78 protein-coding genes (1 of these 78 running past the window's edge) are annotated in these 90,664 nt (G+C 72.2%); 27 read left to right on the top strand and 51 right to left on the bottom strand.

Annotated features, from left to right (window positions below; genetic code table 11):
* A protein-coding gene (locus tag ACIGXP_RS37440) for a hypothetical protein (RefSeq protein WP_399776115.1) crosses the window boundary here: on the top strand, window positions 1-546 show its 3' portion. Its footprint begins 342 nt before the window's first position; the window shows 546 of its 888 coding nt (coding positions 343-888); the start codon falls outside the window, past its left edge; it ends in the stop codon at window positions 544-546.
* Window positions 547-559: 13 nt separating this feature from the next.
* On the opposite strand, the gene ACIGXP_RS37445 is transcribed toward ACIGXP_RS37440, so the two are convergent.
* The 6 genes from ACIGXP_RS37445 to ACIGXP_RS37470 form a co-directional block, all read right to left on the bottom strand.
* A complete protein-coding gene (locus ACIGXP_RS37445; RefSeq protein WP_399776117.1) occupies window positions 560-2,011 on the bottom strand; it encodes an aldehyde dehydrogenase family protein in 1,452 nt (483 codons plus the stop codon).
* Window positions 2,008-3,738, bottom strand: coding sequence for an amidohydrolase family protein (locus ACIGXP_RS37450; RefSeq protein WP_399776119.1), 1,731 nt, complete (start codon window positions 3,736-3,738; stop codon window positions 2,008-2,010). Before ACIGXP_RS37450 ends, ACIGXP_RS37445 begins: the two co-directional genes overlap by 4 nt.
* A 117-nt stretch (window positions 3,739-3,855) precedes the next feature.
* A complete protein-coding gene (locus ACIGXP_RS37455; RefSeq protein WP_363215198.1) occupies window positions 3,856-4,974 on the bottom strand; it encodes an LLM class flavin-dependent oxidoreductase in 1,119 nt (372 codons plus the stop codon).
* Window positions 4,975-5,072: 98 nt separating this feature from the next.
* Entirely contained in the window at window positions 5,073-5,843 is a 771-nt protein-coding gene (locus ACIGXP_RS37460; RefSeq protein WP_399776122.1) for an SDR family NAD(P)-dependent oxidoreductase, read from the bottom strand.
* A gap of 10 nt (window positions 5,844-5,853) precedes the next feature.
* A complete protein-coding gene (locus ACIGXP_RS37465; RefSeq protein ID WP_399776124.1) occupies window positions 5,854-6,780 on the bottom strand; it encodes an LLM class F420-dependent oxidoreductase in 927 nt (308 codons plus the stop codon).
* Window positions 6,777-8,000, bottom strand: coding sequence for an amidohydrolase family protein (locus ACIGXP_RS37470; protein WP_399776126.1), 1,224 nt, complete (start codon window positions 7,998-8,000; stop codon window positions 6,777-6,779). Before ACIGXP_RS37470 ends, ACIGXP_RS37465 begins: the two co-directional genes overlap by 4 nt.
* Window positions 8,001-8,189: 189 nt before the next feature.
* Between ACIGXP_RS37470 and ACIGXP_RS37475 the strand changes: the two genes are divergently transcribed.
* Both ACIGXP_RS37475 and ACIGXP_RS37480 read left to right on the top strand, forming a co-directional pair.
* A complete protein-coding gene (locus ACIGXP_RS37475) occupies window positions 8,190-11,165 on the top strand; it encodes a BTAD domain-containing putative transcriptional regulator (RefSeq protein WP_399776128.1) in 2,976 nt (991 codons plus the stop codon).
* A 206-nt stretch (window positions 11,166-11,371) separates the two neighbouring features.
* Window positions 11,372-11,545, top strand: coding sequence for a hypothetical protein (locus ACIGXP_RS37480; protein WP_399776129.1), 174 nt, complete (start codon window positions 11,372-11,374; stop codon window positions 11,543-11,545).
* Window positions 11,546-11,716: 171 nt separating this feature from the next.
* Here ACIGXP_RS37480 and ACIGXP_RS37485 read toward each other — a convergent pair whose 3' ends face one another.
* A complete protein-coding gene (locus ACIGXP_RS37485) occupies window positions 11,717-13,324 on the bottom strand; it encodes a FadD3 family acyl-CoA ligase (protein WP_399776131.1) in 1,608 nt (535 codons plus the stop codon).
* Window positions 13,325-13,408: 84 nt separating this feature from the next.
* On the opposite strand from ACIGXP_RS37485, the gene ACIGXP_RS37490 reads away from it, so the two are divergent.
* The 3 genes from ACIGXP_RS37490 to ACIGXP_RS37500 are packed head-to-tail and all read left to right on the top strand — an operon-like array spanning window position 13,409 to window position 15,753.
* Window positions 13,409-14,563 (top strand): lipid-transfer protein, encoded by a 1,155-nt coding sequence (locus tag ACIGXP_RS37490; protein WP_399776133.1) that lies wholly within the window; start codon window positions 13,409-13,411, stop codon window positions 14,561-14,563.
* 6 nt (window positions 14,564-14,569) lie between these two features.
* The gene (locus tag ACIGXP_RS37495; protein ID WP_399776135.1) at window positions 14,570-14,980 is read left to right on the top strand and encodes a Zn-ribbon domain-containing OB-fold protein; all 411 of its coding nucleotides are present in this window, start codon (window positions 14,570-14,572) and stop codon (window positions 14,978-14,980) included.
* Window positions 14,977-15,753 carry an enoyl-CoA hydratase/isomerase family protein gene (locus ACIGXP_RS37500; protein ID WP_399776137.1) on the top strand — a complete coding sequence of 259 codons (777 nt, stop codon included), beginning with the start codon at window positions 14,977-14,979 and terminating at the stop codon, window positions 15,751-15,753. The genes ACIGXP_RS37495 and ACIGXP_RS37500 overlap by 4 nt, the downstream gene beginning before the upstream one ends.
* A 4-nt stretch (window positions 15,754-15,757) precedes the next feature.
* On the opposite strand, the gene ACIGXP_RS37505 is transcribed toward ACIGXP_RS37500, so the two are convergent.
* From ACIGXP_RS37505 to ACIGXP_RS37515, 3 genes are all read right to left on the bottom strand, one after another.
* Entirely contained in the window at window positions 15,758-16,165 is a 408-nt protein-coding gene (locus ACIGXP_RS37505) for a hypothetical protein (RefSeq protein WP_399776139.1), read from the bottom strand.
* Window positions 16,166-16,287: 122 nt separating this feature from the next.
* Window positions 16,288-18,648, bottom strand: coding sequence for a PQQ-binding-like beta-propeller repeat protein (locus ACIGXP_RS37510; protein ID WP_399776141.1), 2,361 nt, complete (start codon window positions 18,646-18,648; stop codon window positions 16,288-16,290).
* Between the two features lie 188 nt (window positions 18,649-18,836).
* Entirely contained in the window at window positions 18,837-19,589 is a 753-nt protein-coding gene (locus ACIGXP_RS37515) for a VOC family protein (RefSeq protein ID WP_363215187.1), read from the bottom strand.
* A 122-nt stretch (window positions 19,590-19,711) separates the two neighbouring features.
* On the opposite strand from ACIGXP_RS37515, the gene ACIGXP_RS37520 reads away from it, so the two are divergent.
* Complete coding sequence (locus tag ACIGXP_RS37520) at window positions 19,712-20,359, top strand: TetR family transcriptional regulator (protein WP_399776144.1); 648 nt, start codon at window positions 19,712-19,714, stop codon at window positions 20,357-20,359.
* 86 nt (window positions 20,360-20,445) lie between these two features.
* Here ACIGXP_RS37520 and ACIGXP_RS37525 read toward each other — a convergent pair whose 3' ends face one another.
* Window positions 20,446-20,898, bottom strand: a complete 453-nt coding sequence (locus ACIGXP_RS37525) for an Lrp/AsnC family transcriptional regulator (RefSeq protein WP_363215185.1) — start codon at window positions 20,896-20,898, stop codon at window positions 20,446-20,448.
* 82 nt (window positions 20,899-20,980) lie between these two features.
* Between ACIGXP_RS37525 and ACIGXP_RS37530 the strand changes: the two genes are divergently transcribed.
* A complete protein-coding gene (locus ACIGXP_RS37530; protein WP_363215184.1) occupies window positions 20,981-21,598 on the top strand; it encodes a LysE family translocator in 618 nt (205 codons plus the stop codon).
* Window positions 21,599-21,675: 77 nt separating this feature from the next.
* On the opposite strand, the gene ACIGXP_RS37535 is transcribed toward ACIGXP_RS37530, so the two are convergent.
* Together ACIGXP_RS37535 and ACIGXP_RS37540 are read right to left on the bottom strand one after the other, a co-directional pair.
* Entirely contained in the window at window positions 21,676-22,155 is a 480-nt protein-coding gene (locus ACIGXP_RS37535; protein ID WP_363215183.1) for a nitroreductase family deazaflavin-dependent oxidoreductase, read from the bottom strand.
* Complete coding sequence (locus tag ACIGXP_RS37540) at window positions 22,155-23,354, bottom strand: acyl-CoA dehydrogenase family protein (RefSeq protein WP_399776147.1); 1,200 nt, start codon at window positions 23,352-23,354, stop codon at window positions 22,155-22,157. The genes ACIGXP_RS37535 and ACIGXP_RS37540 overlap by 1 nt, the downstream gene beginning before the upstream one ends.
* Window positions 23,355-23,430: 76 nt before the next feature.
* On the opposite strand from ACIGXP_RS37540, the gene ACIGXP_RS37545 reads away from it, so the two are divergent.
* Together ACIGXP_RS37545 and ACIGXP_RS37550 are read left to right on the top strand one after the other, a co-directional pair.
* Window positions 23,431-24,603, top strand: coding sequence for a thiolase C-terminal domain-containing protein (locus ACIGXP_RS37545; protein ID WP_399776149.1), 1,173 nt, complete (start codon window positions 23,431-23,433; stop codon window positions 24,601-24,603).
* A 25-nt stretch (window positions 24,604-24,628) separates the two neighbouring features.
* A complete protein-coding gene (locus ACIGXP_RS37550) occupies window positions 24,629-25,297 on the top strand; it encodes a pyridoxal 5'-phosphate synthase (protein ID WP_399776151.1) in 669 nt (222 codons plus the stop codon).
* 40 nt (window positions 25,298-25,337) lie between these two features.
* Here ACIGXP_RS37550 and ACIGXP_RS37555 read toward each other — a convergent pair whose 3' ends face one another.
* The 4 genes from ACIGXP_RS37555 to ACIGXP_RS37570 are packed head-to-tail and all read right to left on the bottom strand — an operon-like array spanning window position 25,338 to window position 27,948.
* Window positions 25,338-26,183, bottom strand: a complete 846-nt coding sequence (locus ACIGXP_RS37555) for an NAD(P)H-binding protein (RefSeq protein WP_399776154.1) — start codon at window positions 26,181-26,183, stop codon at window positions 25,338-25,340.
* Entirely contained in the window at window positions 26,180-27,049 is an 870-nt protein-coding gene (locus ACIGXP_RS37560; protein ID WP_399776156.1) for a GNAT family N-acetyltransferase, read from the bottom strand. The genes ACIGXP_RS37555 and ACIGXP_RS37560 overlap by 4 nt, the downstream gene beginning before the upstream one ends.
* 54 nt (window positions 27,050-27,103) lie before the next feature.
* A complete protein-coding gene (locus ACIGXP_RS37565; RefSeq protein WP_363217986.1) occupies window positions 27,104-27,499 on the bottom strand; it encodes a Zn-ribbon domain-containing OB-fold protein in 396 nt (131 codons plus the stop codon).
* Complete coding sequence (locus ACIGXP_RS37570; RefSeq protein WP_399776158.1) at window positions 27,496-27,948, bottom strand: DoxX family membrane protein; 453 nt, start codon at window positions 27,946-27,948, stop codon at window positions 27,496-27,498. Before ACIGXP_RS37570 ends, ACIGXP_RS37565 begins: the two co-directional genes overlap by 4 nt.
* Before the next feature lie 186 nt (window positions 27,949-28,134).
* Here ACIGXP_RS37570 and ACIGXP_RS37575 point away from each other — a divergent pair, with 186 nt between their 5' ends.
* From ACIGXP_RS37575 to ACIGXP_RS37590, 4 genes are all read left to right on the top strand, one after another.
* Window positions 28,135-29,331 carry a flavin-containing monooxygenase gene (locus ACIGXP_RS37575; protein ID WP_399776160.1) on the top strand — a complete coding sequence of 399 codons (1,197 nt, stop codon included), beginning with the start codon at window positions 28,135-28,137 and terminating at the stop codon, window positions 29,329-29,331.
* A gap of 96 nt (window positions 29,332-29,427) precedes the next feature.
* The gene (locus ACIGXP_RS37580) at window positions 29,428-31,647 is read left to right on the top strand and encodes an acetate--CoA ligase family protein (RefSeq protein ID WP_399776162.1); all 2,220 of its coding nucleotides are present in this window, start codon (window positions 29,428-29,430) and stop codon (window positions 31,645-31,647) included.
* Window positions 31,644-32,426: an enoyl-CoA hydratase-related protein gene (locus tag ACIGXP_RS37585; RefSeq protein ID WP_363217990.1), complete on the top strand. Its 783-nt coding sequence runs from the start codon at window positions 31,644-31,646 to the stop codon at window positions 32,424-32,426. Before ACIGXP_RS37580 ends, ACIGXP_RS37585 begins: the two co-directional genes overlap by 4 nt.
* Window positions 32,427-32,512: 86 nt before the next feature.
* Window positions 32,513-33,115, top strand: coding sequence for a flavin reductase family protein (locus ACIGXP_RS37590; protein ID WP_363217991.1), 603 nt, complete (start codon window positions 32,513-32,515; stop codon window positions 33,113-33,115).
* 127 nt (window positions 33,116-33,242) lie between these two features.
* Here the strand turns inward: ACIGXP_RS37590 and ACIGXP_RS37595 are convergent, their stop codons facing one another.
* Window positions 33,243-34,421, bottom strand: a complete 1,179-nt coding sequence (locus ACIGXP_RS37595; RefSeq protein ID WP_399776164.1) for a methyltransferase — start codon at window positions 34,419-34,421, stop codon at window positions 33,243-33,245.
* A 102-nt stretch (window positions 34,422-34,523) separates the two neighbouring features.
* Complete coding sequence (locus tag ACIGXP_RS37600) at window positions 34,524-35,828, bottom strand: MFS transporter (RefSeq protein WP_399776166.1); 1,305 nt, start codon at window positions 35,826-35,828, stop codon at window positions 34,524-34,526.
* 71 nt (window positions 35,829-35,899) lie between these two features.
* Between ACIGXP_RS37600 and ACIGXP_RS37605 the strand changes: the two genes are divergently transcribed.
* Window positions 35,900-36,895: a helix-turn-helix domain-containing protein gene (locus tag ACIGXP_RS37605; RefSeq protein ID WP_363217993.1), complete on the top strand. Its 996-nt coding sequence runs from the start codon at window positions 35,900-35,902 to the stop codon at window positions 36,893-36,895.
* On the opposite strand, the gene ACIGXP_RS37610 is transcribed toward ACIGXP_RS37605, so the two are convergent.
* From ACIGXP_RS37610 to ACIGXP_RS37620, 3 genes are all read right to left on the bottom strand, one after another.
* Window positions 36,885-37,934: a Zn-dependent alcohol dehydrogenase gene (locus tag ACIGXP_RS37610; protein ID WP_399776168.1), complete on the bottom strand. Its 1,050-nt coding sequence runs from the start codon at window positions 37,932-37,934 to the stop codon at window positions 36,885-36,887. The two genes, ACIGXP_RS37605 and ACIGXP_RS37610, sit on opposite strands and share 11 nt — an antisense overlap.
* Window positions 37,934-39,082: an acyl-CoA dehydrogenase family protein gene (locus ACIGXP_RS37615; RefSeq protein ID WP_399776170.1), complete on the bottom strand. Its 1,149-nt coding sequence runs from the start codon at window positions 39,080-39,082 to the stop codon at window positions 37,934-37,936. The genes ACIGXP_RS37610 and ACIGXP_RS37615 overlap by 1 nt, the downstream gene beginning before the upstream one ends.
* A gap of 113 nt (window positions 39,083-39,195) precedes the next feature.
* Window positions 39,196-40,107, bottom strand: a complete 912-nt coding sequence (locus ACIGXP_RS37620) for an SDR family oxidoreductase (RefSeq protein WP_363217996.1) — start codon at window positions 40,105-40,107, stop codon at window positions 39,196-39,198.
* 84 nt (window positions 40,108-40,191) lie between these two features.
* Here ACIGXP_RS37620 and ACIGXP_RS37625 point away from each other — a divergent pair, with 84 nt between their 5' ends.
* Window positions 40,192-41,118, top strand: coding sequence for a cyclase family protein (locus ACIGXP_RS37625; RefSeq protein ID WP_363217997.1), 927 nt, complete (start codon window positions 40,192-40,194; stop codon window positions 41,116-41,118).
* 254 nt (window positions 41,119-41,372) lie between these two features.
* Here ACIGXP_RS37625 and ACIGXP_RS37630 read toward each other — a convergent pair whose 3' ends face one another.
* The 4 genes from ACIGXP_RS37630 to ACIGXP_RS37645 all read right to left on the bottom strand — a co-directional run bounded on the left by ACIGXP_RS37630 (window position 41,373) and on the right by ACIGXP_RS37645 (window position 45,805).
* Complete coding sequence (locus ACIGXP_RS37630) at window positions 41,373-42,032, bottom strand: ATP-binding protein (RefSeq protein ID WP_399776237.1); 660 nt, start codon at window positions 42,030-42,032, stop codon at window positions 41,373-41,375.
* A 550-nt stretch (window positions 42,033-42,582) separates the two neighbouring features.
* Window positions 42,583-43,473: an acyl-CoA dehydrogenase family protein gene (locus ACIGXP_RS37635; protein WP_399776239.1), complete on the bottom strand. Its 891-nt coding sequence runs from the start codon at window positions 43,471-43,473 to the stop codon at window positions 42,583-42,585.
* 2 nt (window positions 43,474-43,475) lie between these two features.
* Complete coding sequence (locus ACIGXP_RS37640; protein WP_399776173.1) at window positions 43,476-44,609, bottom strand: acyl-CoA dehydrogenase; 1,134 nt, start codon at window positions 44,607-44,609, stop codon at window positions 43,476-43,478.
* Entirely contained in the window at window positions 44,609-45,805 is a 1,197-nt protein-coding gene (locus ACIGXP_RS37645; protein WP_363218000.1) for an amidohydrolase family protein, read from the bottom strand. The genes ACIGXP_RS37640 and ACIGXP_RS37645 overlap by 1 nt, the downstream gene beginning before the upstream one ends.
* Window positions 45,806-45,896: 91 nt before the next feature.
* Between ACIGXP_RS37645 and ACIGXP_RS37650 the strand changes: the two genes are divergently transcribed.
* A complete protein-coding gene (locus ACIGXP_RS37650) occupies window positions 45,897-47,432 on the top strand; it encodes a class I adenylate-forming enzyme family protein (protein ID WP_399776176.1) in 1,536 nt (511 codons plus the stop codon).
* Here ACIGXP_RS37650 and ACIGXP_RS37655 read toward each other — a convergent pair.
* From ACIGXP_RS37655 to ACIGXP_RS37665, 3 genes are all read right to left on the bottom strand, one after another.
* Complete coding sequence (locus ACIGXP_RS37655) at window positions 47,388-47,915, bottom strand: hypothetical protein (RefSeq protein WP_399776178.1); 528 nt, start codon at window positions 47,913-47,915, stop codon at window positions 47,388-47,390. The genes ACIGXP_RS37650 and ACIGXP_RS37655 overlap by 45 nt on opposite strands.
* A 98-nt stretch (window positions 47,916-48,013) precedes the next feature.
* Window positions 48,014-48,526 carry an EF-hand domain-containing protein gene (locus ACIGXP_RS37660; protein WP_399776180.1) on the bottom strand — a complete coding sequence of 171 codons (513 nt, stop codon included), beginning with the start codon at window positions 48,524-48,526 and terminating at the stop codon, window positions 48,014-48,016.
* A gap of 153 nt (window positions 48,527-48,679) precedes the next feature.
* Window positions 48,680-49,054, bottom strand: a complete 375-nt coding sequence (locus ACIGXP_RS37665) for an STAS domain-containing protein (RefSeq protein WP_399776182.1) — start codon at window positions 49,052-49,054, stop codon at window positions 48,680-48,682.
* 342 nt (window positions 49,055-49,396) lie between these two features.
* On the opposite strand from ACIGXP_RS37665, the gene ACIGXP_RS37670 reads away from it, so the two are divergent.
* Both ACIGXP_RS37670 and ACIGXP_RS37675 read left to right on the top strand, forming a co-directional pair.
* Window positions 49,397-49,966 carry a sigma-70 family RNA polymerase sigma factor gene (locus tag ACIGXP_RS37670; protein ID WP_399776184.1) on the top strand — a complete coding sequence of 190 codons (570 nt, stop codon included), beginning with the start codon at window positions 49,397-49,399 and terminating at the stop codon, window positions 49,964-49,966.
* On the top strand, window positions 49,963-51,360 hold the full coding sequence (locus tag ACIGXP_RS37675) for a zf-HC2 domain-containing protein (protein WP_399776186.1): 1,398 nt from the start codon (window positions 49,963-49,965) through the stop codon (window positions 51,358-51,360). The genes ACIGXP_RS37670 and ACIGXP_RS37675 overlap by 4 nt, the downstream gene beginning before the upstream one ends.
* A 19-nt stretch (window positions 51,361-51,379) precedes the next feature.
* Here ACIGXP_RS37675 and purU read toward each other — a convergent pair whose 3' ends face one another.
* Together purU and ACIGXP_RS37685 are read right to left on the bottom strand one after the other, a co-directional pair.
* Entirely contained in the window at window positions 51,380-52,261 is an 882-nt protein-coding gene (purU, locus tag ACIGXP_RS37680; protein WP_363218007.1) for a formyltetrahydrofolate deformylase, read from the bottom strand.
* A gap of 110 nt (window positions 52,262-52,371) precedes the next feature.
* Window positions 52,372-52,872: a hypothetical protein gene (locus ACIGXP_RS37685; RefSeq protein WP_399776188.1), complete on the bottom strand. Its 501-nt coding sequence runs from the start codon at window positions 52,870-52,872 to the stop codon at window positions 52,372-52,374.
* Between the two features lie 117 nt (window positions 52,873-52,989).
* Between ACIGXP_RS37685 and ACIGXP_RS37690 the strand changes: the two genes are divergently transcribed.
* Entirely contained in the window at window positions 52,990-54,315 is a 1,326-nt protein-coding gene (locus ACIGXP_RS37690) for an ABC transporter substrate-binding protein (protein WP_399776190.1), read from the top strand.
* 60 nt (window positions 54,316-54,375) lie between these two features.
* Here ACIGXP_RS37690 and ACIGXP_RS37695 read toward each other — a convergent pair whose 3' ends face one another.
* Window positions 54,376-56,028: a hypothetical protein gene (locus ACIGXP_RS37695; RefSeq protein ID WP_399776192.1), complete on the bottom strand. Its 1,653-nt coding sequence runs from the start codon at window positions 56,026-56,028 to the stop codon at window positions 54,376-54,378.
* Window positions 56,029-56,239: 211 nt separating this feature from the next.
* Complete coding sequence (locus ACIGXP_RS37700; protein ID WP_399776194.1) at window positions 56,240-57,625, bottom strand: transcriptional regulator; 1,386 nt, start codon at window positions 57,623-57,625, stop codon at window positions 56,240-56,242.
* 265 nt (window positions 57,626-57,890) lie between these two features.
* On the opposite strand from ACIGXP_RS37700, the gene ACIGXP_RS37705 reads away from it, so the two are divergent.
* The 3 genes from ACIGXP_RS37705 to ACIGXP_RS37715 are packed head-to-tail and all read left to right on the top strand — an operon-like array spanning window position 57,891 to window position 60,966.
* Window positions 57,891-58,556, top strand: coding sequence for a bifunctional DNA primase/polymerase (locus ACIGXP_RS37705; protein ID WP_399776196.1), 666 nt, complete (start codon window positions 57,891-57,893; stop codon window positions 58,554-58,556).
* 50 nt (window positions 58,557-58,606) lie between these two features.
* Window positions 58,607-59,383, top strand: a complete 777-nt coding sequence (locus ACIGXP_RS37710; RefSeq protein ID WP_363213820.1) for an ABC transporter ATP-binding protein — start codon at window positions 58,607-58,609, stop codon at window positions 59,381-59,383.
* Window positions 59,380-60,966, top strand: coding sequence for a transporter (locus ACIGXP_RS37715; protein ID WP_399776198.1), 1,587 nt, complete (start codon window positions 59,380-59,382; stop codon window positions 60,964-60,966). The genes ACIGXP_RS37710 and ACIGXP_RS37715 overlap by 4 nt, the downstream gene beginning before the upstream one ends.
* A 93-nt stretch (window positions 60,967-61,059) precedes the next feature.
* Here ACIGXP_RS37715 and ACIGXP_RS37720 read toward each other — a convergent pair whose 3' ends face one another.
* Together ACIGXP_RS37720 and ACIGXP_RS37725 are read right to left on the bottom strand one after the other, a co-directional pair.
* Window positions 61,060-61,947, bottom strand: coding sequence for an alpha/beta fold hydrolase (locus tag ACIGXP_RS37720; protein ID WP_399776200.1), 888 nt, complete (start codon window positions 61,945-61,947; stop codon window positions 61,060-61,062).
* Between the two features lie 315 nt (window positions 61,948-62,262).
* Entirely contained in the window at window positions 62,263-62,955 is a 693-nt protein-coding gene (locus ACIGXP_RS37725; RefSeq protein ID WP_031169316.1) for a metal-dependent transcriptional regulator, read from the bottom strand.
* Between the two features lie 285 nt (window positions 62,956-63,240).
* On the opposite strand from ACIGXP_RS37725, the gene ACIGXP_RS37730 reads away from it, so the two are divergent.
* Window positions 63,241-63,996: an SIS domain-containing protein gene (locus tag ACIGXP_RS37730; protein WP_363213817.1), complete on the top strand. Its 756-nt coding sequence runs from the start codon at window positions 63,241-63,243 to the stop codon at window positions 63,994-63,996.
* A 406-nt stretch (window positions 63,997-64,402) separates the two neighbouring features.
* The gene (locus ACIGXP_RS37735) at window positions 64,403-65,791 is read left to right on the top strand and encodes a PAS domain-containing protein (RefSeq protein WP_399776203.1); all 1,389 of its coding nucleotides are present in this window, start codon (window positions 64,403-64,405) and stop codon (window positions 65,789-65,791) included.
* 23 nt (window positions 65,792-65,814) lie between these two features.
* Here the strand turns inward: ACIGXP_RS37735 and pdxH are convergent, their stop codons facing one another.
* Entirely contained in the window at window positions 65,815-66,501 is a 687-nt protein-coding gene (gene pdxH, locus ACIGXP_RS37740) for a pyridoxamine 5'-phosphate oxidase (RefSeq protein WP_399776205.1), read from the bottom strand.
* 201 nt (window positions 66,502-66,702) lie between these two features.
* On the opposite strand from pdxH, the gene ACIGXP_RS37745 reads away from it, so the two are divergent.
* Window positions 66,703-67,803, top strand: a complete 1,101-nt coding sequence (locus ACIGXP_RS37745; protein WP_399776207.1) for a citrate synthase 2 — start codon at window positions 66,703-66,705, stop codon at window positions 67,801-67,803.
* Between the two features lie 94 nt (window positions 67,804-67,897).
* Here ACIGXP_RS37745 and ACIGXP_RS37750 read toward each other — a convergent pair whose 3' ends face one another.
* The 15 genes from ACIGXP_RS37750 to ACIGXP_RS37820 all read right to left on the bottom strand — a co-directional run bounded on the left by ACIGXP_RS37750 (window position 67,898) and on the right by ACIGXP_RS37820 (window position 89,292).
* On the bottom strand, window positions 67,898-68,932 hold the full coding sequence (locus ACIGXP_RS37750) for an isopenicillin N synthase family dioxygenase (protein WP_399776209.1): 1,035 nt from the start codon (window positions 68,930-68,932) through the stop codon (window positions 67,898-67,900).
* Between the two features lie 257 nt (window positions 68,933-69,189).
* Complete coding sequence (locus ACIGXP_RS37755) at window positions 69,190-69,789, bottom strand: TetR/AcrR family transcriptional regulator (protein WP_399776211.1); 600 nt, start codon at window positions 69,787-69,789, stop codon at window positions 69,190-69,192.
* A 4-nt stretch (window positions 69,790-69,793) separates the two neighbouring features.
* Window positions 69,794-70,528, bottom strand: a complete 735-nt coding sequence (locus ACIGXP_RS37760) for an enoyl-CoA hydratase family protein (protein WP_399776213.1) — start codon at window positions 70,526-70,528, stop codon at window positions 69,794-69,796.
* A complete protein-coding gene (locus ACIGXP_RS37765) occupies window positions 70,525-72,096 on the bottom strand; it encodes a 4-coumarate--CoA ligase family protein (protein WP_399776215.1) in 1,572 nt (523 codons plus the stop codon). Before ACIGXP_RS37765 ends, ACIGXP_RS37760 begins: the two co-directional genes overlap by 4 nt.
* 23 nt (window positions 72,097-72,119) lie before the next feature.
* Window positions 72,120-73,280, bottom strand: coding sequence for an acyl-CoA dehydrogenase family protein (locus tag ACIGXP_RS37770; RefSeq protein WP_399776217.1), 1,161 nt, complete (start codon window positions 73,278-73,280; stop codon window positions 72,120-72,122).
* Window positions 73,281-73,287: 7 nt separating this feature from the next.
* Window positions 73,288-75,132: a biotin carboxylase N-terminal domain-containing protein gene (locus tag ACIGXP_RS37775; protein ID WP_399776219.1), complete on the bottom strand. Its 1,845-nt coding sequence runs from the start codon at window positions 75,130-75,132 to the stop codon at window positions 73,288-73,290.
* Between the two features lie 8 nt (window positions 75,133-75,140).
* Window positions 75,141-76,739, bottom strand: coding sequence for a carboxyl transferase domain-containing protein (locus tag ACIGXP_RS37780; RefSeq protein ID WP_363213807.1), 1,599 nt, complete (start codon window positions 76,737-76,739; stop codon window positions 75,141-75,143).
* On the bottom strand, window positions 76,736-78,412 hold the full coding sequence (locus ACIGXP_RS37785; RefSeq protein ID WP_399776221.1) for an acyclic terpene utilization AtuA family protein: 1,677 nt from the start codon (window positions 78,410-78,412) through the stop codon (window positions 76,736-76,738). The genes ACIGXP_RS37780 and ACIGXP_RS37785 overlap by 4 nt, the downstream gene beginning before the upstream one ends.
* On the bottom strand, window positions 78,409-79,203 hold the full coding sequence (locus tag ACIGXP_RS37790; RefSeq protein WP_399776223.1) for a TIGR03084 family metal-binding protein: 795 nt from the start codon (window positions 79,201-79,203) through the stop codon (window positions 78,409-78,411). The genes ACIGXP_RS37785 and ACIGXP_RS37790 overlap by 4 nt, the downstream gene beginning before the upstream one ends.
* A gap of 66 nt (window positions 79,204-79,269) precedes the next feature.
* Complete coding sequence (locus tag ACIGXP_RS37795; RefSeq protein ID WP_399776225.1) at window positions 79,270-80,535, bottom strand: DUF4157 domain-containing protein; 1,266 nt, start codon at window positions 80,533-80,535, stop codon at window positions 79,270-79,272.
* Between the two features lie 439 nt (window positions 80,536-80,974).
* Complete coding sequence (locus tag ACIGXP_RS37800) at window positions 80,975-81,220, bottom strand: hypothetical protein (RefSeq protein ID WP_363213804.1); 246 nt, start codon at window positions 81,218-81,220, stop codon at window positions 80,975-80,977.
* Window positions 81,221-81,663: 443 nt separating this feature from the next.
* Window positions 81,664-82,584 (bottom strand): EamA family transporter, encoded by a 921-nt coding sequence (locus ACIGXP_RS37805; protein ID WP_399776227.1) that lies wholly within the window; start codon window positions 82,582-82,584, stop codon window positions 81,664-81,666.
* 123 nt (window positions 82,585-82,707) lie between these two features.
* Window positions 82,708-84,738 carry an ABC transporter ATP-binding protein gene (locus ACIGXP_RS37810; protein WP_399776229.1) on the bottom strand — a complete coding sequence of 677 codons (2,031 nt, stop codon included), beginning with the start codon at window positions 84,736-84,738 and terminating at the stop codon, window positions 82,708-82,710.
* Window positions 84,739-85,402: 664 nt separating this feature from the next.
* Window positions 85,403-86,185 carry a metallophosphoesterase family protein gene (locus ACIGXP_RS37815; RefSeq protein ID WP_399776231.1) on the bottom strand — a complete coding sequence of 261 codons (783 nt, stop codon included), beginning with the start codon at window positions 86,183-86,185 and terminating at the stop codon, window positions 85,403-85,405.
* Entirely contained in the window at window positions 86,182-89,292 is a 3,111-nt protein-coding gene (locus tag ACIGXP_RS37820; RefSeq protein WP_399776233.1) for an FAD-binding and (Fe-S)-binding domain-containing protein, read from the bottom strand. The genes ACIGXP_RS37815 and ACIGXP_RS37820 overlap by 4 nt, the downstream gene beginning before the upstream one ends.
* Before the next feature lie 157 nt (window positions 89,293-89,449).
* Here ACIGXP_RS37820 and serC point away from each other — a divergent pair, with 157 nt between their 5' ends.
* Window positions 89,450-90,568 carry a phosphoserine transaminase gene (serC, locus tag ACIGXP_RS37825; protein ID WP_363213798.1) on the top strand — a complete coding sequence of 373 codons (1,119 nt, stop codon included), beginning with the start codon at window positions 89,450-89,452 and terminating at the stop codon, window positions 90,566-90,568.
* Window positions 90,569-90,664: the final 96 nt, after the last annotated feature.

Raw genomic sequence — 90,664 nt, forward strand, 5'->3', positions numbered from 1 at the left:
CAGGCCTGCCGGCTCTTCTGGCGCCGGGCCGCCGAGATCACCGACCCGCCGGCCGAGCAGCCGGATCCCGGGGAACACGGGGAGGACGACGACATGATCCCGCGCGCATGCGTCCTGCACCCCGAGCGGGTCACGGACTACCCCGGCGAGGAGGAACTCCCGGCCGGCCTCGGCGAGCGCTTCGAGGCCTGGCTGGCGGACCGCGGCCTGACCGACGACCTCACCACCGTCCCCGGCTACAAGCTCGGCGGCTTCCTGGACTGGGGCACGACCGGCCTGCCGGCCGCCCTGGAGTGCGGCGAGTGCCGGGCGCCGCTGGAGCTGTTCCTGCAGTGCGACACATACGAGTACTACCTCGGCAGCTGGGCCCCGGACAGCGCACCGGACCGCTTCCGGCCGCTGGAGGAACGCCATCTGAAGACGGGTGACGAGGCCGGTGACGCATCCCGGGAGCCGGTCGGCATGACCGTCGGCCGCGGGAGCCACGCAGGACTGTTCGTGTGCTCGGCCGACCCCCGCCACCCGGCGTCGTTCTTCACCCAGTGAGGGTGCCGCCCCCTCACCCCGGCCACACGATCGCCTGCACCTCGCTGTACGCGTGCAGGGCGTAGGAGCCCACGTCGCGACCGACGCCGCTCCTCTTGAAACCGCCGAACGGGGCCTCCATGTTGCGGCCGACGGTGTTGATGCCGACGCCGCCGGCCCGCAGCTGCCGGGCCACCCGGAAGGCGCGGGCCACATCACCGGACCAGACGTAGTCGATGAGGCCGTAGTCGGAGTCGTTGGCCAGGGCCACACCTTCGTCCTCGTCGTCGAAGGGCACGACCACGACGACCGGCCCGAAGATCTCCTCCCGGGCCACCCGCATGTCGTTGGTGCAGTCGGCGAGCAGAGTGGGCGCCACGTAGAAGCCGCGGTCGAGCGGAGGCCGTTCACCGCCCGCGACCACGGACGCGCCCTCCTTCCGGCCGAGTTCGACGTACGACTCGACCCGCGCCCGGTGCTCCGCCGAGATCACCGGCCCGACGACCGTGTCCGGCCCACGTGGGTCCCCGACCTTCAACCGGCGTGCGTATCCGGCGAGTTGCTCGACCAGCCGCTCGTACACCCCGCGCTGGGCCAGCACCCGCGTCGGTGCCGTGCAGATCTGCCCGCTGTAGAAGGAGAAGGTGGTGCCGATGCCGGCGACGGCCGAGCCGAGGTCGGCGTCGTCGAACACGACCGCCGCTCCCTTGCCGCCCAGCTCCATCAGCTGCCGTTTCATGTCCCGCCCGCACACCTCGGCGATACGCCGGCCGACGGCCGTGGACCCGGTGAAACTGACCATGTCGACGGCGTCGGACCCGACCGCCGCCTCGCCCACGGCCACCTCCCGCCCGGAGACCACGTTCACCACGCCCGGCGGCGCCCCGGCCTCCTGGAGCGCCTCGGCCATCCGGTACACGGACAGCGGATCCTGCGGCGCGGGCTTGACGACCACCGTGTTGCCCATGGCCAGGGCCGGCGCGATCTTGCCGGCCGGGTTGGCCCAGGGGTTGTTGTAGGAGGTGATGCAGCTGACGACCCCGACGGGCTGCCGTACCGCCAGGGCCCCCGTCACCCCGGCCCTCCCCATCGGACCGGCGTCGTTGATCTGCGGTGCTATGGCCCACTCGGCGGGCTCCACGCTCGCGTACCGGCGGAAGCGGGCGGCGGCCACCCCGACCTGCATCGCCCGGGCGGTCCCCGTGGTCGCGCCGGTCTCGGCCCGGGCCAGCTCGGCGTACGGCTCCAGCCGGCCCCGGATGAGGCCGGCCGCCCGCCCCAGTACCTTCGCCCGTTCCTCCGGCCGGGTCCGCGACCACGCCCCGAACGCCTCCCGGGCCGCCGCGCAGGCCGCCCGCGCCTGCTCCGGCGAGGCCTCCGGCGCCCAGCCGACCCTCTCCTCGGTGGCCGGGTCGGTCACCGGGTAGTACCCGCCGTCGGGTTCGACCCACTCCCCGCCGACGAACAACGGCTGCCCGTCGGTCACCGCGTACTCACCGTCCGGGTGTCGGCCCCCGACCGCAGCACCTTCCCCGGTACGGCCCCCGTCACCACGTCGTCCCGGATCGCCTCGACCCCGTTGACCCACACGGCCCGCACCCCGATCGCCGTGGAGTCCAGGCGGGGACTGTCACCGGGCAGGTCGTGCACCAGCCGGGCCGGTCCGGCGTCGATCCGCTCGGGATCGAACAGGACGAGATCCGCGTGCCAGCCCTCCCGGACCCGCCCCCGCTCGCGCAGCCCGAACAGCCGCGCCGGGTCGTCGGTCAGCATCTTCACCGCGTGCTCCAGCCCGACCAGCCTCCGGCCGCGCAGACAGTCCCCGAGGAACCGGGTGGTGTACGGCGCCCCGCACATCCGGTCCAGGTGCGCCCCCGCGTCGGAGCCGCCGAGCAGCACGTCCTCGTGCTGCCAGGTCTCGGCGCGCAGCGCCCAGGAGGCCGGGTCGTTGTCGGCGGGCATCGGCCACAGCACCGTACGCAGCTCGTCGTGCGCGCAGATCTCCACCAGGCAGGCGAAGGGGTCCAGCCCCCGCTCCTCGGCGATGTCCCCGACGACCCGGCCGGTCAGGCCGCGGTTGGCCGCGCTGTAGGTGTCGCCGATGACGTACCGGCCGAAGTCCGCCAGCCGCCGGAAGACACCCGCCTCCTTCGACCGGGCCCGCCGCAGCATCTCCTCCCGGACGGCGGGGTCCCGCAGCCTGGCGATCCGCTCCGGCACCGGCAGCCCGAGGACCGGCCCCCAGCCCGGGATCAGGTTGAGCGCGCAGAACGTGCCCAGGGACATGTTCATCGGCGTGAGGATCGGCATGGTGAGCGCCACCACCCGCCCGCCGGCCTTCCGGGCCCGCTCACTGGCGCCGAGCTGCCGTGGCACCCGTTCGGGTACGGCCGCGTCGACGGTGAGCACGTTCCAGTTCAACGGCCGTCCGGCCGCCGCGCTCATCTCCACGAGCAGATCGATCTCGTCGTCGCTGAACTGGTCCAGGCACCCGGCGACGATCGCCTCGATCTGCGTGCCCTCGTGCTCACCGACGGCGCGGGAGAGCGCCAGCAGCTCCTCGGGCCTCGCATGCCGGGAGGCGACGGGCTGCCCGTCCCCGTCGGAGTGCGTACTGGACTGCGTGGTGGACAGGCCCCAGGCCCCGGCGTCCATGGCCTCGCGCAGCAGCCCCACCATCGCGCCGAGCTGCTCCTCGGAGGGCTGCCCCCCGACCGCCTCGGGCCCCATCACATACCGCCGCAGGGCACAGTGCCCGACCATGAAGCCGGCGTTGACGGCGATCCGCCCCTCCAGGGCGTCCAGATACTCCCCGAAGGAATGCCAGCTCCAGGGCGCCCCCTCCTCCAGCGCCAGCAGGGACATCCCCTCCACCTTGGACATCATCCGCCGGGTGTAGTCGGCGTCCTCGGGGCGGGACGGATTGAGCGGCGCGAGGGTGAACCCGCAGTTCCCGGCGGCGACCGTCGTCACCCCGTGATTGAGGGAGGGCGTGGCGTACGGGTCCCAGAAGAGCTGGGCGTCGTAGTGGGTGTGGGGGTCGACGAATCCGGGGGTGAGGACGAGCCCGGAGGCGTCCTCGGTGGTGCGGGCGTCTTCGCCGACATCGCCGATGACGGCGATACGGCCGCCCCGGATGCCGACGTCGGCGGTGTAGCGGGGCGCTCCGGTGCCATCCACCACGGTGGCACCCTTGATGACGTGATCAAGCATGGGGCCTCCTCTTCCACTGGGTAGCTGCAATGCCCCAGGGGCGCGGGGCTGTGCGGATATGCGGCTCCGCCGCGTGGGCGCGACCGGCCACATCGCACCCGCACCCCGCAACGGCGATCACGAGGCAGCCCGGAACCGGGACGTCCGGTGCACGGGATCCGTGTCGATCTTGGGAATCACTTGCTCCCCGATCAGCCGGATCGTCTGCAGCGTCTCCTCCTTCGGCACCCCCACCGGCAGCCCGAAGCTCAGCTGATCGGCGCCCGCCTGCTCCCACCGCTTGCACTGCCGCAGCACCTCGTCCGGATCCCCGCAGATCAGCAGCTCCTCCTCGACCAGCAGTTCCACGAACTCCGGCGTGTACGGGGGCAGCGTCTCCGGCCACACGGGGAAGCCCTCGGGCCTCGGGAAGGTGTCGTGGTACCGGAACACCAGCGAGGGCAGATAGTGCAGCCCCCCGTGCACGGCGATGTCGATCGCCTCGGCGTGGGTGGGCGCACAGATCGCGGTGGTCGTCACCATCACGTTGTCGTTCACGAAGTCCCCGACGGGTTCCGCGTTCACGATCGCCGTCTTGTACTGCTCCAGCACCCATTCCATGTCGGAGACCTTCTGGATGCTGAAGCCGAGCACGCCGAGCCCCTTCTTCGCGGCCATGGCGTACGACGGCGGTGATCCGGCCGCGTACCACATGGCCGGGTGGGACTTCCCGTACGGCTTCGGCAGGACCTTGCGCGGCGGCAGCTGCCAGTGCTTGCCCTGGAAGCCGGGGTACTCGTCCTGGAGCCACATCTTCGGGAACTCGGCGATGGTCTCCTCCCAGATCTCCTTGGTGTGGTTCATATCGGTCACACCCGGTATGAACCCCAGGATCTCGTGGCTGCCGGCGCCCCGCCCGCTGCCGAACTCGAAGCGCCCCTCGCTGAGGTGGTCCAGCATGGCAACCTTCTCGGCGACCTTCACGGGGTGGTTGACCTGGGCCAGGGGGTTGAAGATCCCGGACCCGAGGTGGATCCGCTCGGTCGCGTGGGCCAGGTACCCCAGGAACACGTCGTTGGCCGACAGGTGCGAGTACTCCTCCAGGAAGTGGTGCTCGGAGGCCCACGCGTACTTGAAGCCGGACTTGTCCGCCTGGATGACGTACTCGGTCTCCTCCATCAGCGCCTTGTGCTCGGCCAGCGGGTCGGTCTCGGCGCGCTTGCCCACGTATCCCTGTACAAAGAGCCCGAATTCCAAGACGGTTCACCTTCCCCAGTTTTCTGACGCTCCGTCAGATCGAACCTGTTGGCCGACTGTCGCACCGAGGGCGAGGGCCGTCAATAGCTGACGGTGAGTCAGATGACGGACACCCCCGCCAGCCATCCGCCGTCGATCACGAACGGCTGCCCGGTGATGTACGACGAGTCCTCCGAGGTGAGGAAGAGCGCCAGCCGCGCCACCTCCTCCGGCTGCCCGACCCGCCCGAGCGGTACGAGCTTGCGGTACAGCTCGTCCAGCGCCCGGCTCATCTCCTCCGGATCGGCGTCCGGGTCCAGCCGGGCCGGATTGGACATCGGGGTGTCGATGGCGCCCGGACAGATGGCGTTGACCCGGATCCTCCGGGCCGCCAGCTCCAGCGCGGCCACCCGGGTCAGCCCCAGCACGGCATGCTTCGTGGCGGCGTAGGTCCCGACGGCCGCCATACCGGTCAGGGCCGTGTACGACGCGGTGTTCACGATCGTGCCCCCGTCGGCCATCTCCGGCGCCACCGCCTTCATCCCCAGGAAACAGCCGACCTGGTTGACCTGCACGACCTGCATGAACTCGTCCAGCGGGGTGTCCACCAGGGCGTTGAACCGCAGGATGCCCGCGTTGTTCACCAGCCCGTCGATCCGCCCGTACGCCTTTTTGACGACCCCGACGGCCTCCCGCCACCCGTCCTCGTCGCCCACGTCGAGATGGACGTACAACGCGCCTGTCTCCTCGGCCAGGGCCTTCCCCCGGTCGTCCAGCACATCGGCGACGACCACCCGCGCGCCCTCCGCCCGGAAGAGCCGCGCCTCCTGCTCGCCCTGTCCGCGCGCCGCCCCGGTGATGATGACGACCCGCCCGTCCAGCTTGCCCATGGCATCCTCCTCATGTGAGCCGGGGTGCGACCTCCGCCCCGAACAGCCCGATCTGCTCGATGAGTTCGGCGCGGCTCCGGCTGCGGAACCGCACCTGGATCCGGTCCACGCCCATCGCCGGATACGCCCGCAGCGACTCGGCGATCTCCTCCGGCGCCCCGGCGAGGGTCCGCCGCCCGACCTCCCAGCCGGGCCGCCCGACGTACAGCGGCTCGGCGATGGCGCCGACGGTGAACGGCCCCTCGATGCCGTGGTCCGCGCGCAGCTGCCGTATCCGCTCGATCTGCGCGGGCAGCCGCTCCCGCGGATCCCCCTGGGGCAGCCAGCCGTCCCCCTTCAGCGCGGCCCGGCGTACGGCGGCGGGCGAGGAGCCGCCGACCCAGAGGGGGACGTACGGCTGCGCGGGCCGGGGCCGCTGGCCGAGCCCGGCGAAGTCGTAGGTCTTCCCGTGGTGCTCGGGGAACTCCTCCGCTCCCAGGGCGGCCCGCAGCGCGTCGATCACCTCGTCCAGCACGGCCCCGCGCCGCTCGAAGTCCGCCCCGAGCGCCTCGAACTCCTCCCGCACATGCCCCGCCCCCACCCCGAGGATCAGCCGGCCGCCGGAGAGGTGGTCGAGGGTGGCGTACTGCTTGGCGGTGAGCAGCGGGTGCCGCAGCCCCACGACGGCCACATGGCTGAGCAGCCGGACGCGCTCGGTCACGGCGGCGAGGTGGGCGAGAGTGGCGACGGGGTCGTACCAGACCGTGCTCATGGCGGGGGCGAGCCGGCGCGGGACGCCCACGTGATCGCAGCAGGCGAGGTAGTCGAACCCGGCGCTGTCCACCGCCCGCGCGACGGCCACCAGGTCCTTCGGACCGGCCCCGGCCTCCCAGTCTTCCGCGAACAGGGTGCTCTGCGCCTGAACGGGCAGCTGGATGCCGTACGCCGGGGCGCTCACCGCCACAGGCCCTGCGGGGTGAGGCCCAGCAGCTCGATGGCGTTCCCCCGTACGATCCGCTCGACCACGTCCGCCGCCAGATGCCCCATCTGGGCCTCGCCGACCTCGCGGGACTTCGGCCAGGTGGAGTCGGAGTGCGGGTAGTCGGTCTCGTACAGGACGTTGCCGACTCCGATGGCGTCCAGGTTCCTGAGCCCGAAGGCGTCGTCGAAGAAGCAGCCGTAGACATGCCCGGCGAACAGTTCGGACGGCGGCCGGCGGACCTTGTCGGCGACGCCGCCCCACCCCCGGTTCTCCTCCCACACCACGTCCGCGCGCTCAAGGATGTACGGGATCCACCCGATCTGCCCCTCGGCGTACATGACCTTGAGCTGCGGGAACCGCTCGAACTTGCCGCTCATCAACCAGTCCACCATCGAGAAGCAGCAGTTGGCGAAGGTGATGGTGGAGCCCACGGCGGGCGGTGCGTCGGCCGAGGTGGAGGGCATACGGCTGCTGGAGCCGATGTGCATGGCGACGACCGTGCCGGTCTCGTCGCAGGCGGCGAGGAACGGGTCCCAGTCGTCGGTGTGGACGGACGGCAGGCCGAGGTGCGGGGGTATCTCGGAGAACGCGACGGCCCGCACTCCCCGCGCCGCGTTCCGCCGGACCTCCTGGGCGGCCAGCCCGGCGTCCCAGAGGGGAATGAGGGTGAGCGGTAGGAGCCGGCCGTGCGCGTCCGGCCCGCACCACTCCTCCACCATCCAGTCGTTGTAGGCACGGACGCAGAGCAGCGCGAGCTCCTTGTCCCGCGCTTCCGTGAAGGTCTGCCCGCAGAAGCGGGGGAAGGTGGGGAAGCAGAGGGCGGACTGGACGTGGTTGACGTCCATGTCGGCGAGCCGGGCGGGCACGTCGTACGACCCGGCCCGCATCTGCTCGTACGTGATGACCTCCAGTCTGACCTCGTCCCGGTCGCACCCGACGGCGGTGTCGAGGCGGGTGAGGGGCCGCCGCAGATCTTCATAGACCCACCAGTCTCCGAGGGGCCCCTCGGTGCTGCCGGGTTCGCCCATGACGGGCTTGAAGCGCCCGCCGAGGAAGGTCATCTCCTTCAGCGGAGCGCGCACGATCCGGGGCCCGACGTCCCGGTACTTCCTCGGCAACCGGTCCTGCCACACACCGGCGGGCTCCACGGTGTGGTCGTCGACGGAGATGATCAGCGGGAACTGTGTGGTCTCCATGAGCCTCACCGTAGCGCTGATCTGACGGCCCGTCAGCTACCGTGTCCGCCCCCGGGACTGCGGAGAGCGTGTGAGGGCTTTGTGGACTGAGCCGCACCACCCCACGAACGGCGTCTCCCCCGGCTGACGGAACCGCCCCGAACAAGGCAAACTGACGGGGTTGTTCGAGATGTCGAGGGGGACGAGCGCATGGATGGTGGGCCGCGAGTGCCTGAACAGCGGCGTCCCGGCTCCGTGACCGTCACGGAGCAGGCGGCGCTGCGGTTCGGCGTGCTCGGTCCGGTGCGGGCCTGGCGCGGCGAGGAACAGCTCAGCACGGGCTCCCCCCAGCAGCGCGCCCTGCTGGCCGCCCTGCTGCTGCGCGAGGGCCGTACGGCGACGGCACCGGAGCTGATCGACGCGGTGTGGGGCACCGAGCCCCCGTCGCAGGCGCTTGCGGCGGTGCGTACGTACGCGTCGAGGTTGCGGAAGATCCTGGACCCCGGAGTCCTGGTCAGCGAGTCCGGCGGGTACGCGGTGCGTTCGCCGGGCGAGGGCGCCCTCGACCTGGCGGTCGCGCAGGACCTGGCGGCGGAGGCGGAGAAGGCACGGGCCGCCGGCGACCTGTGCCGGGCCCGGGACCTGCTGAACCGGGCCCTGTCCCTCTGGGACGGCGAGGCCCTGGCCGGCGTCCCCGGCCCGTACGCCGAGACCCAGCGGGTCCGCCTGGAGGAATGGCGCCTCGGCCTGCTGGAGTCCCGCCTGGACATGGACCTGGAGCAGGGCTGCCACGCGGAGGCGGTCTCCGAACTGACGGCACTGACGGCGGCGCACCCCCTGCGTGAACGCCTGCGCGAGCTCCTGATGCTGGCCCTGTACCGCAGCGGCCGGCAGGCGGAGGCCCTGGCGGTCTACGCCGACACCCGCCGCCTGCTGGCCGAGGAACTGGGCGTGGACCCGCGCCCCGGCCTGCGGGAACTGCAGCAGCGCATCCTCCAGGCGGACCCGGCCCTGGCGGAGCCGTCGTCCCCCGCGGCAGAACCCGCGGTGGTCCCCGTCCGCCCCGCCCAGCTTCCCGCCTCCGTCCCCGACTTCACCGGCCGCGCGGCCTTCGTCGACGAACTCAGCGAGGTGCTGTCGTCGGCGTCGGAGGCATCGGGGACGACGGGCCGGGTGATGGCGGTCTCGGCCCTGGCCGGCATCGGCGGCGTCGGCAAGACGACCCTGGCGGTGCACGTGGCCCACCGGGCGCGGGGCACCTTCCCGGACGGCCAGCTGTACGTGGATTTGCAGGGCGCGGGCCCCCGTCCCGCCGAACCGGAGACGGTACTGGGCTCCTTCCTGCGCGCGCTGGGCACATCGGACACGGCGATCCCGGACAGCCTGGAGGAACGCGCGGCCCTCTACCGCTCCGTCCTGGACGGCCGCCGGGTCCTGGTCCTGCTGGACAACGCGAAGGACGCGGCACAGGTACGCCCGCTGCTGCCCGGCACGGAGGGCTGCGCGGCCCTGGTGACGTCCCGGGTCCGCATGCTCGACCTGGCCGGGGCGCACCTGGTCGACCTGGACGTGATGTCCCCGGACGAGGCACTGGCCCTGTTCACGAGGATCGTGGGCGAGGAGCGGGTGGCGGCGGAACGCGAGTCCGCCCTGGACGTGGTGGCGGCGTGCGGCTTCCTCCCGCTGGCGATCCGCATCGCAGCCTCCCGCCTGGCAGCCCGCCGCACCTGGACGGTCTCGGTCCTGGCGGCGAAGCTCGCGGACGAACGCCGCCGCCTGGACGAACTCCAGGCCGGTGACCTGGCGGTCAAGGCCACCTTCGAGCTGGGCTACGGCCAGCTCGAACCGGCCCAGGCCCGCGCGTTCCGCCTGCTGGGCCTGGCCGACGGCCCCGACATCTCCCTGGCCGCCGCGGCGGCGGTCCTGGACCTCCCCGTGGAGGAGACGGAGGACCTCCTGGAGTCCCTGGTGGACACCTCCCTGCTGGAGTCGGCAGCTCCCGGCCGCTACCGCTTCCACGACCTGGTCCGGCTCTACGCGCGTGCGTGCGCGGAGCGGGACGAGCAGCCGCCGAGCGAGCGGGAGGCTGCGATGTCGCGTTTGCTGGACTTCTATCTGGCTACGGCGGCACAGGTGTACGCCATCGAACGGCCTGGAGATCGGTTGGTTGATCACTTGCAGCCGACCGAGTATCCGGGGTTGAGCTTCAAGGACCGGCATCGCGCTCAGGACTGGCTGTATGCGGAGGCGATCTGCTTGCTGGCCTGTGTGCGGCAGTTGACGGCTCCGGACCACTTGAGGCGTGCCGTCGACCTGTTGTGGGCTGCCATCGATTTGACCGAGTCGGGCGCCAACTCCCGCGAGTACGTCGCCACGGCGGCCTCCATACGCGCTGCTGCACACGCTGCAGCCGATCAGCGGGCAGAGGCCCGCGCTCTCGTTACCGTTGCCAACGGCCATCACCTGACAGGTCGCTTCGAGCTGGCAGACGAAGAAGCCACTGAAGCCCTCCGCCTGGCTGACTCCGCGGGAGACCCTCTGCCCCGTTGCTGGGCGTCCAACATGCTCGGCATCATCGCGCTCTACCAAGGCCATTTCGAAGACGGCGAGAAGCATCTGACGCGCGCCATCGACAGCTTCCGCTCCTGCGGAGATCGCCCCGGAGAAGCCAGCGCCCTGTGCAACCTTTCGCGGATTCGGCTGGCGATGGGACAGACCACGAGCGCCGTGGCCCTGGCTCAGCAGGGAACCGACATGTACGACGACATGGGGCATGCACTGAAAGGCGCCAACGGGCGGTATGCGCTGGGTCTCGCGCTCACCCAGTGCGGCCGACACGAGCACGCTGCCGAGCGCCTCGAGGAGGCCCTCTCGGTGTTCCGTGACAGCCGCATGCGTCTGTGGGAGGGAATGACTCTCTTCCGTCTCGCGGAACTCGACTTGGCGGCCAGCCGTCCGGCGCAGGCCGCGACCAACGCCGAGACGGCGCTGGCCCTTCTCCGGGGGGTCGGCGGTGAATGGCGGCGCGGCAATGTACTCACCGTGCTCGGCCGCGCCCTCGACGGCATTGGGCAGTCCGGCCGCGCGCAGGTCTGCTGGGAGGAAGCCCTGCAGATCTTCGATGCGTTGAACGCCTCGGAGGCCGAGGAGGTACGGGCCCTTCTCACGCCCCGTGCCATCGTCTGATCGAGCGCATTTATGCGTTCATCGTTCGTTTATCGCACCACGGCATTCTCGTTCGTGTCGATCCGTCGCGTCGGGGGGCAGGCGGGCCGGCCAGCGGCCGCACCGTAAGGTGTAGCGGCCCGGAGGCACCCGTCCGGCGGCCCTCGGGGGAGCTGCCGGACGGGGTCTTCTAGCGCACCGCAACGTACTTTCAGGGGAGCAGAGTCATGAGCAACGAGAACACGCCCACGGCAGCGGCCACGAACACCGAGGCGGCCGAGGTGACCACGCTGAACAGCCACGCCACCATCGAGCCGGCAAAGATCACCAACCTCGCCTCCGGCGAGACCACCGGCGAAGCCACGCCGGACAACTCTCACGCCACCGACGAGAAGGCCTGACGGGAGACCTTCCACCACACGGGGATCGGCCGCGGCGGCGCGGAGGGGGAGCCGTCGCGGCCGAGGTGTGTCCGGGGGCAGGCCTGGGCCCGATGCCGCGAACCGTCGGCACGGGGGAGAAGCTAGTGGGCGGCCCCACGGCAACCTCCCCGCCCCGCCACTGAACGCCCCTCACCCCCTCCCCCGCAAAACCCCCTTCACCACCTTCCCGCTCGCGTTCCGTGGGAGTTCGCCCATGAACTCCACCGACCTCGGCACCTTGTAGTTCGCCATCTCGCGGCGGGACCAGGCGATCAGGTCGTCGCAGGTCAGGGTCGAGCCGGGTCTGCGCACCACGTACGCCTTGGCGACCTCGCCCAGCCGGGCGTCGGGCACGCCGATCACCGCCACGTCGGCCACGTCCGGATGGAGGCCCAGAAGCTGCTCTATCTCCGCCGGGTAGGCGTTGAAGCCGCCGACGATGAACATGTCCTTGATGCGGTCGGTGATGCGCAGGTTGCCCCGCTCGTCCAGGACGCCCACGTCGCCCGTGTGCAGCCAGCCGTCCGGGGAGATCACCTCGGCCGTGGCCGCCGGGTCGCCGTAGTAGCCCCGCATGACGTTGAAGCCCCGGACCAGGACCTCGCCCGCCTCACCGGGCGGTACCGGCTCCCCGGTCGCGTCGGCCAGCCGCACCTCCGTGCCGGGGATCGCACGGCCGGAGGTGGACGCGATCACCGACGGGTCGTCGCCGCGCCGGCACATCGTGACGATGCCGCTCGCCTCGGAGAGACCGTACGCGGTGAGGACCGTGTCGACGCCCAGTTCGCCGTGCAGGCGCTCCACCAGCCGGAGCGGCACCACCGCCGCGCCCGTCACCACCAGCCTCAGCGCCGACAGGTCGTGAGCGTCCCGGGACGGGTGGTCCAGCAAGGACTGGTGGAGAGTCGGCGGGCCCGGCAACACCGACACCCGCTCGGCCGCGATGTTCGCCAGTGCCGTCTCCACGTTGAACACCGGCTGCGGGATCATCGTCGCCCCGCGCATCAGGCAGGCGATCACCCCGGCCTTGTAGCCGAAGGTGTGGAAGAAGGGGTTGATGATCAGGTAGCGGTCGTCCTCGCGCAGGCCTGCCAGGTCCGCCCAGATCTCGTACGCCCGCAGCGTCTGGTTGTGCGTGATCATCGCGCCCTTGGGGCGGCCCGTCGTACCCGACGTGTAGATGATGTCCGACAGTGCCGAGCCGTCCAACTGCCGCCGTCGTGAGTCCACTTCCGCCCCGGCCACCCCTTCGCCCGCCGCCAGGAAGTCCTTCCACGTGCGGAATTCCGGTGGCGCGTCCTCCGAGAGGACCACCACCTCCTGCAGTTCCGGCAGCCCGGGCAGCGGGCCCACGTCGAGCCCCGCCCCCGGCGCCCCCTCGCCCGCCGCCCTCCGCAGGCTCGCCACGTACGACGTCCCCAGAAAGGTGCCGGTGACGAACAGCAGCCTCGCCCCGCTGCGGCGCAGTACGTCCGTGGCCTCCGCGCCCTTGAAGCGGGTGTTGAGCGGTACCAGGACCGCGCCCGCCGTCACCGCGCCGAGGGCCGCCGTGATCCAGTCCAGGGAGTTGGGGGCCCAGACCGCGACCCGGTCGCCCGGCTCCACCCCGCTCGCCAGGCAGGCCGCCGCCGCCCGCTCCACCCGGGCGCCCAGTTGCGCGTACGTGATCCTCGTACGGCCCTCGACCACCGCCTCCGTGCCCGCGTACCGCTCGGCCGACCACCGCACCAGCTCCGGGATGGTTCCCCAGTCACGCATAACGCCCTCCACCCAGCTAGCTGACTGACCGTCAGATTAGCGGTAACCTGACGGACTGTCAGCCAGTGGAAGGGGGCCACACCCATGGCAGGACCAGGCCTGAAGGACGCCACCGCCATCGTCGGGATCGGGCAGACCGCCTTCGCCAAGCACCTTCCCGAGGACGAGAAGACGCTCGCCTGCCGGGCCGTGCTCGCCGCGCTCGACGACGCGGGGCTGACGCCCGGCGAGGTCGACGCGCTCGCCTCCTACACGATGGAGGAGACCGACGAGGTGGAGCTGGCGAAGGCTGTGGGATTCGGGGACCTGACCTTCTTCAGCAAGGTGGGGTACGGCGGTGGCGGGTCCTGTGCCACCGTCGCGCATCTCGCCGCCGCCATCGCCTCCGGGCAGGCCACCGTCGGCGTGGCGTGGCGGTCGCGCAAGCGCGGCAGCGGACCCCGGCCCTGGACCAACACCACGGTCCAGCTGCCCACTCCGGCCCAGTGGACCCGCCCCTTCGGCCTCCTCCGGCCGGCGGACGAGATAGCCATGCTCACCCGGCGCTACATGCACGAGTACGGCGCCACCCGCGATCACCTCTTCAACATCGCCCTCGCCTGCCGGAACCGGGCCAATCAGAACCCGGCCGCCGTGATGTACGAACGGCCGCTGACCCGCGAGATGTACATGACCTCCCGGTGGATCAGCGAGCCGCTGTGCCTCTTCGACAACTGCCTGGAGACGGACGGGGCCCTCGCGTGTGTGGTCGTCGGGCGGGAGCGGGCCCGGGACTGCCGCCAGGCACCCGTCTATGTCCACTCCGCCGCCCAGGGGCTGCCCGCCCAGCACCACGGCATGGTCAACTACTGGAACGACGACCCCCTCACCGGCCCCGCCTGGACCGCGGCCCGGCATCTGTGGAAGTACGCCGACTTCACCCCGGACGACGTGGACGTGGCGCAGATCTACGACGCGTTCACCGCCCTCGTCCCGCTCTCCCTGGAGGGGTACGGCTTCTGCGGGAGAGGGGAGGGCGGGGCGTTCACCGAGGGCGGCACCCTGGAGATCGGGGGGCGGCTGCCCCTCAACACCGGCGGGGGCGGGCTCTCCGAGGCCTATGTGCACGGCTTCAACCTCATCAACGAAGGGGTGAAGCAGCTGCGCGGAACCAGTACCGCGCAGGTTCCGGGGGCCGCCACCTGTCTGGTCACCGCGGGGGAAGGCGTTCCGACCTCCGCTCTGCTGCTGAGGAGTTGATCCGGCGTGCTGACTCCCGTCACCGACACCGACGGCGCCCCCTTCTGGGAGTACGCGGCCCGCGGCGAACTGCGCGTCCAGGCCTGCGGCGACTGCGGTGAGCCCCGCTTCCCGCCCCGTCCTTGCTGCCCGCACTGCCGGTCCTTCTCGCACGAGTGGCGGCTCACCGGCGGACGCGGGCGGATCTGGTCGTACGTCGTGCCCCATCCGCCCCTCCTCCCCGACTACGCGGAACAGGCGCCGTACAACGTGGCCGTCGTGGAGCTGGAGGACGCCCCGCGCATCCGGCTGGTGGGGAACGTCGTCACCCATGCCGGCGCGCCCCTCAATTCCTGTGACCCACGAGGACTGAGGGTCGGCGCGCGGGTGCACGTCGTCTTCGGGGACGGCGGGCTGCCGCAGTGGGTGCTCGCGTGAGCACCGTACGGGTCGACGCCGACAAGGACACCGGCGTCGCCGTCGTCACCCTGAACCGGCCGCACAAGCTCAATGCCATCGACATGGAGATGGTGCGCGAACTCGCCGGGACCTGGCGCGCCTTGCGGTTCGACGACTCCGTGCGGGCCGTCGTGCTCACCGGGGCCGGCGAGCGGGCCTTCTCCACCGGGATCGACCGGGACGTCGTCGTGCCGCAGCCCTCGTCGCCGTACATGCAGGACGATCCGCTGCTCGGCGTCGGGCCGAAGGCGAACGACCTGTGGAAGCCGGTGGTGGCCGCGGTGCGGGGGATGGCCTGCGGTGGGGCCTTCTATCTGCTGGGCGAGAGCGAGTTCGTCGTCGCGGACACCACGGCCGCCTTCTTCGATCCGCACACGACGTACGGCATGGTCAGCGCGTACGAGTCCGTGCTCATGGCCCAGCGGATGCCCTACGGGGAGGTCGCGCGGATGATGCTCATGGGGACGGCCGAGCGGATCTCCGCCGAGCGCGCCCATGCCGTCGGGCTCGTGTCCGAACTCACCGAGCCCGGAGGGGCGTTGGAGGCGGCCGTGCGCTGTGCCACCGTCATCGCCGGGTATCCGTCGGAGGGAGTACAGGGGACGGTACGGGCCCTGTGGGCGGCGAAGGAGGCGGGCCGTGCGCAGGCCTACGCGCAGGCGCCGCATCTCGTCGCGCTGGGCAACCTGCCGGCCGAGCGGCAGGCGGAGCTGTTCGCGGGGCGGGGGCGGGGCGGGTTCCGGACGCGGTGAGCCGTCACCTCTCGACGGTGGCGTTCCGCTGGGGCTCACAGTGGTCGAGACGGGCGAAGTAGGCCTTGTTGAACGGGATCTTGGCGGTCTGCTTGCCGTTGGCGGGGACGGTGACGTCCACGTCGTCGAAGTCGATGAACTTGGAGCGCTTGTCCTTGTAGAAGACCGTCACCGAGAAGGTGGCGCTGGTGTCGTTCGGGTTGGTGACCTCGACCGTCACGTGCGGCTTCTTCCTGGTCGCGCAGCTGATCAGCTTCACCGTGGCGTCCTGGAGGTAGTCGCCGCCACTGGTGCTGTGGCTGCTCCCGTAGTGACGGCTGCTGCGGTGCTTCCCTGTCGAGAAGCCCGTCAGAGCCAGGATCACGAACATGACCACGGCCGTGAACTTGAGTGTCCGCCCCCGTGAGTTCATGCGATCACCCTAATGGCGGATCGATCACCGTGGCAGGGGTCCCGTACCCGGGGTAGCGTCAGTCCTGAGACGGCCGCCGTCCGGAGCCCTTCCGTGTAACCGGTGCGACGGCCGTCACGCACTCACGCGGTCCGCGCCGTTCCCGTCCCCTTCTCCGCGTCCAGCGCGTACACGCACCGGTCCTTGCTGCACGCGTACACCACCCCGTCCTTGACCACCGGGGAGCCGGTGATCTCACCGCCGGTGGCGAGCTTCCATCGGAGCCGGCCGTCGTCGGCCTTCAACGTGTACAGAAGATGATCCGTGGAACCGAAGTGGATGCGGCCCTCGGCCACCGCGGGGGCACCCACCACGTCGCCGCCCGCCTGGAAGCGCCACTTGGGCGTGCCGGTGACCGCGTCCAGGGTGTACAGGCCCTTGCCGCTGCCGACATGGACGTGGCCGGCCGCCACGAGCACCGGTTCGACGGAGGAGCGGGCCTCGGTGGCGATGCGCCAGCGGTCGCGGCCGTCGGTGGCGTCGAGGGCGTAGACCGTGCCGAGGTAGTCCGCGAGGTACACGCCGCCGCCGGTCACCGCCGGGCCGGGGGTGAAGGCGGGCGGGGACAGGAAGACCGCGGGCGCCTCGAAGTGCCAGCGGACCATGCCGCTCGCCGCCTCGACGGCGAGCACACGGGTGCCGGCCGAGACGTAGACGTAGCCGTCCGGCGCCGGGGCGAGGCGGACCGGTACGCCGCCGCAGGAGGCGGCGTCGCCGACCGGGTACGACCAGCGCTCCTCGCCGGTGCGGGCCTCCAGGGCGCGCAGCCGGGCGTCCTGCCAGACGTAGACCGTGCCGTCGTGGACCAGCGGGCCGGCCTCGGGGGACTCGAAGTCGGTCTGGCAGCCGGCGATCTCCCACAGCTTCTGCCCGTTCGCGGCCTCCCAGGCCTGGACACCGCCGCCCCGGGTGCCGGTGACGACCGTGCCGCGGTCGGCCTTGAGGGAGTACACCCAGGCGTCCGTGGACAGCCGCCACAGGTCGGTGCCCTCGCGGGCGTCCAGGGCGAACAGGGTCGGGCCGTCGGAGGCGTGGATACGGCCGTCCGCCACCGCCATCGACCAGGCGACGTCCCTCGTCTTGAAGCGGCGGCGGCCGGTGCCCACGTCCAGGGCGTGCACCTCGAAGGAGGTGACGTAGACCAGGTCGCCGTCGACGGCGGGGGTCCCCCAGACCTCGTTGGACATGCGGAACCGCCAGGGCCGCCAGCCGCTCGCCGTCTCCGGGGGCTGGGGCGGGACGGGCGGTACGGCGGAGCCTACGGCAGGGTCCGTGCCGGCGACGCCGGTGCGCGGGCGGGACCAGCTGGCGACCAGCCCGGCCTCCGGCGGGGGCGCCTTGACGGCCGCGGCGCGGGCGTCGGCGACGCGCGGGCCCGGCCCGATGGGCACCTGGGCGCCGGCCAGCCGGACCGGGCCGGTGTCGGGCACGACGGCGGAAGCGACGGCGGGCACGGGCGGGTCGTACGGGGGCGGCGGGGGCACGGCCGAGCGGCCGCCGCTCCGGGGGCCGCCGGTCGGCGCCGGGGCGGGCTTGACGGCGGGTCGGCCGCCACGGCCCCGGGCCTCGATGAGGGCGACCGCCTTGTCGGGCAGCCAGGCCGAGGCGGTGCCGCTGTCGTCGGAACCGGAACCGAAGAGATGGGGAGCCAGCTGGGCCTGGAGGTCGGCCGGGGTGGGCCGGGCGGGGGCCTCCATCTGCATACAGGCCTCGATCAGCGGGCGCAGCTCGTCGGGCAGACCGGTGAGGTCGGGGCCCTCGCGCAGCAGCATGAAGACCGTCTCGACCGGGTTGGCGCCGTGGAAGGGCGGGTGGCCGGTGGCCGCGAAGACGAGGGTGGAGCCGAGCGAGAAGACATCGCTGGCGCCGGTGACGCTGCGGGAGTCCTTGGCCTGCTCCGGGGACATGTAGGCGGGGGTGCCGACGGCGACGTTCGTCATGGTCAGGCGCGTGTTCGAGACGCCGGAGGCGATACCGAAGTCGATCACCCGGGGGCCGTCCTCGACCACGAGCACGTTCGACGGCTTCAGGTCGCGGTGGACGAGCCCCGCGCCGTGGATGGACTGGAGGGCTTCCGCCACGCCCGCGGCGAGCCAGCGCACGGCCTGGGCCGGGAGCGGCCCGCAGTCGTTCACTATCTCCTCCAGGGAGGGCGCGGGGACGTACGCGGTCGCGAGCCAGGGCACGGCGGCGCGCGGGTCGGCGTCGACCACGGCGGCCGTGTAGAAGCCGGAGACCGCACGGGCCGCCTCCACCTCGCGGGTGAAGCGGACCCGGAACAGCTGGTCCTCGGCCAGCTCGGTGCGCACCGTCTTGATCGCCACGCGCCGGCCGGACGCCGAGCGCGCGAGATAGACCAGCCCCATGCCGCCGGCGCCCAGCCGGCCCAGCACCTCGAACGGCCCGATCCGCCGCGGATCGTGCTGCGTCAGCTGATCCACCACTTGCCTGCCACCTCCCCGTACGAGCCGCGCCATCCATATATGTACGCGACCGAAGTGCAGCGTCTCACCACCGCACCGCCGTGGCGGCACGCACCCCGATTCTTCCTGGCCGGGCCGCTGGTTGCGAACCCGGTGAGAAGAGGGGTGTCTCCCCGCAAACCCATCCAAAGTCCAACCAATCGGACGGATCAGCGCTGCAGCAGTGCGAACGACGCCCCCTGATTGTCGGTGACGACGGCCACGCTTCCGTACGACGTCTCGAAGGGTGGCGCCTGCACCCGGCCGCCGAGCCGCTGTACGGCCCCGAGCGCGTCGTCGAGGTCCGCGACCCGGAAGTGGGTGAGGAAGTGCGGGGGCATCTCGGCTGGGAAGACCTCGGTGACATGGGCGCGCCCGAAGTCGGGCTCGGCACCCGCACCGAAGAGGGCCTCGTGGAAGAGGCCGCCGTAGAAGGCGTTGGCGGCGGCGGTGTCCCGGGTGTACAGCTCGGCCCAGACGAAGGTGCCGGGCTCGTGCCGCCGGCCGAAGCCGCGGTGGCGGCCCGGCTGCCACAGCCCGAACACCGCGCCCTCGGGGTCGGCGGCGAGGGCGGCGACCCCGAGGTCGCCCACCGGGAACGGGGCCATGACCACCTGCCCACCGGCCTCGGTGATCCGCCGGCCGAGGGCCCCGGCGTCCGGGGTGGCGAAGGAGACCGTCCAGACGGTGGGCATACGGCCGTCGATCTTGGGGGCCAGCGAGGCGACGGGCTCCCCCTCCAGCCGGGCCCACACCGAGGAGCCGTAGGCGTCCTCGAAGGACCACCCGAAGAGCTCACCGTAGAACCGCTTGCCGGCCTCGACGTCGGCGAGCTGGGCGTCCACCCAGCAGGGAACGCCCTCCCCGTACACCTCTCCCGCCTCTTCCGCCGCTTCATTCCCGGATGCCCTGTTTTCGGCCATGCGGTCAAAGTAACCGGGCCGCGCGCACCGCGCAGACCAGGCACACCACCCCCAGAGGGCCCGTGCACCCCATTTGCACTCGGCCGAATCGCGCTCCGATCACCCCTCGGTAAGCTGACGGCATGACAGGACAAGTGCGTACCGTCGACGGCCGCGTGGCCGGCCGGCGTGGGCAGGCGACCCGGCAGAAGCTGCTCGACTGCCTCAGCGAGATGCTCAGCTCCTCCCCCTACCGGGACGTCAAGGTCATCGATGTCGCCCGGAAGGCGGGCACTTCGCCCGCGACCTTCTATCAGTACTTCCCGGACGTCGAGGGCGCCGTCCTGGAGATCGCCGAGCAAATGGCGGCTGAGGGCGCGGGATTGACCGAACTGCTCGAAGGCCGGTCCTGGGCCGGGAAGTCGGGATGGCAGACCGCGCAGGAACTCGTGGACGGCTTCCTGGAGTTCTGGCGCAAGAACGACGCGATCCTGCGCGTGGTCGACCTCGGCGCGGCCGAGGGGGACAAACGGTTCTACAAGCTCCGTATGAAGATCCTGAACTCGGTGAACAACTCCCTGTCCGACTCCATCGCCGAGCTGCAGTCCAAGGGCAGGGTCGACAAGGACGTGAACCCGGCGGCGGTGGCCGGTTCGCTGGTCGCGATGCTCGCGGCGGTGGCGGCGCACCAGAAGGGATTCTCGTCCTGGGGTGTGAAGCAGGCCGAACTCAAGCCGAATCTCGCCCTGTTGGTCCATCTGGGTGTGACAGGAAAGAAGCCGAGCAAGTAGGAAACCGTCTCTTTCCGGGCCCAAGTCCTGTCTTGGCAGGCGGTGGTTCACCCGCGATCACGCGCGGTGGGCCACCGCCTGCTCCGCTATGCGGGCAGCGGCCGGTCCCGTACGACGTGTTTCATCACCAGCGTCGAGGTCAGCCGCTGCACTCCGGGCAGGGTCGCGAGCCGCTCGTCGTACAGCCGCTGGAAGGCCGCGAGGTCGGCGGTGGCGACCCGGAGCAGGTAGTCGGGCTCGCCGAACAGCCGCTGGGCGTCCAGCACGTGATCCAGTTCGCCGACCGCCCGCTCGAACTCGGCGACCGTGTCCCGGTCCTCCTGCCGCATGGACACGAACACCAGCGCCTCGAAGGTCAGCCCGAGCGCCGCCGCGTCCACCACCGCCCGGTACCCCTGGATGGCACCGGAGCGCTCCAGCTCACGCAGTCGCCGATGGCAGGGCGAGACACTGAGCCGCACCCGTGCGGCCAGCTCGGTCACGGTCAGCCGCCCGTCCTGCTGCAGCTCGGCAAGGATTTTCCGGTCCACGTCGTCCATGGGACAAATCTTCCCTCAATGTACGAGACAGCGGGCAAATTTCGGGAACACTTTCGAGCCATTCACGCCTAATGTCCCCACCATGGACTCGGGACTGCTCTTCTCCTACCTCGCCGTGGACCTGCTGCTGGTGTGTGTACCGGGCGCCGACTGGGCGTACGTCATCGCGACCGCCCTGCGCGGCCGCCCTGTGTCGCGCGCGGTGGCCGGCCTGGTCAGCGGCTATGCCCTGCACACGGCCCTGGCGACGGCGGGCCTCGCGGTCCTGGTGGCGGGCTCGCCCCGACTGCTGACGGCCCTGACGGTGGCGGGCGCCGGTTATCTGCTGTGGCTGGGCTGGGACGTCCTGCGCCGGCCGGCCGTACCGGGCGCGGACGACGCCTCACCGGCCGAGGACAGGCTCTTCCTCAGGGGCGCCACGATCAGCGGACTGAACCCCAAGGGCCTGCTGCTCTACCTCTCCGTCCTCCCCCAGTTCCTCACCCTCCGCGGCCCCCACCTGCCCGTGGCCGCCCAGACGGCGGCGCTGGGCCTGCTCCACATGGCGTGCTGCGCGGTGGTCTACCTCACGGTCGGCGCGTTGGCGCGTGCGCTGCTTTCCGCGAGGCCGGCCGCGGCGCGGGCGGTGACGCGGACGTCGGGGGCGGCGATGCTGGGGATCGGGGCGTTTTTGCTGGTGGAGCGGTTGGCGACGCTTTAGCTCCGCACGGGGTGCCCCGACCTGCCGTCCGGCGGCTGCGGCATCGTCGGGGCCGGTCGCGCAGTTCCCCGCGCCCCTCAGGGAGCCGCAGCGATCCGGAACAGCCGGATCTCCCGGTCCACCCGGGCCTGGTAGGTGGCGTACGGCGGCCAGAACGTCAGCAGCGCCTGCCAGGCCGCGGCCCGCTCCTCCCCCGTGAGCAGCCGGGCGGTGACGGGAATGTCCTGCCCCTTCCAGCTGATCGATGCCTCCGGGTGGGCGAGCAGGTTGTGGCTCCAGGCGGGATGCCCCGGCCGCCCGAAGTTGGAGCCGACGAGCAGCCAGCTCCTGCCGTCCTCCTCCGGCATACACGCCAGCGGAGTCCTGCGGAGCTGTCCGCTGCGGGCGCCGGTGGAGGTGAGGATCACCCCGGGCAGCAGCTGGGCGCTGAGCAGGATCCGGCCCCGGGTGAGCCGGTGCACGGCCCGGTCGAGCGCCGGCACCACATGCGGGGCGACCCTCGCGAAGGCCCGGGTGGACGACACCCGCTGTACGAACCGCACGCCGAGCCCGGCCATCAGACCGCCACCTCGCCGCCCGCGAAGAGACCGGCGACCTCGGCCGCCCGGTCCCGCAGCCGGTGCACGGGCCCGAACAGCAGCTCGTCCCCGGCCGCCCGCTTGAAGTACAGCTGCGCGTCGTGCTCCCAGGTGAACCCGATCCCGCCATGCAGCTGGATCCCCTCGGCGGCGGCAAGATGCAGCGCCTCCAGGGCCTGAGCGAGCGCGAGCCCACCGGATCGCTCCCCCTGGGCGCCGGACCACGACCCGGCATCCCACGCGGAGCAGTACGCCGCCGACCGAGCCGCCTGCACCGCCACATACACATCCGCCAGCCGGTGCTTCACCGCCTGGAAGGACCCGACGGGCCGCCCGAACTGCTCGCGCTGTCCGACGTACTCCACGGTCCGCTCCAGCACCCGGTCGGCCGCCCCGACGGCCTCGCAGGCGAGCACGGCCGCGGCCGACTCCCCGAGCGCGGCGAGGGCGGGCAGTACGTCCACATCCTCCTCGCCGAGCAATTCCGCCCGCACATCCCGCAGTTGCACACGTCCCTGCGGCCGGGTGGCGTCGAGCGCGGTCTGCCGGGTCCGTACGACACCGGGCGCGTCCCCCGGCACCAGGAACAGCAGGGTCCGGGACCGGGCGAAACCCCCGGTGTGCGCGGCGACGAGCAGCAGCTCCGCGCTGTGCCCGTCCAGTACCTGGTCGGCCTGCCCGTACAGCCGCCAGTCGCCGTCGGCGCGCCGGGCCTGGACCCCGCCGGCCCGTCCGCCGCCGGCGCAGAAGCCGCCGTTGTCGCCGGTCAGGGCGAGGGCCGTGGTGAGGGCGGGGCCGGGGACGGCGAGGGCGGCGGTGCGGGTGCCGGCGGCCAGGCGCGGCAGCAGTCCGGCGCGCTGGGCCGGTGTCCCCAGCGCGAGGATCAGCGGGGCGGTGAGGACGGAGGTGGCGAGCAGCGGGGAGGGGGCGAGGGAGCGGCCGGTCTCCTCGCAGGCGAGGGCCAGTTCGGTGACCGAGCAGCCGACACCGCCGTACCGCTCGGGCAGCGCGAGCCCCGGCAGGCCGAGCCGGCCGGCGAGGGCGGACCACAGGAGGGGGTCGTGGCCGGACGGGCTGTCGACGGCGGTCCGCAGCTCCGCCGGGCCGCACCGCTTGTCCAACAGCTCGCGCAGGGTGCGGCGGATCTCGTCCTGCTCGGCGGTGAGGCGCGTGTCCATGGCTCTTCCCTCCGGATCTGACGGACCGTCATATTAGGAGTCCGGGATCGACAAGCACAGGGGAAGGTGGGCTCTGATGACTCCGGGAAGCCGGAAAGTCGCCGTGGTGGGCGTCTCGCTCTCCGACTGCGGACGCGTGACCGACGCCACCCCCTACACACTGCACGCGCAGGCGGCCCGGCGCGCCCTGGCCGACGCGGGCCTCGGCCGTGAGGTGGTGGACGGAGTCGCCTCCGCCGGCCTCGGCACCCTGGCCCCCGTGGAGGTGGCCGAGTATCTGGGCCTGCGCCCCACCTGGGTGGACTCCACCTCGGTCGGCGGCTCGACCTGGGAGGTCATGGCGGCGCACGCGGCGGACGCGATAGCGGCGGGCCACGCGAACGCCGTCCTCCTCGTCTACGGCTCGACGGCACGGGCGGACATCAGGGCGGGCCGCAGAACGGGCGACCTCTCCTTCGGCGCCCGCGGCCCGCTGCAGTTCGAGGTTCCCTACGGCCACACCCTGATCGCCAAGTACGCGATGGCCGCCCGCCGCCACATGATCGAGCACGGCACGACCGCCGAGCAGCTGGCCGAGGTGGCGGTCCAGGCCCGGGCCAACGCGGCCCTGAACCCGGAGGCGATGTTCCGCGACCCGATCACGGTCGACGACGTCCTCTCCGGCCCGATGATCGCCGACCCCTTCACCAAGCTGCACTGCTGCCTGCGCTCGGACGGCGGCGCGGCAGTGCTGCTGGCGGCCGAGGAGTACGTGCGGGACTGCCGTACGGCACCGGTCTGGATCCTCGGCACCGGCGAGCACGTCTCGCACGCGGCGATGTCCGAGTGGCCCGACTTCACGGTGTCCCCGGCGGCGGTGAGCGGCCCCCTCGCCTTCGAGCGGGCCGGGGTGCGCCCCGCCGAGATCGACTTCGCGGAGATCTATGACGCCTTCACCTACATGACCCTGGTGACCCTGGAGGACCTGGGTTTCTGCGCGAAGGGCGAGGGCGGGGCGTTCGTGGAGAAGGGCCGGCTGCTGGTGCGGGGCGGAGAGCTGCCGGTCAACACCGACGGGGGTGGGCTGTCCGCCCAGCACCCCGGCATGCGCGGGCTGTTCCTGCTGGTGGAGGCGGTACGGCAGCTGCGCGGCGAGGGCGGGGAGCGTCAAGTCCGGGCGGCGGACGGCGCGTTGCCGCGGCTCGGGGTCGCCTCCGGGACCGGGGGGTGGTTCTGCTCGTCGGGGACGGTGGTGCTGGGCCGGGACTGAGCGGGCACCGGGCGATACTCGCCCCATGGAACAACACGATCTGGAGGCACTGCTCCGCTCACTGCGGGTCTGGGCCCCCGGGGCGACCGAGCTGCGCCCCTTCGACCCGGACACCGCCCCGCCGACCCCGCTGGCGCTGTTCACGAGCTGGTTCGCGGACGCGGTGGCGGCGGGGCAGCCGGAGCCGCACACGATGTCGCTGGCCACGGTGGACGGGGAGGGGAAGCCGGACGTACGGATCGTGATGCTGCACGGCGCCGACCCGGACGGCTGGTCCTTCGCCACACACCGCTCCAGCCGCAAGGGCCGGGCCCTCGGCACCCACCCGTACGCGGCGCTGGCCTTCTACTGGCCGGTGCTGGGCCGCCAGGTGCGGGTGCGCGGGCCGGTGACGGCGGCGCCGGCCCGGGAGAGCCAGGCGGATCTGCACGCCCGCTCGACGGGGGCGCTGGCCGCGGCGCTCACCGGCCGGCAGAGCGAGGAGCTGTCCTCGCTGGAGGAGCTGCGGCGGGCGTCGCAGACGGCTTGGGAGCGGGCCCGCGAGAACCCGGCCGAACCGTCCCCGACCTGGACGCTGTACCGGCTGCACCCCGAGACGGTGGAGTTCTTCCAGGGCGACCCCGACCGGCGCCACGTACGCCTGGAGTACCGCAGCACGGAGTTCGGCTGGAGCAGGGCGCTGCTGTGGCCGTGAGGTCCTCCCGCTGACGGCGCTCCCGCCGGACGAACCGTCGTCACTCGAAGAAGCGGCGGTTTCGGCGGACGAACTCGGCGAACCCGAGGGCTTGCGAGCCGGTGAGATCGGCGACGGTCGACGTCACGGTCCCGGCGCCGCCGTCACGGTAGGCACGGGCGACGCCCATGAGGGCATCGACGTGGAACTCCGGCAGGCCACGGCCGAGCAGGGCCGCGCGCGCCCGGTCGTCGGACAGACCCACATGGCGCACCGGCCTGCCGAGCACGGCGGAGAACTCCTCGGCGGCCTCGGCATAGGTCAGGGCCTGCGGTCCGGTGAGGTCGTAGACGCGGCCGTCGTGGCCCCCGGTGGTGAGGACCCGCGCGGCGGCCCGGGCGACGTCGCCGGTGTCGACGAAGCTGATGGGTGCGGTGATCAGCGGCAGCGAGAACTCCCCGGCCTCACGGATGGACGGCTCGCCCAGGAAGTTCTGCAGATAGAAGTTGGGCCGCAGGATGGTCCAGGGCAGTCCGGACGCGGCCAGCGCCTGTTCGACGGGCCGGTGCAGCCGGGCGATCGGGGAGAGTTCCTCGTCGGCCCGCCAGACGGACAGCTTGACCACCCGGGCACCCGCCGCACGGGCGGCTTCGACCATGTTGAGTTCGTGCGTGGTCTGGGCGGGGCCCGTCGCACCGAGCAGAAACACCGTCCCGACACCGTCGAGTGCCGGGCCGAGCGTGTCGGGTCTTCCCAGGTCCAGCGTCACCGCCCGACCGCCCGCCTCGATCACCCGGGCCGTGGTCCGCGGATCGCGGTACGCCGCCCGCACGGCCGCCCCCTGGGCCCGAAGGCACGTGAGGAGAGCCCTTCCGACCCTGCCGCTCGCGCCGGTCACCAGGATCATCGCTCTGCGCCCCCGAACCCCCACACCGTGAAATCCGCCACCGGCCGGTACCCGATCCGCTGGTACAGCCCGTTGCTCGTCGGGTTGTCGAGGTCGGTGAAGAGGAGGATCTCCGCCACGCCCGCCTCCCGCGCGGCCCGGCTCACCTCGGCCGTGACCGCGCCCGCATAGCCGCGGCCACGCAGGTCCGCGGGGGTGTAGACGGGGGCGATGCGGACCTGGCCGGCCGTTTCGGGGGTGGCGCCGGCCATGGCGAGCGGGGTTCCGTCGGCCGCCTCCCAGAGCGTGACGCCGCCGTAGGAGATACGGCCGTCGGCCCAGTTGCCCGCGTCCTGGCCGACGCCGCCGGTGATCTCCTGGAACTCCTTGAACCAGCGGACCAGCAGCTCCCGGTCGGCCGGCCCGGCGATCCGCGCCCGCCCCTGCGGCCGGGGCTCCGGTGCGGTCAACTCGTCCAGCCGGTAGAGCCGTTGCCGTTTGTCGACGGCGACCGCCGTACCGGTGTGCCGCTGCCAGGCCGCCGCGAAGGCCTCCGCCGTCTCCTGCGGCCCGGACACTCCGGGGAGCGGGCGGTCCAGCTCCGTGTACCGGGCCGCCAGGGTGTCGGCCTGCTGCGGGGTGAGCGCGGTGACGTGGACGTGGAACGGCGGGGTGTGGACCAGGGTGGCCCGTACCGTGCCGTCGTCGGCTTCCAGCAGGCCGAAGAGGGGGGCCTGGGGGCCGTAGAGGTGCAGCCCGCGGCGGCGCAGCGCGTCCGCCACCGTCAGCGGGACCGTGTGCAGGGCGGGACGGGAACGCAGGAAGTCGCCGGCGCGGGCGAGGAACTCGTCCAGGTCTTCGGTGAGGTACCAGTCGTCAGGGCGCATACGGCCCATGATCGGCGCGAACCTCCGGGCGGGACACCGGTTTTCCCCTGGAGCTCAGCCCTCGGGGCGGAACACCGGCTTCCCCTCCGCGAATGTCACGCGCAGCGGCAGCCCGGCCCGCAGGTCCTGCCCCGCGCAGTCAACCACCTGCGTCATCATCCGCGGGCCCTCCGCCAGATCGACCACGGCGGCCACGTACGGCGTGCGGTCGCGGAAGGGCGGCAGGTCGTTGCGGTGGACCGTGGACCAGGTGTAGAGCGCGGCCCGGCCGCTCGCCTCCTCCCAGGTCACCTCCTCGCTCCAGCAGTGCGGGCAGAACTCGCGGGGGTAGTGGTGGGCCCGGCCGCAGGCCCCGCAGCGGCGGATCAGCAGCCGGCCCTCCCCGGCCGCCTCCCAGTAGGGGCGCGTGAAGGCGTCGGGCTCGGGGAGGTCGTGGCGCACCGCACTCACCGCCACCACCCCAGCCACGCGTCCAGCGACCACGCCTGCCACGACATGCCGAACCAGCCGACCAGGGAGATCAGCGCCATCATCGAGTTCTGGCCCTGTTCCGCCCAGTCGTGGATCATCAGGACGAAGTAGAGCGCGTTCAGCAGCAGCCCGCCGATCAGGGCCACCGGGGTCAGGAAACCGAGGATCAGGCCGAGCCCGAGGGACAGTTCGGCGTACGCGACGACGTACGCCATCAGCTTCGGATGCGGCTTCACCACCGTCTCGAAGCCCGACCGCACCGGCGCCCAGCGGTGTTTCTCCGCGATCTCCGCCGCCCACGCGATGCCGCTGCCCCGCTCGAACCAGGCCTTCTTGTCCTTGTGCCGCCAGCTCTCCAGCCACCACAGACCGAGACCGATCCGCAGCACCGCCAGCCACTGAGCGCCGTCGAGCCATATCGAGTCCATGGCATCTGACGGTACGTCAGATGCCTGGTCAAGCCCACCCGTGCAACAGGACCGATCGCCGTACGGCCACAACCAGGTGTTCTACGTCACCGGCCCCACCCACTTCTCCTACACCCGTGATCAATCCGCAACCAATTCCGGTCTTGACCGAGACCCATCAACCAGGTGGGTGATTACGCTCCGAGCATGGCCGACTCCCGTTCCGTTTCCGTACCGCTCTCCGCCACCCCCGCCGACCGCCCGGTCTACGTCATAGGTGCCGGTCCGGGCGGTCTGGCCGCCGCCCACGCACTGCGGGCCCGGGGCATACGGGCCGTGGTCCTGGAGAAGGCCGACCAGGTGGGTGCCTCCTGGCGCGGCCACTACGACCGCCTGCGCCTGCACACCACCCGGCGGCTGTCCGCCCTGCCGGGCCTGACGATCCCCCGGAAGTTCGGGCGCTGGGTGTCCCGCGACAACGTGGTGCGCTACCTGGAGAAGTACGCCGAGCACCACGAGCTGGAGATCGTCACCGGTGTGGAGGTCTTCCGCATCGAGCGGACCGGGGACGACACCGGCTGGCTGCTGCACGCCTCCGGCGGGCGCGAGCTGACCGGCAGCGCGGTGGTCGTCGCCACCGGCTACAACCACACCCCGCGCATCCCCGACTGGCCCGGCCTGACGGAGTACGGCGGGCAGTTCCTGCACGCCGGCGCCTACCGCAACGCCGAGCCGTACGCCGGCCGGGACGTCCTGGTCGTCGGCGTCGGCAACACCGGTGCCGAGATCGCCGTGGACCTGGTGGAGGGCGGGGCGGCGCGGGTGCGGCTGGCGGTCCGCACCGTCCCGCACATCGTGCGCCGCTCGACCCTCGGCTGGCCTGCGCAGTACTCGGGCGTGCTGGTGCGACGGCTGCCGGTACGGCTGGTGGACCGGCTCGCCAGGCCGGCGGCCCGGCTCGGCGTGCCGGACCTGTCGGCCCACGGGCTGCCTCGCCCGGACACCGGGATGTACAGCAGGGTCATGCAGGGTGCCGTCCCGGTCCAGGACGTCGGCCTGATCGACGCCGTACGCAAGGGCAAGGTGGAGATCGTGGCCGCCGTCGAGTCCTTCGAGGGCGGGAACCCCGGAAAGGTCGTCCTCGCCGACGGCAGCCGCATCGAGCCGGACGCCGTGATCGCGGCGACCGGGTACACCCGGGCACTGGAGGGGCTGGTGGGACATCTCGGGGTGCTGGACGGCCGGGGGAAGCCGCTGGTGCACGGTGGCCGTACGCCCGCGCAGGCACCCGGCCTGTACTTCACCGGCTTCACCAACCCGATCAGCGGCATGTTCCGGGAGATGGCGCTGGACGCCGGGAAGATCGCGAAGGCAGTGGCCGGGCAGCTGCGCACCCGGCGGTAACTTTGCGGGTCCGACCCGTTCCTGACGGAGCACCACCTTTGTAATCTGACAGAGCGTCAGTTTACTTGTGCTGTCTCACAGGAGCGGGGCGGACCGATGCTTGGATCAACCCACGGCACCCTCACCACCGACTCCCGCCGGGCCCGGGTCCTCGCGTGCGGCGAGCAGCGGCCCGGCCCCGCCGTCCACGACCGGGTCGACGATCTCGACGTCAGCGGACGCCCGCTGTACGCGGACGTACCCGATCTGACCCGCTTCTTCCGGCCCGAGTCGGTCGCCGTGATCGGCGCCTCGGACGTGGAGGGACGGCCGAACACCGGGATCACCCGGCAGCTGCTGGCCTGGGCCGAGCGCGTGGGCGCGCGCATGTATCCGGTGCATCCGACCCGCCCGTCCGTCTTCGGCGTCCCCTGCGCCGCCTCCGTCGCCGAACTGCCCGGCCAGATCGACCTGGCGGTGCTGCTGGTGGCCGACCCGCTGCCGGTGATCGGGGAACTGGCCGAGGCCAAGGTGAAGTTCGCGGTCGCTTTCGCCTCCGGGTTCGCCGAGACCGGCGAGGCGGGCGCCGAGGCGCAGCAGCGGCTCGCGGACGCTGTGGGCCGCTCGGGCCTGCGTCTGCTCGGTCCCAACACCAACCTCAACGCCTTCGAGCGCTTCCGGGACGACCTGACCGGCCCGGCGATCGCACTCATCACCCAGTCCGGGCACCAGGGCCGCCCCGTCTTCGCCCTGCAGGAGCTCGGCATCCGGCTGTCCCACTGGGCGCCCACCGGCAACGAGGCCGACCTGGAGACCGCCGATTTCCTCTCCTGGTTCGCCGAGCAGCCCGAGGTCGGCGCCATCGCCTGTTACGTGGAGGGCCTCAAGGACGGCCGGGCCTTCCTGCTGGCCGCCGACCGCGCCGCCCGCCGCAGGGTACCGGTGGTCGCGGTGAAGGTGGGCCGCACGGAGACCGGCGCGCGTACGGCCGCCTCGCACACCGGCAAGCTCACGGGCGCCGACGACGTGGTGGACGCGGTGATGCGCCAGTTCGGGGTCGTACGGGTCGACGGACTCGACGAACTCCAGGACACCGCCGCCCTGCTGGCGCGGGCCAGGGCCCCGCTGGCGGACGGGATCGCGGTGTACTCGATCTCCGGCGGCACCGGCGCCCACGCCGCCGACCTCGCCACCGCGGCCGGGCTCCGCCTCCCCCGGCTGTCCGAGGCCAAGCAGGCCGAGCTGCACCAGTGGATACCGGAGTACCTGAACGTGGCCAACCCGGTGGACAACGGCGGGCACCCGGTCGGCGACCACCGCGGCCGGAAGATCATCGACGCGCTCCTCGCCGACCCGTCGATCGGGGCGCTGATCTGCCCGATCACCGGCCCGTTCCCACCGCTGAGCGACAGACTCGTCACGGACCTGGTCGAGGCGGCGGAGCAGACGGACAAGCTGGTGTGCGTGGTGTGGGGGTCGCCGGTCGGCACGGAGGCGGCGTACCGCGAGGTGCTGCTCGGCTCGTCGCGGGTGGCCACGTTCCGCACGGTGGGCAACTGCCTCACCGCGGTCCGCGCCTGGCTGGACCACCACGCTTTCGTGAGCGAGTACCGCTCACCCTTCGACGAGGCCCCGCGCACCCCCTCGCCGTCCTACCGCAAGGCGGAGGCGCTGATGCGACCGGGCCAGCAGCTGAGCGAACACGCGGCCAAACAACTCCTGCGCGCCTACGGCATCCGGGTGCCGCGCGAACAGCTGGTGACCAGCGCGGCGGCCGCCGTACGCGCCGCGGCCCAGGTCGGCTACCCGGTGGTGATGAAGGCGTCCGGCGCCCAGATCGCCCACAAGACGGAACTGGGCCTGGTGAAGATCGGGCTGACGTCCGCCAGCCAGGTCCGGGACGCCTACCGCGAGCTGACCGACATCGCCCGCTACGAGGGCGTCTCGCTGGACGGGGTCCTGGTGTGCCAGATGGTCGAGCAGGGCGTGGAGATGGTCGTCGGGGTGACGCACGACGACCTGTTCGGCCCCACCGTGACGGCCGGACTGGGCGGGGTGCTGGTGGAGGTCCTGCACGACGCCTCCGTACGCGTCCCCCCGTTCGGCGAGGACCAGGCCCGCGCCATGCTCACCGAACTGCGCGGCCGGGCCCTGCTGGACGGCGTCCGGGGCCGCCCGCCGGCCGACCGGGACGCGTTGGTGGAGGTGATCCTGCGGGTGCAGCGCATGGCGCTCGAACTCGGTGAGCACCTGGCGGAGTTGGACATCAACCCGCTGATGGTGCTGCCCCGGGGACAGGGCGCGGTGGCGCTGGACGCGCTGGTGGTGTGCCGATGAGCGAGCTGCACACCGAGCACGTCGACCAGGTGTCGTACGTGACGCTGAACCGCCCGGAGACCCTCAACGCCCTCACCCCCGCGCTCCGGGACCGGCTGATCGACGTGCTCGCGGAGGCCTCGGCCGACCCGGACGTCCGGGCGGTGGTCCTGACCGGCACGGGCCGCGGCTTCTGCGCGGGCGCGGACCTGCGGGGCGGAGCCGGTGGCGACCGGCTCCCGGGTGATGTGGCCCGGGTCCTGCGCCGGGGTGCCCAACGCCTGATCGCGGCCGTCCTGGACTGCGAGAAGCCGGTGATCGCCGCGGTGAACGGCACGGCGGCGGGCCTCGGCGCGCACCTGGCGTTCGCCTGTGATCTGGTCCTGGCCGCCGAGTCGGCCCGTTTCATCGAGGTGTTCGTACGACGGGGTCTCGTCCCGGACGCGGGCGGCGCCTACCTGCTCCCCCGCCTGCTGGGCCCGCACCGGGCGAAGGAGCTGATGTTCTTCGGCGACGCGGTGCCGGCGGCGGACGCGGCACGCCTGGGCCTGGTCAACCGGGTCGTCCCCGACGCCGACCTGGAGAAGACGGCCCGCGCGTGGGCTGCGCGCCTGGCCTCCGGCCCCACCCGTGCCCTGGCCCTGACCAAGCACCTGGTGAACACCTCCCTGGAGGCGGACCGCGCCACCGCCTTCGCGGCGGAGGCCTGGGCCCAGGAGCTCAACATGACGACCGAGGACGCCCGGGAGGGACTGCGGGCGTTCACGGAGCGCCGGGGGGCCGAGTTCCGGGGGCGCTGAGGACCGATGCCCTCTGGTTCCTCCCACGAACCGATCACGCACCGGACCTTGTTACCTGACGATCCGTCAGCTTCAATGGCGGGGTGATGGGACACGCAGGAGCGGCGGCCTTCGCCGTCCGGTATCTGGGGCCCGGGACCGTGGACGCCCTGCCGCGGCCCGAGTTGCGGTGCGTACGGGAGGACGAGCGGGCGCCGGTACCGCCGGTGGAGTTCCGCCGGGTACTGGGAAGCTTCGCGAGCGGGGTCACCGTGATCACGGCACCGGACGCCGACGGCTCGGGCTCCCCCGCCGGCTTCGCCTGCCAGTCCTTCACCTCCCTCTCCCTCGAACCGCCCCTGGTCTGCTTCATGGTCGGCCGTACGTCCACGACCTGGCCCCGCATCGCCCGCGCGGGCGCCTTCTGCGTCAACGTCCTCAGCGCCGGCCAGACCGAACTGTGCCGGACCTTCGCGGTGAGCGGCGCGGACAAGTTCGCCGGGGTCGCCCACGACACGGCCCCCGTCTCCGGCTCCCCGCGCCTGACCGGTGCCGCCGCCTGGATCGACTGCACCGTCCACGCCGTGCACACCGGGGGCGACCACCTGATCGTCGTGGGCCGGGTGGACGCCCTCGGCACCACGGAGGAACCGGGCGACCCGCTGCTCTTCCACCGGGGGCGGTTCACCCGGCTTGCTCCCCAGACGTGAGGAGTGGGCGCCCGTCCTCAGAGAGCGATCGTTTCGGCGTCGTCCAGCCAGAGCGCCGCATGCCAGTCCTCGACGGTGACCAGCCGGTCGTCCAGATCGAGAGCCGTGATCTCCCGTGCCCTCTGGCTCAGGGGTGAATCAGCACCTCGGCTCGCCCGCCGCCGGTCCGGCCCGAGGGTCGGCGCACGGCCAGCCGCCACAGCGACGTCACCTCGGCCGCGCGGGCCGCGTGCAGGGGGTCGCCCGGGTCCGTCGCGCGCGGGTGACGAGGGCGGGTGTCCGTGCGGGCCAGTACCTTCAGGCCCGCCTCCTCGATCGCTCCGAGCAGTTCGGCGCGCGTGCGCAGGCCCAGGTGTTCGGCCAGGTCGGAGAGGATCAGCCAGCCCTCGCCGCCGGGTTCCAGATGCGCGGACAGACCGGTGAGGAAGGCGTGCAGCATGGCGCCGCCGGGGTCGTACACGCCCTGGTCGAGCGTGGAGGCGGGGCGGGCCGGGAGCCAGGGCGGGTTGCAGACGACCAGCGCGGCCCGGCCGGGCGGGTACAGCTCAGGGCCGGTGACCGTGACCCGGTCCGCGAGGCCGAGGCGCGCGAGATTGTCCCGGGCGCAGACGCGGGCCCGGGAGCTGAGGTCCGTCGCGATGACGCGGCGCACCCCGCGCCGGGCGAGCACGGCGGCCAGCACACCGGTGCCGGTGCCGAGATCGAAGGCGGTGCCGCATCCTGGGCCGACTGTGGGCAGCGGGGTCTCCGCCACCAAGTCGACGTACTCGCCCCGTACGGGAGCGAAGACGCCGTAGTACGGGTGGATGCGGGCGTCGTCGCCGAGGGCCGGTACGGGGACGCCCTTCTCGCGCCACTGGTGGGCACCGAGGACGCCCAGGAGTTCACGGAGCGGGACGAGGGTCGGACCGGACGGTGGGCCGTAGGCCTCGGTGCAGGCGCGGCGGACGTCCGGGGCGCGGCGCAGGGCGAGGCTGTGGTCCGGTTCGAGGAGGACCAGGAAGCGGCCCAGCAGTCGGGCCCGGTGGGCGCGGAAGCGGCGCTGGAGGCGGAAGGTCTCGGTCGGCGAGGGGGTCGGTTGTGGAGCCTTGCGGTCGATGCGGCGGGACAGTGCGGACAGCAGCCGGCGTGCGCCGTGGTAGCCGCCCCGCCAGAGCAGGGCGGTGCCCTCGGCCGTCAGGCGATGGGTGGTGGCGGCGCGGAGGCGGTCGTCGGCGACGATCAGCCGGCGGGGCGGCGGGAAGCCGCTCTCAGAGTGCCAGCGGGCGGACAGGGGGGCGTTCTCGGTCCAGCGGACCAGGGACACGGCATGCTCCTCGGGAGGGTGTTCCTACGTGGGCGGGCACGAGGAACGCGTCACCAAGGACCATGCCGAGTGTCATCAACTTCCCCTTCTTCACAGGTGGGTTCAGGATATCGCCGGTGCGAGCCCGGCCGGGCTGCGGCGGATCACCAGGGACATCAGGGCCGCCGCCGCGCACAGCGTGCCGGAGGCGTACCAGACGAGGTCGTAGGAGCCGAAGACGTCCCGGGCGAAGCCGCCGAGGTAGGCGACGAGGGCCGCGCCGACCTGGTGGGAGGCGAGCACCCAGCCGAAGACGATGGCGCTGTCCTCGCCGTACTGCTCCCGGCACAGGGCCAGCGTCGGCGGGACGGTGGCCACCCAGTCCAGTCCGTAGAAGACGATGAAGAAGAGCATCGGGGGGTGGACGGCGGGGCCCAGCAGCATCGGGAGGAAGACGAGGGAGATGCCGCGCAGGGCGTAGTACACCGCCAGCAGGCGGCGCGGTTCGAAGCGGTCGGTGAACCAGCCGGAGGCGATGGTGCCGGCCACGTCGAACACGCCGATGACCGCGAGCAGCGAGGCCGCCGTCGTGACGGGCATGCCGTGGTCGTGCTCGGCGGGCACGAAGTGGGTCTGGATCAGGCCGTTGGTGGAGGCGCCGCAGATCGCGAAGGTGCCGGCGAGCAGCCAGAAGGTGCCCGTGCGGACGGAGGTGGAAAGGATCTTCAGGGTGCGGCGGGCGGCGCCCGTCACCGGGGGCGGCTTCGGTACGAACTCCTGCGCGCCGTACGGGGACATGCCCACATCCGCCGGGTGATCGTGGAGCAGGAGCCAGACGAACGGGACGACGGCCAGGGCGGCGAGAGCGACCGTGATCGCGGCAGGGCGCCAGCCGTGGTGCTCGGTCAGCCAGGACAGCACCGGCAGGAAGATCAGCTGGCCGGAGGCGGACGCTGCGGTGAGGATGCCGCTGACCAGGCCGCGCCGCTCGGCGAACCAGCGGTTGGTGACCGTGGCGGCGAAGGCGAGGGCCATCGAGCCGCTGCCGAGGCCGACCAGCAGGCCCCAGCACAGCCACAGCTGCCAGGCCGCTGTCATCCACACGGTCAGGCCGGAGCCGGCCGCGATCACGGTCAGCGCGACGGCGACCACCCGGCGGATGCCGAAGCGGTCCATCAGCGCGGCGGCGAAGGGCGCGGTGAGGCCGTAGAGCGCGAGGTTGAGGGAGACGGCCGCGCCGATCGTGCCGTGCGACCAGCCGAACTGCTCGTGCAGTGGGTCGATGAGCAGGCCGGGCAGGGAACGGAAGGCGGCCGCGCCGATGATCGTGACGAAGGTGACGGCGGCGACGAACCAGGCGCGGTGCACACGGCGGCGCCTTTCGGGCGGGGCCTGGGCGGGGGCTGCGGCGGGGCTTGTCTGAGTCACGTCATAGAGCGTCCCGCCCCCATGCGCGCGCATCGAGTGGCCCGGAGGACAGCATTCGCTAGGATCGGGCCATGAGTGGTTCCGAGGAGTTCCGTCCGCACCGGGTCGCCGTCCTCGCCCTCGACGGCCTGCTGCCCTTCGAACTGGGCATCCCGCACCGCATCTTCGGCCGCCCGAAGGACGAGCGGGGCCGGCATCTGTACGAGGTCGTGACCTGCTCGGTACGGCCGCCCGGCCCGGTCGAGACGGACGCCGACTTCGCCATCCACGTCGGCCACGGGCCGGAGGCGCTCGCCGGGGCCGACACGGTCATCGTCCCGGCGTCGTACGAGCTGGGCCCGGTCTTCGAGGAGGGCCGGCTCACCGACGAGCTGGCCGCCGCACTCGCCCGCATCCGCCCCGGCACCCGGCTCGCCTCCATCTGCACCGGCGTCTACGTCCTCGCCGCCGCCGGGCACCTGGACGGCCGCCCGGCGACCACGCACTGGGCCGACGCCGAGCGCTTCCAGCGGATGTTCCCGAAGGTCGAGGTGGACGCGGACGTGCTGTTCATCGACGACGGTGACGTGCTGACCTCGGCCGGGGTCGCCGCCGGGATCGACCTGTGCCTGCACATGGTGCGCCGCGACTTCGGTACGGCGGTCGCCAACGACGTCGCCCGGCGCACGGTCGTACCGCCGCACCGCGACGGCGGCCAGGCCCAGTACATCGAGCGCCCGGTGCCCGACCCTCAGCTGGCCACGACCACGGCCGCCCGCGCCTGGGCGCTGGGCCGGCTGCACGAGCCGATCCAGCTGCGGGACATGGCCGAGCAGGAGGCCATGTCGGTCCGCACCTTCACCCGCCGGTTCCGTGAGGAGGTCGGGGTCAGCCCCGGCCAGTGGCTCACCCAGCAGCGCGTCGAGCGTGCCCGGCACCTGCTGGAGACCACCGGCCTGTCCATCGACCAGGTGGCCCGCGAGGCGGGCTTCGGCACGGCCCAGTCGATGCGCCAGCACCTGCAGCAGGCGCTCGGGGTGACACCGACCGCCTATCGCAGGACGTTCCGGGCCGGCGTCAGAACGTGAGCACCGCGCGGGCCACCCGCCCGGCCTCCGCGTCCGCGCGGGCCTTGGCGAAGTCCTCCACCGGATGGACGGCCGTCACCAACTCGTCGAGCAGCAGCCGCCCTTGACGGTACAGCTCGGCGTAGAGGGCGATGTCCCGCTGCGGGCGCGAGGAGCCGTAGCGGCAGCCGAGGACGGACTTGTCCAGGTAGAGGGAGGAGACGAGGAAGGACGCCTCGGCCGTCGCCGGGGGCACCCCCAGCAGGACCGCCTGCCCGTGCCGGTCGAGGAGGTCGATCGCCTGCCGGATCAGCTCCACCCGGCCGACGCACTCGAAGGCGTGGTCGGCGCCCGTGGGCAGGATGTCCCGTACGCCCTCCGCCGAGGTCAGGAAGTCGGTGGCGCCGAACCGCCGGGCCGCCTCCGCCTTGGCCGGGTCGGCGTCCACGGCGACGATCCTGAGCGCTCCGGCGAGCCGCGCGCCCTGCAGCACGTTCAGCCCGATGCCGCCCGTCCCGATGACGACGACGCTGTCCCCGTGGTCCACCCGCGCCCGGTTCAGCACCGCCCCCACGCCCGTGAGCACCCCGCACCCGATCAGCGCGGCGGAGCGAAGGGGGATGTCCTTCGGGATCCGCACCGCCTGTACGGCCTTGACGACCGTGCGCTCGGCGAAGGCCGAGCTGGCGGCGAACTGGTGGACAAGCGAGTTCCTCCGGGTGAACGGCTTCCCCGGGCGCCCGATCGCCTGCCGGCACATCGTCGGCCGGCCCCGGTCGCACTCCGGGCACGTACCGCAGTTGGCGAGCGTGGACAGCGCCACATGGTCGCCGGGTGCGACATGGGTGACGCCCGCACCGACCGCTTCCACGACCCCCGCGCCCTCGTGCCCCAGCACCACCGGCACCGGGAACGGAATGGTGCCGTCCACCACGGACAGATCGCTGTGGCACAGCCCGGCCGCCGCGACCGCCACCAGCACCTCGCCGGGCCCCGGCTCACGCACCGCGAGATCACCGACCACCTGCACCTGCCTGCCGTCGAACACCACACCACGCATCACACGGCCCCCTTGGGCTCTCTGGGCAGACCGAGCACCCGCTCGGCGATGATCGTGCGCTGGACCTGGTCCGAGCCGCCGTAGATCGTGTCGGCCCGGGAGAAGAGGAACAGATGCTGGTCGGCGCCGAGTTCGTACGGTGCCGAGGGCGACCAGTCGGCGGGGCCGGCGGCGGCCCGCGCCCCGCGCACCTGTACGGCGAGTTCACCCAGCCGCTGGTGCCAGTTGCCCCACAGCAGTTTGGCGACGCTGGGCGCGCCGGGGCCGGCCGAACCGCCGAGGGTGCGCAGGGCGTGCCGGCGCATGGTCCGCAGCTCGGCCCACTGCCGCACGAGCCGCGCCCGTACGACGGGGTCGCGCACCGCCCCGCTCTCCGCCGCCGCACGGACGACGGCGCCCAGCTCCTCGGCGAACCCGATCTGCTGGGCGAGCATGGCGACCCCCCGCTCGAAACCGAGCAGACTCATGGCCACCTCCCACCCGCGCCCCTCTTCCCCGACGACGTGCTCCACGCGCGCGTACGCCCCGTCGAAGAAGACCTCGTTGAAGTCGCTGGTGCCGGTCATCTGCCGGATGGGGCGGACCTCGATACGGCCGGGCTGGTCCATGGGGACGAGCAGGAAGCCGAGACCGTGGTGGCGCCTGGACTCCGGGTCGGTGCGGGCCAGTACGAAGCACCAGTCGGCCTCGTGGGCGAGCGAGGTCCAGATCTTCTGCCCGCTGATCCGGTAGCGGTCGCCCTCCCGCACGGCCGCCGTCCGCACCCCCGCCAGATCCGACCCGGCACCGGGCTCGCTGTAACCCTGGCACCACAGTTCCTCGCCGGCCGCGATCGGGGGCAGGAAGCGGGACTTCTGCTCCTCGGTGCCGTGTGCGATGAGGGTGGGGGCGAGCAGGTTCTCACCGATGTGCCCGCAGCGGGGCGGTGCGGGGGAACGTGCGTACTCCTCGGCCCACACGACCTGCTGGGTGAGGCCGGCGGTCCGGTTGCCGTATCCCGGCTCCGGCCAGCCGAGGCCGATCCAGCCGGCCCGGCCCAGGGTGCGTTCCCAGGTACGGCGGTCCGTTCGCGGGTCGGCGTTCTGCGCAAGCCACGCACGGGCCTCGGTGCGGAAGTCCTCGTCCTCTTGGCTGAACCCGAAGTCCATCGTGGACCGCCTCTCGATCGGGTGTCCGGTGCTGCTGTCGGCCGGGGGCCGGGTCGGTTACCGGTGGGCTGCGGCCCGTTCCGAGCGGGCGGCGGCTGCAACTCCCCAGGGGGTCAGGCGTTCGGCCGAGTACCACTCCGCGCCGCCGCTTCCATCGCCGAGAGCCTGGACAGCATCGGCATCGGATCCACCCCCACCGACCCCGGCAGGACCTCCGCGATCCGCTCCGGCGTCCAGGCTCCCTCCCCGTACACCGAACGGAGTTCACGCGGCTGCGCCCACACCGCGATCTTCGGCCCCGCGACGGTGTACACCTGCCCGGTGATGCCCTGCGCAGCAGCCCCGTCGGAGAGCAGGTACACCACGAGCGCGGCCACGTCCTCGGGCTCGCCGATCTCCGTCAGCTCCATGGGAACGCCGGCGGACATGCGCGTACGAGCCACCGGCGCCACCGCGTTCGCGGTCACCCCGTACTTGTGCAGGCCCAGGGCGGCGCTCCGCACGAGCGAGATGATCCCGCCCTTCGCCGCGCTGTAGTTGGCCTGGGACACCGACCCCTGATGGTTGCCGCTGGTGAAGCCGATCAGTGTGCCGCAACGCTGCTTCCGCATCACCGCGGACGCCGCACGGAACACCGTGAACGTCCCCTTCAGATGAGTGGCGACCACCGGGTCCCACTCCTCCTCGGTCATGTTGAACAGCATGCGCTCGCGCAGGATCCCGGCCACGCACACGACCCCGTCCAGCCGGCCGTACGCCGACAGCGCGACGTCCACCACCCGCTGCCCGCCCGCCATCGTGGAGATGTCGTCGGCGACCGCGACCGCCTCGCCGCCCGCCGCCTCGATCTCCTTGACGACCGCCTCGGCGACCTCGCTCGTGGGCGAGGCTCCGTCCACGGAGACGCCGTAGTCGTTGACGACGACCTTCGCCCCCTCGGCGGCGGCCGCCAGTGCGACCGCCCGGCCGATCCCGCGTCCGGCGCCCGTCACGGCGACGGCCTTTCCTGCCAAGAAGTTCCCCACGCCCGGCCCCTTCCCGCTGTTTCTGACGGACCGTTAGATTTTATGACCCGCCCGACAGCCGGAGACAAGCCCCGGGGAGGCCCGATGTCGCTGCCCGCGCAGTTCCACGAGATCGCCGAGCGCGTGAACAACTGGGGGCGTTGGGGGCCCGACGACGAGGCCGGAACCCTGAACCTGATCACGGACGAGGTCGTACGGCAGGCCGCCGCCGAGATCCGCACCGGCCGCCGCGTCCCCCTCGCGCTCCCGCTCCGGCAGGACGGGGTACAGACCGGCGTGATCCCGGGCCGCGTCAATCCGCTGCACGTGATGGTGCAGATCAACCAGGAGCTGTTCGGGCCGGGCACGGTGGCGTGCAGTGACGACGCGGTGACCATGGGCCTGCAGGCGGGCACCCACTGGGACGCCCTCACTCATGTCTCGCACTCGGGGAAGCTCTACAACGGCCGCCCGGCACACACGGTCACCGCGCACGGCGGTGCCGGGTTCAGCGGGATCGACAAGGCGCGGCACATCGTCTCGCGCGGGGTGCTGCTGGATGTGGCACGCGCGCGGGGCGTGCAGCGGCTGGAGGGGGGCCACGCGGTCACGCCGGAGGATCTGGAGGCGGCACAGGAGTTCGGCGGGGTGCGCGTCCGGGCCGGGGACATCGTGCTCGTCCGCACCGGGCAGATGCAGCTGTATCTGGCCGGGGACAAGCACGGGTACGGCCATCCGTCACCGGGGCTGTCCCTCCGTACACCGGAATGGTTCCACGCGCGCGATGTGGCCGCGGTCGCGAACGACACCCTCACTTTTGAGATATTTCCGCCCGAGTTGGAGAATCTCTGGCTGCCGGTGCACGCCCTGGATCTGGTGGAGATGGGGATGCTCCAGGGCCAGAACTGGAATCTCGAAGAGTTGTCCACAGCCTGTGGAGAAGCGGGGCGGTATGCGTTTCTCCTGTCGGCGATGCCCGAGCCGTTCGTCGGCGCGACGGGGACGCCGGTGGCACCCGTGGCCGTCCTCTGAGAAACCCGCGGCCCTGCTGGACCGGCCGGCGGCGCGCTTCCCCCACGGTCGCGCGCACGCGCCGCCCACCGGTGCGACCCACGCTCGACGAGGACCGCCGTCCCAAGCCCTCGCCGTCCCCTCGCGGCGAATCGTCGCCCCCAAGCGTGATCAGACGGTCACCGGTCGTCAACGCCGGTACGGGGATTTGTTACGTAAGCCCTGTTCACGACGCCCGCGCACGGATGCATCCCCGGCGCACACCGCGCCGGGTGCTACACCGCCTCGAAGGCGAGACCCTCGTACGCGGACACTCCGCCCCCGTACGCCATCGCTGCGCTCTCCCTCGGCTGCGAACAGCGGTCCAGTTCGCACCAGATGCTCTTGCCGGCGCCTTCCGGGCTCCAGCCCCAGCGATCGGCCAGGCAGTCCACGAGGGCCAGGCCGCGGCCGCCGGTGGCGTCACTGCCGGCGCAGCGTGGCACGGGGGCGCGGGAGGAACTGTCGGCCACCTCGACGCGCACGGTGGCCACCGCGGGCGGCTCGACGACGTCCGTCGCTCCGGCGGAATGCATCGCCCCGGCGGAATGGGTCGCCCCGGCGGCATCGGTGACGGCATCGGTGGTCACGGCAGGATGCGTCACGGCCGCAGAAGTGGCGGCGGGATCGGCCGCAACGGCAGGACCGGCGGTGCCGGAAGAACCGGTCTCCGCGGCGGGATCGGTCGTCCCGGCCGTCGTGCCGGGCAGGGAGAGCCGCAGGACGGCCGTGTGTCCGGTGTGCACCACGGCGTTGGTCACCAGCTCCGAGACGAGCAGGATCAGGGTCTCGGCGAGCGGCTCGTCGGCCGCTATCCCCAGCCCCGCGAGCCGCGAGCGGGCCCACCTCCGCGCCCGCCCCACCTCCGTGGGATCGGGCCGGATCTCCAGCTGCACTTGAAGCACCTGCACCGCTCACACCATCCGAACCGGCGGACACATGACCCCACGCCGACCGGCCGCCACGGCAGATGCCGCGGCGACGATCACGAGGGCCACGATCGTAGCCATTTTCTGCATGGCCAGAACAACGGCCAGAGCAAGGGTCACGGAACATGAGTCCCTTACGCGACAGCATGGTTGACGTACAGTCACCCCAACAAGCGCTTCGGGCATATTCCAGCGCGAAGGAGTACGCGTAAGGCATACTGTGCGACGCTCGTCCCGGGGAGTCGAACGGGCGACGACCGAAGCCGCAATCGCCCCGCGAGCAGCGAAGCGCACCGCGCGACCCGGCACCGCCCCAGGGGCATCGCCGGCCCGGCCCGTGCTCACAGCCACTCGCATCCCACACAAGGTACCGGAGCGGACGCCCGACTCCGGGTCGTGACGAGTCCCACGAAGGACACAACCCGGTATCGACGCTCCGTGACACCGACGCGCCACGATCCGCGACATCTTGGGCCAAGGCTTCGCCGCCGATGCAGTCCAGAGCGCCGCGGGCCCTTCAGGCCGCCAGGCCGGCGGCGAGCAACTCCTCACTCTCCGTGCTCCCGCCGCCACGGCGGGCCCGTACCCAGGCCCGTTTCAGGTGCAGATGGACATCCGCCTCCCAGGTGAACCCCATGCCGCCGTGCACCTGCAGGCAGTCCCGGGCGCCGCGCACGGCGGCCTCGTCGGCGAGCAGGCGGGCGGCGGCGATGTCCGCCGGGTCGGCGGTCACGGCGGCGGCGTAGACGGCGGCACGGGCGGTTTCGGCGCGCACCAGGAGGTCGGCACACAGGTGCTTGACGGCTTGGAAGGCGCCGATGGGACGACCGAACTGCTCGCGGGTGAGGGCGTGTTGGACGGCGAGCTCGGTCACACGAACGGCGGTTCCCAGTTGCTCGGCGGCGGTGAGGAGGCCGGCCGCCCCGAGGGCACGACCGCCCGCGGCGGGGGCGGCACGGGTGCCTGCGGCTGTGCGGTGCAAGGGCGTGAGCGGGTCCACCGAGCGGATCGGAGTCGCCCCGGCCGTCTCGCCCCGCACCACGTCCGCCGTCTCCAGCCACTCCACCAGTTCCCCGTCCACCGCCGTCACGACCGTCTCGCCGGTGGCTGCTCCCGGGACGGTGCCGGCCGCCAGGTGGGTGGCCACGAGCGGGCCGGGCAGAAGGGCACGGCCCGCTTCCTCGAAGACCAGCACCGCCTCCGGCAGGCCCAGTCCGACCCCGCCGTCCGCCTCCGGCAGCCGCAGGGCGAAGAACCCCGCGTCCCCGAGCGCCCGCCACAGCTGCCGGTCGAGCCGCCCCGGCGCGTCAACGGCCGCACGCAACCCCTCCCGCCCGAACCGCCGCTCCAGCACCTCCCGTACGCCGGACTTCAGCGCGCGCTGGTCCTCGCTCAGCTGGAAACGCACGCTCATCCTCCCTTCGGCAGACCGAGGATCCGTTCCGCCACGATGTTGCGCTGAATCTGTGAGGTGCCGGCGGCGATCGTGTACGACAGGGACGACAGGCGGTCGAGGGTCCAGGGGCGGTCCAGGTCGAGGCTGTCCGGGCCGAGTACGTCGGCTGCGGTGTCGTACAGCTCCTGGCGGGCGTGGGAGTAGCGGAGCTTGAAGACCGAGCCGCCGGCGCCCGGCACTCCGCCGCTCGCCTCCGCCTCGCTCACGTTCCACTGGGTCAGCCGCCACAGCGCCCGGAACTCCGCCTCCAGCCGGCCCAGCCGGCGGCGCAGCACGGGGTCGTCCCAGCGGCCGTTCTCCCGTGCGGCGCGGGCGAGTTCGCGCAGCTCACGGCGGCAGGCGACGACCTCTCCGACGAAGGCCGTGCCGCGTTCGAAGGACAGGGTCACCATGGTCACGCGCCATCCGTCGTTCTCGGCGCCCACCCTGCCCGCCGCGGGCACCCGGACCTCGTCCAGGAACACCTCGGCGAACTCCGCCGACCCGGCGAGCGTGCGCAGCGGCCGTACGGTGATGCCCGGCGCGTCCATGGGCATCGCGAGCCAGGTGATGCCCCGGTGCCTGGGCGCGTCCGGATCGGTGCGGACCAGCAGTTCGCACCAGTCGGCGACCTCGGCGTGGGAGGTCCAGATCTTGGACCCGGTGACCACGTAGTCGTCGCCGTCGCGCCACGCGCGCGTGCGCAGCGCGGCGAGGTCGGAGCCGGCGCCCGGTTCGCTGAACCCCTGGCACCACACCTCCTCGCCGCGCAGGATCGGCGGCAGCCAGCGCGCCCGCTGCTCGGGGGTGCCCTCGGCGGCGATCGTCGGGCCGGCGTGCAGCAGTCCGACGAAGTTCGCGCCCACATAGGGCGCGCCCGCCTTCTCGGTCTCCTCCAGGAAGATCAGCCGGGTGGTCGGCGAGGCGTCCCAGTGGACGTGGGCGTACCCGGCGTCGTACAGCATCCGCTGCCAGCCGAGGTCGTAGGCCCTGCGCGCGGGCCAGTCGCCGGGGGACGGCTTGGCGGGGAGGGTGGGCAGCACCTTGGCGAGCCACTCCCTGAGCCGGGCCCGGAACTCCTCCTCCTCGGGCGTGCAGGAGAGGTCCACTAGCGGTCCAGGCCGAGGTCCAGCATGCGGATGGCGTTGCCCCGCATCAGCTTGTAGACCGTCTCCTCGTCGAGGCCCTTCACATGGTCGAGGGCGACCTCCTTGGTGTGCGGGAAGGTCGAGTCGACGTGCGGGTAGTCGGTCTCGAAGGTGGCGTTGTCCCGCCCCACCGCATCCAGCGAGGCGACTCCGTGCCTGTCGCGGAAGAAGCAGCAGAAGACCTGCCGGTAGTAGTACGTCGACGGCGGCTCCGGGATCAGGTCCCTGACCCCGCCCCAGGCGCGGTGTTCCTCCCAGACGTCGTCGGCGCGTTCCAGGGCGTACGGGATCCAGCCCATCTGTCCTTCGGAATAGGCCAGTTTGAGGGACGGGAATCTCACCAGGACCCCGCTGAAGAGGTAGTCCATCATCGAGGCCATCGCGTTGTTGAAGCTGAGCGAGGCCTGGACGGCGGGCGGGGCGTCCGGGGAGGCGGCCGGCATCTGGGAACTGCTGCCGATGTGCATGTTGACGACCGTGCCGGTCTCCTGGCAGACGGCGAAGAACGGGTCCCAGTAACCGGAGTGGATGGACGGCAGCCCGAGGTGGGTGGGGATCTCGGAGAAGGTCACCGCCCGCACCCCGCGCCCGGCGTTGCGCCGGATCTCGGCGACGGCCAGCTCCACGTCCCACAGCGGGATCAGGCACAGCGGGACGAGCCGGCCGCCGCTGTCCCCGCACCACTCCTCGACCATCCAGTCGTTGTAGGCGCGCACGCAGGCGAGGGCGACCTCCTTGTCGTGCGCCTCGGCGAAGGTCTGTCCGCAGAACCGGGGAAAGGTCGGGAAGCAGAGGCTGGCCTCGACGTGGTTGAGGTCCATGTCCGCGAGGCGGGCCTTCGGGTCCCAGCACCCGCGCCGCATCTGCTCCCTCGTGATCCCCTCCAGCGTCATCTCGTCCCGGTCGAAGCCGACGGCGGCGATGTTGCGCTTGTACGGGAACTTCAGGTCCTCGTAGATCCACCAGTCGGTCGGCTGGCCGTCCGGGTCCATCGTGATCCGGTACTGGCCACCGATGTAGGCGAGTTCGCCGATGCCGGCGGTGAGGGGCTTCGGTCCGCGGTCCCGGTACTTCCGCGGCAGCCAGGTCTCGAAGAGGTGCGCGGGCTCGATCACGTGGTCGTCGACGCTGATGATGCGGGGCAGTTCGGTGGCCATGGTTCCCCTCCGCCGGACGGTATTTATCTGATGACCCGTCAGATAGCATGGCACCTGACGGTACGTCAGCCAAGCCGGTCAAGGGGCAGACATGAGCGACACCCCGCACTCCCTGGGTTCCGCCCGCACACTGTGGGACCTGGTCGTCCGCCGCGCCGCGCTCACCCCCGGCCGCCCGGTGCTGCTCCAGGAGGACCGCACCCTCACCTTCGGCGAGCTGCGCGCGCGTGCCGAGCGGGTGGCGGCCGGTCTGTACGGCATGGGCGTGCGCCCCGGCACGGTGGTCGCCTGGCAGCTGCCCACCCGCATCGAGACCGCCCTGCTGTCCCTCGCGCTGGCCCGCCTGGGCGCCGTGCAGTCCCCCGTCATCCCCTTCTACCGGGACCGTGAGGTCGGCTTCGCGCTGCGCGAGTCGAAGGCCGAGTTCTTCGCGGTCCCGGGCGTGTGGCGGGGCCACGACCACACGGAGATGGCCCGCAGGCTGGGCGCGAAGGGGATCTTCGAGGCGTACGACGAGCTTCCGGAGGGCGACCCGTCGACGCTCCCCGCTCCCCCCGCCGAGGGCACCTCGGTCCGCTGGATCTACTGGACCTCGGGCACCACCTCCGACCCCAAGGGCGTGCTGCACAGCGACCGCTCCCTGATCGCCGGCGGCTCCTGCCTGGCGCATGCGCTGAGGCTCACGGCGGCCGACGTGGGCTCCATCGCCTTCCCGTACGCCCACATAGGCGGCCTCGACTACCTGGTGATGCTCCTGCTCTACGGCCTCCCGGCGGTGATGTTCGAGCACTTCGCGCTGCCGGAGGCGCTGACGGAGTACCGGCGCCACGGGGTGACCGTGGCCGGCGGCTCCACCGCCTTCTACTCCCTGTTCCTGGCCGAACAGCGCAAACAGCCGGGTGAGAAGCTGATCCCCTCCCTGCGCCTGCTGGCCGGCGGCGGCGCACCCAAGCCGCCCGAGGTCCACCACGCGGTGGTCCATGAGATGAACGTCCAGCTCACGCACGGCTACGGCATGACCGAGGTCCCGATGATCACCATGGGCGATCCGGAGGACAGTGCCGAGAACCTGGCGACGACCGAGGGCCGCCCCCCGGCGGGCATGGAGATCCGGATCGTGGACGGCGAGATAAGGCTCCGCGGCGAGGCCGTCTGCCAGGGCTACCTGGACCCCGCCCAGACGGCCGCCGCCTTCGACTCCGAGGGCTTCCTGCGCACCGGCGACCTGGGCCACGTCACGGACTCGGGCCATCTGGTCCTCACCGGCCGCCTGAAGGACGTGATCATCCGCAAGGGCGAGAACATCTCGGCCAGGGAGATCGAGGACCTCCTCGCCGCGCACCCGGCGGTGGCGGACGCGGCGGTGATCGGCCTGCCGGACACGGAACGGGGCGAACTGGTCTGCGCGGTCGTCGAACAGCCGCCGGGCGCCGCCGAATTGACCTTGCCGGAGACCGTCTCGTACCTGCGCTCGGCAGGCCTGTCCGTGCACAAGCTGCCGGAGCGGCTGGAGGTGGTGGAGGCGCTGCCGCGCAACGACACCCTGCGGAAGGTGCTCAAGTACAAGCTGCGGGAGCGGTTTTCAGGGCTGTCGCCTCAGGCGGGCGAGCCATCCCGGCCGTGCTGAGGCCTCCGTCAGGTTCAAGTGGTGGCTCACGACGTCGAGGAACACGTTGCGGCTGGGGCGGATGTATGCCCAGACCTTCTCGTCCTGGGGTTCCGTCGGGTCCTCGGGGCCTTTTCTGATCACGTCCTGGACTTTGGTCGCCAGGCCGTGTGCCGCCTTGTTGATCTCGGATCCACACAGCATGTGGATCGTCTTCTGCGTCACCCACATCTTGTCGACGACCTGTTTGGCCCGGGCCTGCCACTGCTCGTCGGACAGCAGGTGGTGATAGCGGTCGACGGCGACCCGCTCGGCCTCCTGTGCCGCGGCCAGGAAGGCGATGACGTGAGTGACGAGTTCCTTGCGGCGCTCCTCGGCGCGTTCACGAATGCTCCGTCGCACTTCGGCCCGCTCCGACGCGCGTCCTAACCAGTACTGGGCCAACGACGACACAAATCCGCCGAGTATGACGCCGAAGTACGGCGCGAACTTCGTCCATGTCACACCTCACTGTGGCACGCGTGAGGTTGATGTCCCGGTACTTTCGGATATTTCAGCCGCTGTCCGTTCTCATGGTGTATGCGGCCCAGCCGCCCCGTGCGCTACTCGGCAACGGTGAAGTAGCGCGCGAACGCCGGGACGATCTCCGGTTCGCCCACCAGGCCGTCGCCGTCGGTGTCCAGTGCCGCGGCCGTCGCCTGCGCGGTCTCCTCCGGCACGTGGAACACCCGCAGCACGCGCACGGCGTCCGCGACCGTGGCCCGGCCGTCCCCGTCGGTGTCCGCGACGGCCAGGGCCGCGTGCAGGAAGGGGCGGGCGATCTCGGCGAAGCGCTCGGGGTTGTCACGCAGACGCTTGACGGCGCCGGTGACGAACTCCTCGCGGGTGATGCGCTGGTCGCCGTCGCGGTCGGCGATCCCGGCCATGCCCTGCCAGAACGCCTCCGCGCCGGCGTACAGCGCCTGCCCCTTGTCGGAGCGGGCGGTGACGGAGAACTCGGCGAGCAGCGCCTTGGCCGCCGAACTGAAGTCCTCGCGGTCGATCCAGCCGTTGCCGTCCTGGTCGAAGGTGGCGAACCGGGCGGCGATCCTGCGCTCGTACTCGGTGCTGACCATGTCTCTGGGGCCGCCTTACGTCTGCGTGGGGTCCATCTGCGAGGGAGCGTATGACGCGGACGGCCGCCGGACGGCGGGAATCCGGCGGTTGTGCCAAGACCGGGGGAATTCTGCGACAACAGTGTGGCCTTGTCGCGAAGACTCCAGCGGCTCTCACGCGGAGAGCGGGTCCGCCTCGTCGGTCGTCGCGGACGCGAGATCGGGGCGGACGTCGAAGAGGCGGCGGACGCCGAGCGCACCGAGGACCCGGTTGACGTGCGAGCCGTCGTCGGCGCCCCGGTCGGGCAGGATGAGCCGGAGGCTGCCCTGGCAGGAGCGGATGAGCCTGCGGGCCGCGATGAGGACACCGACCCCGCTGGAGTCGCAGAAGAACACGTCGGAGAGGTCCACGACGAGGCTGTGATGCCCGTCGGCGACGACGTCGTGCACCCGTTGGCGCAAAACCGGCGAGGTCATCAGGTCCAGTTCCCCGGACACCCGGAGCACGGCCCACTCGCCCTGTTCGACGCCGGTCACGTTGAATGCCACGTCCCTGCCCCTCCGCTCGCCGGAACTCCCGGAACCGCCCGGAAACGGAAGCAGTTCCTACGCTTGCTTCCGCGCGGCTGCCCAGCGGCCGTTCCCTGAAACGTCGAGCAGCAAACCGGCCTTGATCAATAAGGGGCTTATTTCGGTCACTACCGATCCTGTTCGATCGCGCATGCACACAGTCCGTGTGAAGGTTGTGTGAAAAGGGCACTATCACCAGCGGCGCTTCGAGGGGCGCACATTGACACAAAGGGGCGTGCACTGTCAGAGGTGCCGACTACATTCGGGAAGACGGTGCCGACAGGCTGAACGGGCCGGACACGGGTGAGGGGAGGGGACCGCATGGCCACGAAGGACGTACCGCCCCGCGGGGACCGCAGGATGCAGCAGCGGCTCGCCCGCGGCGAGGCAGCCGCCCTGGGCGAGATGTACGACCGGTTCGCCTCGCTCGTGCACGGTCTCGCCCACCGCGTCCTCGGCGACGAGAAGGCCGCCGACACCCTCACCCGCGAGGTCTTCGCGCACCTGTGGGAGCACCCGGAGACCTACGACCCCGGGAAGGGTCCGCTGCGCACCTGGGTGGCCGGGGTGACCCACCGGCTCGCCGTGCAGCGGCTGCGCGACAGCGAGACCGCGGCGCTGCCGCAGTGCGGCGGCTCCCTGGCCGAGCTGGAGCGCAAGGTGCGCCGCGCCTCGGTCGCCGCCCGCGCCGACTACATCGTCCACTCCATGCCCGCCCCGCTGCGCCGCGCCCTCGACCTGGCCTACTTCCAGCGCCGCGACTACCGCCAGACCGCCACCGACCTCGGCGTCACCGAGGACGAGGCCCGCCGCCGGCTCCGCCTCGGCCTGCAACTGCTCTCCACCGCCCATGACGCCGGGACACCGCCGGGACACGGAGGTGCGGTGTGAGCGGAGCGGGAGGGTTCGAGGCGCCCGACGAGCACGGCGGGCAGGAGGAGGAGAAGCCCCGCGAGGGGTACGACGGCGCCGGCGGCCGGGGCGGCGACGGCCCCGGCGGACACGGCGCCGGCGGCTCGGGACAGGACCCGGACGGCATCGGCGGGCCCGAGCCGGACCGGCCCGCACGCATACCGACACCCCGCGCCTCCGTCGAGGACGGCGCCCTGCCGCTGCCCGACCTCACCGACCTCGCGCCCGTGCCGCTCGACCTGTCGCACGACGTCCTGAAATCGCTCCTCGGCGCCTGGGCGCTGGCCGCCTGTTCGGCGGCGGAGACCGCGGCCGTCGAGGACCACCTGGGCTCGTGCGGCAGCTGCGCCGACGAGGCCCGCCGGCTGCGCGAGGCGGTCGGCCTGCTGCACCAGCCGGAGAGCCTCGACCTGGACCCCGGGCTGCGCACCCGCGTCCTGGAGGGCTGCCTGGAGCGCCGCCCGCCGCGCATACCCGTGCCGGAGTGGGCGGCGCCGTACGACGCCGAGACCGCCCGCCTGGACGCCCTGCTGCAGGACTTCGGGGACGCGGAGTGGCATGCCCCGGTGCGGCTGCGGTGGTTCGCGGCCGACGCCGCGCGGAACCGGCGTACGACCGTGGCCGGGGTGATCGCGCACCTGCTGTCCGTCGACGGGCTGATCGCCGTCGCACTCGGCCTGGAGGACCCGCTGGCCGAGATCATCGGTGCCGGGGCCGCCGGGGCGGCGGAGCAGCACGCGAGAGGCCCGGCCGGGCGCACGGAGGCGTACTGGCGGACCTCCCGCTTCCCGCCCACCCGCTCGGTGCAAGGGCCCTGGCGCGAGCAGCGCCACAGCCTGGTGCGGACGGTGTCCTTCACCGGCGGCCACGCGGGCGGACTCGCCGTGTCCTACGACGACTTCGAGCTGCCGCTGCACGACGCGATGCTGGACCGGGCCTTCGAGTGCTGGATCCACGCCGAGGACATCGCGGAGGCGGTGGACTACCCGTACGAGCCGCCCGCACCGCGCCACCTGAACAGGATGATCGACCTCGCGGCCCGGATGCTGCCCGTCGCGCTGGCGGAACGCCGTCAGCGGGGGCTGGCCTCACCCGCCCGGGGATGGCACCTGGGCCTCGCCGGCGAGCCCGGCCGCAGCCTGCGCCTGGAGATCGAGGGCTCGGGCGGCGGCGAGTGGCTGATCCCCCTGGACTCACCGGCGGCACGGGGCTCCGCGGACCTGGAAGTGGCGCATGTGGCCCTGGACGGCACGGAGTTCTGTCAGCTGGCCGCGGGCCACATTCCTCCGGAGGAGGCAGCGGCGGGGCAGGTCGGGGACCGGGATGCGATCAGGGATGTACTGTTCGCTGCGGCGAGCCTGAGCCGGATGTAGGGGCCGGTTCCGGGAGCTGCTACGCGAACACCACCGTACGGCGCCCGTTGAGCAGAATCCTCCGCTCCGCATGCCACTTCACGGCACGCGCCAGCGCCTGGCACTCCACGTCCCGCCCGATCGCCACCAGCTGATCCGGTGTGACGTCATGCCCCACCCGCTCGACCTCCTGCTCGATGATCGGCCCCTCGTCCAGGTCGGCGGTCACGTAGTGCGCGGTCGCCCCGATGAGCTTGACGCCCCTGGCGTGCGCCTGGTGATACGGCTTCGCGCCCTTGAAGCTCGGCAGGAAGGAGTGGTGGATGTTGATGATCCGGCCGCTGAGCTGCTTGCACAGGTCGTCCGAGAGGACCTGCATATAGCGGGCGAGGACGACCAGTTCGACACCCTGCTCGCGCACGATGCCCAGCAGCTTCGCCTCGGCCTCCGCCTTCGTGTCCTTCGTCACCGGAATGTGGTGGAAGGGAATGTTGTAAGACCCCACCAGCTCTTCGAATTCGGTGTGGTTGGAGACCACGCCCACGATCTCCACCGGCAGCGCACCGATCCGGGCCCGGAACAGCAGGTCGTTCAGGCAGTGCCCGAACTTGCTGACCATCAGCAGGATCCGCATCCTCGCGTCGGCCCGGTTGATCTGCCAGTCCATGTGGAAGGAGTCACCGATCGCCGCGAAACTCGCCCGCAGCTTCTCCACCGTCACCGGCGCCTCGGCCGAGAAGTGGACACGCATGAAGAACAGACCCGTGTCGTGGTCGCCGAACTGCTGGCTGTCCTCGATGTTGCAGCCGGTCATGAACAGATAGCTCGACACGGCGTGCACGATGCCCTGTTTGTCCGGGCAGGAAAGGGTGAGGACGTACTGGTCGGCCGGTGCGGCGACGGACGCGGACTGCTCGTTCATGCCCTACAGGTTCTCACGCCGCCCGCCCGCCGCGGGCAGTCGTCCCGCAGGGCGGGACGGGTGGGCACGGCCTGCGGCGCCGGGTGCCGCCACAGGAAGGCCCGGCCCGCCTACGCGGTCCGCGTGAGGATCCGCAGCACTTCCAGACTCTTCGGCGGCGCGTCGGGGTCGTCCCCGTCACTCGCCGCGAGGCGCAGGTGCGCGTCCCGCGCCGCCCGCACCGCCTCCGGCCACCCCTGGTGGTCGAGATAGGCGGCGACCGGCGCGTCCGGCCCGACCTGGTGCATGATCCGCAGCACCCGCAGCACGGCGGTGTCGACGAGCGCCGCCTCCTGCGAGTCCCGGAATATCGTGCCGACGTACTTCTCCGCGGACCAGTTGTCCAGCCAGGTGTCCTCCACCAGCCGGTAGACGGCGTCGGTGACGTCGCCGTACCCGTCCACGCCGGCCAGCCAGACGTCGCGCTGGAACACCGGGTCGGAGAGCATGTGCAGCGCCGAGCGCACATTGCTGCGCCAGCGCCACCACGGCATGTCGCTTAGGGGCATGCCGCCCATGGTGGAGGAGCGACGGCCGCGACGGGAAGAGTTCTCCGAACCTTGCACGGTCATCGATCGTACGTTCCCGGTCACACCAGCCTCACCACCCCCTGTAATTCACCTGGATGTCACCCTTCGTTGACTCAAGGTCACTCCTGGGTTAGCGGTGTGAGGGAATCGTGCGTGTGCATGACCGGCAGGCGACGCACCGCTAGTACGTTCCTCCACTCGACCTTCCGCCCCGGCAGAGCCACCGCGCTGTCCGCCGGCGCCGTGGCCCTGTGTGCGTCGCTCACCGCCGGATGCGGGGTCGTCCCCGGCGTCACGGGGGGCGCCGGGGACGACCCGGTCAAGGTCATGACCTGGGCACCGCAGGACACCGACGCCACCAACAAGCCGGGCATGCCCGCGATGGCCCTCGCCTACGCCCGGTGGATCAACGCGCGCGGCGGCATCAACGGCCACAGGCTCCAGGTCCTGACCTGCAACGACCACAACGACAGCGTGGGTGCCGCCAAGTGCGCCCGGCGCGCGGCCCACGAGAACGTCGTTGCGGTCGTCGGCTCCTACAGCCAGTTCGGCGACTCATACCTGGCCCCGCTGGAGGGCGCCGGCATCCCCTACATCGGCGGCTACGGCGTCACCAACGACGAGTTCACCGGCCAGATGTCGTACCCGGTCAACGGCGGCCAGCCCGCCCTGCTCGCCGGTCTCGGCAGAGCCCTCGCCGACACCTGCGGCAACGTCGCCCTGGTCCGCCCGGACAGCATCGCCGGCGACGAGCTGCCCGCGCTGCTCGACTCCGGCCTGAAGGAGGGCAGACACGCGAACGCGGGCGACCGCGTCGCCGCCGAGGACGCCACCGAATACGGCGACCAGGCCGATCAGGCGCTGCGGTACGCCACCAAGGACGTACTGAAGAAGGGCTGTGTGGTGCCCGCGCTCGGCGACCGTACCGACACCTTCATGGACTCCTTCCGGCGGGCCCGCGAGAACTACTCCGGGGTACGGCTCGGGACCGTGCTCGGCAGCGTCGACCAGACCGTGATCAACGCCACGGGCGGCGCGTCGGGGCCGTACGAGGGGGCGTACATCACCGGCTGGTATCCGCCGGCGTCCGACGCCCGGTGGGACCCGATGAAGAAGGTGATCAACGAGGAGGCCTTCGGTGACAACCGCATCGACCCCGCGGACGCCGGAGTGCAGACCACCTGGATCGCCTACACCGTGCTGAAGGCCGTACTGGAGAAGATCGGCGCCGGCGAGATGAGTTCCGACAGCGTACGGCGCACCCTCAACGACGGCCTGCGGGTCTCCACCGGCGGGCTCACCCCGACCCTGCGCTGGCCCTACGAGGGCAAGCTGGCCGCGGTCGGCTTCCCGCGGCTGGTCAACGCCGACGTCAGCCTCCAGGTGGTGCAGGACGGCAGACTGGTCGCGGCCCGCAAGGGCATCGGCGGCCGGGCCGGGATCACCGACATGACCAAGACGCTGGAGAACGCCGACGTGCAGTGACGCCCCCCGGCGCGCCCCGGGGCCGGGTCGCAGCCGGGGTAACGGCCGGGGTCGCCCGGGTCACAGCTGGGTGGGCTGGCGCTGGGTCAGGCCGTACTTCCGCGCGATCGCGTTCCACAGCCCCGCCGCCTTCGCCTTCTGCACGCTGGCGATGCCGCTCTCCCGGTTGCCGGCCCGGGTCTCGTCCGTGACGCGGGCGTGGCCCTTGCGGCAGACCTTGTGTCCCTTGGCCTGACCGGCCCAGGCCGCGTAGTGGTTGTCGGCCGCGGCGGACGCCTGCCAGGCCTTGGTCAGCGCGGCCGTGAGCTCACCGCTGGCCGGCAGCTTGTCGACGCTCAGCTTGCCGAGCCGGGTGACCAGCCCGCCCCGCTGCCCGGCCGCGGCACGCAGGTCGGAGGCGGCCTGGTCGAGGTTGTCGCAGTTCTTGACGTCGGCCACCGCGTTGATCACCGAGGCGCGGCTGCTGCCGCTGTCGGCGAGCAGCTTGTCCAGCTCGACCGCCTGCTGGCGGGCCGGGTCGGCGGCGGGCGAGGAGGAGTCCTGGCCGGGGGCCGGCGAGGCGGCCGCGACCGTCTTGCCGTCACTGCCCTGGTCCTTGCCGCCGCCGCTGAGCAGCACGCCGGCGCCCACACCGATGACGACGATGCCGACACCGACGGCGGCGATCAGCGGCACCCGCGAGCGGCCGCGGGGCCGGTCGTCGTCGTAGTCGGGGTCGTACGACGGCTGGGGGGCGCCGTACGAGGGCTGCTGCGCGCCGTACGACGGCTGCGCCGGGCCGGAGTAGGCGTCCGGCCGCTGGACGCGCGGCAACTGCTGGGTGGACCCGGCCGGGCCGTCACCGCCCGCCGGGCCGCCGCGGAAGAGGTTGTCGAACTCGGCCGGCGGCTGCCGGTCGACGCCCTGCGCCTGCGCCTGTGCGGCGTACGGCGGGATGTACTGGGTGGCCTCCGAGTCGGACGGCGCGGGCGCCGGCGCCTGGTGCGCGGGGGTCCGGCCGAGGTACCGCGTCTCCTCGCCGGCCGACTCGGGCGGCAGCGCGCCGGGGGCGACCGGCGGGATGTACTGGGTCGCGCCGTCGTCCGCCGCGGCCGGCACCGGCGGCAGGTACTGGGTGGCGCCCTCGGCGGGGGCCGCCGGTACGGGAGGTATGTACTGCGTCGCGCCCTCGTCGGCGGGGGCGGCCTGGACCGGCGGGATGTACTGGGTGGCGCCGTCGGCCGTCGGGGGCAGCGGGGCACCGGCGGCCGGATGGGCGTCCGGCACGGCCGGCGGGAGCGGCGCGGCGGCGGCCGGCGGATGCGCGTGCGGCTGGTTCGGCTGCTGGATCTGGTGCTGCTGGTACGGCTCGGGGGCGCCGTAGCCGCCGCCCTGGGCGCCGGGGTGGTCGTACGCCGGCGGCCGGCCGCCGTACGACGGGGCCGGGGCGCCCTCCGGGGGCAGCGGGCCGGGGTTCGCGGCCGGGAGCTGGGTGTTCGGGGCGTCCTGGGCGTGCCACTGCTGGGCCGCCGCGGGGGGCCAGCCCTGGCCCTGCTGGGGCGCCTGCTGCCCGGGCCCCCAGGAGCCGCCCCAGGCCTGACCGCCGGTCGGGGCGGCGGGGGCGGGCGCGCCGGTCATGCCGGGCAGCAAGGGCTCGCCTCCGTCGGAGGGCAGCACGATGCCTTCGCGCGCGTGCTGCGCCGAGGGCTCCTCGCCCCGTCCACTCTGCGTCACCGGGACTCCTACCAATGGGGGACCTTGTGAATCGGGCTCACGCTACCGGGTCCCCCGAGCCGGGTGCCACGCAGCTCAGGACGCGATCTTCTTCCCTGTGACAGCGGTAACACAACCGTCCCGCGGTGCGCTGTGCATGGCGCACCGTGCGGCACCCCGTGCGCCGCCGGGTGCCGTTCGCCGTGCGTTCACGCAACCGCGGGGCCGGTGTTCACGCCGCCTGCTGGAGATCGAGGCGCGCCCCGAACTCCCGTACCACCGCCTCCTCCCGGAAGGGTTCCAGGCGCTGCTGCAGATCCTCCAGATACTCCGCGCCCCGGTTGGAACGCAGCGACTCCAGGAGCTCCACCGCCTTCAGGCCCGTGCTGCAGGCCTGTTCGATCTCACGCTGCTGCACCTGGGCCGTGGCGAGCAGCACATGACCGATGGCACGCCGGCGGACCCGGGTCTCGGGGTGCCCGTTCAGCGACTGCTCGGCGCACCGGGCCGCCTGCTCGGCCTGTCCGAGATCGCGGTGGCAGTGCGCCAGCTCGTCGGCCAGGTACGCCTCGTCGAAGTGCCGGATCCACACCGGGTCGTCGTCGGAGGAGTCGTCGGCCTGCTCCATCGCCGTCACCGCCCGCCCGATGGACGCCTGCGCCGCGCGTACGTCACCGAGCAGGGCGTGCCCGCGCGCCTCGGCCGCGTGGAACATCGCCTCCACGCGCGGGGTCACCTGCCCCCGCGCCCCCTCCTGCGCCGCCCGCGCCAGCTGGGAGATCTCCCGCGGGTTCCCGAGCTGCGCGGCGAGGTGGCTCATGGACGCGGCCAGGACGTAACCGCCGTACCCGCGGTCCCCCGCGGCCTGCGCGAGCCGCAGCGACTGGATGTAGTACCGCTGGGCCAGCCCCGGTTGCCCGGTGTCCACCGCCATGTAGCCCGCCAGTTCGGTCAGCCGGGACACGGCCGCGAACAGGTCCCGCCCGACCGTCTCCCGGTACGAGCCCGCGAGCAGCCCGGAGACGACGCTGTTGAGGTAGTGCACGACGACCGGACGGACGTGCCCGCTGCCGTACTGGTGGTCGAGATCGGTCAGCGCCTGGGTCATGGACCGTACGGCCGCCACGTCGGCCTGCCCCACCCGTGGGCCGGCCTGCCGGGCCACCTGGGCGTCCGGCGCCGAGATCAGCCAGTCGCGGCTGGGCTCGACCAGCGCGGAGGCGGCGACGGAGGAGCCGGACAGGAAGTCCCGGCGCCCCACGTCGCTGCGCCACAGCTCGCAGACCTGCTCGATGGCCCCCAGTACCGTCGGCGAGAACTGGAGACCGACCCCCGAGGCGAGGTTCTTGCCGTTGGCCATGCCGATCTCGTCGATCGTGACCGTACGGCCGAGCTTGCGGCCGAGCGCCTCCGCGATGATCGCCGGGGCCCGGCCCCGCGGCTGCTGACCGCGCAGCCAGCGGGCCACGGACGTCTTGTCGTAGCGCAGGTCGAGGCCGTGCTCGGCGCCGCACATGTTGACCCGCCGGGCCAGCCCGGCGTTCGAGCACCCCGCTTCCTGGATGAGCGCCTGCAGCCGTTCGTTGGGCTGCCTCGCCACGAGAGGCCTTGCGGCCATGCACTACCCCCTGCGGTTGCGATCCCCTGGGTGTGACCCGTTCCGGAAAGATCACTGCCCAGCTGACATACCGTCAATGCGCGACATGTGCGGTTTGCCGGGGTAACGACAGCTGCCAACCCCCTCCCTGGCTACCCAGCTCCCGCCGTGCTTCCTCCTGCGCGCCCCCGGCTGTGCACCCATGCGCCCCGACTGCGGAATCGATGCTCCACCCCGGCGCGCGGTCCAGCCGTAACTCCAGGTGGGCGCGGGAGTTGAGAGGGGCGTGGAAGAGACGATCGCGGGCGCCCAGAACACTCAGATTGCCGGTCAGATTCCGCAGCAACGCAGGGAGTCGCTGCTGGAGACCGCCGTACGCTACGCCGAGGAACGGCACTGGGACGTGTTCCCGGGCACCTGGCTGGAAGCGGTCGCCGGCCAGCAGCGCTGCTCGTGCAGCGATGCCTCCTGCCCTGCGCCGGGTGCGCACCCCGCGCGCCCCGACTGGGCGACGCAGGCGACCGGCAGCGCGACCGTCGCCCGCCGGATGTGGCAGAAGCAGCCGACGGCGTCGATCCTGCTGCCGACGGGGCGGACGTTCGACGCGCTGTCCGTCCCGGAGAGTGCGGGGTTTCTGGCTCTCGCCCGTATGGAGCGGATGGAGTTGACGCTGGGGCCGGTGACTCTGTCTCCCGACCGGCGGATGAACTTCTTCGTACTGCCGGGGGCGTCGGCGAAGGTGCCGGAGCTGGTACGGAAGTTGGGGTGGTCGCTTCCGTCCCTGGATCTGGTCGCCCTGGGCGAGGGGGCGTACGTGGCCGCTCCGCCGACCCGGTTCGGGTCCCGTGGGGCCGTGCAGTGGGCTTGTCGGCCCACGCCGGCGAATCGGTGGTTGCCGGACGCAGAGGAGTTGATCTCGCCGCTGGCCTACGCCTGCGGCCGGGACCGGTAGCGCAGTTCCCCGCGCCCCTGAGGGAATGCCCCCGCCGCTAGCCTTCGTGCATGACCGAAGCCGCAGTACGCGTCCGAGGGCTCTGGAAGCAGTTCGGGCAGCAGGTTGCCGTCGGCGGGATCGATCTCGACCTGCCCGCCGGGAAGTTCATCGGGCTGGTCGGGCCGAACGGGGCCGGGAAGACCACCACCTTGTCCATGGTGACCGGGTTGCTGCGACCCGACGGCGGCACCGTCGAAGTCGTCGGTCATGACGTGTGGCGGGACCCCGTGGCCGTCAAGGCGAGGATCGGCGTCCTTCCCGAGGGGCTGAGGCTGTTCGAGCGGCTGTCGGGGCGGGAGTTGCTCGGGTACGCGGGGCGGCTGCGCGGGCTGCCGGGGGGCGAGGTCGACAAGCGGGCCACCCAGCTGCTGGACGTCCTCGACCTGGCCGGGGCCCAGCACAAGCTCGTCGTCGACTACTCGACCGGCATGCGCAAGAAAATCGGGCTCGCCGCAGCCCTGCTGCACAATCCCGACGTGCTCTTCCTCGACGAACCGTTCGAGGGCGTCGACCCGGTGTCCGCGCAGACCATCCGGGGCGTCCTGGAGCGCTACACCGCCTCCGGAGCAACCGTCGTCTTCTCCTCCCACGTCATGGAGCTCGTCGAGTCGCTGTGCGACTGGGTGGCCGTGCTGGCGGCCGGACGGATCCGCGCGACCGGCCCGCTGACCGAGGTGCGCGGCGCGCATCCGACGCTCCAGGGGGCGTTCCTGGAACTGGTCGGGGCCGGCGGCCGGGACACCGGGTCCGATCTGGACTGGCTGGGCGGCGGGGCGGCCCGATGACGAGCCTGACCTCCACCCTCGTACGGCTGAAACTGTCGCTGCTGCGGAACGGGCTGCGGCAGTCCGGGGGCCGGCGGGCCGCGTTCGTCGCCTCGGCGGTCGTCACGGTCCTGTTCGCTCTGCTGCAACTGCTGGGGCTGCTCACGCTGCGCGGACACGCGCACGCCGACGCCGTCGCCGTACCGGGTACGGCCGTACTGGCGCTGGGCTGGGCGGTGCTGCCGCTGGTCTTCCCGACCGGCGACGAGACGCTGGACCCGACCCGGCTGGTGCTGCTTCCGCTGCGCCCGGGGCCGCTGGTCCGGGCGCTGCTCGCGGCCTCCCTGGTCGGCACCGGCCCGCTGTTCACCCTGCTGGTCCTCGCGGGCTGCGCGCTGTCCCTGGCGCACGGCGCGGCGGGCTGGCTGTGCGCCGTCGTCGCCGTCGCGCTCGCCCTGCTGATCTGCGTGGCACTGGCCCGGACCGTCGCCACGGCCAACGCACGGCTGCTGAGCAGCAGGAAGGGCCGCGATCTGGCCGTCCTGAGCGGGCTGGTGATCGCGGTCGGGGCACAGCTGGTCAATTTCGGGGCACAGCAGCTGGGTTCGGCGGGGCTGCGGCCCCTGCAGCCGGTCGCGGAGGTGCTGTCCTGGGTGCCGCCCGCTTCGGCGGTGGCGGCGGTGCGCGCGGCGAGCGAGGGCGCGTACGGCATCGCGCTCGCCCGACTCGCCGTCACGGCAGCCGGGCTGGCCGTGCTGATCGCCGGGTGGGCGCGGAGCCTCACCCGGCTGATGACCGCGCCCGACGCGTCCACGCTGCAGCCGGCCGAGACCGGGGGCCGCAGCCGCTCGGCCGCCGGACTCGGCCGGCTGCTGCCGCAGGGCCGCACGGGCACGGTCATGGAACGCAGCCTGCGCTACCTCTGGCGGGATCCGAAGACCAAGGCCGCCTGGGTCACCGCGCTGGCGATCGGGCTGATCGTGCCGGTGTTCAACGCCGTGCAGGGCACCGGATCGGTCTACTTCGCGTGCTTCGCGGCCGGGATGCTCGGCATCCAGATGTACAACCAGTTCGGGCAGGACACCTCCGCGTTCTGGATGGTGGCCGCGACCATCTCCTCACCCCGGGACGCCCACGCCGAACTGCGCGGCCGTGCCCTGGCCCTGCTGCTGGTCACCCTGCCGTACGCGGCGCTCGTCACCGTGCTGACCACAGCGCTGCTGGGCGCCTGGGCGCGGCTGCCGGAGGTCCTCGGCCTGTCCTTCGCGCTGCTCGGGGCGATGCTCGCGACCGGCGCCTGGACCTCGGCGCGCTTCCCGTACTCCATCCCCCAGGAGGGCCACAAGAATGTCGCCCCGGGTCAGGCGGGCCTCGCCTGGATCTCCATCTTCGGCGGCATGGTCGCAGCGGCCCTGCTCTGCTCCCCCGTCCTCACCCTCACCATCTGGCTCCACGTGAGCCGGGGCGGGGAGGCGTGGGGGTGGCTGCTGCTCCCGGCGGGGGCCGCGTACGGCACCGGTCTGACGCTCGCGGGCCTGCACCTGGCAGCCCCGAGAACGGCAGCACGGCTGCCGGAGATCCTGACGGCTGTCAGCAAGGGGTAGGGGACTCACCCAAGGGGCGCGGGGAACTGCGCGAACAACCGCATACAACCCGCAGCCGCCGACGAGACACCCACTCGGCGGACGAGAAGGCGCTCACTCCCCGAGCACCCGGTCAATGAACGGCTGCACAGCTCCCCGCCAGGCCGACGGCAGTTCATAGTGCGCAAGATGCCCGGCATCGGAAACCTCCGCGTACTCCCCCGCCGGAAGCACCCGCACCATCTCCTGCGCCTCCGCCCGCCCCAGCTCCCCGTCCACACCCCGCACCACCAGCGTCGGGCACCGCACCTGAGCGAGCTCCTCCCAGTGCGCGTCGTACACCCAGCTCTCCCGGGTCCGCAGCATCTGCTCCGGCTCGAACACCGGGCGCCAGCCATCCGCGGACTCGTGCATGACCTCGGAGTAGAAGGCGCCGCGGGCCGGGCTCGGCCGCTCCACCCAGGGATCGTCCTCACCGAACCACTTGCGTACATCGGCGAGCGTGGCGAAGGGCACGGGCCAGGCCCTGAACCAGTCCGCCCACTCCCGCTGCGAGGCGGCCCCCAACGCGGAGGCCCGCATGTCGCAGATGATCAGGCCCCGGACCAGTTCGGGTCGCTTCGCCGCGAGCTGCCAGGCGGTCAGCGCACCCATGGCGTGGCCGACGAGAAGCGCGGGGGCGAGGCCGAGCTGCTCGATCGCGGCCTCGGCGTCCTCGACGTAGGCCTCGCGGGTGTAGGCGGCCTGCGGGGGCTTCTCGCTCTGGCCGTGGCCGCGCTGGTCCAGGGCGACGGCGCGGTGGCGAGCGGCGAGCCAGCGGGCGGTCGAGGCCCAGTGGGAGGCTCGGCCCATCAGGCCGTGAAGTAACAGCACACCCGGACCGCCGGGCTCGGGGTCCGGCCCGCCGTCCGCCCCGTCGAGTCCCGTCTTGGGCGGGTCGGCGAACTCCCAGGCGGCCAGGCGCACACCGCCCGCCCCCCTCACGTCCATGCGCCGCGCCATGGGCCTGGCACCCCCCAGCTCCGCCTGCCTCGTACCGGTGTACTGCCGTACTCGTACTCGCTGCTGTCGCTGTCGTACTGCCGCCGCAGACTATCGAATGCCCATTCGAAAGATCTGCCCCTGCTGACAACACCCCTCATTCGAGTGACACCCCTCAAGGAATGATCGCCGCCGCCCAGGGGATCTTTTCTGGCGGGAGGCGGACCGCTCGGGGAAAAACGGTCCGAGGGGGATGACCCTGAGAGCTCGGGGCTCCGGGTCAGCACAGGGGAGGACAGGCCCCGGCGCCACCAGGCGCCGGGGCCTTGCCCCTGCTCAGCGCTTGGCGACGAACACGTGCGAAGCGACGTCCGCCTCCAGCTCGGCCGCCTCGCCACCGCTGCCCACCAGCACACCGCCGGCCGACTCCGTCACGCTCACCACGGAACCGGGCTGCACACCCGCGCGCCGCAGCGTGTACATCAGCTGCGCGTCCGTCTGGATCGGCTCGCCGATACGGCGGACGACGACCGTCTTGCCGTCCGTGCCCGGATCCAGGTCGGCCAGCGAGACCATGCTCTCGTCCAGGAACGGATCGGCGCCGTCCTTCTCGCCCAGCTCCTCCAGGCCCGGGATCGGGTTGCCGTACGGCGACTCGGTCGGGTGCCGCAGCAGCTCCAGCACGCGCCGCTCGACGGCCTCGCTCATCACGTGCTCCCAGCGGCAGGCCTCCGCGTGCACCTGCTCCCACTCCAGGCCGATCACATCGACGAGGAGACACTCGGCCAGCCGGTGCTTGCGCATCACGCGCGTGGCGAGCCTCCTGCCCTCGTCGGTCAGCTCCAGATGCCGGTCGCTGGCCACGGACACCAGGCCGTCGCGCTCCATCCGCGCGACCGTCTGGCTCACCGTCGGCCCGCTCTGGTCGAGCCGCTCCGCGATGCGGGCGCGCATGGGCACGACGCCTTCCTCTTCGAGTTCGAGGATGGTGCGGAGATACATCTCCGTGGTGTCGATCAGTCCGGACATACGTGCCCCTCGATTACCTCTGCCGGCAGCCCGGCGCGTGCGCTGGCCCTGGCACCAATTCTGCCGGATCCCACTGACATCCGGGGGACGCCGGGGAAACGGGGGGCCGCCGCGGGGGTATGGGTCCACTGCCGGGTGCGGGTCCGCGCCGGCTGCTCGCGCAGTTTCCCACGCCCCCAGGGACAACGGAGTGACACCGGTGCCCGGCGACCCGGGCCGTATTGACACCGCACTGGTCCAGACCGCACGGTGATCCGCGACACAGACGCTGCGAAGGGGCACCGCATGAGCGACGGCACGCCTGCCGACCTGTTCTTCGACGCCGCCATCACCCTGCTGCAACGGGTCCGCGAGGAGGAGGCCGGGCCGATCACCGAGGCCGCCACCCTGCTGGCCGACACCGTCGCCGCCGGAGGACGCCTGTTCGCCTTCGGCGCCGGCCACTCCTCGCTGGCCGCCCAGGACGTCGTCTACCGGGCGGGCGGCCTCGCCCTGATGAACCTGCTCGCCGTCCCCGGCGTCGTCGGCGTCGACGTCACCCCGGCCACCCTCGGCTCCGCCCTCGAACGCGTCGACGGACTGGCGAGCGCCGTCCTCGACACCTCCCCCCTCCGCTCCGGCGACGCCCTCGTGATCATCTCCCTCTCCGGCCGCAACGCCCTGCCCGTGGAGATGGCCGCCCGCGCCCGCGCGCTCGGCGTCAAGGTCATCGGCGTCACCTCCGTCGCCTACGCCGCACGGACCACCTCCCGGCACGGCTCCGGCACCTTCCTCAAGGACCACTGCGACGTCGTCCTGGACTCCAAGATCGCGGTGGGCGACGCGGAACTCACCCTCGACACCATCCCCGCACCCTTCGCCCCCGCCTCCACGGTCGTCACCAGCGCCCTGATGCAGGCCGTCATGGCGACCACCGCCGCCACCCTCGCCGACCGCGGCATCGAACCCCCGCTCCTGCGCTCCGGCAACGTCGACGGCGGCCACGAGTGGAACAGCCGCGTGCTGCGGGAGTACGGCGACCGGATCTTCTACCGGCGCTGAGACGCGGACGCCCCCTGAAGCGCAGACGACCCGAAACGCAGACGACCCGCGAGCTCGGGTCCTCCGCCTCTCGGCGGAGAAGCCGGCCGGACGTACCGGCGAGCTCGCGGGTCGGGTGGACTGCTTGGGATTGGGCCGGCTGCACGCCTGTCACGTGCTGGTCCGGCACCGCACTGGATGTGGTGGCGGACCGCTAGCCCGCAGCCACCTCACGCGTCCGGTATTCATACATCTGCCGAACCACCTCCCTTCTCGTGTACCCCACACCCTAGGAAGCCGACGGGAGGCGCTCAACCCCTTTTTCCGGTGCGCATTGACTCCCTCAATCTTGCGGGAACAGGATGTGGGCTGGGTCACGTTCCAGTTGAATGAAGGCCGGACGTAACGCAGCCTCCAGGGGGTCCAGGTGAGTGCTTCCCGGCGGAGTGGGACCACCGATGAGCTGGGGCCGGACGAGCCCGGTGAGTCCGGGGGCTCCGATCTGCTCGCCGCGCTGCTCGACGGCATGGACGCGGCACTGTGTGCCTTCGACGCGGACGGGGTCGTCACGCACTGGAACCGGGAGGCCGAGCGGATCCTCGGCTGGACGGCCGCCGAGGCGGTCGGGCGGCACGGGTTCGCCGGGTGGGCGGTGCGCAGTGCGGACGCCGAGGAGGTGCAGGCCCGGCTGATGTCCGCGATGCACGCGCCCGGGCGGCAGGTGCATGAGTTCGCGCTGGTCACCAAGGGCGGCGGGCGGGTGCTCGTACGGACGCAGTCCGCCGCCGTGCGCGGGCCCGAGGGGAAGCCGGCCGGGGTGTACTGCGCGTTCAGCGAGGTGCATGCGCAGATCGATCTGGAGCGGTCGATCGCGCTGAGCGAGGCGCTGTTCGAGGACGCGGCCTGGGGGGTCGTACTGATCGACGCCGATCTGCGCCCGGCCGTCGTCAACGCGCACGCGGCCCGTGCCCTCGGGATCGGGCGTACGTCCGCGCTGGGCAGGCCGCTCGGCGAGCTGCTCGCGCAGGGCGTGGAGGAGCTGGAGGCCGCGCTCACCCATGTGCTGGCCGAGGGCGCGCCGCCCGCGCCCGCCGAGATGTGGGTGACCGTGCGCGGTGCGCAGAGCGAGGAGCGGCGCTGCTGGCGGAACGGGTTCGTGCGGCTGGCCTCGCCGCTCGCGGAGGAGCCGGTGCCGCTGGGTGTCGGCTGGCTGTTCCAGGACGTCACGGAGGCCAAGCAGGGCGAGCAGGAGGCGGCTCTGCTGCGGTTCCGGACGAACCAGTTGCACCGGGCCGCACGTGCCGCCGCCGAGTGCGAGGATCCGGCCGAGGCGGCCGTCGTCCACCTGGACTTCGCCCTCGCGGGCTTCGCCGATCACGCGTTGATCGACCGTACGGCGCCTTCCCCGCGTTCGGCGGACGAGGAGGCGGCGGTACGGCTGGTGCGGCTCGCCGCGACGCCCGCCGGAGCGCCGGGGCCGAGCCTGCTGACGGGTGCGGCCGGGCTGCCCGTGCGGTACGAGGCGGGTCATCCGGCGCTGCAGTGCGTGGAGCGGGCCGGGGCCGTGCGTGCGGACGCGGGGTCGGTCCCGGCGGAGCGGGCACGGGAGTGGGCGCTGGCCCGGCAGTGGCCGGGTGACGCGGTGCACGCGCTGTGCGCGGTGCTGCGCAGCCGGGGGCGGACGCTGGGGGTGGTGACGTTCCTGCGCGGCGCGGGCCGCAGCCGCTTCGAGCGGTCCGACACGGCCTACGCGGAGGATGTGGCGGTCCGTATCGCGGCGGCGCTGGATCTGGCGGAGGCGGTGCGGGACACGTAGGCCTCCGGGTGGCCCGGTGCCGTTCAGGGGCTGAGGCGTTCCACCTTCCAGCGGCCGTCGGGCTGAAGGACGTACCGCAGGCGGTCGTGGAGGCGGTTTTCGCGGCCCTGCCAGAACTCGATGGTTTCCGGGGTGATGCGGTAGCCGCCCCAGTGCGGGGGGACGGGGACCTGCTCGTCCTCGGGGTAGCGGGCTTCCAGGTCGGCGTAGGCGGTGTCCAGTTCGGCGCGGGAGGCGATGACCGAGGACTGGGCGCTGGCCCAGGCGCCCAGCTGGGAGCCGTGCGGGCGGCTGCGGAAGTAGGCGGTGGTCTCGTCGCGGCCGGTGCGGTGGCCGGTGCCGGTGACGATGACCTGGCGGGCGAGCGGGTGCCAGGGGAAGAGCAGGCAGATGTGCGGGTTCTCGGCGAGGTCGCGGGCCTTGCGGGAGTCGTAGTTGGTGTAGAAGACGAAGCCCTCGGTGTCGAACTGCTTCATGAGGACCGTGCGCGAGCTGGGGCGGCCGGCCGCGTCCGCGGTGGAGACGATCATCGCGTTGGGTTCGTAGACCGTGCCGTGCAGGGCCGCCCGGGCGGCGTCCTCGAACCAGCGGGCGAACTGGTCCATGGGGTGGGTGGCGAGATCCTGTTCGGCGAGGCCCTCCGCCCGGTACTGCTTGCGCATGGCGGCGGGGTCGAGGAGGGGGTCCAGGAGGGGTTCGCGGTCGGTCACGCGGTCATCTTGCCGTACGTCCCGACATGCCGTGCGTCCCGTCCGGCGGTACCGGACGGCGCTGGCACTGAGTGTCGTACGGGCTCCCCAAGGGCGACACTGGGGGTTATCGTGCTGGTTCCCTTGCGGTTTGGGTGACCACCGGCCGATCGGGGCATCACCGGGGTGACCGCCGCCGACCACATCACGAGGAGCCGCCTGATGTCCGATTTCGTACCCGGACTCGAGGGAGTCGTCGCGTTCGAGACGGAGATCGCCGAGCCGGACAAGGAGGGCGGCGCCCTGCGGTACCGGGGCGTCGACATCGAGGACCTGGTCGGGCACGTCTCGTTCGGGAACGTGTGGGGGCTGCTGGTCGACGGCGCCTTCAACCCCGGTCTGCCGCCCGCCGAGCCGTTCCCGATCCCGGTGCACTCCGGGGACATCCGGGTGGACGTGCAGTCGGCGCTCGCGATGCTGGCGCCGGTGTGGGGGCTGAAGCCGCTGCTCGACATCGACGAGCGGCAGGCACGGGAGGACCTGGCGCGGGCCGCCGTCATGGCGCTGTCGTACGTCGCCCAGTCCGCGCGGGGACAGACGCTGCCGATGGTGCCGCAGCGGGAGATCGACAAGGCGAAGTCGGTCGTGGAGCGGTTCATGATCCGCTGGCGGGGTGAGCCGGATCCCAAGCATGTCGCGGCCGTGGACGCGTACTGGACGTCCGCCGCGGAGCACGGCATGAACGCGTCGACGTTCACGGCGCGGGTCATCGCGTCGACGGGTGCGGATGTCGCTGCGGCGCTGTCGGGGGCGGTGGGGGCGATGTCCGGGCCGCTGCACGGGGGTGCGCCGTCGCGGGTGCTCGGGATGATCGAGGAGATCGAGCGGACGGGCGACGCGGAGGCGTACGTCAGGCAGGCCCTGGACCGGGGTGAGCGGCTGATGGGGTTCGGGCACCGGGTGTACCGGGCGGAAGATCCGCGGGCGCGGGTGCTGCGGCGTACGGCGCGGGAGCTGGGTGCTCCTCGGTTCGAGATCGCTGAGGCGTTGGAGAAGGCCGCGCTGGAGGAGCTGCACAACCGTCGGCCGGACCGGGTGCTGGCCACCAACGTGGAGTTCTGGGCGGCGATCATGCTGGACTTCGCCGAAGTTCCGGCGCACATGTTCACGTCGATGTTCACGTGTGCGAGGACCGCCGGGTGGTCGGCGCACATTCTGGAGCAGAAGCGGACCGGTCGTCTGGTGCGGCCTTCTGCTCGGTATGTGGGGCCGGGGCCGCGCAGGCCCGAGGACATCGAGGGGTACGGAGCGATCGCCCACTGAGAAGGACGGTCGGGGCGCGTGGGCGACTGCCGGCCGGTTGTGGCTGGTCGCGCAGTTCCCCGCGCCCCTGAAAAGCGCCTCTTCGGGGCGCTTTTCACGCAGGCGCCAGCAACTCCGCATGGTGCTTCTCCGCCACCAGCGGGTGGGCCCTGAGTTTGCCCTTGAGTTCGTTGTAGCCGTACTCGGCGTACAAGGGGTTCGTCGGGTCCGTGGTGATGCCCGGGGCCTTCGACGCGTGCGGGAAGGGCAGGGGCTCGACCCTGGCGTCCAGGCGGGGGTTGTAGAAGAACGGGACCGAGAAGCGTTCCGTCGCTCCGGGCGGGCTGACCACGCGGTGGTTGGTGGCGAGGAGGTAGCCGTTGGTGGCGACCTCCAGGAGTTCGCCGAGGTTGACGACGAAGGCGCCCGCGATGGGCGGGACGTCGTGGAAGTGGCCGTCCTCGCGCTGGACTTGGAGGCCGCCGACCGTGTCCTGCAGGAGCAGGGTCAGGAAGCCGTAGTCCTTGTGGGCGCCCACGCCCTGGTCGGTGCCGTCGCCCGCGCTGCCGGGGTAACGGACGAGCTTGAGGTGCGGATGGGCGTGGTCGCCGAAGACCGGGTCGTAGAAGTCGGCCGGGGCGCCGATGGCCGTCAGGAGCTCGTGCAGGAGGCGGTGGGCGACTCCGCTCAGCCTGTCGATCCAGGCGAGGGCCGCCGTGCGGAGTTCGGGGAGGGCGGCGGGCCACTGGTTAGGGCCCTGCAGCCACCAGTACGGGGGCTCGCCGGGGGCGGGGACGCGGGCGGGCCGTTCGGCGCCGATGTCCAGCTGGTCGCGCCAGTCGCGGGCGCCGGCGGTGCGTTCGTCGCCGGTGCGGGTGTAGCCGCGGAAATGGGGCGAGTTGATGTTGTCGAGGACGAGGCGGTCGGCCTCGGGGAGGGCGAAGAAGGCGCGCATGGCGGTGTGCAGCGCGTCGGTCTCGGCCGGGGTCACGCCGTGTCCGACGAGCTGGAAGAAGCCGACGTCGTGCGCGGCGCTGTGCAGTTGGGCGTGGAGCAGTGCGCGCGCCTGGGGGCCGCGGTCGGCGGCCGACAGGTCGATCACGGGGAGCTGGTGGTACGACGAGGTCGTCGTCGCGGTGTGCGTCGTCATGAGTGCGTCCACAGGGGTGTGTGGGCCACGGGCAGGCCGCCGAGGGTAGGGGCGGCGCCCAGGATGCCGTAAAAAAGTGGGGAAGAAAGGGGCTGAATCAGGCCGAACGGCGACAGCCCATGCTCGTGACGCGCACGTAGTCCACGTGGCGACGGCGAACGAGCATCGGAAGCATGCGGCAAGGGTACTGCCCCTTGCCGGATACGGGTGTGGCCCACTTCACGGGCTCGGCACCGGCTCCGGCACCGCGCACCCGCTCAGCCCAGGGCCTGGTCCAGCAGGTCGGCCCATTGGGCGACGACCCGTTCCCGGCGGGCGGTGTCGTCGGTGAGGAGGTTGGCGAGGCCGAGACCGCGGGCCATGTCGAGCAGGCCCTGGACGGTCTCACGGACGCCGGGACGGGTCTCGTCGGCGCCGAGGAGGTCGACGGCGATGCGGTGGGTCTCGCGGCCGACGCGGGCCTCCAGCTCGGTGACCCGCGGGCGCAGCTGGTCCTCGTCGCAGGCGGCGACCCACAGGTGCAGGGCGGCGCGGAAGAGGGGGCCGGTGTAGAGGTCGACCAGGGCGGAGACCACGGCACGGCGGTCGGCGGGGCCGGCCGGGAAGAGGGCCCTCAGGGCGGTGGAGCGTTCCTCGGCGACGTACTCGACGGCGGCCGTGAACAGGTCCTCGCGGGTCGGGAAATGGTGCTGGGCGGCGCCGCGGGAGACGCCGGCGCGTTCGGCGACGACAGCGACGGTGGAGCCCGCCCAGCCGTGTTCGGCCAGGCAGGCCACGGCGGCCTCCAGGAGCCGCTGCCGGGTGGCCCGGCTGCGGTCCTGCTTGGGTACGCGGTCGCGTTCGACCGTCGTGCTCATGTCCTCACACCACCCATGCCGCATCGCGTCTTTCCAGGAAGGCCGTCATCCCCTCCCGGGCCTGGGCGGAGGAGAACAGCCGGGCCGAGAGCGCGGTCAGTTCCGCCGCGTCCCGGTCGAACGTCTCCAGCACCCTAGCCGTGAGCAGCGATTTCGTCTCGGCCAGGCCCTGGGGGGAGGAGCGGCGCATGCCGTCGAGGACCGGGGCGAGGGCTTCGTCGACGTCGTCGGCGGTGACCGTGACGAGCCCGACGCGCACGGCCTCGCGCGCGTCGAAGCGTTCGCCGGTGAGGTAGTAGCGGGCCAGAGCGCGCGGGTCGGCACGCGGGATCACCGGGAGGGAGATCACCGCGGGGGCCACGCCGATGCGGACCTCGGTGAAGGCGAAGGTGGCCGCCGTGGAGGCGGCGGCGATGTCGCAGGCGGCCAGGAGGCCGAGGCCGCCCGCGCGGACATGGCCGGTGACCCGGGCGACGACGGGTTTGCGCAGGTCGAGGATCTGGCGCAGGAGGCCGGTCAGGGCGTCCGGGTGGGGCGGGTCGCGCAGGTCGGCGCCGGCGCAGAAGGTGGTGCCGGTGTGGGTGAGGACGACGGCGCGTACGTCGGGGTCCTTGCCGCAGTCGGTGAGGGCGCCGGCGAGTTCGGAGACGAGGGCCGCGGACAGGGCGTTGCGGGTGCCGGTGGCGTCGAGGCTGAGGGTTTCGACGGCACGCGCGCGGGTGCGGCTGATCGGTGTCACGGCAGCTCCCTCAGTTCCCGGCGCAGGATCTTGCCGGAGGCGGCGCGGGGGACGGTGTCGATGAAGGTGACCTGGCGGATGCGTTTGTAGGGTGCCACGCGTTCGGCGACGTACAGCATGATCTCGTTCTCCGTCAGCTCCTCGGCGGCCTCCGCCCGGCGGACGACGAAGGCGTGCGGGACTTCGTTGCCGTCGTCGTTGCAGGAGCCGATGACGGCGGCGTCGGCGATGCCGGGGTGGGTGAGCAGCAGGGCCTCCAGTTCGGCGGGGGCCACCTGGAAGCCCTTGTACTTGATGAGTTCCTTCACGCGGTCGACGATGAACAGCCAGCCGTCCCCGTCCACCCGGCCGACGTCTCCGGTGTGCAGCCAGCCGTCGGCGTCGATCATCGCGGCGGTGGCGTCGGGGCGGCCGAGGTAGCCCTTCATCACCTGGGGACCGCGGATGAGGACCTCGCCGGCCTCGCCGGTGCCGAGGTCCTTGTCGGGGTCGTCGAGGGAGACGATGCGCATCTCGGTGCCGGCGATGAGCCTGCCGACGGTGCCGGCGGGGGCGTCGTGCAGCCGGTCGAGGGGGACGACGTGGGTGCCGGGGGACAGTTCCGTCATGCCGTAGGCCTGGCCGATCGGGGGCAGGCCGAGCCGCTCGGAGCAGGCGCGGGCGAGGGCGGCGTCCAGCGGGGCGGCGGCGCTCATGACGTACTTCAGTGAGGAGAGGTCGTAGCGGGTGACCGCGGGGTGCTTGGCGAGGGCGAGGACGATCGGCGGGGCGACGTACAGGCCGGTGATGCGGTGCTTCTCGATCGCGGAGAGGAAGGTGTCGAGGTCGAAGCGGGGCAGGACGACGACCGTGGCGCCCTTTCGCAGGGGCGCGTTCATCAGGGCGGTGAGCCCGTAGATGTGGAAGAACGGCAGCACGGCGAGGATGCGCTCGTCCGGTCCGGTCGGGACGGCGGGCTCCAGCTGGGCGAGGTTGGTGGCTATCTGCCGGTGGGTGAGCATCACGCCCTTGGGGATGCCGGTGGTGCCGGAGGAGTACGGCAGCGCGGCTATGTCCTCGTCCGGGTCGATGGTGACGTGCGGTTCGGGGGCGGTGGTGGCGAGCATGTCGATCAGCGAGCGGTGTCCGGGTGCGCTGTCGCAGACGAAGATCTCCCGTACGCCGCCCGCGAGTTCGGCGGCGCGGCGGGCCGTCTCCAGCAGGGGTGAGACGGTGACGATCCAGCCGGCGCGGCTGTCGCCGAGCTGTTTGGCGAACTCCTCGGGCGTGGCGAGCGGGTGCACCGTGGTGACGGAGGCACCCGCGCGCGTGGCGGCGTAGAAGGCGGTCGGGAAGACGATGGTGTTGGGGCTGTGCAGGGCGAGGACGTCGCCCTTGCGCACACCCGCGTCGGCGAGTGCGGCGGCGATGCGCCGGTGGAACCGGTCCACCTGCTCGTACGTGAGGGTGGTGCCGTCCGTGCCGTCGATGAGTGCGGGGCGTGCGCCGAAGCCGGCGGCGTGCCCCAGGACGGCGTCGTGGATGGGAAGCGCTACGGGCGGAACGTCTGCGTACTCGCTGCGGAACACGGTTCCTCCTCGCACGGGTGCCCTCAGTACGACTTGGGCAGGCCCAGGGTCTGGTGGGAGACGTAGTTGAGAATCATCTCCCGGCTCACCGGAGCAATACGAGCCACGCGCGCGGCCGTTATCAATGAGGCGAGCCCGAATTCCCGCGTGAGCCCGTTGCCGCCGAGGGTGTGCACGGCCTGGTCGACGGCCTTCACGCAGGCCTCCCCGGCCGCGTACTTGGCCATGTTGGCCGCCTCGCCCGCGCCGAGGTCGTCGCCGGTGTCGTAGAGGTGGGCCGCCTTCTGCATCATCAGCCGGGCCAGTTCCAGGTCGATGTGCGCCTGCGCCAGGGGGTGGGCGATGGCCTGGTGGGCGCCGATGGGCGTCTTCCAGACGGTGCGGTCGCGGGCGTACTCGACGGCTTCGGCGAGCGCGTACCGGCCCATGCCGATCGCGAAGGCGGCCGTCATGATGCGCTCGGGGTTCAGCCCGGCGAACAGCTGCAGCAGGCCGGCGTCCTGGTCGCCGACGAGCGCGTCCGCCGGGAGCCGTACGTCGTCCAGGACCAGCTCGAACTGCTTCTCCGCGGCGCTGAGTTCCATGTCGATCGGGCGTTTCTGGAAGCCCTCGGTGTCCGTCGGGACGATGAACAGGCAGGGTTTGAGGTGTCCGGTGCGGGCGTCTTCGGTGCGGCCGACGATGAGGACGGCGTCTGCCATGTCGACACCGGAGATGAAGACCTTGCGGCCGGTGAGCAGCCAGTCGGTGCCGTCGCGGCGGGCCGTGGTGGTGATGCGGTGGCTGTTGGAGCCGGCGTCGGGTTCGGTGATGCCGAAGGCCATGAGGCGGGTGCCGTCGGCCAGTCCGGGGAGCCACGTGCGCTTTTGTTCCTCTGTGCCGAAGCGGGCGATCACTGTGCCGCAGATGGCCGGCGAGACCACCAGCATGAGCAGGGGTGAGCCAGCGGCGCCCAGCTCTTCGAGGACGATGGAGAGTTCGGTTATGCCGCCGCCTCCGCCGCCGTACGCCTCCGGCAGGTTGACGCCGAGGTAGCCGAGCTTTCCGGCGTCGGCCCAGAGTTCGGTCAGGGGCTTTCCCGCGGCGACGGTCTGGACGAGGTAGTCACGGCCGTAGCGTTTGCCGAGGGCGGCCACCGCCGCGCGGAGGGCTTGGTGCTCTTCGGTTTCGATGACGGGAGACATGGGGCTCCTAAGAAGAGGTTTCCTGCACCACGGCGAGCAACATTCCTGGTTCCACCTGCTGGCCGGTCTTGGCGTGCAGGGCGGTCAGCGTTCCTGTGACCGGCGTCGAGATCTGGTGCTGCATCTTCATCGCCTCCAGCCAGAAGAGGCCTTGACCGGCCTGAACCGTTGCCCCTTCCGTCAGACCCTCGGCGATGCGTACGACCGTGCCCGGCATGGGGGCCAGGAGGGAGCCCGGGGCGAGCTGGGCGGCGGGGTCGGGGAAGCGGGGCAGGGCGGTCAGGCGGGTGGAGTCGACGTACACCTCGTCGCCGTAGGCGGACACCTGGAACCGGCGCCGCACACCGTCGGCTTCGAGGACGACCAGGTCGTCCGCGGTGTGCACGACCCGCACCCCGTCCGCGGCCGGCCCCTGCCTGGTGTGCCGGTAACGGACCTCGTGCTCCTGCCCCGCCATCGCGTACCGCTTGACCTGCGGCTGTGAGGGCACGTTGCGCCAGCCGCCGAAGCGGGAGCGGCCGTGGGCGTCGGCGAGGGCGGCGGCCAGCGGGGCGTACGGGTCGGGGGCGGGCTCGGTGAGTCCGGCGAGGTGGCGGTCGTAGAAGCCGGTGTCCATGCGGCCGCTCGTGAACTCCCGGTGGCGCAGCGAGCGCACCAGCAGGTCCCGGTTGGTGACCGGGCCGTGGATCACCGCGCGCTCCAGTGCGCCCGCGAGTCTGCGGATCGCCTCCGCGCGCGTGGGGGCGTGTGCGACGGCCTTCGCGAGCATGGGGTCGTAGTGGACGCCGATGTCGTCTCCGTCGCCGTAGCCGGTGTCGAGGCGGACGCCGGGGACCGTCAGGCGGTGCAGGGTGCCGGTCTGCGGGGCCCAGCCGTTCGCCGGGTCCTCGGCGTAGAGGCGGGCCTCGACGGCATGGCCACGCGCGCGTGGCGGGTCGGCTGCGAGGGGGTGGCCCTCCGCGATGCGGATCTGTTCGGCGACCAGGTCGAGACCGAACACCGCTTCCGTGACGGGGTGTTCGACCTGGAGGCGGGTGTTCATCTCCAGGAAGTGGGCCTTGCCGTCGGCCACCAGGAACTCCACCGTGCCCGCGCCGACGTACGCGACGGCGCGGGCGGCGCGTACGGCCAGCGTGCGCAGCTCGTCCTCCAGCTCCGCCGAGAGCCCGGGCGCCGGCGCCTCCTCGATCACCTTCTGGTGGCGGCGCTGCAGGGAGCAGTCGCGGGTGCCCAGCGCCCACACCGTGCCGTGCGCGTCGGCGAGCACCTGCACCTCGACGTGCCGGCCGTTCTCGACGTACGGCTCGACGAACACCTCGCCGTCACCGAAGGCGCTCGCGGCCTCGGCGCGCGCGCCCTCCAGTGCGGCGTCCAGCTCCTCCAGGCGGCGCACGACGCGCATCCCGCGCCCCCCGCCGCCGGCGGCCGCCTTCACCAGTACCGGCAGATCCGACTCGCCCACCTCGGTCAGGGGCGCGAGCCCCATCAGCTTCTTCGCGCGGGTCTTGGACGCCATCGCCTCGATCGCCTCCGGGGGCGGGCCGATCCAGGTCAGACCGGCGTCGAGGACGGCGCGGGCGAAATCGGGGTTCTCGGAGAGGAAGCCGTAGCCGGGGTGCACGGCGTCCGCGCCGGCGGCCAGGGCCGCCTTCACGACCAGGTCGCCGCGCAGATACGTCTCGGCGGGCGCCTCGCCCGGCAGCCGTACCGCCGTGTCGGCCACGCGCGTGTGGAGCGCGTTCTCGTCGGCGTCGGAGTGCACGGCGACCGTCCGGATGCCCCGCTCACGGCAGGTGCGGAAGATCCGGCAGGCGATCTCGCCCCGGTTGGCGACGAGCAGAGTGGCAATCACGTGGTCCCTCACATCCGGAAGACGCCGAAGCCGCCGCGCGCGCCCTCGTAGGGGGCGGTGTGGACGGCGGACAGGCACAGGCCGAGGACGGTGCGGGTGTCGCGCGGGTCGATGACGCCGTCGTCGTACAGCCGCCCGGACAGGAACATCGGCAGCGACTCGGACTCGATCTGCTGCTCCACCATGGCGCGCAGGGCGGCGTCCGCGTCCTCGTCGTACGGTCGCCCCTTCGCCGCCGCCGACTGCCGGGCGACGATCGACAGCACGCCGGCGAGCTGCTGCGGGCCCATGACGGCGGACTTGGCGCTGGGCCAGGCGAACAGGAAACGGGGGTCGTAGGCGCGTCCGCACATGCCGTAGTGCCCGGCGCCGTACGACGCCCCCATGAGCACGGACAGGTGCGGGACCCTGCTGTTGCTGACCGCGTTGATCATCATCGCGCCGTGCTTGACGATCCCGCCCTGCTCGTACTCCTTGCCGACCATGTAGCCGGTGGTGTTGTGCAGGAAGAGCAGCGGGATGTCGCGCTGGTTGGCGAGCTGGATGAACTGGGCGGCCTTCTGGGACTCCGCGCTGAACAGGACGCCCTGCGCGTTGGCGAGGATTCCGACCGGGTAGCCGTGCAGGGCCGCCCAGCCGGTCACCAGACTGGTCCCGTACAGCGGCTTGAACTCGTCGAAGTCGGAGGCGTCGACGATCCGGGCGATGACCTCGCGCGGATCGAAGGGGATCTTGAGGTCGCCGGGGACGATGCCGAGGAGTTCTTCCGGGTCGTACTTGGGCGGCTCGGCGGGGCCGGGGTCCGGATACGCCTTGCGGTGGTTGAGGCGGGCGACCACGCGCCGCGCCTGCCGCAGGGCGTCCGGCTCGTCGGCGGCGAAGTAGTCGGCGAGGCCGGACACGCGCGCGTGCATCTCCGCGCCGCCCAGGGACTCGTCGTCGCTCTCCTCGCCGGTGGCCATCTTCACCAAGGGAGGGCCGCCGAGGAAGACCTTCGCCCGCTCCTTGACCATGATCACGTGGTCGGACATGCCGGGGATGTAGGCGCCCCCGGCGGTGGAGTTTCCGAAGACGACCGCGATCGTCGGAATCCCGGCCGCCGACAGCCGGGTGAGGTCGCGGAAGATCGCGCCGCCGGGGATGAAGATCTCCTTCTGCGACGGCAGGTCCGCACCGCCCGACTCCACCAGGCTGATGCAGGGCAGCCGGTTGGCGAGGGCGATGTCGTTGGCGCGCAGGGCCTTCTTCAGGCTCCACGGGTTGCTCGCGCCACCGCGTACGGTCGGGTCGTTGGCGGTGATCAGGCACTCCACGCCCTCGACCACGCCGATGCCGGTGACGAGCGAGGCACCCACGGTGTAGTCGCTTCCCCAGGCGGCGAGCGGGGACAGCTCCAGGAAGGGGGTGTCGGGGTCGAGCAGCAGCTCGATGCGTTCGCGGGCCGGCAGCTTGCCGCGCTCGCGGTGCCTTTGCACATACTTCTCGCCGCCGCCCGCGAGCGCCTTGGCGTGCTCGGCGTCGAGTTCGGCGAGCTTGGCGAGCATGGCCTCGCGATTGGCCCGGTGGTCGTGGCTGCCCGGGTCCAGGGCCGAGGTCAGGGTGGTCACAGCAGGGCCTCCGGGATGTCCAGGTGGCGGGAGCGCAGCCATTCGCCGAGCGCCTTGGCCTGGGGGTCGAAGCGGTGCCGGGCGGCGACGCCCGCGCCGAGGATGCCCTCGACGACGAAGTTGACGGCGCGCAGACGGGGCAGCACATGCCGGGTGACGGGCAGGTCCCGGCTCTCGGGGATCAGCTGCCGGAACCTTTCGGCGGTCAGCTCGTGCGCGAGCCACCGCCAGGCGTCCTCGCTACGGGCCCACACGCCGACGTTGGCGTTGCCGCCCTTGTCCCCGCTGCGGGCGCCGGCGACCAGCCCGAGCGGCGCACGCCGGGCCGGACCGGCCGGCAGCGGCTCGGGCAGGGGCGGAGGGGGTACGTCGGCCAGGGGCCGCGTCTCCTGGGGCGGTGGCACGGGGATACGGCGGCCGTCATGGAGGACGGCCCTGTGGTCGACGGCGCCATGGGGGACGTACACATCCTCGAAGACCCCATAAGGGTCGCCCTTTCCGGGTGGGGACAGCACATGGAAGCCCGGGTAGCTGGCGAGCGCCAGCTCCACGGCGGCCCCGCTCAGCGCCCGCCCGACGACCCGTTCGTCCGCGTCCCGTACGACGAGCCGCAGCAGGGCGCTCGCGGTCTCCTCGGTGTCGGCGTCGGCCCGGTCGGTGCGGACCAGTTCCCAGCGGACCTCGTCCGGGGACGCCTTGGCGAGCGCGTCGGTGAGCTGCTCGCGCACCAGGTCCGCCTTGGCCTCGATGTCGAGTCCGGTGAGGACGAAGACGACCTCGTTGCGGAAGCCGCCGAGCCGGTTGAGGCCGACCTTGAGCGTCGGCGGCGGCGCCTCCCCGCGCACGCCCTCGATCCGCACCCGGTCCGGGCCGTCCTGGCTCAGCCGTACGGTGTCCAGCCGGGCGGTGACATCGGGCCCGGCGTACCGGCCGCCCCCGGTCTCGTACAGCAGCTGGGCGGTGACCGTGCCGACGTCGACCAGGCCTCCGGTGCCGGGGTGCTTGGTGACCACACTGCTGCCGTCGGCGTGGATCTCGGCGAGCGGGAAGCCGGGCCGCCGCATGTCGGCCTCCCGGAAGAACGCGTAGTTCCCGCCGGTGGCCTGCGTCCCGCACTCCAGCACGTGCCCGGCGACGACGGCGCCCGCGAGCCGGTCGTACGCGCCGGGCCGCCAGCCGAAGTGGGCGGCGGCGGGCCCGGTGACGAGGGCCGCGTCGGTCACGCGCCCGGTGACGACGATGTCCGCGCCGGCCCGCAGGCACTCGGCGATGCCGAAGCCGCCGAGGTAGGCGTGGGCGGCGAGGGCGCCGGGGTGACGGGCGGTGAGGTCGTCGCCCTCGACGTGCGCGACGGCGGCCGGGATGCCGAGCCGGTCGGCCAGCTCCCGCACCGCGTCGGCGAGTCCGGCCGGGTTGAGTCCGCCGGCGTTGGTGACGATCCGGACGCCGCGTTCCCGGGCGAGGCCGAGACAGTCCTCCAGCTGGCGCAGGAAGGTGCGGGCGTACCCGGCGGAGGGGTCCTTCAGCCGGTCGCGGGCGAGGATCAGCATGGTGAGTTCGGCGAGGTAGTCGCCGGTGAGGACGTCCACCTCGCCGCCGGTGAGCATCTCGCGCAGGGCGCCTGCGCGATCGCCGTAGAAGCCGGAGAAGTTGCCGATGCGCAGCACCGTCACGCCGGTGCCCCCTTCGGCGGGCGGCCGGTGCCGGGCGGGCCCGCGAAGGCCTGCGCGATGTCCAGCCAGCGGTCGGCGTCCGGGCCGACGGCGGTCAGGGAAAGGTCGGCGCGATGGGCACGCTGGGTGACGAGGAGGCAGAAGTCGAGTGCGGGACCGGTGACGCGTTGCGGGGCGTCTTCGGGGCCGTGTGCCCACACCTCGCCGGAGGGCGCCGTGAGTTCCACGCGGAACTCGTCGGTGGGTGGAGTGAGCCCGTGGACGGTGTGGGCGAAGTCGCGTGTGCGCACCCCGAGTCGGACCACATGCCTGAGCCGATCGGTGGGTGGGCGGACCACACCCAGCGCATCGGCGATGTCCAGTCCATGGGCCCAGGTCTCCATAAGACGGGCCGTGGCCATAGAGGCGGCCGACATGGGCGGGCCGTACCAGGGGAATCGGGCCCCGGGTGGGGCGGCACGCAGCGCCCGGTCGAGCGCGTCACGGCCCGCCCGCCACTGCGCCAGCAGCTCGGCGGGCGGCAGCCGGGCGCCGTCCTCCGCGCCCTGGTCCACGAACGAGCCGGGGGCGGTGAGCGCCTTCTCGACCAGCGTCTGGAAGGCGTCCGGGTCGGTGACGGCCAGCAGCGCCGAGCGGTCGGTCCAGGCCAGGTGGGCGATCTGGTGGGCGAGGGTCCAGCCGGGCGCGGGAGTGGGGAGCGCCCACTGTTCGGGGCTCGACTCGGCAATGAGCCGGTCGAGTTCCTCGCTCTCCGCGCGCAGGTCGTCGATGACGGGCGTGGGGTCGGCCATGGGGGGAGCATGGCAGCGACCCCAGAAACAATCAAGCACGCTTGCATGAAAACAAGGGGCCGGGCGCTAGGGGTTGAAGAGACCGTCCCCCTGGTTCCTGGTGCCCGGGCGGCCGGTCTCCACGAAGCGGCAGGCCGCGAAGTGCACGTCGCCCATGTCCTCGTGGAGGATGTCGCTCAGCAGGACGTCGCCGTCGAACACGATCGAGTGTCCGGCGAGCCGTTGGTCGGTGAGTGTGGCCACGTGGATGACGGTGGCCCCCGGGGTTCCCGGGTCGAGTTCGACGTCGTAGCCACCGGCGACGGGCGTGGCCACCACCGGATTGCCCCTGATGGTGAGCCCGGCGGGATAGGAGATCCGGTAGTTGGACACGCTCCGGCCGCCCACCACCGTGCGTGCGGCGCCGGCCCGTTGGCCCTGCTCCACGCTGCCGCCCTGGTTGTTGCCCTGCTCCACGTCTCCGCCGAGATCGTCCGGGACGGTCTGCCCGTGCACCGTGTAGAAGTGCACCCTCGTCCCCCTGGGCACCCGGAAGTAGCCGTCCACCCTCTCCCAGCCGCCGTGACCGCTCAGGACGAGGCCGTCCGCGCGGGCCGGGGCGGTGTTGTCGGCGAACCAGTCGTCGTTCGGGTCCTGGTGGGTGATCGCGGGGCGGTTTCCCGACTCGACCACGCGCTGGACCGCGGGCTGGGCGGGCGACGGCTCCCCGAGGGCGGGCGGCGCGGCGCGCTGCACGGGCGGACCGGCGGACATGGCCCGGCGCGCGTTGGCCTCCGCCTCGCGTTCGAACCGGTCGGAGGGGTCGGAGACCTTGAGTCCGGCGCCGTTGTCGGCGCCCGCGACCGGGCCGGTGCGCTGCTGGATGACGTGGGTCAGCTCATGGGCGAGCGTGTGCTTGTCGCCGCCACCGGCGCCGATGACCACATGGCTGCCCGAGGTGTAGGCGCGGGCCCCGATCTCGGCGGCGGAGGCTCTCGCCGCGGCTCCGCTGTGGATGCGTACGTCGGAGAAGTCGGCGCCGAGGCGTGCCTCCATGTCGGTGCGGGTGGCGTTGTCGAGCGGCTGCCCCGGCCCGCGCAGGACGTCGTGCACCGCGGACCGCTGCACGGCGGATCGGTCCCCGGCCTCACCGTGCTCGTGGCCGGCGGCCCGCTGCTCCCCGTCCTCCTCGGCGAGGTGCCCCGCCGCGCGGAGCCTCTGCACCACGGCCGCGTTACCGATGGTGCCCTGCAGACCCATGAGCGGGGAGAGCGCGGGCTCTTCGGAGGCCCGGCCTCCCTTCACCCGCCGCCGTTCGCGCTTGGGCTCCCTGGATGTGTCCTTTGCTCGCACAGACCTACTCCCCACGCAGGATTCGACGTGACCTGACTACCGGCCGCACCACCGTGGGCGCCAGGTCCGCAGGGGCAGAGTCCACTGCGCGCGAGGGCAGCGTGCGCAGCCGTTCAGGCGGGCGGCATCGGCCGGTGACGCCGGAGACTCGGCGTCGAACGGGCCCGGAAGGACTGCGGGTTGGCGAAGTGGGTGGGGATGAGGGAAAGCTGTTCCCCTTGCCGTGCAGGAACGCACGGACGGCTGAGCATGGTGACGCGCCCGGCCGAAACCGTGGGCGCGGGCGTGGGGTTGTGGTCGGCAGGGCGGTCGGGAAGAGGGATCCTGCCCCTGTTCCCGACCGCCCTGGGGGTGGGTGGATGGGTGGACTTCTTGCATGTGCAGTTGTGCAGTTGTGCGGTTGTGCGGTTGGCGGGCAGGAACTACCGCCGTGTGTCCGTCAGTTGCAGAAGTTGAGCAGGTCGAGGAGGCCGTTGCCGCACTGGAAGTGCTCTCCGTCTCCGCCGCCGCCGCCGTGGCCGTAGGCTGGGGCGGCCTTCGTGGCGACGTGCGTGGCGGGCGTCGCGGCCACGGCGGATGTGGCAGTTGCCACCCCCGCCGCACAGGCGATGCCCACGGCGGCACTGACCGCGAAGACTCGCGGAATCCGGGAAACGGCCTTCTTGAGCTGAGGTGTAGTGTTCATGAACTCACCATGCACACCCTCGCAACCCGTTGCCCGTCGAGCGCATCCGAGCGGGTGAGCGGCCCCGGGCACGGATCGCAAGCCGCTTCCGGGGACACCCCGGACCCGGTCGACCGCGATACGCAAAAAGCCTGGTCAGCGGCGGTGTTGAGGCTTTCGTCGGGCACGTCTGCCGGCTCGCCTGCACCCGAAGGCGTGAACTGAACTCGCCGTGGGGCAAGTAGGGTTGCCGCACGCAGTGCGGGTCATGCGGGCATACGGCGACGATCAGTCGGCCGCGCCCCGGCGAGAGCAACGGCGCGCTGGAGTTCACGGAACCGCGCGGGCCGCCCGCGGTGTCCTCCGGAGTTCACCCGGCGCCGAACACCGTCCGCCTGCGCGCCGTATCCCTCCTTCCGCCGGCGGGCCGATCGGCTCCGATCGCGGGTCTTCGCCTTGCAGGGTTACGGCGAAGGTGAAGAACGTGCAGTGCCCACCTGGGTGCGGACCGCGCCGATGCTTGCTGCGATGACCAGGGCGATGGCGCCTGCCTCCGGCAGGGACAGGGACTGACCGAGGATGAGGAAGCCGGCTGTTGCCGCGAGCGCCGGTTCGAGGCTCATCAGGATCGCGAAGGTGGAGGCGGGCAGGCGGCGCAGGGCCAGGAGTTCGAGGGTGTAGGGGAGGACCGAGGAGAGCAGGGCCACTGCGGAGCCGAGGGCGACGGTGGTGGGGTTCAGGAGGCGGGTGCCGGCCGAGGCCAGGCCGATCGGGAGGAAGAGGAGGGCAGCGATCGCCATGGCCAGGGCCAGGCCGTCCGCCTGGGGGAAGCGGCGGCCCGTACGGGCGCTGAAGAGGATGTAGAGGGCCCACATGGCGCCGGCGCCCAGGGCGAATGCGACACCTATGGGGTCGAGATTGCCGAAGCCTCCGCCGCCCAGCAGGAAGACGCCGAGCAGCGCCAGTCCCGCCCACAGCGCGTTGATCGCGCGGCGGGAGGCCAGGACCGAGAGGGCCAGGGGGCCCAGGACCTCCAGGGTGACCGCCGGACCCAGCGGAATGCGGGCCACCGCCTCGTAGAAGAGGCCGTTCATCGCGCCCATGGTGATACCGAACGCGGTCACCGTGCCCCAGTCGTTGCGCGAGTGGCCGCGCAGCCGGGGGCGGCAGACCAGGAGGAGGACGACGGCCGCCGCGAGAAGGCGGAGGGTGACGACACCGAGTGCGCCGGCCCGCGGCATCAGCGTCACCGCGAGGGCGCCGCCGAACTGGACGGAGATGCCGCCGGACAGGACCAGTCCGACCGGGCCGAGCGAGCCGAAGCGGCGCGGTCCCGGGACAGGGGTGACCGGGGTCTGCGTGGTGGTGCTGGAGGTGGCGGTCACGGGCGGTCCTGGTGCTTGATCGAGTTCGTTCATCGCGATGTACTACCAGGTCCAGGGTAATGGACTTCGACAGGAGCGTAAACCCTTTACGGCACTGTCCCGGATGGTGGGACTCCGGCGCGGTCAGATCCCCGGCCCGACCTGCTCGTCGCGGAAGAGGGGACGGCCGTCGGCGAGGTACGAGGGGACGCTTCCGTACGGCTCTTGGGCGGGCGGGGCCCAGGGGCCTGCGGGTGCGTGGGTCCCATGGCCGGGCGCCGGGGGGTGCCGGTGCGGGTCCGGGTGCGGCTGCGAGTGCGGGTCCGGCTGCGGCTGCGGCTGCGGCTGGACGTCCTCCCACAGCGGCATGCGCAGCTCGCCGGTGTCCATCGTCGCGTTGTTCTGCGAGCGGTGCAGCCGTGCGTAGGCCCCGCCGCGGGCGAGGAGTTCGTCATGGCGGCCGATCTCCACGATCCGGCCCCGGTCGACGACGAGGATGTGGTCGGCGTCGGGGGCGAGGTTGAGATCGTGAGTGATCATGATCGTCGTACGGCCGGCCATCAGGCGGCGCAGGGGTTTGACGACGCGGCGGGCGGCCATCGCGTCCAGGCCGGTGGTCGGCTCGTCCAGGACCAGGACGGGGGAGTCGCGCAGGATGGCGCGGGCGATGGCCAGGCGCTGGAGCTGACCGCCGGACAGGCGGGCCGAGTGGGGGTCCACCTGCGTGTCGTAACCTTCGGGCAACCGCACGATGAAGTCATGGGCGTCCGCCGCCTTCGCCGCCTCCTCGATGGCCTGGTCGCTGGCACCGGGCCGGCCGCAGGCTATGTTGGCGCGCACTGTGTCGTGCAGCACCAGGGTCTCCTGGGGCAGCAGTGTGACGTACTCACGCAGGCGGGCCAGCGGGAAGTCGCGCAGGGGTACGCCGTCCAGAAGGATGTCTCCGCCGTCCGGGTCGTAGAAGCGGAGCAGGAGCTTGGACACCGTGGACTTGCCCGCGCCGCTCGGGCCGGTGACGATCACCAGCTCGCCGGGGTCGACCGCGAAGGTCAGGCCCTTGAGGGCGGTCTCCTCGGCGCCCGGGTAGCGGAAGGTCACGTCCCGGACCTCGACGGTTCCGTCCGGGCGGCCCGCACCGGAGGGGCGCCGCGGGTCGGTGACCGAGGGCCGGACGTCCAGGATCTCGATGAGCCGCTCGGCGCCCGCCGTGGCGGCGGTGACGGTGAGGCCCAGCTGGGCGAGGCCGCGTACCGGCGGATAGAGGTAGCCGAGGAAGGCAGCGAAGGCGAGGAGTTGGCCGAGGGTCATCCGGTCCGTGGAGATCTCCCAGGCGCCGATGCCGGTCACGGCGAGCACGCAGACCGTCTCGATGACCTGGACGAGCTGTTCATAGGCCTCGTTCAGGCGGGTGGAGCGGACCGAGGCGCGGAACCAGGCGCTCGCCTCCTCGTGCAGCCGGCGGCGCTCGGCGTCCCGGCGGTCGTAGGCCTGGGTGAGCACGATGGTGCCGAGGGACTCCTCCACCACGGAGGTGATCGCGCCGTCGGCGACCCGGCCCTCGCGGGAGACATCCTTGATGGAACCGGTGAAGCGGCGGGCGGCCAGCCAGAACAGGGGCGCGAGGACGAAGGTGGCGGCGGCCAGGTCCCAGCGCAGCCAGAACGCGGCGACCGCGTAGAAGAGGGCGGAGAAGGCCGCCGAGGCGGCACCGACCAGACCGGACACGACCATCGTCTCGATCGCCTCGACGTCGCTGGTCAGCCGGGAGAGCAGATCGCCCTGGCGGTGGCGTTGGAAGAAGTGCGGGGGCAGTTGCTGGACGTGGTCGAAGACGTGCTCGCGCAGCCGCATCACGAACCGCTCGGTCGCCCAGGCGGCGAGGGAGTTACCGGTGTACGCGACGAGCGCGCCGAGCACCGCGATGCCCAGCCACTTCGTCGCCGGGCTCCAGAACGCGGCCAGTGAGCCCTTCTGCAGGGCGTGGTCGGTGAGGTCGCTGAACAGCAGGATGGCCTCGGTCTCGGCGAGCGCGGCGAGCACCGTGCACAGCCACACGAGCAGCAGCCATTTCCTGAGCCCTTTTGTCAGCGGCCAGAAACGACGGAACGCCGTGCGGGCGGAAATTCCGGGGGTCTCGTACTCGAACTCGTCACCCTCATCACTCCCGCCCGTCATTGAATTCCCCCGCCAGTCATTTGATTCTCCTCTCGAATCAGCTTCCGCGAATCAGCTTCCCTGAATCACCTTCCGAGAAGAAAGAGAAAGGGGGCCGACGGTGCACCATCGGCCCCCTTCGGCTCAGTGCCGGATCAGTGGCCCTGGCCGGGCAGCGGCTTCGGCGCGTGCTTCCTCTTGGGCTTCGGCGGAGGCGGCGGGGGCAGCTGCTTCTTCGGCTTCGGGGGCAGTGGGGCGAGCTTCTTGAGACTCATTCCGACTCCTAATGTCGTACTGTTCGTGGGTGGTGCCGAATTCCGCGTCCGGAACCCGTCAGCAATGAACTTACACGTCATCCGGCGGCTCGAACGGCAAAAATTGCAAAGGGGCGCTGTGAATACCTGGGGAAAAGCTGAGAGACGCCATCCGAACCTGAGAATTCTCTGATGAAGCTGAGAGCAGCCTTGGTCGTCCGCCCCTGTGCGGGGACGCGCGGGTCCGCTTCGGGCCCGCCGGGGACCTGGCGAGCCGCGGTGACGTGTGGCGGGCAGCCGGGCGAGGGATGTGTCCTTCCTCGTGGACCGGTTGACGTCCCCTCACCCGGCGTGGCGCTACACCCGGATGATCGACCCCCGGCACCGGTGCGGGTGCCGTGCCGCCGCCGGTGCGGGTGCCGGTGGGATGGTCATGTCCGCCCGCACGCGGAGCCCTCCCGCCCGTCCTTGGGCCCCCACGCCGCCAGCACCTCGGAGTCGGTCGCCCGGGCGTGCAGGTAGTAGTCGGCCCACTCGGCGATGTCCGGGTAGGCGCACTCCGCGGCAAGCCGGGCGACGGCCGCCGGAATGTCGTACGGCGTCACCCGCAGGTCGGCGCCGGGGCCGAGGAGGCACCAGTGGGCGCCGGGGCGGCCGTAGGGCATGCCGACGCTGCCGGGGTTGACCACCAGGCGGCCGTGCGCGAGGCGGACGTAGGGCATGTGGGTGTGGCCGCAGACGACCGTGCCGATGTCGGGCGACAGGCCGGTGAAGACCTCCGACCAGCGGGCCGGGCGGGAGTCCACCAGGACCAGTTCCTCGTCGTCGCGCGGGGTCGCGTGGCAGAACAGGACCGTGCCGAGGCCGCGGACGCGCAGGGTGAGGGTCTTCGGGAGGGCCGCGAGGAAGTCCACCTGGTCCTCGCGCAGTGCACGGGCCGCGAACGGGCCGATGGGGTCGGGTATCCCGGAGCGCTCGCCGCGCCGGTACTCCACCAGCTCCCGGTCGGCGTTCCCCGCGAGCCACAGCACCCGGTCGCCCTGCTTCCGCAGCAGGTCCAGGACCTCGGCCGGCTGGGGGCCCGCGGTGATGTCGCCGGTGAGGACGATGCGGTCGGCGGCGGCCACCTCGGGCTCCGCGAGGACGGCCTCCAGGGCGGGCAGTACTCCGTGGATGTCGGAGAGGACCGCCAACCTGCCGTATTCGTACGTCACCTACTCCTCCTCGTGTCCTTGTCGTCCAGCGCCCGCGCCAGCACCTCTGCCAGATGCAGCCCCCGCACCCCGGCCAGCTGTTCCAGTTGGGTGCGGCAGGAGAAGCCGTCGGCCAGGATCACCGTCCGCGCGGGTGCTTCACGGACGGAGGGGAGGAGTTGATCCTCCGCGCAGGCTCTCGACACCTCGAAGTGGCCCTTCTCGAAACCGAAGTTGCCCGCGAGGCCGCAGCAGCCGCCGCTCAGCTCGCCGGTGAGGCCGGCGGCCTCGCGCAGCCGGCGGTCGGGGGCGTCGCCGAGTACCGCGTGCTGGTGGCAGTGGGTCTGGCCGGCGACCGGGCGGCCGACGACGGGAGGGGTCCAGTGCGCGGCGTGCCGTTCCAGAGTCTCAGCGAACGTCTCGACCAGCGAGGCGAGTCGGCCTGCCCGGGGATCGTCGGACAGCAGCTCGGGCAGGTCGGTGCGCAGAGCGGCCGCGCAGCTCGGTTCCAGGACGACGACCGGGACGCCGGCCCGCAGCACCGGCTCCATGAGGTCGAGCGTGCGCTTGAGGACGCTGCGGGCGCGGTCGAGCTGGCCGGTGGAGACATAGGTGAGGCCGCAGCAGACCTTGCCCCGGCGGGCGGCGAGGAGTGCGGTGGCGGCCCGGGTGCGGCCGTCTCCGATTGCTCCCCGGCGGGGCCGGAGGGTGGGCGGGAGGGTCACGCGCAGGCCGGCGGCCTCCAGCACCCGGACGGCGGCCCGGCCGACGGACGGGGACAGATACTCGGTGAAGGTGTCCGGCCAGAGGACAACCAGATCACCCGGCCCGGACCCACCGACCTCCGGCATCGAACCACCCGCTCCCGGCGACGGACCACCCACCACCGGCGCCGGACCACCCGCTCCCGGCACGGAACCACCCGAGCCCGGCCGCGGACCGCCCGACCCCGGCATCGAACCACCCGCTCCCGGCGACGGACCACCCGCTCCCCGCACGGAACCACCCGAGCCCGGCCCAGAACCACCCGACCCCGGCGCCGGACCACCCGAACCCCGGCCCGGTTTCCTCCGCCCCCACCAGCCGGTGAACGTCTCCGTCGCCAGTCGGGGGACTTCCCGCTCTGCCGCGATTCCGCCCAGCCGCTTGCCGGCGCGGGCCAACGCTTCCACGGAGGCAAGGGCGTTGAGCAGCGGGGCCGTGTGTGTGCGGGCCACCCAGCGCAGCCACTGCGGCAGGCGGCCCATGCCGAGGTGGGCGGCGGGGCGACGACGGCCGGCGTAGTGGTGGTGCAGGAACTCCGCCTTGTAGGTGGCCATGTCCACGCCGACCGGGCAGTCGGAGCGGCAGCCCTTGCAGGAAAGGCACAGGTCCAGGGCGTCGCGGACCTCCGTGGACCGCCAGCCGTCGCCGATCAGTTCGCCCGCGAGCATCTCGTGCAGCAGCCGGGCCCGGCCGCGTGTGGAGTGCTCCTCCTCGCCGGTCGCCCGGAAGGACGGGCACATCACGGCGGGGCCGGCCGCCGTGGTCGTACGGCACTTGGCGACGCCGACGCAGCGGCGGACGGCCGCGCGGAAGTCGCCGTCGTCGGCCGGGTAGCCGAAGGCCACGTCGACGGGTCCTCGCGGCAGCACGGAGAAGCGGAGGTTGGCGTCGAGCGGGGCGGGGCGGACCAGCATGCCGGGGTTGAGCAGGTCGTCGGGGTCCCAGACCGCCTTGGCCCGCTCGAAGAGCCGGACCGTCTCGGCGCCGTACATGCGCGGCAGCAGCTCGGCGCGGGCCTGCCCGTCGCCGTGCTCCCCGGACAGCGAGCCGCCGTGCTCCACCACCAGGTCGGCCAGTTCCTCGGAGAAGCGGCGGAAGCGGCCGATGCCGGTCCCGGTGAGCAGGTCGAAGTCGATACGGACGTGGATGCAGCCGTCGCCGAAGTGGCCGTACGGCGTGCCGCGCAGGCCGTGGGCGGACAGCAGGGCGCGGAAGTCCCGCAGATAGGCGCCGAGCCGGGCGGGCGGCACCGCGCAGTCCTCCCAGCCGGGCCAGGCCTCACTGCCGTCCGGCAGCCGTGTGGCCGTGCCGCTCGCGTCCTCGCGGATGCGCCACAGAGCACGCTGGGCGGCCGGGTCCGTCACCAGCAGGGCGTCGACCACGTCGGCCGCGCGGACGATGTCCTCCGCACGCGCGCGTGCCTCGTCCGCCGACGCCCCGCCGGTCTCCACGAACAGCCAGGCACCCCCCTCGGGCAGTCCGGCCGGCGAGCGCACCAGGTCGGCCGCCATGCCCTCCACCGTCAGCGGGCCGAGCGGCAGCAGCCCGGCGGCGGCCTCGGCGGCGGCGCTCTCGTCGCCGTACGCCAGCACGGCCAGGGCACGCGCGCGTGGGGCCTGCACCAGCTGGACGACCGCCTCGGTGAGGATGCCGAGGGTGCCCTCCGAGCCGCAGAAGGAGCGGGCGACGTCCGCGCCCTTCTCGGGCAGCAGCGCGTCCAGCGCGTATCCGGAGATGCGGCGGGGCAGGTCCGGGAAGCCGGTGCGCAGGCGGGCCAGTTCGCCCTGCGCCAGCTCGCGCAGCCCTTCCGGTGCGCCCGCCCAGCCCTGTCCGAGCCGCAGCCGTCGTCCCCGCGCGGTGACGACGGACAGCTCGCGCACGCTGTCCGCGGTCGTCCCCCAGGCCACCGAGTGCGAGCCGCAGGAGTTGTTGCCGATCATTCCGCCGAGCGTGCACCGGCTGTGGGTGGCGGGATCCGGACCGAAGCGCAGCCCGTGCGGGGCGGCGGCCTCCTGGAGCCGGTCGAGGACGAGCCCCGGCTGTACGACGGCCGTGCGGGTGCCCGGGTCCAGCTCCAGCAGGCCGTTCATGTGCCGGGTGAAGTCCAGCACAACGCCGGTGCCGGTCGCCTGTCCGGCGATCGACGTGCCCCCGCCGCGCGCCACCACGGGCACCCCGCGCGCCCGGCAGACCTCCAGCGCGGCGGCCACGTCGTCGGCGTCCGAGGGGGCGACCACGCCCAGCGGGACGCGCCGGTAGTTGGACGCGTCCATGGTGACCAGCGCCCGGGAGGTGGTGTCGAAACCGACCTCGCCCCGGACGGCGCCGCGCAGCTCCGCTTCGAGACCCGAGTGATCCGTCATGCGTCCAGGATGCATCCGCTCACGGACAGTCACCGAGAGTTTTCCACAGCCCCGCCCATGTCGTCGTACTACTTCACAAGTCCACGGTCCGGCGGTCTTGTCTCATCCGACGGACGCGGTTGCGCCCGGTTTGGCCCAGCGGGATACCCTCCGACTCGTGGCCGACATCCAGATCCCCGCTGACATCAAGCCCGCCGACGGACGTTTCGGCGCTGGCCCCTCCAAGGTGCGCACCGAGGCGCTGGACGCCCTCGCCGCCACTGGTACGTCTCTCCTGGGCACCTCGCACCGCCAGGCCCCCGTCAAGAACCTGGTGGGCCAGGTCCGTGAGGGCATCAGCTCCCTGTTCTCGCTCCCCGAGGGCTACGAGGTGATCCTCGGCAACGGCGGCTCGACCGCCTTCTGGGACATCGCCACCCACGGTTTGATCGAGAACAAGTCCCAGCACCTGAGCTTCGGCGAGTTCTCCTCGAAATTCGCCAAGGCCGCCAAGCTGGCGCCCTGGCTGGCCGAGCCGACCGTCGTCTCCACCGACCCCGGCACCCACCCCGAGGCGCGGGCCGAGGCGGGCGTCGACGTCTACGCCTTCACCCACAACGAGACCTCGACCGGCGTCGCCATGCCGATCAAGCGGGTCGAAGGGGCCGACGAGGGCGCACTCGTCCTCGTGGACGCGACGAGCGGCGCGGGCGGCCTCCCGGTCGACATCGCCGAGACCGACGTCTACTACTTCGCCCCGCAGAAGTCCTTCGCCTCCGACGGCGGCCTGTGGATCGGCGTCTTCTCCCCGGCCGCGATCGAGCGCGCCGAGCGCATCCACGCGTCCGGCCGCCACGTCCCGGAGTTCTTCTCGCTGCCGACCGCGATCGACAACTCCCGCAAGAACCAGACGTACAACACCCCGGCGCTGGCCACCCTCTTCCTGCTGAACCAGCAGCTGGAGTGGCTCAACGGCCAGGGCGGCCTCGCCTGGTCCACGGCCCGCACCAAGGACTCGTCCAGCCGCCTGTACACCTGGGCGGAGGAGTCCAAGTACGCCACCCCGTTCGTCACCGACCCGGCCAAGCGCTCGCAGGTCATCGGCACGATCGACTTCTCCGACGAGATCGACGCGGCCGCCGTCGCCAAGGTGCTGCGCGCCAACGGCATCGTGGACACCGAGCCGTACCGCAAGCTCGGCCGCAACCAGCTGCGCATCGCGATGTTCCCGGCGATCGACCCGGCGGACGTCGAGGCGCTGACGAAGTGCGTCGACTACGTGATCGAGAAGCTCTAGCTGTATTGATCACGAGCGTTGTTAACGCTGGTCGGGCTTGATCATGGCGAAGACCTCCGGTGTGGTGGAGGTGTCGAGTCTTCACCGCGCGGAGGT

The organism is Streptomyces sp. NPDC053069 (genome assembly GCF_044546895.1).
Lineage (GTDB): Bacteria > Actinomycetota > Actinomycetes > Streptomycetales > Streptomycetaceae > Streptomyces.

What these genes read in the sequence shown, in the direction of transcription:
- ACIGXP_RS37450 (WP_399776119.1), bottom strand. Translation starts at nt 3,738, where the DNA reads ATGCTTGATCACGTCATCAAGGGTGCCACCGTGGTGGATGGCACCGGA.
- ACIGXP_RS37460 (WP_399776122.1), bottom strand. Translation starts at nt 5,843, where the DNA reads ATGGGCAAGCTGGACGGGCGGGTCGTCATCATCACCGGGGCGGCGCGC.
- ACIGXP_RS37470 (WP_399776126.1), bottom strand. Translation starts at nt 8,000, where the DNA reads ATGGAGACCACACAGTTCCCGCTGATCATCTCCGTCGACGACCACACC.
- ACIGXP_RS37475 (WP_399776128.1), top strand. Translation starts at nt 8,190, where the DNA reads ATGGATGGTGGGCCGCGAGTGCCTGAACAGCGGCGTCCCGGCTCCGTG.
- ACIGXP_RS37480 (WP_399776129.1), top strand. Translation starts at nt 11,372, where the DNA reads ATGAGCAACGAGAACACGCCCACGGCAGCGGCCACGAACACCGAGGCG.
- ACIGXP_RS37485 (WP_399776131.1), bottom strand. Translation starts at nt 13,324, where the DNA reads ATGCGTGACTGGGGAACCATCCCGGAGCTGGTGCGGTGGTCGGCCGAG.
- ACIGXP_RS37490 (WP_399776133.1), top strand. Translation starts at nt 13,409, where the DNA reads ATGGCAGGACCAGGCCTGAAGGACGCCACCGCCATCGTCGGGATCGGG.
- ACIGXP_RS37505 (WP_399776139.1), bottom strand. Translation starts at nt 16,165, where the DNA reads ATGAACTCACGGGGGCGGACACTCAAGTTCACGGCCGTGGTCATGTTC.
- ACIGXP_RS37515 (WP_363215187.1), bottom strand. Translation starts at nt 19,589, where the DNA reads ATGGCCGAAAACAGGGCATCCGGGAATGAAGCGGCGGAAGAGGCGGGA.
- ACIGXP_RS37520 (WP_399776144.1), top strand. Translation starts at nt 19,712, where the DNA reads ATGACAGGACAAGTGCGTACCGTCGACGGCCGCGTGGCCGGCCGGCGT.
- ACIGXP_RS37525 (WP_363215185.1), bottom strand. Translation starts at nt 20,898, where the DNA reads ATGGACGACGTGGACCGGAAAATCCTTGCCGAGCTGCAGCAGGACGGG.
- ACIGXP_RS37530 (WP_363215184.1), top strand. Translation starts at nt 20,981, where the DNA reads ATGGACTCGGGACTGCTCTTCTCCTACCTCGCCGTGGACCTGCTGCTG.
- ACIGXP_RS37535 (WP_363215183.1), bottom strand. Translation starts at nt 22,155, where the DNA reads ATGGCCGGGCTCGGCGTGCGGTTCGTACAGCGGGTGTCGTCCACCCGG.
- ACIGXP_RS37540 (WP_399776147.1), bottom strand. Translation starts at nt 23,354, where the DNA reads ATGGACACGCGCCTCACCGCCGAGCAGGACGAGATCCGCCGCACCCTG.
- ACIGXP_RS37545 (WP_399776149.1), top strand. Translation starts at nt 23,431, where the DNA reads ATGACTCCGGGAAGCCGGAAAGTCGCCGTGGTGGGCGTCTCGCTCTCC.
- ACIGXP_RS37550 (WP_399776151.1), top strand. Translation starts at nt 24,629, where the DNA reads ATGGAACAACACGATCTGGAGGCACTGCTCCGCTCACTGCGGGTCTGG.
- ACIGXP_RS37555 (WP_399776154.1), bottom strand. Translation starts at nt 26,183, where the DNA reads ATGATCCTGGTGACCGGCGCGAGCGGCAGGGTCGGAAGGGCTCTCCTC.
- ACIGXP_RS37560 (WP_399776156.1), bottom strand. Translation starts at nt 27,049, where the DNA reads ATGCGCCCTGACGACTGGTACCTCACCGAAGACCTGGACGAGTTCCTC.
- ACIGXP_RS37570 (WP_399776158.1), bottom strand. Translation starts at nt 27,948, where the DNA reads ATGGACTCGATATGGCTCGACGGCGCTCAGTGGCTGGCGGTGCTGCGG.
- ACIGXP_RS37575 (WP_399776160.1), top strand. Translation starts at nt 28,135, where the DNA reads ATGGCCGACTCCCGTTCCGTTTCCGTACCGCTCTCCGCCACCCCCGCC.
- ACIGXP_RS37580 (WP_399776162.1), top strand. Translation starts at nt 29,428, where the DNA reads ATGCTTGGATCAACCCACGGCACCCTCACCACCGACTCCCGCCGGGCC.
- ACIGXP_RS37585 (WP_363217990.1), top strand. Translation starts at nt 31,644, where the DNA reads ATGAGCGAGCTGCACACCGAGCACGTCGACCAGGTGTCGTACGTGACG.
- ACIGXP_RS37590 (WP_363217991.1), top strand. Translation starts at nt 32,513, where the DNA reads ATGGGACACGCAGGAGCGGCGGCCTTCGCCGTCCGGTATCTGGGGCCC.
- ACIGXP_RS37605 (WP_363217993.1), top strand. Translation starts at nt 35,900, where the DNA reads ATGAGTGGTTCCGAGGAGTTCCGTCCGCACCGGGTCGCCGTCCTCGCC.
- ACIGXP_RS37610 (WP_399776168.1), bottom strand. Translation starts at nt 37,934, where the DNA reads ATGCGTGGTGTGGTGTTCGACGGCAGGCAGGTGCAGGTGGTCGGTGAT.
- ACIGXP_RS37615 (WP_399776170.1), bottom strand. Translation starts at nt 39,082, where the DNA reads ATGGACTTCGGGTTCAGCCAAGAGGACGAGGACTTCCGCACCGAGGCC.
- ACIGXP_RS37625 (WP_363217997.1), top strand. Translation starts at nt 40,192, where the DNA reads ATGTCGCTGCCCGCGCAGTTCCACGAGATCGCCGAGCGCGTGAACAAC.
- ACIGXP_RS37645 (WP_363218000.1), bottom strand. Translation starts at nt 45,805, where the DNA reads ATGGCCACCGAACTGCCCCGCATCATCAGCGTCGACGACCACGTGATC.
- ACIGXP_RS37650 (WP_399776176.1), top strand. Translation starts at nt 45,897, where the DNA reads ATGAGCGACACCCCGCACTCCCTGGGTTCCGCCCGCACACTGTGGGAC.
- ACIGXP_RS37660 (WP_399776180.1), bottom strand. Translation starts at nt 48,526, where the DNA reads ATGGTCAGCACCGAGTACGAGCGCAGGATCGCCGCCCGGTTCGCCACC.
- ACIGXP_RS37670 (WP_399776184.1), top strand. Translation starts at nt 49,397, where the DNA reads ATGGCCACGAAGGACGTACCGCCCCGCGGGGACCGCAGGATGCAGCAG.
- purU (WP_363218007.1), bottom strand. Translation starts at nt 52,261, where the DNA reads ATGAACGAGCAGTCCGCGTCCGTCGCCGCACCGGCCGACCAGTACGTC.
- ACIGXP_RS37685 (WP_399776188.1), bottom strand. Translation starts at nt 52,872, where the DNA reads ATGACCGTGCAAGGTTCGGAGAACTCTTCCCGTCGCGGCCGTCGCTCC.
- ACIGXP_RS37690 (WP_399776190.1), top strand. Translation starts at nt 52,990, where the DNA reads ATGACCGGCAGGCGACGCACCGCTAGTACGTTCCTCCACTCGACCTTC.
- ACIGXP_RS37700 (WP_399776194.1), bottom strand. Translation starts at nt 57,625, where the DNA reads ATGGCCGCAAGGCCTCTCGTGGCGAGGCAGCCCAACGAACGGCTGCAG.
- ACIGXP_RS37710 (WP_363213820.1), top strand. Translation starts at nt 58,607, where the DNA reads ATGACCGAAGCCGCAGTACGCGTCCGAGGGCTCTGGAAGCAGTTCGGG.
- ACIGXP_RS37715 (WP_399776198.1), top strand. Translation starts at nt 59,380, where the DNA reads ATGACGAGCCTGACCTCCACCCTCGTACGGCTGAAACTGTCGCTGCTG.
- ACIGXP_RS37720 (WP_399776200.1), bottom strand. Translation starts at nt 61,947, where the DNA reads ATGGCGCGGCGCATGGACGTGAGGGGGGCGGGCGGTGTGCGCCTGGCC.
- ACIGXP_RS37725 (WP_031169316.1), bottom strand. Translation starts at nt 62,955, where the DNA reads ATGTCCGGACTGATCGACACCACGGAGATGTATCTCCGCACCATCCTC.
- ACIGXP_RS37730 (WP_363213817.1), top strand. Translation starts at nt 63,241, where the DNA reads ATGAGCGACGGCACGCCTGCCGACCTGTTCTTCGACGCCGCCATCACC.
- ACIGXP_RS37745 (WP_399776207.1), top strand. Translation starts at nt 66,703, where the DNA reads ATGTCCGATTTCGTACCCGGACTCGAGGGAGTCGTCGCGTTCGAGACG.
- ACIGXP_RS37750 (WP_399776209.1), bottom strand. Translation starts at nt 68,932, where the DNA reads ATGACGACGCACACCGCGACGACGACCTCGTCGTACCACCAGCTCCCC.
- ACIGXP_RS37755 (WP_399776211.1), bottom strand. Translation starts at nt 69,789, where the DNA reads ATGAGCACGACGGTCGAACGCGACCGCGTACCCAAGCAGGACCGCAGC.
- ACIGXP_RS37770 (WP_399776217.1), bottom strand. Translation starts at nt 73,280, where the DNA reads ATGTCTCCCGTCATCGAAACCGAAGAGCACCAAGCCCTCCGCGCGGCG.
- ACIGXP_RS37790 (WP_399776223.1), bottom strand. Translation starts at nt 79,203, where the DNA reads ATGGCCGACCCCACGCCCGTCATCGACGACCTGCGCGCGGAGAGCGAG.
- ACIGXP_RS37800 (WP_363213804.1), bottom strand. Translation starts at nt 81,220, where the DNA reads ATGAACACTACACCTCAGCTCAAGAAGGCCGTTTCCCGGATTCCGCGA.
- ACIGXP_RS37810 (WP_399776229.1), bottom strand. Translation starts at nt 84,738, where the DNA reads ATGACGGGCGGGAGTGATGAGGGTGACGAGTTCGAGTACGAGACCCCC.
- ACIGXP_RS37820 (WP_399776233.1), bottom strand. Translation starts at nt 89,292, where the DNA reads ATGACGGATCACTCGGGTCTCGAAGCGGAGCTGCGCGGCGCCGTCCGG.